The 110,267-nt window shown below is 66.3% G+C and carries 114 protein-coding genes, 5 pseudogenes and 1 riboswitch (1 of these 120 only partly in view); of the genes and pseudogenes, 63 read left to right on the forward strand and 56 right to left on the reverse strand.

Going from position 1 to position 110,267, the window contains the following annotated elements; genetic code table 11:
• Nucleotides 1–37 precede the first annotated feature (37 nt).
• Nucleotides 38–1,699 carry a glycosyltransferase family 2 protein gene (locus QFZ65_RS09595; RefSeq protein WP_306909916.1) on the forward strand — a complete coding sequence of 554 codons (1,662 nt, stop codon included), beginning with the start codon at nt 38–40 and terminating at the stop codon, nt 1,697–1,699.
• Between the two features lie 143 nt (nt 1,700–1,842).
• Nucleotides 1,843–2,946: a glycosyl hydrolase 53 family protein gene (locus tag QFZ65_RS09600; RefSeq protein WP_306909918.1), complete on the forward strand. Its 1,104-nt coding sequence runs from the start codon at nt 1,843–1,845 to the stop codon at nt 2,944–2,946.
• A 65-nt stretch (nt 2,947–3,011) separates the two neighbouring features.
• Here QFZ65_RS09600 and QFZ65_RS09605 read toward each other — a convergent pair whose 3' ends face one another.
• The 6 genes from QFZ65_RS09605 to QFZ65_RS09630 form a co-directional block, all read right to left on the reverse strand.
• Nucleotides 3,012–4,235, reverse strand: a complete 1,224-nt coding sequence (locus QFZ65_RS09605; RefSeq protein ID WP_306909919.1) for a glycosyl hydrolase 53 family protein — start codon at nt 4,233–4,235, stop codon at nt 3,012–3,014.
• Nucleotides 4,236–4,304: 69 nt separating this feature from the next.
• On the reverse strand, nt 4,305–4,913 hold the full coding sequence (locus QFZ65_RS09610) for a dihydrofolate reductase family protein (RefSeq protein WP_306909920.1): 609 nt from the start codon (nt 4,911–4,913) through the stop codon (nt 4,305–4,307).
• A 29-nt stretch (nt 4,914–4,942) separates the two neighbouring features.
• Nucleotides 4,943–5,800, reverse strand: coding sequence for an oxygenase MpaB family protein (locus tag QFZ65_RS09615; RefSeq protein ID WP_306909921.1), 858 nt, complete (start codon nt 5,798–5,800; stop codon nt 4,943–4,945).
• Between the two features lie 27 nt (nt 5,801–5,827).
• A complete protein-coding gene (locus QFZ65_RS09620; RefSeq protein WP_306909923.1) occupies nt 5,828–6,790 on the reverse strand; it encodes a hypothetical protein in 963 nt (320 codons plus the stop codon).
• The gene (locus QFZ65_RS09625; RefSeq protein ID WP_306909925.1) at nt 6,787–7,272 is read right to left on the reverse strand and encodes a hypothetical protein; all 486 of its coding nucleotides are present in this window, start codon (nt 7,270–7,272) and stop codon (nt 6,787–6,789) included. Before QFZ65_RS09625 ends, QFZ65_RS09620 begins: the two co-directional genes overlap by 4 nt.
• 66 nt (nt 7,273–7,338) lie before the next feature.
• Nucleotides 7,339–7,818: a hypothetical protein gene (locus QFZ65_RS09630; RefSeq protein ID WP_306909926.1), complete on the reverse strand. Its 480-nt coding sequence runs from the start codon at nt 7,816–7,818 to the stop codon at nt 7,339–7,341.
• A gap of 632 nt (nt 7,819–8,450) precedes the next feature.
• On the opposite strand from QFZ65_RS09630, the gene QFZ65_RS09635 reads away from it, so the two are divergent.
• Complete coding sequence (locus QFZ65_RS09635) at nt 8,451–9,275, forward strand: DUF1206 domain-containing protein (protein WP_306909927.1); 825 nt, start codon at nt 8,451–8,453, stop codon at nt 9,273–9,275.
• A gap of 112 nt (nt 9,276–9,387) precedes the next feature.
• On the opposite strand, the gene QFZ65_RS09640 is transcribed toward QFZ65_RS09635, so the two are convergent.
• On the reverse strand, nt 9,388–9,765 hold the full coding sequence (locus tag QFZ65_RS09640) for a hypothetical protein (protein WP_306909929.1): 378 nt from the start codon (nt 9,763–9,765) through the stop codon (nt 9,388–9,390).
• Nucleotides 9,766–10,170: 405 nt separating this feature from the next.
• On the opposite strand from QFZ65_RS09640, the gene QFZ65_RS09645 reads away from it, so the two are divergent.
• Nucleotides 10,171–10,599 (forward strand): ChaB family protein, encoded by a 429-nt coding sequence (locus QFZ65_RS09645; protein ID WP_306909931.1) that lies wholly within the window; start codon nt 10,171–10,173, stop codon nt 10,597–10,599.
• A gap of 45 nt (nt 10,600–10,644) precedes the next feature.
• Here QFZ65_RS09645 and QFZ65_RS09650 read toward each other — a convergent pair whose 3' ends face one another.
• Genes QFZ65_RS09650 through QFZ65_RS09665 form a run of 4 tightly spaced genes read right to left on the reverse strand, consistent with a single transcriptional unit; the run spans nt 10,645 to nt 13,475 of the window.
• Nucleotides 10,645–11,181, reverse strand: a complete 537-nt coding sequence (locus QFZ65_RS09650; RefSeq protein WP_306909934.1) for a DUF2087 domain-containing protein — start codon at nt 11,179–11,181, stop codon at nt 10,645–10,647.
• Between the two features lie 24 nt (nt 11,182–11,205).
• Nucleotides 11,206–12,087, reverse strand: coding sequence for an aldo/keto reductase (locus QFZ65_RS09655; RefSeq protein WP_306909936.1), 882 nt, complete (start codon nt 12,085–12,087; stop codon nt 11,206–11,208).
• A gap of 13 nt (nt 12,088–12,100) precedes the next feature.
• Nucleotides 12,101–12,868: a DUF2182 domain-containing protein gene (locus tag QFZ65_RS09660; protein ID WP_306909939.1), complete on the reverse strand. Its 768-nt coding sequence runs from the start codon at nt 12,866–12,868 to the stop codon at nt 12,101–12,103.
• A 1-nt stretch (nt 12,869) separates the two neighbouring features.
• Nucleotides 12,870–13,475, reverse strand: a complete 606-nt coding sequence (locus QFZ65_RS09665; protein WP_306909940.1) for a DUF1326 domain-containing protein — start codon at nt 13,473–13,475, stop codon at nt 12,870–12,872.
• 233 nt (nt 13,476–13,708) lie between these two features.
• Between QFZ65_RS09665 and QFZ65_RS09670 the strand changes: the two genes are divergently transcribed.
• Complete coding sequence (locus QFZ65_RS09670) at nt 13,709–14,722, forward strand: pirin family protein (RefSeq protein WP_306909941.1); 1,014 nt, start codon at nt 13,709–13,711, stop codon at nt 14,720–14,722.
• A 22-nt stretch (nt 14,723–14,744) separates the two neighbouring features.
• A complete protein-coding gene (locus QFZ65_RS09675) occupies nt 14,745–15,095 on the forward strand; it encodes a GNAT family N-acetyltransferase (RefSeq protein ID WP_306909942.1) in 351 nt (116 codons plus the stop codon).
• A gap of 96 nt (nt 15,096–15,191) precedes the next feature.
• Here the strand turns inward: QFZ65_RS09675 and QFZ65_RS09680 are convergent, their stop codons facing one another.
• Entirely contained in the window at nt 15,192–16,079 is an 888-nt protein-coding gene (locus QFZ65_RS09680) for a helix-turn-helix transcriptional regulator (protein ID WP_306909944.1), read from the reverse strand.
• A gap of 199 nt (nt 16,080–16,278) precedes the next feature.
• Here QFZ65_RS09680 and QFZ65_RS09685 point away from each other — a divergent pair, with 199 nt between their 5' ends.
• From QFZ65_RS09685 to QFZ65_RS09700, 4 genes are all read left to right on the forward strand, one after another.
• Nucleotides 16,279–17,205 (forward strand): LysR family transcriptional regulator, encoded by a 927-nt coding sequence (locus QFZ65_RS09685; RefSeq protein ID WP_306909945.1) that lies wholly within the window; start codon nt 16,279–16,281, stop codon nt 17,203–17,205.
• A 113-nt stretch (nt 17,206–17,318) separates the two neighbouring features.
• A complete protein-coding gene (locus QFZ65_RS09690; protein ID WP_306909946.1) occupies nt 17,319–18,416 on the forward strand; it encodes a tartrate dehydrogenase in 1,098 nt (365 codons plus the stop codon).
• Between the two features lie 135 nt (nt 18,417–18,551).
• Nucleotides 18,552–20,024 (forward strand): C4-dicarboxylate transporter DctA, encoded by a 1,473-nt coding sequence (dctA, locus tag QFZ65_RS09695; protein WP_306909947.1) that lies wholly within the window; start codon nt 18,552–18,554, stop codon nt 20,022–20,024.
• Nucleotide 20,025: 1 nt separating this feature from the next.
• A complete protein-coding gene (locus QFZ65_RS09700) occupies nt 20,026–21,198 on the forward strand; it encodes a glycerate kinase (protein ID WP_306909948.1) in 1,173 nt (390 codons plus the stop codon).
• 113 nt (nt 21,199–21,311) lie between these two features.
• On the opposite strand, the pseudogene QFZ65_RS09705 reads toward QFZ65_RS09700, so the two are convergent.
• A pseudogene (locus QFZ65_RS09705) lies at nt 21,312–21,512 on the reverse strand (cupin domain-containing protein); the annotation flags it as partial.
• A 103-nt stretch (nt 21,513–21,615) separates the two neighbouring features.
• Here QFZ65_RS09705 and QFZ65_RS09710 point away from each other — a divergent pair.
• From QFZ65_RS09710 to QFZ65_RS09750, 9 genes are all read left to right on the forward strand, one after another.
• Nucleotides 21,616–22,167 (forward strand): universal stress protein, encoded by a 552-nt coding sequence (locus QFZ65_RS09710; RefSeq protein ID WP_306909949.1) that lies wholly within the window; start codon nt 21,616–21,618, stop codon nt 22,165–22,167.
• Nucleotides 22,167–22,730: a CrcB family protein gene (locus QFZ65_RS09715; protein ID WP_306909950.1), complete on the forward strand. Its 564-nt coding sequence runs from the start codon at nt 22,167–22,169 to the stop codon at nt 22,728–22,730. The genes QFZ65_RS09710 and QFZ65_RS09715 overlap by 1 nt, the downstream gene beginning before the upstream one ends.
• Nucleotides 22,731–22,735: 5 nt before the next feature.
• On the forward strand, nt 22,736–23,104 hold the full coding sequence (gene crcB / locus QFZ65_RS09720; protein WP_306912544.1) for a fluoride efflux transporter CrcB: 369 nt from the start codon (nt 22,736–22,738) through the stop codon (nt 23,102–23,104).
• Nucleotides 23,105–23,160: 56 nt separating this feature from the next.
• Nucleotides 23,161–24,336, forward strand: coding sequence for an MFS transporter (locus tag QFZ65_RS09725; RefSeq protein WP_306909951.1), 1,176 nt, complete (start codon nt 23,161–23,163; stop codon nt 24,334–24,336).
• A 143-nt stretch (nt 24,337–24,479) separates the two neighbouring features.
• On the forward strand, nt 24,480–25,154 hold the full coding sequence (locus QFZ65_RS09730) for a hypothetical protein (RefSeq protein ID WP_306909952.1): 675 nt from the start codon (nt 24,480–24,482) through the stop codon (nt 25,152–25,154).
• Nucleotides 25,155–25,288: 134 nt separating this feature from the next.
• Nucleotides 25,289–25,564 carry a hypothetical protein gene (locus QFZ65_RS09735; RefSeq protein ID WP_306909953.1) on the forward strand — a complete coding sequence of 92 codons (276 nt, stop codon included), beginning with the start codon at nt 25,289–25,291 and terminating at the stop codon, nt 25,562–25,564.
• Nucleotides 25,565–26,061: 497 nt separating this feature from the next.
• A complete protein-coding gene (locus tag QFZ65_RS09740; protein WP_306909954.1) occupies nt 26,062–27,117 on the forward strand; it encodes an iron-containing redox enzyme family protein in 1,056 nt (351 codons plus the stop codon).
• 47 nt (nt 27,118–27,164) lie between these two features.
• The gene (locus QFZ65_RS09745) at nt 27,165–28,151 is read left to right on the forward strand and encodes a glycosyltransferase family 2 protein (RefSeq protein WP_306909955.1); all 987 of its coding nucleotides are present in this window, start codon (nt 27,165–27,167) and stop codon (nt 28,149–28,151) included.
• Nucleotides 28,148–28,420 carry a CDGSH iron-sulfur domain-containing protein gene (locus QFZ65_RS09750; protein WP_306909956.1) on the forward strand — a complete coding sequence of 91 codons (273 nt, stop codon included), beginning with the start codon at nt 28,148–28,150 and terminating at the stop codon, nt 28,418–28,420. The genes QFZ65_RS09745 and QFZ65_RS09750 overlap by 4 nt, the downstream gene beginning before the upstream one ends.
• Here the strand turns inward: QFZ65_RS09750 and QFZ65_RS09755 are convergent.
• Complete coding sequence (locus QFZ65_RS09755) at nt 28,417–28,806, reverse strand: hypothetical protein (RefSeq protein WP_306909957.1); 390 nt, start codon at nt 28,804–28,806, stop codon at nt 28,417–28,419. The genes QFZ65_RS09750 and QFZ65_RS09755 overlap by 4 nt on opposite strands.
• A gap of 90 nt (nt 28,807–28,896) precedes the next feature.
• On the opposite strand from QFZ65_RS09755, the gene QFZ65_RS09760 reads away from it, so the two are divergent.
• The gene (locus QFZ65_RS09760) at nt 28,897–29,223 is read left to right on the forward strand and encodes a hypothetical protein (RefSeq protein WP_306909958.1); all 327 of its coding nucleotides are present in this window, start codon (nt 28,897–28,899) and stop codon (nt 29,221–29,223) included.
• Nucleotides 29,224–29,237: 14 nt separating this feature from the next.
• Here QFZ65_RS09760 and QFZ65_RS09765 read toward each other — a convergent pair whose 3' ends face one another.
• Complete coding sequence (locus QFZ65_RS09765; protein WP_306909959.1) at nt 29,238–30,755, reverse strand: M1 family metallopeptidase; 1,518 nt, start codon at nt 30,753–30,755, stop codon at nt 29,238–29,240.
• Nucleotides 30,756–30,925: 170 nt separating this feature from the next.
• Here QFZ65_RS09765 and QFZ65_RS09770 point away from each other — a divergent pair, with 170 nt between their 5' ends.
• Complete coding sequence (locus tag QFZ65_RS09770; protein ID WP_306909960.1) at nt 30,926–31,336, forward strand: hypothetical protein; 411 nt, start codon at nt 30,926–30,928, stop codon at nt 31,334–31,336.
• A 54-nt stretch (nt 31,337–31,390) separates the two neighbouring features.
• Here the strand turns inward: QFZ65_RS09770 and QFZ65_RS09775 are convergent, their stop codons facing one another.
• The 5 genes from QFZ65_RS09775 to QFZ65_RS09795 form a co-directional block, all read right to left on the reverse strand.
• A complete protein-coding gene (locus QFZ65_RS09775) occupies nt 31,391–32,311 on the reverse strand; it encodes an SDR family oxidoreductase (RefSeq protein WP_306909961.1) in 921 nt (306 codons plus the stop codon).
• Nucleotides 32,312–32,388: 77 nt separating this feature from the next.
• The gene (locus tag QFZ65_RS09780) at nt 32,389–33,078 is read right to left on the reverse strand and encodes a nucleoside/nucleotide kinase family protein (protein WP_306909962.1); all 690 of its coding nucleotides are present in this window, start codon (nt 33,076–33,078) and stop codon (nt 32,389–32,391) included.
• 2 nt (nt 33,079–33,080) lie between these two features.
• Entirely contained in the window at nt 33,081–33,893 is an 813-nt protein-coding gene (locus QFZ65_RS09785) for a MetQ/NlpA family ABC transporter substrate-binding protein (RefSeq protein WP_306909963.1), read from the reverse strand.
• 61 nt (nt 33,894–33,954) lie between these two features.
• Nucleotides 33,955–34,656, reverse strand: a complete 702-nt coding sequence (locus QFZ65_RS09790) for a methionine ABC transporter permease (RefSeq protein ID WP_306909964.1) — start codon at nt 34,654–34,656, stop codon at nt 33,955–33,957.
• Nucleotides 34,653–35,633, reverse strand: coding sequence for a methionine ABC transporter ATP-binding protein (locus QFZ65_RS09795; RefSeq protein WP_306909965.1), 981 nt, complete (start codon nt 35,631–35,633; stop codon nt 34,653–34,655). Before QFZ65_RS09795 ends, QFZ65_RS09790 begins: the two co-directional genes overlap by 4 nt.
• 272 nt (nt 35,634–35,905) lie before the next feature.
• On the opposite strand from QFZ65_RS09795, the gene QFZ65_RS09800 reads away from it, so the two are divergent.
• Entirely contained in the window at nt 35,906–36,415 is a 510-nt protein-coding gene (locus tag QFZ65_RS09800; protein WP_306909966.1) for a DUF664 domain-containing protein, read from the forward strand.
• Here QFZ65_RS09800 and QFZ65_RS09805 read toward each other — a convergent pair.
• Genes QFZ65_RS09805 through QFZ65_RS09825 form a run of 5 tightly spaced genes read right to left on the reverse strand, consistent with a single transcriptional unit; the run spans nt 36,387 to nt 39,612 of the window.
• Entirely contained in the window at nt 36,387–37,361 is a 975-nt protein-coding gene (locus QFZ65_RS09805; RefSeq protein WP_306909967.1) for a DMT family transporter, read from the reverse strand. The genes QFZ65_RS09800 and QFZ65_RS09805 overlap by 29 nt on opposite strands.
• 2 nt (nt 37,362–37,363) lie before the next feature.
• Nucleotides 37,364–37,957 carry a TetR/AcrR family transcriptional regulator gene (locus tag QFZ65_RS09810; protein WP_306909968.1) on the reverse strand — a complete coding sequence of 198 codons (594 nt, stop codon included), beginning with the start codon at nt 37,955–37,957 and terminating at the stop codon, nt 37,364–37,366.
• 33 nt (nt 37,958–37,990) lie between these two features.
• Entirely contained in the window at nt 37,991–38,497 is a 507-nt protein-coding gene (locus tag QFZ65_RS09815) for a metallophosphoesterase (protein WP_306909969.1), read from the reverse strand.
• Nucleotides 38,498–38,518: 21 nt separating this feature from the next.
• Nucleotides 38,519–39,052: a hypothetical protein gene (locus tag QFZ65_RS09820; RefSeq protein WP_306909970.1), complete on the reverse strand. Its 534-nt coding sequence runs from the start codon at nt 39,050–39,052 to the stop codon at nt 38,519–38,521.
• Nucleotides 39,053–39,054: 2 nt separating this feature from the next.
• Nucleotides 39,055–39,612: a hypothetical protein gene (locus QFZ65_RS09825; RefSeq protein ID WP_306909971.1), complete on the reverse strand. Its 558-nt coding sequence runs from the start codon at nt 39,610–39,612 to the stop codon at nt 39,055–39,057.
• 190 nt (nt 39,613–39,802) lie between these two features.
• On the opposite strand from QFZ65_RS09825, the gene QFZ65_RS09830 reads away from it, so the two are divergent.
• On the forward strand, nt 39,803–41,272 hold the full coding sequence (locus QFZ65_RS09830) for an APC family permease (protein WP_306909972.1): 1,470 nt from the start codon (nt 39,803–39,805) through the stop codon (nt 41,270–41,272).
• Nucleotides 41,273–41,290: 18 nt separating this feature from the next.
• On the opposite strand, the gene QFZ65_RS09835 is transcribed toward QFZ65_RS09830, so the two are convergent.
• Entirely contained in the window at nt 41,291–43,444 is a 2,154-nt protein-coding gene (locus QFZ65_RS09835; protein WP_306909973.1) for a transglycosylase domain-containing protein, read from the reverse strand.
• 153 nt (nt 43,445–43,597) lie between these two features.
• Here QFZ65_RS09835 and QFZ65_RS09840 point away from each other — a divergent pair, with 153 nt between their 5' ends.
• A complete protein-coding gene (locus QFZ65_RS09840) occupies nt 43,598–44,617 on the forward strand; it encodes an LLM class flavin-dependent oxidoreductase (protein WP_306909974.1) in 1,020 nt (339 codons plus the stop codon).
• Nucleotides 44,618–44,690: 73 nt separating this feature from the next.
• On the forward strand, nt 44,691–45,161 hold the full coding sequence (locus QFZ65_RS09845; RefSeq protein ID WP_306909975.1) for a hypothetical protein: 471 nt from the start codon (nt 44,691–44,693) through the stop codon (nt 45,159–45,161).
• A 47-nt stretch (nt 45,162–45,208) separates the two neighbouring features.
• Here QFZ65_RS09845 and QFZ65_RS09850 read toward each other — a convergent pair whose 3' ends face one another.
• Nucleotides 45,209–45,502: a hypothetical protein gene (locus QFZ65_RS09850; RefSeq protein ID WP_306909976.1), complete on the reverse strand. Its 294-nt coding sequence runs from the start codon at nt 45,500–45,502 to the stop codon at nt 45,209–45,211.
• A gap of 183 nt (nt 45,503–45,685) precedes the next feature.
• Between QFZ65_RS09850 and QFZ65_RS09855 the strand changes: the two genes are divergently transcribed.
• The 5 genes from QFZ65_RS09855 to QFZ65_RS09875 all read left to right on the forward strand — a co-directional run bounded on the left by QFZ65_RS09855 (nt 45,686) and on the right by QFZ65_RS09875 (nt 49,075).
• Nucleotides 45,686–45,871, forward strand: a complete 186-nt coding sequence (locus QFZ65_RS09855; RefSeq protein ID WP_306909977.1) for a hypothetical protein — start codon at nt 45,686–45,688, stop codon at nt 45,869–45,871.
• Nucleotides 45,872–45,900: 29 nt separating this feature from the next.
• Nucleotides 45,901–46,722 (forward strand): amino acid ABC transporter substrate-binding protein, encoded by an 822-nt coding sequence (locus tag QFZ65_RS09860; RefSeq protein WP_306909978.1) that lies wholly within the window; start codon nt 45,901–45,903, stop codon nt 46,720–46,722.
• Nucleotides 46,723–46,758: 36 nt separating this feature from the next.
• Complete coding sequence (locus QFZ65_RS09865) at nt 46,759–47,424, forward strand: amino acid ABC transporter permease (protein ID WP_306909979.1); 666 nt, start codon at nt 46,759–46,761, stop codon at nt 47,422–47,424.
• Nucleotides 47,411–48,196 (forward strand): amino acid ABC transporter ATP-binding protein, encoded by a 786-nt coding sequence (locus tag QFZ65_RS09870; RefSeq protein WP_306909980.1) that lies wholly within the window; start codon nt 47,411–47,413, stop codon nt 48,194–48,196. Before QFZ65_RS09865 ends, QFZ65_RS09870 begins: the two co-directional genes overlap by 14 nt.
• A gap of 108 nt (nt 48,197–48,304) precedes the next feature.
• Complete coding sequence (locus QFZ65_RS09875; RefSeq protein ID WP_306912545.1) at nt 48,305–49,075, forward strand: type II CAAX prenyl endopeptidase Rce1 family protein; 771 nt, start codon at nt 48,305–48,307, stop codon at nt 49,073–49,075.
• A gap of 6 nt (nt 49,076–49,081) precedes the next feature.
• On the opposite strand, the gene QFZ65_RS09880 is transcribed toward QFZ65_RS09875, so the two are convergent.
• From QFZ65_RS09880 to QFZ65_RS09890, 3 genes and pseudogenes are all read right to left on the reverse strand, one after another.
• Nucleotides 49,082–49,966, reverse strand: a complete 885-nt coding sequence (locus QFZ65_RS09880; protein WP_306909981.1) for a ribonuclease Z — start codon at nt 49,964–49,966, stop codon at nt 49,082–49,084.
• A 159-nt stretch (nt 49,967–50,125) separates the two neighbouring features.
• The gene (locus QFZ65_RS09885) at nt 50,126–51,109 is read right to left on the reverse strand and encodes a glycoside hydrolase family 16 protein (RefSeq protein ID WP_306909982.1); all 984 of its coding nucleotides are present in this window, start codon (nt 51,107–51,109) and stop codon (nt 50,126–50,128) included.
• A 453-nt stretch (nt 51,110–51,562) separates the two neighbouring features.
• Nucleotides 51,563–52,546: pseudogene (locus tag QFZ65_RS09890) on the reverse strand (HNH endonuclease).
• 362 nt (nt 52,547–52,908) lie between these two features.
• Between QFZ65_RS09890 and QFZ65_RS09895 the strand changes: the two are divergent.
• Together QFZ65_RS09895 and QFZ65_RS09900 are read left to right on the forward strand one after the other, a co-directional pair.
• A complete protein-coding gene (locus QFZ65_RS09895; RefSeq protein ID WP_306909983.1) occupies nt 52,909–53,589 on the forward strand; it encodes a DNA alkylation repair protein in 681 nt (226 codons plus the stop codon).
• Between the two features lie 425 nt (nt 53,590–54,014).
• A riboswitch (cyclic di-AMP (ydaO/yuaA leader) is annotated at nt 54,015–54,214 on the forward strand.
• Nucleotides 54,215–54,218: 4 nt separating this feature from the next.
• Nucleotides 54,219–55,025, forward strand: coding sequence for a hypothetical protein (locus QFZ65_RS09900; RefSeq protein WP_306909984.1), 807 nt, complete (start codon nt 54,219–54,221; stop codon nt 55,023–55,025).
• 94 nt (nt 55,026–55,119) lie between these two features.
• On the opposite strand, the gene QFZ65_RS09905 is transcribed toward QFZ65_RS09900, so the two are convergent.
• Both QFZ65_RS09905 and QFZ65_RS09910 read right to left on the reverse strand, forming a co-directional pair.
• Nucleotides 55,120–55,458 carry a YnfA family protein gene (locus QFZ65_RS09905; RefSeq protein ID WP_306909985.1) on the reverse strand — a complete coding sequence of 113 codons (339 nt, stop codon included), beginning with the start codon at nt 55,456–55,458 and terminating at the stop codon, nt 55,120–55,122.
• 25 nt (nt 55,459–55,483) lie between these two features.
• Nucleotides 55,484–56,752, reverse strand: coding sequence for an APC family permease (locus QFZ65_RS09910; RefSeq protein ID WP_306909986.1), 1,269 nt, complete (start codon nt 56,750–56,752; stop codon nt 55,484–55,486).
• An 880-nt stretch (nt 56,753–57,632) separates the two neighbouring features.
• Here QFZ65_RS09910 and QFZ65_RS09915 point away from each other — a divergent pair.
• The 3 genes and pseudogenes from QFZ65_RS09915 to QFZ65_RS09925 all read left to right on the forward strand — a co-directional run bounded on the left by QFZ65_RS09915 (nt 57,633) and on the right by QFZ65_RS09925 (nt 59,330).
• Nucleotides 57,633–58,259, forward strand: a complete 627-nt coding sequence (locus QFZ65_RS09915; RefSeq protein ID WP_306909987.1) for a serine hydrolase — start codon at nt 57,633–57,635, stop codon at nt 58,257–58,259.
• Nucleotides 58,260–58,328: 69 nt separating this feature from the next.
• Nucleotides 58,329–58,520 carry a DUF1918 domain-containing protein gene (locus QFZ65_RS09920; protein WP_306909988.1) on the forward strand — a complete coding sequence of 64 codons (192 nt, stop codon included), beginning with the start codon at nt 58,329–58,331 and terminating at the stop codon, nt 58,518–58,520.
• A gap of 158 nt (nt 58,521–58,678) precedes the next feature.
• A pseudogene (locus tag QFZ65_RS09925) lies at nt 58,679–59,330 on the forward strand (DedA family protein).
• 49 nt (nt 59,331–59,379) lie between these two features.
• Here the strand turns inward: QFZ65_RS09925 and QFZ65_RS09930 are convergent.
• The 4 genes from QFZ65_RS09930 to QFZ65_RS09945 form a co-directional block, all read right to left on the reverse strand.
• Entirely contained in the window at nt 59,380–59,646 is a 267-nt protein-coding gene (locus QFZ65_RS09930) for a GlsB/YeaQ/YmgE family stress response membrane protein (protein WP_306909989.1), read from the reverse strand.
• 104 nt (nt 59,647–59,750) lie between these two features.
• Nucleotides 59,751–59,981, reverse strand: a complete 231-nt coding sequence (locus QFZ65_RS09935; RefSeq protein WP_306909990.1) for a hypothetical protein — start codon at nt 59,979–59,981, stop codon at nt 59,751–59,753.
• 54 nt (nt 59,982–60,035) lie between these two features.
• Entirely contained in the window at nt 60,036–60,203 is a 168-nt protein-coding gene (locus QFZ65_RS09940; protein ID WP_306909991.1) for a hypothetical protein, read from the reverse strand.
• A 40-nt stretch (nt 60,204–60,243) separates the two neighbouring features.
• The gene (locus QFZ65_RS09945) at nt 60,244–60,753 is read right to left on the reverse strand and encodes an Hsp20/alpha crystallin family protein (RefSeq protein ID WP_306909992.1); all 510 of its coding nucleotides are present in this window, start codon (nt 60,751–60,753) and stop codon (nt 60,244–60,246) included.
• A gap of 122 nt (nt 60,754–60,875) precedes the next feature.
• Between QFZ65_RS09945 and QFZ65_RS09950 the strand changes: the two genes are divergently transcribed.
• A complete protein-coding gene (locus QFZ65_RS09950; protein ID WP_306909993.1) occupies nt 60,876–61,565 on the forward strand; it encodes a hypothetical protein in 690 nt (229 codons plus the stop codon).
• Between the two features lie 41 nt (nt 61,566–61,606).
• On the opposite strand, the gene QFZ65_RS09955 is transcribed toward QFZ65_RS09950, so the two are convergent.
• Nucleotides 61,607–62,296 (reverse strand): endonuclease/exonuclease/phosphatase family protein, encoded by a 690-nt coding sequence (locus tag QFZ65_RS09955; RefSeq protein WP_306912546.1) that lies wholly within the window; start codon nt 62,294–62,296, stop codon nt 61,607–61,609.
• Nucleotides 62,297–62,551: 255 nt separating this feature from the next.
• Here QFZ65_RS09955 and QFZ65_RS09960 point away from each other — a divergent pair, with 255 nt between their 5' ends.
• The gene (locus tag QFZ65_RS09960; RefSeq protein ID WP_306909994.1) at nt 62,552–62,836 is read left to right on the forward strand and encodes a DUF427 domain-containing protein; all 285 of its coding nucleotides are present in this window, start codon (nt 62,552–62,554) and stop codon (nt 62,834–62,836) included.
• Between the two features lie 53 nt (nt 62,837–62,889).
• Here the strand turns inward: QFZ65_RS09960 and QFZ65_RS09965 are convergent, their stop codons facing one another.
• The 5 genes from QFZ65_RS09965 to QFZ65_RS09985 form a co-directional block, all read right to left on the reverse strand.
• Nucleotides 62,890–64,470, reverse strand: a complete 1,581-nt coding sequence (locus QFZ65_RS09965; protein ID WP_306909995.1) for a carbohydrate-binding domain-containing protein — start codon at nt 64,468–64,470, stop codon at nt 62,890–62,892.
• Nucleotides 64,471–64,537: 67 nt separating this feature from the next.
• Nucleotides 64,538–65,326, reverse strand: a complete 789-nt coding sequence (locus QFZ65_RS09970; protein ID WP_306909996.1) for a polyphosphate polymerase domain-containing protein — start codon at nt 65,324–65,326, stop codon at nt 64,538–64,540.
• Entirely contained in the window at nt 65,323–65,958 is a 636-nt protein-coding gene (locus QFZ65_RS09975; protein WP_306909997.1) for a DUF4956 domain-containing protein, read from the reverse strand. Before QFZ65_RS09975 ends, QFZ65_RS09970 begins: the two co-directional genes overlap by 4 nt.
• Nucleotides 65,959–65,991: 33 nt before the next feature.
• Entirely contained in the window at nt 65,992–67,074 is a 1,083-nt protein-coding gene (locus tag QFZ65_RS09980; RefSeq protein ID WP_306909998.1) for a bifunctional glycosyltransferase family 2/GtrA family protein, read from the reverse strand.
• 9 nt (nt 67,075–67,083) lie between these two features.
• A complete protein-coding gene (locus QFZ65_RS09985; protein ID WP_306909999.1) occupies nt 67,084–68,058 on the reverse strand; it encodes a phosphodiester glycosidase family protein in 975 nt (324 codons plus the stop codon).
• A gap of 125 nt (nt 68,059–68,183) precedes the next feature.
• Here QFZ65_RS09985 and QFZ65_RS09990 point away from each other — a divergent pair, with 125 nt between their 5' ends.
• Entirely contained in the window at nt 68,184–68,987 is an 804-nt protein-coding gene (locus QFZ65_RS09990) for a thioesterase family protein (protein ID WP_306910000.1), read from the forward strand.
• On the opposite strand, the gene QFZ65_RS09995 is transcribed toward QFZ65_RS09990, so the two are convergent.
• Nucleotides 68,988–69,371 (reverse strand): DUF2177 family protein, encoded by a 384-nt coding sequence (locus QFZ65_RS09995; protein ID WP_306910001.1) that lies wholly within the window; start codon nt 69,369–69,371, stop codon nt 68,988–68,990.
• Between the two features lie 16 nt (nt 69,372–69,387).
• Here QFZ65_RS09995 and QFZ65_RS10000 point away from each other — a divergent pair, with 16 nt between their 5' ends.
• Nucleotides 69,388–70,134 carry a biotin/lipoate A/B protein ligase family protein gene (locus QFZ65_RS10000; RefSeq protein ID WP_373427640.1) on the forward strand — a complete coding sequence of 249 codons (747 nt, stop codon included), beginning with the start codon at nt 69,388–69,390 and terminating at the stop codon, nt 70,132–70,134.
• A gap of 89 nt (nt 70,135–70,223) precedes the next feature.
• On the opposite strand, the gene QFZ65_RS10005 is transcribed toward QFZ65_RS10000, so the two are convergent.
• From QFZ65_RS10005 to QFZ65_RS10015, 3 genes are all read right to left on the reverse strand, one after another.
• Nucleotides 70,224–70,865, reverse strand: coding sequence for an MBL fold metallo-hydrolase (locus tag QFZ65_RS10005; RefSeq protein WP_306910003.1), 642 nt, complete (start codon nt 70,863–70,865; stop codon nt 70,224–70,226).
• The gene (locus QFZ65_RS10010) at nt 70,862–71,947 is read right to left on the reverse strand and encodes an S-(hydroxymethyl)mycothiol dehydrogenase (protein WP_306910004.1); all 1,086 of its coding nucleotides are present in this window, start codon (nt 71,945–71,947) and stop codon (nt 70,862–70,864) included. Before QFZ65_RS10010 ends, QFZ65_RS10005 begins: the two co-directional genes overlap by 4 nt.
• A gap of 107 nt (nt 71,948–72,054) precedes the next feature.
• Entirely contained in the window at nt 72,055–72,312 is a 258-nt protein-coding gene (locus QFZ65_RS10015) for a mycoredoxin (protein WP_011692168.1), read from the reverse strand.
• Between the two features lie 160 nt (nt 72,313–72,472).
• Here QFZ65_RS10015 and QFZ65_RS10020 point away from each other — a divergent pair, with 160 nt between their 5' ends.
• A complete protein-coding gene (locus QFZ65_RS10020; RefSeq protein WP_306910006.1) occupies nt 72,473–73,219 on the forward strand; it encodes an SOS response-associated peptidase in 747 nt (248 codons plus the stop codon).
• A gap of 12 nt (nt 73,220–73,231) precedes the next feature.
• Here the strand turns inward: QFZ65_RS10020 and QFZ65_RS10025 are convergent, their stop codons facing one another.
• Nucleotides 73,232–73,654 carry a VOC family protein gene (locus QFZ65_RS10025; RefSeq protein ID WP_306910008.1) on the reverse strand — a complete coding sequence of 141 codons (423 nt, stop codon included), beginning with the start codon at nt 73,652–73,654 and terminating at the stop codon, nt 73,232–73,234.
• A 14-nt stretch (nt 73,655–73,668) separates the two neighbouring features.
• Here QFZ65_RS10025 and QFZ65_RS10030 point away from each other — a divergent pair, with 14 nt between their 5' ends.
• Nucleotides 73,669–73,995 carry a chorismate mutase gene (locus tag QFZ65_RS10030; protein ID WP_306910010.1) on the forward strand — a complete coding sequence of 109 codons (327 nt, stop codon included), beginning with the start codon at nt 73,669–73,671 and terminating at the stop codon, nt 73,993–73,995.
• A 10-nt stretch (nt 73,996–74,005) separates the two neighbouring features.
• On the opposite strand, the gene QFZ65_RS10035 is transcribed toward QFZ65_RS10030, so the two are convergent.
• Nucleotides 74,006–74,392, reverse strand: a complete 387-nt coding sequence (locus tag QFZ65_RS10035) for a hypothetical protein (RefSeq protein WP_306910012.1) — start codon at nt 74,390–74,392, stop codon at nt 74,006–74,008.
• A gap of 134 nt (nt 74,393–74,526) precedes the next feature.
• On the opposite strand from QFZ65_RS10035, the gene QFZ65_RS10040 reads away from it, so the two are divergent.
• The 6 genes and pseudogenes from QFZ65_RS10040 (at nt 74,527) to pdxS (ending at nt 82,844) form a co-directional block, all read left to right on the forward strand.
• Entirely contained in the window at nt 74,527–74,850 is a 324-nt protein-coding gene (locus QFZ65_RS10040; RefSeq protein WP_306910014.1) for a DUF6504 family protein, read from the forward strand.
• A pseudogene (locus QFZ65_RS10045) lies at nt 74,847–78,349 on the forward strand (DNA polymerase III subunit alpha). Before QFZ65_RS10040 ends, QFZ65_RS10045 begins: the two are co-directional and overlap by 4 nt.
• Before the next feature lie 106 nt (nt 78,350–78,455).
• The gene (gene thrS, locus QFZ65_RS10050) at nt 78,456–80,465 is read left to right on the forward strand and encodes a threonine--tRNA ligase (RefSeq protein WP_306910016.1); all 2,010 of its coding nucleotides are present in this window, start codon (nt 78,456–78,458) and stop codon (nt 80,463–80,465) included.
• Nucleotides 80,466–80,474: 9 nt separating this feature from the next.
• Nucleotides 80,475–81,119, forward strand: coding sequence for an HIT domain-containing protein (locus QFZ65_RS10055; RefSeq protein ID WP_306910018.1), 645 nt, complete (start codon nt 80,475–80,477; stop codon nt 81,117–81,119).
• Nucleotides 81,109–81,747, forward strand: coding sequence for a phosphatidylinositol phosphate synthase (pgsA, locus tag QFZ65_RS10060; protein ID WP_306910020.1), 639 nt, complete (start codon nt 81,109–81,111; stop codon nt 81,745–81,747). Before QFZ65_RS10055 ends, pgsA begins: the two co-directional genes overlap by 11 nt.
• Nucleotides 81,748–81,917: 170 nt before the next feature.
• Complete coding sequence (gene pdxS / locus QFZ65_RS10065) at nt 81,918–82,844, forward strand: pyridoxal 5'-phosphate synthase lyase subunit PdxS (protein ID WP_306910022.1); 927 nt, start codon at nt 81,918–81,920, stop codon at nt 82,842–82,844.
• 143 nt (nt 82,845–82,987) lie between these two features.
• Here the strand turns inward: pdxS and QFZ65_RS10070 are convergent.
• Nucleotides 82,988–85,002 (reverse strand): annotated as a pseudogene (locus tag QFZ65_RS10070) (M3 family metallopeptidase).
• 81 nt (nt 85,003–85,083) lie between these two features.
• Here QFZ65_RS10070 and QFZ65_RS10075 point away from each other — a divergent pair.
• Genes QFZ65_RS10075 through QFZ65_RS10085 form a run of 3 tightly spaced genes read left to right on the forward strand, consistent with a single transcriptional unit; the run spans nt 85,084 to nt 88,133 of the window.
• A complete protein-coding gene (locus QFZ65_RS10075) occupies nt 85,084–86,385 on the forward strand; it encodes a CapA family protein (RefSeq protein ID WP_306910024.1) in 1,302 nt (433 codons plus the stop codon).
• Nucleotides 86,386–86,396: 11 nt separating this feature from the next.
• Nucleotides 86,397–87,248 carry an alpha/beta fold hydrolase gene (locus QFZ65_RS10080; protein WP_306910026.1) on the forward strand — a complete coding sequence of 284 codons (852 nt, stop codon included), beginning with the start codon at nt 86,397–86,399 and terminating at the stop codon, nt 87,246–87,248.
• A gap of 48 nt (nt 87,249–87,296) precedes the next feature.
• On the forward strand, nt 87,297–88,133 hold the full coding sequence (locus QFZ65_RS10085) for an alpha/beta fold hydrolase (RefSeq protein ID WP_306910029.1): 837 nt from the start codon (nt 87,297–87,299) through the stop codon (nt 88,131–88,133).
• Between the two features lies 1 nt (nt 88,134).
• Here QFZ65_RS10085 and QFZ65_RS10090 read toward each other — a convergent pair whose 3' ends face one another.
• Genes QFZ65_RS10090 through QFZ65_RS10100 form a run of 3 tightly spaced genes read right to left on the reverse strand, consistent with a single transcriptional unit; the run spans nt 88,135 to nt 90,720 of the window.
• On the reverse strand, nt 88,135–88,593 hold the full coding sequence (locus tag QFZ65_RS10090; protein WP_306910032.1) for a GNAT family N-acetyltransferase: 459 nt from the start codon (nt 88,591–88,593) through the stop codon (nt 88,135–88,137).
• 37 nt (nt 88,594–88,630) lie between these two features.
• On the reverse strand, nt 88,631–89,431 hold the full coding sequence (locus QFZ65_RS10095) for a type 1 glutamine amidotransferase (protein WP_306910033.1): 801 nt from the start codon (nt 89,429–89,431) through the stop codon (nt 88,631–88,633).
• On the reverse strand, nt 89,428–90,720 hold the full coding sequence (locus QFZ65_RS10100; protein WP_306910035.1) for a Mur ligase family protein: 1,293 nt from the start codon (nt 90,718–90,720) through the stop codon (nt 89,428–89,430). Before QFZ65_RS10100 ends, QFZ65_RS10095 begins: the two co-directional genes overlap by 4 nt.
• Before the next feature lie 89 nt (nt 90,721–90,809).
• Between QFZ65_RS10100 and pdxT the strand changes: the two genes are divergently transcribed.
• From pdxT to QFZ65_RS10145, 9 genes are all read left to right on the forward strand, one after another.
• The gene (pdxT, locus tag QFZ65_RS10105; protein ID WP_306910036.1) at nt 90,810–91,514 is read left to right on the forward strand and encodes a pyridoxal 5'-phosphate synthase glutaminase subunit PdxT; all 705 of its coding nucleotides are present in this window, start codon (nt 90,810–90,812) and stop codon (nt 91,512–91,514) included.
• A 3-nt stretch (nt 91,515–91,517) separates the two neighbouring features.
• Complete coding sequence (locus QFZ65_RS10110) at nt 91,518–92,273, forward strand: YebC/PmpR family DNA-binding transcriptional regulator (RefSeq protein ID WP_306910038.1); 756 nt, start codon at nt 91,518–91,520, stop codon at nt 92,271–92,273.
• Nucleotides 92,270–92,848: a crossover junction endodeoxyribonuclease RuvC gene (gene ruvC / locus QFZ65_RS10115; protein ID WP_306910040.1), complete on the forward strand. Its 579-nt coding sequence runs from the start codon at nt 92,270–92,272 to the stop codon at nt 92,846–92,848. The genes QFZ65_RS10110 and ruvC overlap by 4 nt, the downstream gene beginning before the upstream one ends.
• Nucleotides 92,849–92,927: 79 nt before the next feature.
• A complete protein-coding gene (gene ruvA / locus QFZ65_RS10120) occupies nt 92,928–93,581 on the forward strand; it encodes a Holliday junction branch migration protein RuvA (RefSeq protein ID WP_306910042.1) in 654 nt (217 codons plus the stop codon).
• Complete coding sequence (gene ruvB / locus QFZ65_RS10125; protein ID WP_306910046.1) at nt 93,574–94,674, forward strand: Holliday junction branch migration DNA helicase RuvB; 1,101 nt, start codon at nt 93,574–93,576, stop codon at nt 94,672–94,674. Before ruvA ends, ruvB begins: the two co-directional genes overlap by 8 nt.
• Nucleotides 94,675–94,888: 214 nt before the next feature.
• A complete protein-coding gene (gene yajC, locus QFZ65_RS10130) occupies nt 94,889–95,344 on the forward strand; it encodes a preprotein translocase subunit YajC (RefSeq protein ID WP_306910049.1) in 456 nt (151 codons plus the stop codon).
• Nucleotides 95,345–95,448: 104 nt separating this feature from the next.
• Nucleotides 95,449–97,224 (forward strand): protein translocase subunit SecD, encoded by a 1,776-nt coding sequence (secD, locus tag QFZ65_RS10135; protein ID WP_306910051.1) that lies wholly within the window; start codon nt 95,449–95,451, stop codon nt 97,222–97,224.
• Nucleotides 97,225–98,235 (forward strand): protein translocase subunit SecF, encoded by a 1,011-nt coding sequence (gene secF, locus QFZ65_RS10140; protein WP_306910052.1) that lies wholly within the window; start codon nt 97,225–97,227, stop codon nt 98,233–98,235.
• A gap of 149 nt (nt 98,236–98,384) precedes the next feature.
• Nucleotides 98,385–100,775 carry a bifunctional (p)ppGpp synthetase/guanosine-3',5'-bis(diphosphate) 3'-pyrophosphohydrolase gene (locus QFZ65_RS10145; RefSeq protein WP_373427576.1) on the forward strand — a complete coding sequence of 797 codons (2,391 nt, stop codon included), beginning with the start codon at nt 98,385–98,387 and terminating at the stop codon, nt 100,773–100,775.
• Here QFZ65_RS10145 and QFZ65_RS10150 read toward each other — a convergent pair.
• The 3 genes from QFZ65_RS10150 to QFZ65_RS10160 all read right to left on the reverse strand — a co-directional run bounded on the left by QFZ65_RS10150 (nt 100,772) and on the right by QFZ65_RS10160 (nt 104,046).
• Nucleotides 100,772–101,386 carry a type IV toxin-antitoxin system AbiEi family antitoxin gene (locus QFZ65_RS10150; protein ID WP_306910053.1) on the reverse strand — a complete coding sequence of 205 codons (615 nt, stop codon included), beginning with the start codon at nt 101,384–101,386 and terminating at the stop codon, nt 100,772–100,774. The genes QFZ65_RS10145 and QFZ65_RS10150 overlap by 4 nt on opposite strands.
• Before the next feature lie 96 nt (nt 101,387–101,482).
• A complete protein-coding gene (locus QFZ65_RS10155) occupies nt 101,483–103,183 on the reverse strand; it encodes a DUF349 domain-containing protein (protein ID WP_306910054.1) in 1,701 nt (566 codons plus the stop codon).
• Between the two features lie 62 nt (nt 103,184–103,245).
• Entirely contained in the window at nt 103,246–104,046 is an 801-nt protein-coding gene (locus QFZ65_RS10160) for a peptidylprolyl isomerase (RefSeq protein ID WP_306910055.1), read from the reverse strand.
• 257 nt (nt 104,047–104,303) lie between these two features.
• Here QFZ65_RS10160 and hisS point away from each other — a divergent pair, with 257 nt between their 5' ends.
• The 3 genes from hisS (at nt 104,304) to QFZ65_RS10175 (ending at nt 108,472) form a co-directional block, all read left to right on the forward strand.
• Nucleotides 104,304–105,650 (forward strand): histidine--tRNA ligase, encoded by a 1,347-nt coding sequence (gene hisS / locus QFZ65_RS10165; RefSeq protein WP_306910056.1) that lies wholly within the window; start codon nt 104,304–104,306, stop codon nt 105,648–105,650.
• Between the two features lie 127 nt (nt 105,651–105,777).
• Nucleotides 105,778–107,583, forward strand: coding sequence for an aspartate--tRNA ligase (aspS, locus tag QFZ65_RS10170; protein ID WP_306910058.1), 1,806 nt, complete (start codon nt 105,778–105,780; stop codon nt 107,581–107,583).
• A 100-nt stretch (nt 107,584–107,683) separates the two neighbouring features.
• Nucleotides 107,684–108,472, forward strand: a complete 789-nt coding sequence (locus QFZ65_RS10175) for a GNAT family N-acetyltransferase (RefSeq protein WP_306910059.1) — start codon at nt 107,684–107,686, stop codon at nt 108,470–108,472.
• Between the two features lie 18 nt (nt 108,473–108,490).
• Here QFZ65_RS10175 and QFZ65_RS10180 read toward each other — a convergent pair whose 3' ends face one another.
• Nucleotides 108,491–109,141 (reverse strand): acVLRF1 family peptidyl-tRNA hydrolase, encoded by a 651-nt coding sequence (locus QFZ65_RS10180; RefSeq protein ID WP_306910061.1) that lies wholly within the window; start codon nt 109,139–109,141, stop codon nt 108,491–108,493.
• 60 nt (nt 109,142–109,201) lie between these two features.
• On the opposite strand from QFZ65_RS10180, the gene QFZ65_RS10185 reads away from it, so the two are divergent.
• A protein-coding gene (locus QFZ65_RS10185; RefSeq protein ID WP_306910063.1) for a replication-associated recombination protein A crosses the window boundary here: on the forward strand, nt 109,202–110,267 show its 5' portion. The gene runs 395 nt beyond the window's last position; 1,066 of the gene's 1,461 nt are visible here — the first part of the coding sequence; it begins with the start codon at nt 109,202–109,204; its stop codon lies beyond the right edge, outside the window.

Genomic DNA, 110,267 nt, shown 5'->3' on the forward strand with positions numbered 1-110,267 from the left:
TTCACACGACGGCAGCAGCGCCCAGTATGGGGCCCTGGTGGTCGCCTGGGTCGTCCTGAGCGGCTTCTTCTGGGTATGGTGGCTGCAACCGACGCACATAGGGAACCCACTGCTTTTCGCGCTGGTCTCCGTTGCACTCTTCTACACAGTTACGCTCCTCCCGTCAGTCTACCTTTTCTATCTGGGCTTCATGCGCCTGCCCGTCCCCGTCAGCGTTGATCAGGTCCCGCCCGGCCACATTGGCAGGGTCGCGGTGATAACGCTGACAGTTCCGGGCTCGGAATCCCTTAGTATCGTCCGGCGCCAGATGCTGGCGATGCGGGACATCACGTATCCGCACGACAGCTGGATCCTGGTGGACAAGGAACACTCTCCCGCGATTGAAGAGATGGCCCGTGAGCTTGGCATCTCCTATTTCTGCCGACACGACGAGCGGACCTGGGGCCCGGATGGCGTAAAAGCCTGGAACCAGGAAACGCCGCCTTTTCAGACCAAAACCAAGGCTGGCAACGTCAACGCCTGGCTTAACAAATATGGAGCCGGTTACACCCACTTCACACAACTGGATATCGACCACGCACCCGTACCGGATTATCTGGACCGCGTCCTCGGGTACTTCCGGAACAAGCGCGTTGCCTGGGTCCAGGCCCCCAGCGTCTATGGAAATCATGAGCATTGGACTGCGAGGGGGGCCGGAGAGCAGGAGATCGTCCTCCAAGGACCCCTGCAGATGGGCGTCTTCGGCTTCTGCCGGACACCCTTCATCATCGGCAGCCACTGCACCTACGACATGGAGGCAATCCGCGGCATCGGTGGATTCCAGCCCACCCGGGCCGAGGACCACCTCGACACTGTCGTCCTGGCGTCCAAGGGCTACGAGGGAGTCTTCCTGCCGGAAGTCATCGCTGTCGGGGACGGGCCCGAGACCTTCAGCTCCTACTGCGCACAGCAGTTCGCCTGGGCCTACTCCATGATGCAGATTCTGTTTACGCATACTCCCCGCCTCATCCGGAACTATTCCCCCCGACAGGCCCTGCAGTTTCTTTTCGTCCAGACCTGGTATATGTCGTGGTCAATGACGACTCTTCTCCTGTTCTTCGCCCCGTTGATCTCTTTGGCAGCGGACACTCCGATCTCACGCGTGGGTTTCATTGATTTCTTCCTCCATAGTTGGCCGGCTGCCATTACTGCCACCGGCGTGTGGCTCTGGAGCCTGCGCTGGCAGCATCCGAAGGGTCTCTGGTTGAGCTGGAGGGGCGTCGTGCTGCACATTTCGCGGTGGGTCACCGTCGTCAACGCCTTCGTGCAGCTGATCCTGCGGGTCAAGAAGCCCTACATGATCACCTCCAAGGGCATGACAGGAGCCGGAATTCCACGATTCCGGCTTGCGCAGCTGGCACCGCACATCCTGCTCGTCCTCGTCTCACTCGCCGCCTGCTGGCTCTACATCGCCACCGTCGGGAGCAGCCCGAACCAGGGCATGATGTTCTTCGCTCTCCAGGGTGCCTTGCTCTTCCTGGTTCTCATCGCCGTCGTCCTGTTCCAGGATCTACGAAGCCTCAACGAGGGGGGCATCTCGTGGGGCCGAAGCCTCCGGGTCCGGCTCGCCCCCTTGGCGGCCGCCAGCTCTCTCATGGTGCTGTTCGCCGTCACAGCCGTCGCCGCCTCCGGTCCCATTTGGCAGGCTGTGACCAGTTAATGAATGGAATGTAGCAGGCGGTTGGGATGGCTGGAACCGATCTGAGCCTCCGAAGACGGGCCGCGCGCCACCGGGATCCGGCTGGACCGCGGCCCCGCTTCGGAGCCCCGCGGCGGGGGCGATGGCTGCTGACAGTGTCCGCGGTGCTCGTTTTCGCCCTTGCCGTTGCCACCACAAGTCCCTCGACGGCTTCACGGACGCTGAGGATCCGCGGCGCCGATATCTCCTTCACGCTGCAGGAAGAGGCGATCAACCAACCCGTCAGCGATAACGGGCGGGAAGCGCCGGTGGAGCAGATCCTGAAGGACAACGGGGCGAACTTTGTCCGCCTCCGGCTTTGGGTGAACCCGCTGCGTGGCACCAGCGACCTGAACTCCGCGCTCACCCTCGCCCGGCGGGCGCAGGCTGCCGGGCTTAGGCTCCTTGTGGATTTCCATTATTCGGATACCTGGGCCGACCGCACTTCCCAGCAGCCTCCGGCCGCCTGGCAGGGAATGAGCTACGGGGAGCTGCTCTCCACAGTGGAAAGCTACACCCGTGAGTCGGTCGCCGCCTTTGCCAAACAAGGTACCCCTGCTGACATCGTTCAAATCGGAAATGAGGTCACCCGGGGAATGCTCTGGCCCTACGGTCAGGTAACTTTGCCCGACGACGAGAATTGGGTGGGGCTCGCCGGCCTCATCAATGCCGGTGCCAACGGAGCCCGGGCCGGAAACCCGGGCCGGCACCCGCTGATTATGGTTCACAGTGACACCGGCGGTGACCGGGATGCCTCCATCCACTTCTACGACCAGCTCCAGCGGCACGGCGTCGGCTTCGATCTGATCGGCCTCACCTACTATCCATTCTGGAACGGATCCCTCGCGGACCTCGAACGGAACCTCCGTGACCTGGCTTACCGCTTCGGAAAAGACATCATCATCGCCGAAACGGCCTACCCCTGGACACTGTCGAGCAGCGGGGGAGCCCCTAGTGTCGTCTCAACGATGCAAGCGCTGCCGGATGCAGCACAATACCCGCCGACTCCGCACGGGCAAGCAAAGTTCTTCGCAGCACTCAACCGCGTGCTCCGCGAGGTTCCGGATGGCCGGGGGGCTGGCTACTTCATCTGGGAGCCGGGCTGGCTGCCCGGGGTAGGGGCGGATGCCGCAAAGGGCAATACCCACAACAACCTCACGTTGTTCGATTGGCAGGGTCAAGGCCTGCCCGCCCTCGACGCCTTTAAACCGACCGGCACAGATGGCTGATGACCCGCGGTCTCCTGCCCCAACGGCCCGCCGCCCTGGTCGTCAAGGCTAAGGGGCCGCTATGGCTATGGCCGGAATGCGGCTAGCGCGGGCAACCCGTGACCGGCCCAGTCGAACAGCGTCAGGTTGTCGTGGGTGTTACCCAGGTCCGGCGTGGCGGGAACCCCCGGCAGCCAGCCGGGCTCCCACACCACGAACCCGGCGCACCGGTCACCTGGTACCTGTGCCAGCATGTCCCGTAGTCTCTCGAAATACTTGGCTTGACCCTCCGGGGTGGGGGGGTAGAGGGCGGCTTCGGGAAGATCGGCCGACTTGCCGACAACGTTCAGTTCTTCATCGCCATTTGCGAGGGTCCATGGATAGGCAGTCTCGGCGACGATGACGTCCTTGCGGTAGCGGGTCGACAGCTCGTGCAGACATGTTTCCAACTTAGAGAGCGGGCCGTTCCAGAACGGGTAGTAGCTCAAGCCGATCAGGTCAAAAGGAACGCCCCGGGCAACGAGGTTGTCAAAGAAATACTTGCTGGCCTCTGCGTCGCCGCCGGTCTCGACATGCAGCATCACTAGCGGCGGCCGCGCTGGATTGCCCTCCCGTGCTCCCTTGGCCCCGGCCCTAAGCAACGCCGTGAACGGCGCCCACTGTTCCCCGCCTGGCTGGTGGATGCGGCCGACGGGCCAGAGCATTCCCTGGCTAATTTCGTTGCCGATTTGGACGATCTCCGCAGGGGTTCCCTGCAGGGCCAGGGCTGCCACCACGCTGCGCGTGTAGTTTTCCACGGCGGCGCCCAACCCATCTGGATTGAGGCCTTGCCATGCCGCCGGAGTCTGCTGCGATTGTCCGTCCGCCCAGGTGTCCGAGTAATGGAGGTCCAGGATTATTTTCAGTCCTACGCTGTGGGCCCGGCGCGCCATCTCCAGCACCTCGTTGAGGCTGCTGGTCCTCGGGATGGGATTGACCCATAGCCGCAACCGGACGGTGTTCGCGCCGTGCCGCGCGAGCACCTGCTCGATCGGAAAGACCGCCCCTGCGTCCCGAAGGGCCGTTCCAATGGCTTCCTCCTGTAAGGTGAACGAGACGTCGGCGCCCCGGATCCGGAGGCCGGTTGCCGCCTTCGCTTCCGACGTCGGGACAGTGGCCTTTGCACCCGCCGGCGGCGCCGGGATGACCCCCGCCGCTCCCGCGAGCAAACCTCCGCCGATTAACGAGATGACGTGCCGCCGTCCAACTCGAGCCGTCAGCTTCCGACCTAAGCGATTCACTGCAGGACTCCGAGTTTCCTGATCCGACACAATGCTGTGCTCATAGCCTACGCCCCACACGGGGGGCTATGACCAGCTCCGAGAACGCCGCCCTTCGCTTTAGGGCAGCACGCGGTAGGTCACATGCGTGACCGAGGCTGTTGCCCGCGAAGCGACTTGCTCGAGATCCAGCGGGGGGACGCCGTCGAATAGCCGGGTGCCGGCGCCGAGCGTAAAGGGCACGATGTGCAGCCGCAGTTCGTCGATCAGGCCGGCGGCGAGATATTCGTTGATGGTGCCCGCGCCCCCTTGAATTGAGACGTCGCCGTCCCCGGCCGCCTCGCGGGCCTGGCCAAGTGCCGACTCGATGCCATCAGTGACGAAGTAAAAGGTCGTGCCGCCGACCATTGGCAGCGGGCCGCGGGGGTGGTGGGTGAGTACGAAAACCGGAACATGGAACGGCGGATCCACGCCCCACCAGCCGGTCCACTCCCGGTCCCACGCGCCCCGCAGTGGACCGAACATGTTCCGCCCCATCACGTAGGCCCGCGCCTCCGTCATCTGGTAGACCTCCGACCGGTTCTCCTCGGGGCTCTGGAACATCCAGGCGTGCAGCCTGTTGCCCCAGCCGTCACCGCCGTCGTCACCGAACGGGCGCTTCTCGGTCTGGTTGTGCCCCGCGGAGTAACCGTCGGCCGTGATGGAAAGGCCGCACGTGACCCTGCTCATAGATCGATTGTAGTGAAGCCCGCGGTATTTCAGACGTTGGCAGACTTCCCGGTGGGGCCAATCTGGTCCAGTGTGTATCCGTCCGGGTATGCCACGACGCTCATTTTGCCCGGTACAAACGCGGGAACTGTCGGCAGCGGGAGCCGCCTGGCGTTTAGGGCACGGAAGCGCAGCACCGCGGCAAACGGTACCCGCAATACCCAAGGGGCAGGCTTCAGGCCGAGGGCAACGGCGACCTGTGGCTTGTCCATCATCAGCGCCATGATGGTCGGCGTGAAGCGGCGAAGACGGGCCGGGACGCGGCTTGCGAAAGCACCGACAGTGGCGTCCAGCAGCATCGCACCCTCGCGGCTCGGGCCCATGTTCCGATCCTCATATTCGTCCAGGAACCGCCCTGCATCTGCGAAGGTGGCCGGGATGCCCTCCAGCCCCATCCGCCGGCCCAGCTCGGCGTAAAAGTCCGTAGCGGCCTGCTTTTCGAGTTCCGTGAGGCGGCGCCAGCCGTATCGCTCGATCCAGCGCAGCGGCAGGACCAAGAGGGTCATGAGGACATAGACAAAGTCCTCGGCCGTGCCGGGCACCCCCTTGTGCACACGGCGGAGCAGATCGATCATGTCCCTGCTGCGTTCATGCTCAAAGCCGTTGGCAATAATTTCGTGAATGACGATCGTAGTGTCGTAGGACCGCTTCATGGGCCGTGACGTCATCTCACCGGTCGCGGCCAGGACCTTGGCCGTGGACGGGATGGCGAAGTTGCGGTAGTACGAGAGAAAAAAGCCGGAATGTATTTCAGACTGGAAGTCGTAGAGGACCATGTTCCGGTAGATCCCGTACGCGTCTGTGCCCCTCGGGCGTGCGCGGCGGGTCTGGTGCGTCAGGAGCTGCATGGTGGGGCTTTCTGTGGCTGCCGGCGGTTATGCCGTGGCGGGGGAGAGGTGGAGCTTTGCTTCGACGGAGAGCAGGTAGCGACGCTCCTCGGGTGTGAGGAAGGTTGCGGAAGGGCCCGCAGCGAGTTCCGCGTCCCAAATTTCTACTATCATCCGGTGCAGCCTATCCTGCTCGGGCGCTTGAGGGTCGGCTTTGAGGGTCCGGTCGAGGGAAGCGCCGCGCAGTGCTTTGGCCCAGATGGGCTCGACCTGCGCGAGGGTCTCGATATTCCAGCGGAGCTGCTTTCTGCGGGCGGTCCGTCCGGCAATTACTGGGATAGTGAGTCCCAGGCCGACCAGCACGATGGCAGCCATTTCCAGCAGACTGTACGGAAATTCCGGCGGATTGATGACGGACAGAGCAGGCAGTCCGACCGTAAGCATGGCGATGGTCATCTTCGCCATTGCGATGAAGGCGATGACGCTGCCCAGCCCGACCATGGAAAAACCGACACGGAACGAACGGCGCATACGGGGAACGTAGCGCACGCACGCGACGGCGATGCGGGCGCACACCCAACAGATGAAGCCTGTGAGCATCAGGGAGAACAAGAGCGCGGGAAGGCGGCCCTGGTAGATGGCCCACGTCGTCGTGGTGTCCGTGGGACCAGTCAGCAGGAAGAACACCGATTGGACACCCAGAGTGATGGTCAGAGGCAGGGAACGCACCAGGGCCGGGCGCTTGTCGGCTCCCGGGGCGATGGCCTCCATGACAGCCCGGTGCAAATACCAGAGCCCCAGGATCATCAGGGAGTTGAGGATGAGCTTCGTCAGGTTCATCCCGCCCAAGACCATGTCGACCATGACGTAGATGTCCGGGTTCATCAGCAGCGCTCCCAGGGCCTCAAACGCGGCTGCGAGGAACACCATGTCCGCCCGGTTGCGCAGCAGGGCGGGAACCCGCGCGCCGGCGAGCAGGAACAGTGCCGCGGCCATGAACAACTGCATCATCCGAAGACCGCCCCAAAGTTGCCCGGCTGCATGTCGGGCCGCTGCTTGGAGCGCCGGATACGGGAGGCGAGGCGGTCCGCAAGGAGTTCGGCAGTCACCTCGAGCTCGTCGAAGAAGTCGGTGCGCTTGAGAGCGGAGACGACCCGCTCCGGTGCGAGGTCCGGAAAGAATGTCTTGGCGTAGTCGTGCGGCAGGTCCTCCTGTTCATGGCGGAGGATCATGTGCGCGAATTCGTGCAGGATGATCTGCTGGCGGTGTACCTCCGAGGCTGCCTTGGCGTGCAGAATGAGATCCGTTTCGTCCAGGCCGAACCACAAACCGCAGACCTTATCGGTAGGCGTGCCCTGGATAGGTTTAATGATGATCCGGCGCCCGTTCATCGCTTCCAAATGCGCCTGGATGGAAGAAAGCGAAACGGGCTCCGAGAGGTCCAGGCTGTCTTCCGCAGCCTGCGCCCGTTTCCGGGAGGCGCTGTAGTCCATCGTTAATCAATCCTTGGGGTGGTCCATTGAAATCTTGAAGTCCCCCTTCTCCAATGCAGGAGCGTATCAGTCCCGTTCAGGGATTTCCTGCGGAGCACTATTTGTCGGGGCCTTGTTTGTGTCAGTTTCGTTGAGCTGTTCGTCGATGAGATCCCTGATCTGGAGGAGCGTTTCGGGTGAGAGGCCATCGAGTTGCCGTGCGGCAAAGTTCCGGACTTTCTTGGCCCTCATGGTCGCCAGCAGTTCAAGTTGGGCTTCCACTCTCGGCGGAAGATCCTCGTCGTCTTCCAGCAGGTAATCACGGTGAACGCCAAAAAATTCCGCCAAATTATGTAGGAACTCGGGTTTTTTGACCGGCGAGCCAGTTCCGGTGCGCATGTAGTGCCAGCGGGCCCGGGAGATCGGCGTGCCGGCTCTGGCCATCGCGTCGCGCACGTCGTTAAAAGACACTTTTCGGCCCTCAGCCTCCGCAGCGTCAAGCAGCAGATTAAGTTTGCGGGCCATAGCCGCACCGGGGCGTGGATTCTCTGCAGAAGGAATTGTCACGTCGGCTCCTTTCGGTGCGGTAATGGTAAAGGTAACGCAGAAGAATCTACCAGATTGGACATGTCCAAAAAGACTGCTACAGTCACTCCAGAATTAGACACGTCTAATTTATATGGAACCGGAAGCCGGAGCCGCCACGCGCACTCGCGCGCCTCTCTGGGAGTCCGCTGTGGGAGTTGTGGCACGGTCTCCGGCACCGCTTTCTGTAAGGGCCCGCGCTGGCATGAATTGCCAGACGAAGCCTCCGTATTCCGGCCGGATAATTTGGGGGCCGGCCGGAATACGGATCCCTTTTTATTCGGCTCGTGGTCTGATGGAATAGCCCGAGTATTCCCAAGTTCCCACCGCAGGGGTTGGCCGGGGCACCCTCCAATTTGCCCAATCAGTTGTCAGGATGAGAGTGTAACGGGGTGCGCAAGCACAAGCCCCGTCGGCGCCCCCCACGTCTGCGGGGCTTTTTGCTGCCCTGGATGTTCCAGGTCCTGCGCCAGACAGGTGTTTCTCCCCGTCGGTAATTCCGGGGCTCTGTCCGGACGCCGCCGGCGGATTTAGACTGAAGCATCCGCGAGGCTGGTGGGCTGGGATGCTGAGCGGGCAACGCAGGATCACGTTCGTATCGGGAAGGTCTGGTCATGGGCGAAGCCTCGCAGAAAGCTAATCGGGCGGTGTCCGAAGCCGCGACGGCGAGCCGGAGCCCTGCCCTGCGAATCCTGGCGCGGGCCGGATTCGTCTTCATAGGCCTGGTTCACATCCTGATCGGCTTGATTGCCCTGCAAATTGACAGGGGGCAGGGCGGTCAGGCCGATCAGTCCGGCGCGATCGGATCGCTCGCCTCGAAGCCGGGCGGTACGGTCCTGCTCTGGGCCGGCTTCGCGGCGTGCGCCGCGCTGGCGCTTTGGATGCTCAGCGAGGCCGCCTTCGAAGCGCGGTCTCAAACCGAGTCGAAGAAGAAGCTGCAAAAAGCAGCGGCCGCCGTAGGAAAGGCCGTGGTGTTCGGCTTCCTGGCTTTCACCTTCGTAGTCTTCGCATCCGGCGGCAGCAAGAACTCCAGCCAGTCGGCCAGCGACTTCACCGCCAGGTTAATGGGAGCGCCTGCAGGCGTTGTGCTGCTGGTCGGGCTCGGCCTCGCGGTCGTTGGAGCCGGCGCCTTCTACGTCTACCGTGGCGTCACGCGGAAGTTCATGAAGGATCTGCAGGACCCGGGCAACGCCCGCACGGCGGTCGAGTGGATCGGGACCATCGGCTATGCCGCCAAAGGCGTCGTCCTCGCCGTCGTCGGTCTTCTCGTCATCGTTGCGGCCGCCACCGCGGATCCCTCGAAATCCTCCGGCCTGGACGGCGGGCTCAAGACCCTCGGATCCCAGCCTTATGGTGTGTTCCTGCTCGCCGCAATAGCCGCGGGGCTGGTCTGCTACGGCGCATACTCGATGGCCCGCGCGCGGTACGGCCGGTTCTGAGCACGCGTCCCAAGGTGCAACTGCTTATTAACCAACAGCCGGAGGCCGGGCGAAGCTCCGTCCTCCGGCTGTTGCTGCGGGGCATTCCGGGGCAGGGCCCCCGGGCCCCGGGTTACCAGTTGCGCCCGTGATCTCTGTTGTCGTTCTGGTGCCGGTGTCCTTGATGGTCCGACCAGCCGTCCTTGTCGTGGCGGCAGCCGTCACGGCCAGTCCATGACCCATCGTGGTCATGGTCGGAGCGCCAGTGACCGTCGTCGTCGCGCCAGCCGGACCCATCGTTCCAGTCGTGCCAGCGGCTCTCGCCGTCCCACCAGCCGTGCTGAGCGTCGTGCGGGTTGTAGTCCCTTTGTTGGTGCTGTGCGTTGTGGGACGAACCGGTGTCCCAGCCTGTCGCAACTGGGGCCGCCGCGCTAGCGGGGAGAGCCCCGGCGCCCAGACCCAGGGCCATCGTTGCCGTCGTGGTGGTGAGAATGCGCATGATTTTGTTCATTAGGTACAGTCCTTGAAAAATCCCTACATGCACGCGTTGCCCCGCAACGTGGTGCCCAGCCAACGACAGCCAGGGAGCAAGGCGGCATGTGGTGGTAATTGTGATGCCAACGAAGGTGCACCGCTGTGGAGACCATTGCCGACGGCGACCATGAATCAGATTCTCGAGCGTTACTCCGTCAGGACGATGCCGGGCTTTGCGACATTGATTGCCTGAGCGAACAATTCCATTCCAACGCCGGAACCGCTCCCCGTACAGGGACCCAGGGCCCTAACCCTTGCGTCTCCGGAGGTGTAGAGTAGTCGGCCTCTATTTCTGGTTCGTGGGGGCAAAAGCCACGCATTGGCGCCTAAGCTGGTGCCGTCCGTCCGGAACGAGCACGCTGATGAAAGGAATGTGGGTGCCATGCCCAAGACCGGCAAAAACGACCACGCCCGTAAGGAAGAGCTTCCCTCAACCCTGCAGCGCTCTGAGCAAAAAGCCCAGGACACTTTCGCCAAGACTTACGACTCCGCCCTTGAGTCCTACGACAACGACGAAGGCCGTGCTGCCCGTGCCGCCTACGCATCCCTGAAGCACAGCTACGAGAAGGTTGGCGACCACTGGGAGCCGAAGGAAAACCGGGGGCCGTCCGACCAGCGGGCCCGGGAGGGGCTCAGTTCCTCAGCGTCCACTGCCGAAGGTGTGGACGCGAACGCCTCCAAGGAGCACCTTTACAAGCGCGCCCAGGAGCTGAACATCGACGGGCGTTCAAAGATGGACAAGGACGAACTGGTCAAAGCGCTGATGAAGGCCAACGAGGCAGCCACCCGTAGGGCGCGCGAAGAATCCTGACCCCCGCCGAACGGTCGCGGTGGAAAAGCGCCATGACCTGAGGGCCTAGGTCTCGTTCGGCCGGGAGTAGGAGGATCCGGAGGGGGTCCGTTCCAGCAATCCGAGGTCGATCAGGTAGCGGCGCAGCAACACGACATCATCGGTGTAGCTGAGGAGCCGTTCATTGACCTGCTTTTCCGTCAGGTGTTCGCCCGGCTCGACGGCCTCACCGGCAATCCAGGCCAGGAGCTCCCGCCGATCCGCCATGTTGGCCGGGTACCTCTCGATTTTGCCCAGGCGCATGAAGCGGGCCAGTCCGGTTTGGGCCTGCCTGCGGGGTTGCTGTGCCAGAAGGTTGCGGAAGATGGCTTCGGACGCCTGGAGTTCGTCGGCAGCGGAAGTCGGCTCGACGAGCCCTGACTCCAGCAGGGCGGCAAGGGCCCGGTTCCGCCGCCGGTCACTCAGGTCAGCCAGAACGTCGGGGAGCTTGGCGCCCAGCACGATTTGCGCGTAGGCGGTCCGCGCGTCCTTGTTGGCAAGGGCAGCCACCAACCGCCGCCAGTGCGGCCCGCTCAGCCTCGCCCCTTCGGTCACAGCACTCATCCTCACCCTGCTACTGGCCCATCTTCAGGCCTCGGGGATGGGCATCGAGAAGCGCTCCAGCCGCGCCTCGTCCGGGTCCGGTCCACTGCGCACTCCGGTGTCGAGCGCGTCGATGGCCGCGAGGTCGTCGGCACGGAGCTCGAAGTCAAAGACGTCGAAGTTCTCGGCGATGCGGCCAGGGTTTGTTGACTTCGGGATGGCTGAGCGGCCCTGCTGCAGATGCCAGCGCAGCATGACCTGGGCCGGGCTCTTGCCGTGGGCGAGCCCGATGCCGGCGATGGTGCGGTCTTCCATGACGTTGCGGCGGTCCTCCCCCCAGCCGGGGTAGAAGGTGATGCCCCCGATCGGTGACCACGCCTGGGTGAGGATGCCGTTCTCGGCGTCGGCTGCCTGGACGGCAGGCTGGGCGAAGTAGGGGTGCAGTTCGATCTGGTTGACGGCCGGTACGACGGTGGTCGCGGCGAGCAGCTGCTCGAGGTGGTGCGGCATGAAGTTGCTGACGCCGATGGCCCGCACGCGCCCGTCAGCGAGCAGGGTCTCCAGCGCCTTGTACGCGGCGATGGTTTTCTCAAAGCGGTCCGGTGCGGGCTGGTGCAGGATGAGCAGGTCGAGGTAGTCGACCCCGAGCTTGCCTGCCGACTTGTCCCAGGCGTGGAGCGTCTGGTCGTAGCCGTAGTCGCTCACCCAGACCTTCGTTTCGATAAACACGTCCGTACGGTCGACGCCGGACCTGCGGATACCTTCGCCCACCTCCCGCTCGTTGCCGTAGGCAGCGGCTGTATCGATGTGCCGGTAGCCCGCCGACAGCGCTGCCTGCACGGCCGCCGTCGTCTGCTCGGGCGGGCTCTGGAAGACGCCCAGGCCGAGGGCGGGCATCATGACGCCGTTGTTGAGTGTGAGTTCCATCTTCACACCGGCCTCACATAGCAGGGGCCATATAAAGCCCGGGCAGAAGCCATGGATTCGCGGGGACGAAGAATGCGAAAACGATCAACGCCGCGCCGCCAAGCCGGCTGAAACTACGGCCGTGTTTCCAGGTCTTCTCCAGCAGGATGGTCGCCGCGAGTACCGCCATCCACGCCAGGTTCATCACTCCGACGGCCACGAGCACCACCATCAGCCCCCAGCAGCAACCGATACAGTACAGCCCGTGGTAGAGGCCCACCCGCACATCACGAAACCGCCCCTTATATGCGGACACATGCAGCAGGAACGCCATCGGTGAGCGGCAGTGCCTGAGGCAAAAATCCTTGAGCGGCGTGAGCTGGTAGACCCCGGCAACGAGGATAAGTCCCGCACCCACCCAAGGAGCGAGATCCGGTGCGTCCGCGGCCAGCATTGCGCAGAAAACTGAAGCGACATAGGCAAAGACGCCGAAGCCGATCCACGTCGCAAGGTAGCCGCTGAGTAAAGCGATGGTGCGCGCCGCCCTCACTGCGCTGCTGGGAACCGCTCTGATGGACCTCAGGTACATCGATGTGAGAGGGGCCAGCGCGGGCAGCATCATGGCTGCCATCATCAGGGTCCATGCCGCGAGGAACCCCGCCAGGCCGGCTTCCATCGACCCCTGGCCGGCCGGCATGCCGACCACGCTCGCGAGAGTGAAATACCAGGCAAGCAGGGCGCAACCTATCAAGGCGAGCAGTGCGGCGCGGTTGCTCGCCGCGACGGACGTGCGCGCCGGCACTTTATGCCGACCAGGCGAACGGGGCCGAGAACGAGTTCTTACCTGTGTTGTCCCAGGTCATTCCAAACGCATCGATGCGCGAACCGGTGGACCGGCCGGCCGCCAAAGTATCAGCCGGGAAACCGACCCCGCTGACCCGCACGCCCCGTCCGGTGGGGTCCTGGGGCGAAACGAAGTCCTCCACGCTCATGTCCACGGCAGTACCGATCCGGACCGTATGCCGCCGCCCGTCGTCGGCATACGCCACGTCCAGGGATTCCATGCCCACCACTTCGCCAATCAGCGCGCCCAGCCCCTGCATCGGGCCGCCGAGCTGGCCGCCGAACACCGCGCCGAGCGCCTCGGACTGCCCGGCGGAGGCAGCCGAATCCATCAGGATGGCCACCTTCCAGCCGCCCTCGCTCATCACGGCCGGTGTGTCGGCGATGACGCAAACGGTGAGGCCGCCGACGTCGACGCCGTTGACGTCGCCGGTAGCAACATGGAACGCCAAAGCCACGTTGCAACGGTCGTTGTCTGCTGGTGCCGTGAGGCCGGAAGCCGTGCAAGGGCAGATCATGTCGCAATTGCAGTTTTCGAAATATGTGCCTTCAATATGCCAGGCCATCTAGGGCTCCTTCCAGAGAGGCCCCCCACAAGGTGAAGTTTCCTCCGGCCTCCCGCCACTGTCCAGAGCGCAGGGGTACGGTGAGATACATAAGGCAGCGCCCCAACATAATGCGGAGTGCGGTTTCTAAGGAGTGTCATGGTCGGCCCGTTAATCCTGGACAAATCCGAGCGCCGCAGCTTGCATGCCCTGGAGGGGCTGGCCGCGTCCCAGGCGCCTGCCGGGCCCACGCCATGAGCAACCTCGAGACGGTGCCCGAAGAGATCATCTGTACCGAAAACGCCAGCGGCGCCGCGATAGAGTTCCTGACCCCGCGGGAAGTTCCCCTCGGCGGCCCGCGCGCCATGCCCGTCCGGCGCACGCTGCCGCAAAAGCAGCGAAGCCTGATCGGTGCCTGGTGCTTCCTGGACCACTACGGCCCGGACCTCGTTCCGGACTCAGGGGGCATGCGGGTCCCGCGCCACCCCCACACTGGCCTGGCGACAGTCAGCTGGCTGTTCACCGGCAAGATCGCCCACCGCGACTCAGCCGGCTACGAGGCTATCGTCCGCCCCGGAGAGGTCAATCTCATGATTGCCGGACGGGGGATCTCCCACCAGGAGTTCTCCACGCCGGACACCGGCATCCTGCACGGCGCGCAGCTCTGGTATGCGCTGCCCGAGGCCAGCAGGAACATGGCGCCGACCTTCGAGCATTACGCTCCGGAACCCGTCCGCGGTGAGGGCACGGAACTGCGGGTCTTCCTCGGCTCCCTGGCAGGGTCCTCCTCGCCCGTGCCCACCTACACTCCGCCGCTGCTAGGCGCCGAGGCGGTGCTCAGGGCGGGTGCACGGCTTGAACTGGACCTGGACCCGTCCTTCGAACACGGAATCCTGCTCGACACCGGCGACCTGTCCCTGGACGGCACGCCACTGGCCGTGGACCACCTGCACTACCTGCGCCCTGGCCGGGCCAGAATGGTCCTCGAGGCCGGGCGGACCCCGGCCCGCGTGCTGATCCTGGGCGGGGAGCCGCTGGGCGAACAGATCGTGATGTGGTGGAACTTCGTCGGCCGCACCCATGAAGAGATCGTCTCGTACCGTGCCGCGTGGCAGGCCGAAATCGGCGCCGAACCGGCCGGGCCTCCCGCGGGAGACGCGTACCCGGACGGCGCCCCCTACCCCCGCTTCGGACCCTACCCGGAAGGCTATCCGGCCCCGCTGCCCGCCCCGGCGTTGCCCAACGCCCAGCTGCGCCCCCGCGGCTGACCAACAACCGCAGGAGATGTTTTTGGAAAACCAGGCAACCATCACCGTCCGGAATGCGCCACAGCGACGCCGCTACGAACTCCTCGACGGCGGCGCTGTCATCGGCAAAGCCCACTACCTTCCCCACGACGGCGGCAAAGGGCCCGAGCGCATTTTCTACCACACGACCGTCAGCGACGACTACGCCGGCCAGGGCCTGGCCGCCCGTCTGGTGCAGGATGCCCTGGACGATACTCTCGGAGCCGGTATCGCCGTCGTCCCCGTCTGCCCTTACGTAAAGGTCTGGCTCCGGAAGCACCCGGACTACCAGCCGCGCATGACCGCCGTGCACCCTGAGCACATAGCCGCCGTCGAAAACGCCGGCCGGCAGTAACACCACCCCTCTCCCCAACAACACCCCTGTCCTGCACAACACCCCCGTCCTGCACGACCGCCAGGATCGGCGGGGGCACAGGCACCCTCCGCCGAGTCAGGTGGCAGTACGGTGCCGTTCCGTGGCCGTGTCCTCGCTGGCGCCCCAGCTCGCGAGAAGCCGGAGCCGTTCCGCAGAAGCCGAGCCCGGCTCCGCGGTGTAAACCAGGAGGACCAGGCCGGGTTCGGCGGTGATCGCCAGTTCTTCATACGCCAACGTGAGCTCGCCGGCCACGGGGTGACGGAAGCGTTTGGTGCCGGAGCCATGGGTGCGCACGTTGTGTGCGCCCCACAAAGCGCGGAATGTCTCGCTGCGCGTCGACAGCTCTCCGACCAGATCCTGCATGGTGCGGTCGTGGGGATTGCGGCCGGCCTCGGACCGCATGATGCCGACGCACATCTCGGCGAACAGCTCCCAGTCGGGGTAAAAGTCGCGGGAAGCCGGATCCAGGAACTGGAACCTCGCGAGATTCGGGGTCCGGCCGCCGTCGCCGATGACGGGGGAGTAGAACGCGCGCCCCAACGCGTTCGTCGCGAGCAGGTTCTGGTACGGGTCGCGGACGAAAGCCACGCCCTCGGTGATGGCTTCCAGCGCCCACTGCAGGCTGGGGCGCCCGCCGGCCTGGGCGGTGGCACGCCTGCGCGGCCTCCCTGAGGTCGCGATGCCGTCAGCCGCCCTGGCGAGGTCGAACAAGTGCGCACGCTCGGTGTCGTCAAGATGGAGGGCGCGGGCGAGGGATTCGAGCACGGACGCCGATGCGCCGGCGATGGACCCGCGCTCGAGTTTGGCGTAATACTCCACGCTGACGTCGGCGAGGAGCGCAACTTCGCTGCGCCTCAGCCCGGCCACCCGGCGGTTCGGACCGGCCGTGAGGCCCGCATCTTCCGGCGTGAGCCGTGCGCGTCGTGACATCAGGAACTCACGCACTTCGGTCCGGTTATTCATGCTTCAAGGGTAAATCGGTGCGGGGGATCGAAGGGCTCCCTCCGGGTACACCCCTCAAGGGGGACTGACCCTTCTGAGCCGGGCGCTCGACCGCCCCTGATAGGCGTAGGCTATATACGCTTCAGGCCGCGCGCCCTTCCCCTTCGGGCCACACTGTGCCGCCAGGAGCTGTCTGACGACCCGGCAAAGGAGCCCTGCGGTGGATACCCGAAAGCTGAAGTACTTCCTCGCCGTCGTGGACCACGATGGCTTCAACCGCGCGGCGGAGCACCTGCTCATCGCGCAGCCGTCGCTGTCCCAGACCATCGCCGGGCTGGAGAAGGAGCTTGGTGTTCCGCTGTTCCACCGGATCGGCCGCCGGGCCGTCCTGAGCGAGGCCGGGAAGGAACTGGTGGGGCCGGCACGGCTGGTGATGCGTGACCTGGACGCTGCGCAGTCCGCGGTGCAGGCGCTCCGGGGGATCCGCAGCGGCCAGCTGGACATCATCACCATGCCATCCCCGGGGATCGAGCCGCTGACGTCCATGATTGCGGGATTCACCCGCTCCCACCCTTCGGTCCGTTTGAACGTCAGGGCGGCGTTCACGCCCGAGGAAGTGATCGAGTCGGTCCGCAGCGGCAGCACGGAGATCGGCCTCGCCGGTTCTCCCACCACCATCCGCGTTCCGGGCGTTGACGTGCTGGAGCTGGAGCGGCAGCCGCTGATCCTGATCGTCAATCCCCATGCCGACACCTTCCATCCGGGGCCGGCGATCCGGCGGGAGGACCTTGGCGGGCACCGGCTGATTGCCAGCCAGCGCGGTTCGTTGATGCGGTGGCTGGTGGACGATGCGCTGGCCCGCGGCGTGGACACCGAGATCGTGGTGGAGGTGGCGCACCGGACGTCCATCCTCCCGCTGGTGCTGGCCGGGGTTGGACACGCGGTGATGCCATCCTCCTGGGCGCCGACCGCCCACAAAGCCGGGCTCCGTACCGTGCTGATCGAGCCCGTCTCGCAGCTGGAGGTCGCCATCCTGAGCCGGAAGGATGACCTCACGCCGGCGGCAAGGGGATTTCTGGAAGTCGCCCGGCTGCACGTGGATCCGAACCGGGACTCAGCGGACCCGGCGGCGCGACCAATAGGTTGAGCCTATTTGGCGTATCGAATCTTGGTCTTGGACGGGGTGGTGCGGCAGGCCTTCTACTTGAAGAGGAAGGGCAGTGTGACGCTGCTTACACACTCAACGAGGAGACAAGGCACATGAGCGCCACCCAGAAATTCAGCATCGCATCCATCCCCGCAGACGGTGTGGGCAAGGAAGTTGTTTCGGCCGGCCGTCGCGTCCTGGACGCCCTGGCCCAGAACTCCGGCGGCAAGTTTGCCTTCGACTGGACCGAGTTCCCCTGGGGCTCGGAGTACTACGCCAAGACCGGCCTGATGATGGACCCCCAGGGCCTGGACGCCCTGAAGGACTTCGACGCCATCTACTTCGGCGCCGTCGGCTGGGAAAACGTCCCGGACCACATCAGCCTGTGGGGCCTGCGCCTGAACATCACGCAGAACTTCGACCAGTGGGCGAACATCCGCCCCGTGAAGTTCCTGCCGGGCGTGCAGTCGCCGCTCCGCAAAGCTGACACCACCGAACTCGACTGGGTGGTTGTCCGCGAGAACAGCGAAGGCGAGTACGCCGGCCTCGGCGGCCGGAACCTCAGCGGCCGCGGCCCGGGCAACGAAGTGGCCCTGCAGACCGCGCTGTTCACCGAAAAGGGCTGCGAGCGCATCATGCGCTTCGCCTTCGACCTCGCCCGGACCCGGACAGTGAAGAAAGTCTCCTCCGTCACCAAGTCCAACGCCCAGCAGTACGGCATGGTCCTGTGGGACGAAGTCTTCAACCGCGTGGCCCTCGACTACCCGGACGTCCAGACCGAAAGCGTCCTCGTTGACGCGATGAGCGCCAAGTTCATCCTCAAGCCCGAGGACCTGTCCGTCGTCGTCGCCTCCAACCTGAACGCCGACATCCTCTCCGACCTCGGCTCGGCACTGGCCGGCAGCCTGGGCCTGGCCGCCAGCGCCAACCTGAACCCGGAGCGCCGCTTCCCGTCCATGTTCGAACCGGTGCACGGCTCCGCCCCGGACATTGCCGGCAAGGGCATCAGCAACCCGATCGGTGCCATCGCCAGCGCCGCGCTCATGCTGGACCACTTCGGCCTCCACGAGGAAGCCCGCCTGGTCGAGGCCGCCATCGAGCAGACCACCGGCGCCGGCTACCTGACCCGCGACATCGGCGGCGAAGCCAACACCGAGGACGTCACCGAGGCCATCATCAAGGCCCTGACCCTCTCCCTGGCGGCCGTCTAGCTAGAACGCATGGTCCGCCGGGCAATCCCGGCGGCAGTACACAGCCCGGGGCGGGCGGTGCCTAACGCCTGCCCGCCCCGGCTCCTTCATTCTTCAAGCACCACGCCATTTCCATTCCACAATGAGGTAGGAATCATGGGACGCATCACCACCGCGGGTACGGCAGCACCGGCCCCCAAGACACGTTGGTACAAGCAGCTGTACTTCTGGGTACTGACCGCCATTGTCATCGGCATTTTCGTCGGCTGGCTCACCCCGTCGGTGGGGATAGCCATGGAGCCCATCGGCACCACGTTCGTCAACTCGATGAGGATGCTCATCGGCCCGATCGTCTTCCTGACCATCGTCGGCGGCATCGCGAGCGTGGCGGACCTGAAAAAGGTAGGCATGACCGGATTGAAGGCCCTGACCTATTTCCAGGTGGGCACCATCCTTGCCCTGATCTTCGGCCTGGTCGCCATCAACATCTTCCGGCTCGGCGACGGGGTCAACGCCGACGCCGGCTCGATCAAGACCTCCGACTCGGCGGCCAAACTCATTGACGCCGGCGCCCACCAGGAATGGTGGCAGTTCCTGACGCACATCATTCCCACCAGCATCGTCGGGCCCTTCGTTGAAGGGGACATCCTCCAGATCATCTTCATCGCCGTGGTCTTCGGCATCGCCCTGAACGCCATGGGCAAGGTCGGCGTGCCGGTCCTTGACGGCGTGCAGCGCCTCACCGGGGTCATGTTCAAGATCCTGGGCTTCATCATGAAGGGCGCCCCGATCGGCGCGTTCGGTGCCATGGCGTTCGCCGTCGGCAAGTACGGCGTTTCCTCGCTCTCCAGCATGGGCGGGCTGATCGCGCTCTTCTACATCACCTCGATCCTCTTCGTCGTCGTGGTCCTCGGGTCCGTCATGGCCTTCCTGAAGCTGAACATCTTCAAGATGATCCGCCACCTCAAGGAGGAATACCTGCTCATCCTGGGCACCTCCACCGCCGAACCGGCCCTGCCCGGGCTGATGCGCAAGCTCGAGCACGCCGGGGTGAAGAAGGAGACGGTCGGACTCGTTGTCCCCACCGGGTACAGCTTCAACCTCGACGGCGCCGCCATCTACCTCTCGCTGGCAGCGGTCTACATCGCCCAAGCCACCAACACCGAGCTGTCCATCGGCCAGCAGCTGGGCCTGATCGCCGTCATGCTGCTGACCTCCAAGGGCGCGGCCGGCGTTGCCGGCGGCGGGTTCATCGCCCTGACCGCCACCCTCGCCACCATCGGTACCATCCCGGCCGCCGGGATAATGCTGATCTTCGGTATCGACAAGTTCATGTCCGAGTGCCGGGCCCTGGTGAATTTCACCGGCAACGCCGTTGCCACCTTGTTCATCGCCTGGTGGGACCGCACCTTGGATGCGGACCGCGTCCGCCGGGTCTTCAACGGCGAGGCCGTGGAGCCTCTGCCCGGCGAGGACCCCGCCCATCTCGAGGAGGTCACCGACATCGACGAGGACCTGACCGAGTACGGCCACCACGCACCACGGGCAACCGGCCCGGCGCACGCAGCGCCGGCCAGCTTCGATCCCGCTCCTTCGCACGCGGCACCGGCCTACTCGAAAAGCAGCTGACATGCCCGCCACAACTGCCGCCATCACAAACGCCGCCAAAAGCGTGCGAACCCTCATCGCGCCGGACAAATTCAAGGGCAGCCTCACGGCCGGGGAGGTGGCCGAGGCCCTGGCAGCGGGGCTGCGCGCCGCATCCGTCACCGGCAGTGCCGGAGAGGTCCACTGCGAACTGCTTCCCCTGGCGGACGGAGGTGACGGCAGCGTGGACGCCGCCGTCGCCTCCGGCTTCACCCGGCGGACTCACACCGTCACAGGACCCACCGGCCGGACCGTCCAGGCCAGCATCGCGTTCGACGGCGTCACCGCCGTCGTGGAGGTGGCCAACACCTGCGGCCTCGAGCTTGTGCCGGACGGGAAGCTCGAACCCCTGGACGCCTCCAGCCGGGGCTTCGGCGAAGCGGTCCTGTTCGCCCTCGGCCTGAACCCGGCACGGATCGTCCTGGCCCTGGGCGGCAGTGCCAGCACAGACGGCGGGATGGGCATGCTCACCGCCCTCGGTTTCACCTTCCGCGACGCCGCCGGCCGCCAGCTCCACGGCAACGGGAGGGCCCTGGCAGAAATCCGCAGCGTCGCCCGGACGGCGGTCCCGGAACTGGCGGACACGGAGCTCATCGTCGCCAGCGACGTGCACAACCCGCTGCTCGGCCCCCAGGGCGCACCCGCGGTCTTCGGCCCCCAAAAGGGCGCAGGACCGAAGGAGATCGCCGCCCTCGACAAGGGCCTGGAGCGATTTGTCGCCGCGATGGCCGCGGCGGGTGTTCCGGACGCCGCTGCGCTAGCGGCGCATGAGGGCTCGGGCAGCGCGGGAGGACTCGGCTACGCCTGCCTGTTGCTGGGGGCCGCGCAGGTCTCCGGCGCCGACTACTTCCTGGACCTGCTGGACTTCAACACCCGCAAGGACAACTGCGACATCATTATCACCGGCGAAGGCAGCCTCGACGAGCAGACCCTGGCCGGCAAGCTGCCGGCCGCCGTCGCCCGCCGGTCAGGACAACGCACGGTCATCGCCGTCGCCGGCCGCTCCCTCCTCCCGAAGGAGCGGTGGGCCGACATGGACCTCACCCGGGTCTACACGCTGGCCGAATACACCGACCGGGACTCGTCAAGGGATCCGGAGCTTTCGGCACGGCTGCTCCGCCAGATCGGCCGCGACATCGGAACAAGCCTGCTGTAGCCGGTCCTCGTTTGCCACACGGAGGAAACAGAAATGCCCGCCCGGGGTTGCCTGGGCGGGTATCTGTGTTTTACCGAAGGTGGGGCGGACAACGCGGTCAGGACAAGGCTGCGTCAGGACAGAGTGCCGTTGTACTCGTCGTCGGTGATGTGCTCGAGCCAGGTGGTCGTCGTGGCCGGGTCGTCACCGTTCTCAAGCATGGCGATGTGTTCCATGAAGCAGCCGGGCGCGGCAGCGTGCCAGTGTTCTTCACCGGGCGGGGTGTACAGCGTCTGCCCGGGGTGGACCTCGATAATGGTGCCGTCGCGAAAACGCCTTCGCGACCGACTGACCGGAAGCGCCAAGCCCACCATCAAGCGACTGGCCTCCGCCGGTGATACTTTCGTAGCGGAGCTCTATCCGGAGACAGGAGAGTCTGTGAACGATCCCGCAAAGGAGCCCGGCCCGGCAGCTGAGCCCTCGGCGTTCGTCCCGCAAAAGATCACCGGGCCTGTGCTGATGGGGGTTGTGCCGGGCCAGCCACTGGCCGTGGCACACCGCGCCGCGGAGCTGGCTTACAGCCTGGACGTGGAGCTGATGTGCGCATATGTGGACGTCACCAGCTATCTCGCCGAAGAGCCCGACGGGCGGATCGAAGCCCTGCCCATCGACCCGGACGGCATCGACGACGACATCGAAAGCATCAGCGCCGCCATCAAGGACCGCCTCCGGGAAGCCTTGGACGGCACCGGGATCCGCTGGTCGTTCGTGGCCCTGGCCGGAGAGCCGGCCAGGGCGCTGGGACGGCTGGCGGAGGGCACGGATGCGTCCGTCATCGTGGTGGGCACGCGCGAACGTGGCCTCGGAGCCCGGCTCGAGGAACTGCTGGTAGGCTCCGTCGCTGTCCACCTTACGCACCGCCAGCACCGGCCTGTCCTGGTGGTCCCGCTTGCGCCGCACGCCAAACACCACCTGAAGGAGGGCCACTAGTGGAACCGCCCACCCCCGGGCCGGCAACTCCACACCGCGCTTCCAAGGGACCCGCAGTCAGGAGCGAGGACGCGGGAACGCTCGGCGCCGCGCACACCCACCGCCCGGTGCACCTTCACCCCCGATACGTGCTCGTGGTCATCGCCGGGGGTGTGTTTGGAGCCCTTGCCCGCTACGCTCTCAGCGCTGTCCTTCCCGCCCCGGGCGGGTGGCCGCTGCCAACCCTGGTCATCAACGTGGCCGGGGCGTTCCTGTTCGGCGTTCTGCTGGAGGCCCTGGTCCGCCGCGGTCCGGACGCCGGGCGGCGGCGGGTGGTCCGGCTGCTCGCCGGGACCGGCTTTATCGGCGCCTTCACCACCTACAGCACCCTGGCCCTGGAATCGAATGCCCTGTTCACTGGCGGGCGGACGGCCGATGCGTTGATCTACGTTGCGGCAACACTGGTCGGCGGTGCCATCGCAACGGTGGCCGGGATCCGGGCGGCAGCCGGACACCATGCCAGCATCACCGTCCGGCGGCGCCATACGGCCTTGCGCCCTGAGCAGCAGGAGAACGAGCGGTGAACGCCCTGACCATTCTCCTGCTCGGACTCGCCGGCGGACTCGGTGCCGGAACCCGCTTCGTCGTCGACGGGATCGTCCGCTCGAAAATCCGCACGGCCCTTCCAGTGGGCACCATCGCCATCAACGTCTCTGGATCCTTCCTGCTCGGCCTGGTCGCCGGAGCCGTCATGGTCCACGCGGCACCCGTCGAGCTGCAGGCCATCGCCGGCACCGGATTCCTGGGCGGCTACACCACTTTCAGCACAGCCAGCTTCGAAACCGTTCGGCTCATCCAGTCCCGCCGCACCGGGCTGGCCCTCCTGAACGGCGTCGGCACCGCCGTCGCCGGGATCGGCGCCGCGGCAGCCGGGCTCGCCCTGGCCAGTCTCCTATGACCGGGGACAGCGACCCAGGACGCGTCGGGAGAACCCCGGCTAACAGGCTCGGGCCCATGGGGTTCGTCCTCGCCTTCGGCATGGTGAGCATGCTGGCCGACGTCGTCTATGAAGGCGCACGCTCCATCACCGGTCCCTACCTGGCCACCCTCGGCGCGTCCGCGGTCATGGTCGGCTTCATTACAGGCTTCGGCGAAGCGGTGGCCCTGGTCCTGCGCCTGGGCGCCGGGTCCCTGGCCGACCGGACCCGCAAATACTGGCCGCTGACCATCGCCGGGTACGCACTGACTGTTACCGCCGTTCCGCTCCTGGCCCTGGCCAGCTCCTTGTGGCAGGCAGCCGCACTCGTCGTCATGGAACGGTTCGGCAAAGCCGTCCGCTCTCCTGCCAGGGACACGATGCTCTCCCATGCGGGTGCAGGAATGGGACGGGGAAAGGCGTTCGCCATCCACGAAGCACTCGATCAGTCGGGAGCCCTCCTGGGTCCGCTGATCATGGGCCTCATGATCGCCGTCTCCGGCTTCCAGCTCGGTTTCGGTGTCCTGGCCATTCCCGGAGCTCTCGCCCTTGGTGCCGTGCTCCTTCTCCGCCGGGCCGTCCCTGCTCCCGAACGATTCGATGCCGAGGCCTCAACCGGGCCGGCTGCCGGAGGGGGCGGTCCGGTCCCGCGCGTTCCGCTGCCGGCCAGGTTCTGGTGGTACAGCGCCTTCACGGCCGTGTCGATGTCCGGATTCTCCACCTTCGGCGTGATCTCGTACCACCTTGAAGTCGAGAACGTCGTGCCGTCAGCGCTGATACCCGTCACCTACGCCGTCTCCATGGGAGCCGCAGCGCTGGCAGCCCTTGCCTCCGGGGCACTCTACGACCGGATCGGGCTGCGCGGCCTGCTCGCCGCCCTGCCGCTGACCGCGGCCGTACCGTTCCTGTCCTTCACCACTGCTCCCGCCCTGGTCTGGACCGGCGCCGTCGTGTGGGGCGCGGCCCTCGGAATCCACGAATCCACCCTGCGCGCCGCCGTTGCGGACCTCGTGCCCGCTGCCCGGCGGGGCACCGGCTACGGCCTCTTCACGGCCGTCTACGGCATGGCCTGGCTGGCCGGTTCCACCATCCTGGGAGCCCTCTACTCGGTGTCCCTGCCCGCACTTATCGCCTTCACCGTCGGCACCCAATTAGTGGCACTGATTGCCTTCATTCCCTTGCTCAAACCTGCTCCCGGCCGCCAGCGCGGATAGCACGGCCTGCCCCCAACAATCGTCGGTGCCGCACCATCCGGAACTAAGGGAAAGCGCCCTTCCCCGCTTATAGTAACCATGCTTACTATTGACCTAAGTGCTTGTCCGAGAGAGCAGCCGGTCCACCAGAAATGAGGGCGAAGATGACTGAGAACCAATGGCAGCAGGGGCCTGAACCGTCCCCTGTGAAGGCCGATGCAGCGAAGACGGACGTTGCAAGGGACGAGGCCGCGGGTGTTGCCGGTCAGGCTGCGGCGTCTGCACGCAACGTCGCGGCAACCGCCAAGGAGGAGGCCGCCGGTGTGGCCCTCGAAGCAAAGGCCAGCACGCGGGATCTCATGAACCAGGCGAAATCGGACTTCGCAAGCCAGGCGGGGGCCCAGCAGCAGAAGGCCGCAGAGGGGATCCGTGCGATCTCTGCGCAGCTGCGCGGCATGGCCGACGCGCCGGAGCAGCAAGGTGTCGCATCGGACCTGGTCCGGCAGGCTGCGGACCGCTCCGCCTCCCTTGCCGCGTGGCTCGAGAACAGGGATCCTGGTGCGCTCGTGGCAGAAGCCAGGAGCTTCGCCCGGCGGCGCCCGGGAGCGTTCCTGCTCTTGGCCGCGGGAGCCGGCCTGGTAGCCGGACGGCTCGGCCGCAGCCTGCAGGCAGGGGCCCCGACGTCGACGCCGTCGAATACTGCCGCTCTGCCTCGGCCGACGCAGCCGGGTGCGCCCACGAGCCCCCGGCATTTGGAAACCGTCATTGCCGCAGGAACCGGGGACCACTTCTTCGAGGTGCCGGCAGCCCGCCACGCCACGGAGTCCGGGGAGATTTAGTAAGCAAGCTTGCTTATTGGGCGGTCTCGATCTAGAGTCTACGTTGTAGAGTAGTTGTTTATCACCGGTTTCAGAAGCGGGACCTTTGGTGCACACGGCCGTACCGGCCTCTCACACCAAACACAGGAGATCCCATGACTGCGCACGCAGCCCAGACCACGCACACTGACACCGTCCGCAACAGCAACGACATCAAGATCTCAACCAGGACCCTTGAGTTCGCCGTCTACGTCGCCGCCGTGCTTGCCACGATCATCACCTCCGCCGTCGTGGGGGACGATGCCAGCGAAAACGGCGTCGACGCCTTCAACGCCAGCGACGCCATGCAGTACATCACCTGGCTGACCGTTGGCCTGATGGTGGCACGCGGCCTGGCGAAGGCCGGCAACCGGGTCCACTCCCACGCGTAAAGGCTGAGTGCCCCGGCCGCAACAGCTACCGGGACACCACCGGATCCTGGCTCCGCCGCCTGCATCGGCGGCGGAGCCAGGAGTCCTTCCAACAAGGCACCATCGCCGGAACTGCAGTGCTGCAGCCATCCGGCATTTCGCTTGACGCCCCGTGCACGGCGCTCAAGTACCAGCTGCTGTAGCCTCACGGCGGCACACGACGCACCACGCGGAAACGAGCCTCTCATGGCAGATTCGCAGTTCGACCAGTACCCCCAAGATTTGACCCCCTTCCACTGCAGGGAACCTATGTCCCTGGTGGCACCGGAGGCCGAATTGGCCGGAACAGCGCAATCCGGCCAGCCCGACCAGCCGGACGGGCACGTCCCCCCGCGCGTGCTGCGGTGCCGCTGCGGATTTCAGATGGACGCCCCGGCGGGCGGGTAACCTGAAGCGGCGGGAACAGCCGGTGCCGGTCTGACACCGGCCGCCGCGGCACCACCGACCTAGGAGAACGAATGAACATCCCAGATCCCCGGGGACCCATCAGCGCCGGAGTGCTCGCCCTCCTGGCCGGGGAGCCGGCGGCCAGCCCCGCCGGCCTGGCCGCCTTGCATGCGCTTGTCCAGGGACAGCTGTCCGCCAGCGAAGACGTCATCGCCGACGACGACGTGCAGCTCGCCTTGTTCTGCCTCTACGAGCTCCACTACGGAGGGCTCGACGGCGTGGATGACCGCTGGGAATGGCACCCCGGGCTGATCGGGATCCGCCAGTTGCTCGAGGAACCGTTTGAGGCGCGGCTGCGCTCCGAAGCCCGCCAGGTCACGGCGTCAGTGGCCCGACCCGATACAGCGACTCCCGCAAGCGACGCCACCGCGGCCCTTTTGTTCCACCTGGCGGCCCAGGACGGCGGGCCCAGCGTGTCGCGGTATGTGGCCAAGAAGGCAACGGTCGCGCAGCTGCGTGAATTCCTGATCCACAAGTCCCTGTATCAGCTGAAGGAAGCCGACCCGCACACGTGGGCAATTCCGCGCCTGTCCGGGCGGGCCAAGGCCGCCCTGGTGGAGATCCAGACCGACGAGTATGGCGGCGGCAGACCGGATCGCATGCACAGCGCCCTTTTCGCGCGGACCATGCGGGGCCTGGGACTCAACGACAGCTACGGCGGCTACGTGGACGCCGTCCCGGCCATTTCCCTCGCCTCGGTGAACGCGATGTCCCTCTTCGGGTTGAACCGGCGGCTCCGTGGGGCGATCGCCGGCCACCTGGCAATGTACGAGATGACGTCCTCACGCCCGAACCAGCTGTACGGGAACGGATTCCGGCGTTTGGGTTTTGATCCGGCGGTCACGGGGTACTTCGATGAGCACGTCGAGGCGGACGCGGTCCACGAGCAGATAGCCGGGCGGGACCTCGCCGGCGGCCTTGTGGAGGCAGAGCCGGATCTTTTCGAAGACGTTCTCTTCGGCGCTGCGGCGGTTTCGTGCATCGACGCGCGCTTCGCCACCCATCTCATGGATGCCTGGGAAAACGGCCGGACCTCCCTGCGCCTGCCCGATGCCGCTGCGGCATGACGGGCAATGCACCGCCTCTCCTTCCGGAAACGCGAGACGAGTACATTTTGCCTCTCCGGTGGCAGGACGACTCGGCCCTGGAGGATCTCGTGTGCTACCTGGAGCAGCTGTGTTCGTGGATTCCGGTCACGGTGATTGACGGGTCGCCGGATGAATTGTTCCACCGGCACGCCGCCCGCTTTCCGCCGGGCGTGAAGCACCTGCGTCCGGACGCCGGCGGGGAAGGCAACGGCAAGGTGGCAGCCGTGCTGACCGCCGTGCGTCTCAGCACCGCGGAAAGGCTCGTTCTCGCCGACGACGACGTGCGCTACACGCGGGAGGCACTCACGGCGGTGGTCGCGGGCCTCGATTCCGCCGAAGTTGTCAGGCCCCAGAACTACTTCAGCGACTGGCCCTGGCATGCCCTCTGGGACACGTCCAGGACGCTGGTCAACCGCGCCCTCGCGGCAGACTTCCCGGGCACGCTTGCCGTGCGGCGGGCGGCGCTGGAAGCGACCGGGGGATACGAGCCGGTCCTGTTCGAGAACCTGGAGCTCATCCGGACCGTGACGGCGGCCGGCGGGCGCGAACAACGCGCCCCGGCGCTGTTCGTGGCCCGCATCCCGCCCTCAGCCCGGCACTTCCTTCGGCAGCGGGTCCGGCAGGCCTACGATGACTTCGCACAACCCGGGCGCCTCGCCTCGGAGCTGGCCCTGCTGCCAATCCTTGCAGGCATCCTTTGCCTGCCCGTCCGACGGCGGATGCCAGCCCTCCTGGGTGCTGCCGTGGCGGGGATGGCCCTGGCGGAGACGGGCCGGAGACGGGACCAGGGACGGCAGGTATTTCCGTTCCGGACCGTCCTGTTCACGCCGTTCTGGGTTCTCGAGCGCGCCGTCTGTGTCTGGATCGCTTTGGCCCTCCGGCTCCGAGGGGGAGTGCCCTATGCGGGAACCCGCCTCAAGACCGCCGCACATTCGCCCGCCACCTTGCGGCTCCGCCATGCAGGCAAGATCCGCCCCGTCCCCGCCCCGTTCCAAGACCGGAAGCAGCCATGAACGACAACCCCCCGGACGACAACCCGCCGAACGATAACCTCCCGAACAGCAGCGCCTCGATCGTCGTCTGCCCGGACGGCCCGATCCTCATCCGGGGCGACTTCGACATCGTTACGCCTTCCGGCGAGCCCGTCCCGCGGCAGCGCAAGACAGTTGCCCTCTGCAGGTGCGGTGCCTCAGCCATCAAGCCGTATTGCGACGGCACGCACAAGATGATCAACTTCCGCACCGAGCCCTCTGTCGGTAAGGACCGCCCGGCCGGTAGCTAGGATTCCTCCTCGCCGGGAGGCTCAAGGCTGGTCGACAGCGTCATGCCTGCCGGGTCCAGCCTGCCGTACACCGGCTTTTCATTCCGGAGGATGTCCACGTAGACGGGCAGGTCACCGAAGGGAACGAAGATGGCCCCGTGCGTCATCTCCGGGTTGCAGTAAGGCGCGGTCGGCACGGGGCTTGCGGGGTGGAGCCCGTAGACGCTCAACTGGGATCCGTCGTCGCCGCGCGCGGACAACCGGCCTTGGTACTGGATCGTGACGCCGTCGTAAGTTGTCGTGTTCCGGTATCCCACCAGGTACGTGTACGCGGAAACGGTGAAGACGTTGACCATCCAGCGAGTGTCCTCCCATTGCCAGTCGATGTCCATTGCAGGTTCTGTCATGTCGGCTTCATGTGTTGCGTGGGTCACAGTTCATGTCTAGCCTAGACGAGGGCCGCAGCGTCGCGGCCCGTTTTTGGAGGTGGCATCAGCATGACCGATAAGCTCAGCGTCCTCGTTCGAGTCGACCTTGAATGCGCGCAGGCGCAGGTGGCGGCCCGGGGCCACGTGACAGTACACAACATCCAGGCTCTCTACGTCGTCGTAAAACGCGCCAACGCCCTTCTCGACGGGCTTGTCACGGAAGTTGATGTCTCACACGCGCTGGTCGATCCGGTCGCACTGGAACAGCTCCAAGCTTCGTCCCAGTCCCATCACCTGCCGGAGCGCATCGACCCCCTGCAAACCGAATGCCGCTTCAGCGTCCTGGGGCCTGATGCTTCTTCGAGCCCTGCGAGGCCGTTGCGGCTGGCGGCGTGAGCTGATCCGGAGCGCTACGGCATCGCCGGGCGGTCGCCCTGGCGCAGCCAGTCGTCAAAGAACGCATCGAGCTGTTGGCCGGAGGCCTTTTCCATGACGGCCTGGAAGTCCTCTGTCGTCGCGGTCGAGTCCCTGTAGCGGCTCAGCCACGACCGGGCGCCCGCGAGGAATGCCGCGTCGCCGATTTTCGCGCGCAGGGCGTAGAGGGCGGCTGCTCCCCGGACATAGACCTGACCCGTGAATAAGTTGTCGCGGCCGGGGTCCGCGATGTTGAGGGCCCAGCGGTTGTTCGCGTCGAGGTATGCCACGGCGTCCGTGAACTGCCCGGGCATGGTGGCCGTGCCCTGGTGCTCTGCCCACAGCCACTCGACGTACGTTGCCCACCCTTCGTTGAGCCAGATGTCCTGCCAGTCAGACGGGCTGACCGCGTCCCCGAACCACTGGTGCGCCAGTTCGTGCACCACCGTGGTTTCGTCCGCGACGCCTGAATAGACCGGCCGTGTCTGTGTCTCCAGCGCATAGTCGACCGAGTCGTCGTCGACGATGGCGCCGAACGCCTCGAACGGGTAGCGCCCGAACAGCCCCTCCAGGAAGTTGATCATCTTCGGCTGCAGCGCCAGGGCCGCTTTCGTTTCGTGCAGAGCCGCGCCTGTCACGCCCGCGTCGATTGCGTTGATGATAGGCAGCCCGCGGGCGCCGTCTTCCTCGGACAGGACGAAATCGCCGACCGTCGCGGTCGACAGATAGCTCGCCATCTGGTCCGAGGCCCTCCACGTCCAGGTCGTCCACCCGGCTTTCGTCGTCGGCCGCCCGGCCGGCAGGCCGTTCGCGACGGCGGTCTTGCCCTCCGGCACCGTGATGCGGAATGTATAGGTCGCCTTGTCCTCGGGGTCGTCGTTCACGGGATACCAGGTCGGCGCGCCATCCGGTTCGTTGACGACCATCGCTCCGTCAGCGGTGGTGACCCACCCGTACAGCGCCCCTGTTGGGTCGAGCGGCCGGCCCGTGGTCCCCTCGTACTCGATGACGATTGTGCTCTTATGCCCGGCCCTTAACTTCGGCTGTAGCCCGATCGCGAGTTCCCAGATGCGGTTCGCGTCGTCCTGGACTTGGGACCACCCGGCGTCCGAGCCGTTCGCCGTCGAGTGCTCAACATCCTTTCCGTCGACCCGGACAGACGTCACGCCAAGGCCGCGCAGGTCGAAGTTCAGCGACTGCAGATCCTGGGTGGCGCGGAGGGTGATCGTCGCGACGCCGCTGAGGTGGCCCTGGAGCACCGCAGGATCTGCCGGCGGCGAGTAGCGGAGGGCGAGGCTGTAATGCAGGACGTCGTACCCGCCATTGCCCGCATACGGGAAGTACTCGTCGCCGCTGCCGGGAGCGCCCGCCGTGTAGTGGGGACCGTCATTCTCCGGGGCCGCTTGCGCCGTCCCGCTCATCGCGCCGACGCTGCCCACCGCCAGCACCGCGGCAAGCGCCGTGCGGCGCAGGCGCACACTGCGTGGTTGCTGCCTGAATGGTTGCTGCATCATCACCGGCTGCCCTCCGGTCCGGGAAGTCTTCACCTCGGTGCCCACCGATTTTTTGGCGGACTGCCACCATGGTCCCGGGCGCAGCTTGGGAAAACCTAGGCTTCGGGCCCGGAGCGCCAATGGGCCCAGCGGCCCTACTCAGCGGGTGCCCCTGTTCATAGGCTTGAGGAATGGAAGAACTACAAGACCAACGTGCTGAAGAACCTGCGTTGTCTGTCACCACCGTGTTTGCCAGCCTCGCCGAGCTCCGGGATGCACCCGGCTACAGCCCGAAGGCAATCTCCGAACGCCTCATCAATTCGCTCGGCACCGAAGCGGCGGCACCTCTTTTGGGCGTTGCCGAGGACCTGTTAGACCGCTGGGCATCGGGCGAGGATGCGCCGGACGCGGAGGGAAGACTCCAGCTTGCGGACCTTGACGCCCTCGTGGGCCATTTGCACGGGGCCTTCACGCCGGCCCAGGCCATGATCTGGATGTGCGGCTACAACGTGCATCTCGGGGCGCGGCCCATCGACGTCTACCGCATCCAGGGATCGGCGCCGGTCATCGGAGCAATCCGCGCCTCTGCCTTGGGAGCCTGACCGGGGCGAGCTGCGGTGCCGACGCCGCAGCTGTAGACACCGCCGCTGCAGCAATCAGTGTGCCGAGTGCCTGACCGTGTGTCCGAGGCTGGTGACGAAACGCGCGATGGCGTCCTCCGCAGTCGGCACGTCGCCGAAGACTTCGCGTTGCCGGGCAGTGTCGGCGACGTACCGGCCGGACTGGAACCAGTCAGCCATGGCGGCCATGTCTTTCGCCATGGGGTCGACCCGTCGAAGGACAGTGCCGACGGTGTGGAGGAGGCCCGTCGGGATTGTCCGGACGCGGATCCGCTTTCCCAGGAGCCTGCCGGAGATCGTGGCGACTTCCTGCATGCTGACGGGCCGGTCCCACCCGATGTCGATGCGCTGCCCGTCGACGCCGGCAATGTCCGTTGCGGCGGCCAGGTAGCCGGCAAGGTCGGCCGTGAGGACGAAGGTCAACGGAACACTGGAGGACCCGAGCCAGGTGAGCCGCCCCTTGCTGAACGGGTCGCCGCCGAAACGGGTGATCTGGTCCAGGAATGCGCCAGGTCGCAGCGCCACGAACGGAACGCCGAGTTCCTCGAGCCGGTCCTCAGCCCGCTTCTTGTGCCAGAAGTGCGGAACGTAGGGGGTCTGGTCACACGTGAGTATGCTCGTCAGCACGAACCTGCGGATGCCGGTGCGGCTCGCGGCTTCGGCGAGGTTCCGGTTGCCTATGGTGTCGATTTGCGGGGTGTCGCCCTTGCTGTGCCGTGTATAGCCTGCCGCCGTGGTGATCACGCTGTCGGCGCCGTCCATCGCGCGGACCAGGGAGTCGAGGTCCATCATGTCGCCGCGGGCGATGGTGGCGCCGGCCGCTTCCAGGCCGGTCGCGTCGGAACCCGGGCGCACCAGGGCACGTACCTGTTTCCCGCGCCCAAGCAGTTCGGCCACCACCTGGCTGCCCAGCATGCCGGTGCCGCCCACAACCAGGACGCTTCCGTCGGCACTCATCGCGGCCTCCCGTGAGTTTGAACGTGTACAGCCTGCCTAGGGCAAATCTACTCATCCCGCAGGAAGCCGCAAAGGCCCTAGGGGCCGATTTCCTCCAGGGTGACCACAAGGTCGGCGTGGGCGCGGGTCGCGAGGATCAGGCGGGCGTTTTCCTCGTCCACCGTGTGTACCCACAGTTCGGCTTCCGCAGGGGTCTTGCCGAATTCGATGTGGCGTTGGATCAGGCGCTTTATGCGCAGCCCGTCGTCCTGCCGGCAGTACCAGATTTCGGTGCACTGGTCCCGGACATGCCTCCACTCCGGACGGTCGAGCAGAAGGTAGTTCCCTTCGGTCAGAATGGTCGTGGCGGACGGGTAGACGGGGACCACCCCGGCGATGGGCTGCTCTATGGTCCGTTCGAAGCCCGGGGCATAGACCACCGCCGTCCGCGGGGACCGCAACCGCTGGAGCGTGGCTGCGTACCCGTGCACGTCGAAGGTTTCGGGGGCGCCCTTGCGCTCCAGCAGGCCGAGCCGCGTCAGCTCCTGGTCGGAAAGGTGGAAGCCGTCCATGGGGACGTGCGCGTATTGCTGGTGTTCCGGCTTGGGGCTGTCTTTGTTCAGCTCCTGGACGAGGGTTTCAACGAGCGTCGTTTTGCCGGCCCCCGGCGCCCCGACGACGCCTATGACCACGGGAGCCGGCTGGGAGAACCCCAGCCGCCGCACCCTCGCCACGAGATCGTCCAGCTTCATGTGGCCCTGCCCCTGTTCCTTGCCGTGGTCAGTCAACGTCAGCTGGCCGGGATCACCAGGCCCTTGTATTTGGTCTGGAGGAAGTCTTTCATGTCCTGCGAGGTAAGGATTTTGTACAGCTTCTGTACCCGGGGGTCGTCCTTCATTTCGGCCTTGACCGCCAGGACGTTGTAGTAGGCGCTGTCGCTGCCCTCGACCAGCAGCTGCTTGTCGGTGCTCAGGCCGGCCGGAAGGGCAAAGGCCAGGGTCACGATTGCCGCGTCCTTGTCATTGAGTGCCTGCGGCAGGCTGGCGTTTTCGATCTCGGTGAAGGCCAGCTTCTTCGGATTGGCTTTGACGTCCTTGAGCGTGATCGGGTTGTCGCTGACCTCGATGAGGCCCTTGGAAGCCAGCAGCTTGAGGGCCCGGGACTCATTGGTGGGGTCGTTCGGGATGGCGACCGAGGCGCCGTCGGGAAGGGCCGCAAGGTCGGGCACGTTGTTCGAGTAGAGGGCCATCGGCGGCAGGTACACCTTGCCCACGCTGACGAGGTTCTTGCCCGAGGCCTTGTTGTAGGTCTCCATGAACGTAGTGTTCTGGAACAGGTTGGCGTCGATGTCGCCGTCACTCAGCGCGGGGTTCGGCGTGTTGTAGTCGCTGAACTCCTTGTATTCCACGGTGAGGCCCTCTTTCGGGCCGAGCTCGCGCTGGACATGTTTCAGCATGTCACCGGCCGGCACGGCCAGGGCGCCTACCTTGATGGTCTCGGAAGCCCCGGACGGGCTGCTGGACGAGCTGGCGCCGCAGGCGGAGAGGGCGAGGACGGCGGCCACGCCGGTTACGGCGGCCTTCAGGATGCGGGAACGGAACATTGGGACTCTTTCGCAGGAGGGACTATGTGGCGGGAAAGGGTTTTGCATGCCGGTGCGGCGGCTACCGGTGGGACAGGCGCCGCGCCGCGAAGTTGCCCAGCGACTGGAACACCTGCACCAGCAGGACCAGGAGGATGACAACGCCGAACATGTATTCCGGGCTGTAGCGCTGGTAGCCGTAGCGGAAGGCGACATCCCCGAGGCCCCCGCCGCCGACCGCGCCCACCATGGCCGAGTACCCGATGAGTCCGACGACGGTGGTGGAAAGCCCGAGGGCCAGGGCCGGAACTGCCTCGGCGATCATGACCTTGGTCAGGATGGTCCACCGGGTGGCACCGAGTGACTGTGCTGCCTCGATAAGTCCCACTGGCACTTCGCGGACGCCGATCTCCACCAGCCGGGCGAAGAAAGGAATGCCGGCGATGGTCAGCGGGACTATCGCCGCCGTAGGTCCGATGAAGGACCCGACCAGCAGGCGGGTGAACGGAATGAGCAGGATCATCAGGATGATGAACGGAACGGAACGCCCGATGTTCACCACCAGGTCCAGCACACGGTTGACCACGAGACCGAGGGCGCGGCTGCCGAAAAGCTTCGACAGCAGCCCGCCGGACTCGGTAGTCACCAGGAGAACCCCGGCGGCCAGGCCGAAAAGGACCGTAAAGAGCAGGCTCATGCCCACGGTGTAAAAAGTCTCGCCCGCTCCTTTCAGGATCGTGTCCAACAGGTCGGTCCAGAAGTAGGGGTCGTTGCGGTCGATCACTTGATTACCTCCACGAAGAGTCCCTGGGAGCGAAGATCGGCCACGGCCTCGGCGACTGTCCGCGTGTCGCCCGGCAGTTCGAGCCTGGTGCGTCCCGTCTGGTGTCCGTGGATGGTTTCAACCGCGGCGCCCAGGATTCCGACGTCGATGCCGTGCTTGCGCGCCAGCTGGGCGATCACAGGACGGTCTGTCTTGACGCCGTTGAAGGTGATTTCAACGATGGCGCCGGACGTCTCGGGGATTTCGCCGAGCGGAAACAGTGCCTGCCCCAACAGCGATTTCTCTGTTGTCAGCAGCTGCTCCACGGCCCCCTGCTCGAGGATCCTGCCGCCGCTCATGACGGCGGCCGAATCGCAGATCCGCTTCACGACGTCCATCTCGTGCGTGATGAGCAGCACCGTCAGGCCGAGGTCTTTGCTGAGCTGCCGGATGAGGTCGAGAATCTGCCGCGTCGTTTCGGGGTCCAGCGCCGAGGTTGCCTCGTCGCTGAGCAGGACGGAGGGGTTCGACGCCAGCGCGCGGGCGATGCCCACACGCTGTTTCTGTCCGCCGGAAAGCTGTGCGGGATATGAGTCGGCCTTGCCGTGAAGGCCGACCAGTTCGAGGATCTCGAGGGCCCGCGTCCGCCGGGGCTCGCGTCCCGCGCCGGTGATCTCCAGGGAGAGTTCCACATTCGCCAGCACGGTCCTGCTGCTGAGCAGGTTGAAATGCTGGAAGATCATGCCGATGTTGTGCCGTGCCTCGCGGAGCCCTTTTCCGGACAGGGCGGTCATCTCGCGGCCGTCAACGGTGACGCTCCCCGAATCAGGACGCTCCAGTGAGTTTATGGTGCGGATCAGCGTGCTCTTTCCGGCGCCGCTCTGGCCGACGACGCCGAAAATCTCGCCGCGCGCGACTGTCAGGGAGACGTCGTCGAGGGCCCGGACCGCCGTCGGCCCGGAGCCGTAGCTCTTCGAGACCCGGCTTACGGAAATCATGGTGCTCCCTGCTTTTAATCAAATCGGGGGTGGCTGGAATCTTCACGGAAGCTCCGCAGAAGCTGGCGGCACATCGTACACACCCAAGTTACAAATTCTGCCAAGCCGGACTGCCCGGCCCCAAATCTGAACTTTCGTTTCCGAAAGACGCCGTAACACGCCGGGAATTCGACGGACGGCGAGGAAGCAAAAGTCCGGAAGGACCCTGTGCGGTGGCGGGCCGTCCATGCAAGCATGAAAGCTCAGCGAAGAACGCACCGAAAGGGGACTCGATGAACGCGAACGAAGTGCTGCTGGATGCGTTTGGCCGCATCCACGAGGCCGTGGCTGCCACGCTTCAGGGCATCGACGGCGACTCCCTGAGCCGTCGTCCCGCCGGCACCGGCAACTCGATCGCGTGGTTGATCTGGCACCTCAGCCGGGTGGAGGACGCGCAGGTCGCCTCAGCCGGAGGCCTGGACCAGGTCTGGACCTCTCAGGGCTTCGCCGGCCGCTTCGACCTGCCGCTGTCCCAGCGTGACACCGGCTACGGACATTCGAGCAGCCAGGTGGACGCGGTGCAGGCGCGTCCGGAGCTGTTGCTGGACTACTACGACGCCGTGCACCGGCAGACGGTGGAGTACCTGCAGACGCTCGGCGACGACGACTTCGACCGCGTGGTCGACACCCGCTGGGACCCGCCGGTCACCCTCGGGGTGCGGTTGGTCAGCACTGTCGCCGACTGCCTCCAGCACGTGGGGCAGGCTGCCTACGCTAAAGGCTTGGGGCGGAAACCGGACTGACCGCGGGCCGGTGGCCGGCGATGTTCGCCGGAGCGAGGGCGAGCACAATGAGCGCCGCGGCGAGGATCCCCATGCCGGCCCATCCCACGGTCCCCAGCCGTTCTCCGACGACGGTGACCGCAAGCAGGGCAGCGACCGCCGGCTCGGTGAGGGTGAGGGTTGTCGCGGTGCTCGGGCGCAACCGCGCCAGCCCGACGCCGAACAGAAAGTAGCCCAGGAACATCGGCACCAGCGCCATGTACGCGGCTACCGTGAATGACTGCGCCGACGCCACCAAGGGGGCTCCGGTCGCCAGCAGGACGGGAACCAGGAGCGCCCCGCCGGCTCCGAAGACTGCGCCCATTGATGCCGCGCGCCCCACCTTGTGGTGCATCAGGCGGTGGACCACCCACGAATACAGGGCGTACGTTATGCCGGCCAGCAGCCCGAGCCCGACGCCGGCAGCAGTCTCTGCTGTGCTGGCGGCGGCCGGTCCGCCTGCCCGCGAGAGGCAGAGCAGGACGCTGCCGAGGACGCCCAGGAACGCTGCGAGCATCCACCAGCGGCTCAAATGCCTGCGCTCGATGACGCGTTCCAGGATGCCGGAGGCGAGCGGCGCCGACGCCAGCGAGACGACGGTGCCGATCGCGACCCCGCCAAGGCGCATTGAGCTGTAGAACGCGAGGGGGTATGCGGCTACCGAAACTGCTCCGGCTGCCAGCAGTTTCGCGTGCGCCTGCAGCGACTGCCGGGCGCGCACCAGCGAGGGGAGGGCGATGGCCGCCTGCAGCAGTCCGCCAATCCCGAGGGCTGCCGCCCCGATGGCCAGCGGGCCGGCGTCGGAAGCGAAGGTCGCGGCGGTCCCGGTGGTTCCCCACAGGAACGACGTGACCAGGACCGCGATGACGCCGCCGGTAGCCCTGCTCCCCGTAGTTCTGTTCCCTGTACCCCTGTTCCCTGTACCCATATTCACAGGGCCGTCAGCATCTCGGCGGCGAACTCGCGGGCATGGACCAGCCGGGCCGGCTGGCCCTCCAGCCCGGCCCGGGCCATTGCTCCCTCCAGCAGGAAGCTGAAGCGTTCGGCCAGCCGCTGCGCCGACGACGGGTCGGTGAGCGTGGTCAGGTGTTCAGCAAGGAGGTGCTCGACATGTTCCTTGTGCCGGCGGACCGCAATCCGCCCGGGGTCGTCCACGCCCAGTTCAGCCGCGGCGTTGAGCAGGCCGCAGCCGCGGAAGCCGTGGCTGTAGGCGGCCGCGGCGTGGTCGATATAGGCATCGAAGACGGCCAGGACGCGCTCCTGCGGCGTGGCGGTGTCCGCGATCCGGGCCCTGTACAGGCCCAGCCACTCCTCATGGCGGGCATCGATATACGCCTCGACCAGCGCAGCTTTCGACGCGAAGTTGTTGTACAGGCTCATCTTCGCCACACCGGCCGAGGCGGTGATCACATCGATGCCCGTCGCTGCAATGCCGCCGGCATAGAAGTGCTGTGCCGCGGCGTACAGAATCCGCGCACGTGCCGGGCTTGGGCGCTGGCTTTCACTCTTTTGCTGTGCCGCCATGGCTGCCTCCTTGGATTAGGTAGACCAGTCTACCTAATCGCGCTGTACTTCCACCAGGCTGACGTCCGCCAAGAGGCCGGCGTCGACTGTTGCGCTGAGGTAAGTGCAGGCGGGTTGCCGCCGGCGGTCAGTGGGGGAGCCGGGGTTCAGCAGCCGCAGCCCGCCCGGGCCGGTTGTGTCCCAGGGGATGTGGCTGTGCCCGAACACCAGAACGTCGGCGTCCGGGTAAAGTGCCTCGCACCGCTGCTCCCGGTCTTTGGCCGGCCCGGTCTCATGGACCATGGCGAACCGCAGTCCGTCCAGCGTCACGGAAGCGGTCTCCGGCAGCCGCCGGCGGAGCTCGGGGCCGTCGTTGTTGCCGTAGACCGCAATTAGCCGTCGGCTGCGGTGCTCGAATTCGTCCAGCAGTGCTGCTGTCACCCAGTCGCCGGCATGGAAGACCACATCGGCGTTCTCGACGGCGGCCCATAGCTGGGAGGGAAGCGTCCGCGCCCGGCTGGGAACGTGGGTGTCGGAGACGAACAGGAGGCGTTGCGGCATAACCGAATCCTCCCACAGCGGTCAGCCCGGGGAGCTGCCTTCTGCCACTGCCGCCGCAACGAGCCGATCGAAACTGACCGTGCCGTTCTCAGGAGGAATAACGGCCAGGATCGCGGACCATTTTTCCGGGGCGCTCTTCTCCAGTGCCGGAGCATGTTCCACCTGCAGGCACAATCCGGGCACGCCGCTGACGGGCAGTGCAAGGCGCTCGCCGCTGTTGATGAGCTGCCGGAATTGCTTGACTGACAGTTGGTCACCCTGGGTACCGGTCACTTCACCGATCGTGTCATTTACGCGTTTGGCCAGCCCCTGGAGCAACCTCCTCCGGCCCGACACCGCGGGAGCCGTGAAGAGTGCCGCGAAAAGGACCGTGAACGACGTGACAGCGCCGAAGCTCCTGAGGACGGGCAGGAAGGTCATCAGGATCAGGCCCACGACGAGCCCGATGACACTGAGCAGGACGAACCTGGCTGCAGGATCCTGGCCGGGCTTCTTTGTCCAGCGGACCACCGTGACGGCGCTCTTCCCGGGCTCCTTGTGAACCGCATTGTCCATGTTTAGTGCCCCTTCACATCCATCAGCGCCTCAGCCAGGACAACCGCCTCGCGTGCTTGCCTGAGATCCCCATACAATCCGACGTCGGACACGGTTCCGGCGGCCTGGGTGGCGCCGGCAAGCTCGGAAAGAATGCTGCCGAGCTTTGCCCGGTCCTGCGCTAACATCCGGGACGAAGCCAGCTTGATCTTGCTCATTTCAAGCTCCAGCAACGATTTGTCGATAGCTGTGCGACGCCCCTGCATGACGCCGATCTTTTCCGCAAGCCGCCTGGTCCGGGCACGCAGCATTGCTTCCATCTTCACCGCCGTGTCATGGAGGTCGGTCAGGGAAGCGGACGGTTGTGGAGTTCCTGCAGAACGGTCCAAGTGCTCACCAACGTAAATGCGGCGCCGCTCCCATTTTCGTACGGCGGATTCATATGGTTCCAGAAGCAGCGTGACGGCTGTGATCGCCTTCTCCAGCGCAACGGCCCGCGTGCTGAGGTTGGTGGTGGCGGCGTCCAGCCTCGAGAGAAACTCCTCGTAGTTGTCAGGGGGAGGGACGCTCTGCCTGTTCATCTGAATGCGCCCCGGACTCCCATGGCAAGAGGATAGGGCTTCAGAGCAGGGGGTGCTAGTGCTGCTCTGATTAGCCAGAAGGGGTTGTTGCCAAAGTGGCCCGCTAGGGCCAAAGTGTAGGTGTTTCGCCGTCGCCGAACTTCCGGCCCGGCGCTTCAGGGTTTCCGCATACCGGCTGTGGAGGTCAATCATGAGCACGACTTCTGAAGAAGTGTTTGACGCAACCCCCGAAGGCGATGAACCCGAGCTCAAGCGGGTCCTCGGACCGAAGCTCCTTCTGCTCTTCATTGTCGGTGACATCCTTGGCGCCGGCGTGTACGCCGTCACCGGAACGATGGCAGGCACAGTGGGCGGCATCGTCTGGCTGCCATTCCTTCTTGCCTTCATTGTGGCCACGCTGACGGCTTTCTCCTACCTCGAACTGGTCACCCAGTATCCGCAGGCGGCCGGGGCGGCGCTTTACACGCACAAGGCCTTCGGCATCCACTTCGTCACTTTCCTCGTGGCGTTCGCCGTGGTCTGCTCCGGCATCACCAGCGCTTCCACGTCCGCGAACGTCCTCGCCCAGAATTTTTTTGGCGGCCTGGAAATCAACGGCTGGATGGATGTCCCCGATCAGGGCGTCATCACCGCGGTCGCTATGGGCTTCATGCTTCTGCTCGCCGCCATAAACCTGCGCGGCGTGGGCGAGAGCGTTAAGTTCAACGTGGTGCTGACCCTCGTTGAGATGACAGCCCTCTGCATCGTGATCGGCGTCGGCTTCTACGTGATGGCCCAGGGGACCGGAAATGCAGGAGAGATATTTGTCTTCAACGACTACCAGGACAAGGGCATGTTCCTGGCGGTAACCGCAGCCACCTCCATCGCGTTCTTTGCGATGGTGGGCTTCGAGGACTCGGTGAACATGGTGGAGGAGACGCAGCACCCCGAGCGGATTTTTCCGCGGACCATGCTGACCGGTCTGGGCATCGCGGTGCTCCTCTACATGCTCGTCGCAGTCTCGGTGGTCAGTGTGCTCACGCCAACCGAACTTGAGAATATCCGCGAGGCCGAAGGCGCCGCCCTCCTCGAGGTGGTGCACAAGGGCTCGCCCGGTTTCCCCATCGACAAGATCTTCCCGTTCCTGGCAGTCTTCGCGGTCGCCAACACTGCGTTGATCAACATGCTCATGGCAAGCCGGCTGATCTACGGAATGGCCCGACAGAACGTCCTGCCCAAGCCGCTCGGAAAGGTGCTGCCGGGACGCCGCACTCCGTGGGCCGGAATCCTGTTCTCCACCGTCCTTGCGCTGGGCCTGATCTTGTATGTCACGTCCGACCCCCAAAGCAACATTGTGGCAAATCTTTCCGGCACCACGGCGTTCCTGCTGCTGTGTGTGTTCACCGTCGTGAACGCGGCCTGCTTGGTGCTCCGCGGCAAGCGGGACCCCGCACGCAAAGTGTTCTTCACATCACCCGGGCCGCTGCCGCTCGTAGCCGCCGTGTTGTGTGCGTTCCTTGCCGGCCCGTGGGTGGGCCGCAACGTCATCCAATACCAGATCGCCGGGGGCCTGATGGCGATCGGCGTCGTGCTCTGGTTCATTACCTGGTTGGTCAACAGCAGGACCAACAGGGGACGAGGCGAGCCGGTCGGAACGCAGAACGCCGGCAACGACGGTTAGGCGTCGCCGCGGCCCGGATCACGGCTTCGTCATGGATGCGGGCGGCGGCGGGAAGGGTGCGGACGGATAGAGCCCGGCGACCTGTTGCATATAGTTCGCCCACTGCGGGCCCGCAAGCATGTAACCGTCGATGGCCTTGTAGAAGTTGCCGTTGACGGTAATGTTCTGGCCGGGCCGCTTCTGGCCTTCCAGGGCGTCGCCGAAGAAGGACGCAGTGGCAAGTCCGGAGGTGTAGCCGACCACCCAGGTGGCGCCGTTGTTGTTGGATGTACCTGTCTTGGCCGCCACCGGGAACTGGTTCTGGACCTTGGGATTGATGTAAACCCCGGAACCCCGTTTCAACACGTCCTGGAGTACGGCACTCACACCGTGGGCAACGTCGGGCTTGACGGCGTCGCGGCAGGTCGTGGCCTCCGCCGGGAGTTTACGGCCCGCTGCATCGGTCACGTCCACAAGGGCGATCGGCGTGCAGTACTTGCCGTCATTGGCGAACGTGGCAAAGGCGTTGGCCAGGTGGAGCGGAGCCACTCCGATGGCACCCAGGAGGTTGCCCAGCTGGTGCATGTTCACAGGGGCGTTGTCCACGCCGCTATGCAGCCCCACGGCGTCGACCATTTTCTGGATGCCGCAGAAGTCAAGCTGCGACGCCTCAGCAAAAGTGGCGGTGTTGATCGAGTTGTACAGCCCGTAATCGACCGCCATCCGGCGGTAGAACCCCTCGTCGTTGTTCTGAAGGTCGTCCGCGGCGCCGAGACCGGCGTTCTTCTGCTGTGTGCTGTATGCGCCGAGCACCTTGCCGCAGCTGGACTTCCACGGAAAATCCAGCGGGTAGGTGCGCCTCGACGCGTCCACCATGGCCTTCATCGACTTGCCCTCGTTGAGCCACTCCGCGAACGTGAACGGCTTCATCGTGGAGCCGGGCTGGAACCCGCCGGCGCCGTTGAGGTCACTGCCTTTGGCGTCCTTGGAGTCGACGTTGAAGTTCAGCTGGGTGTCGAATTTTCCCGGTTGCGGAAGAAACACGGTGTTTTGCGCCATCGCCAGGATCTTTCCGGTTCCCGGCGCGATGGAGACTATCGCCGCGCCCCACTTGTCCGGGTTCGGGCCGGCAGTGGCGTCCACCTGCGCCTGCGCCGCCGCCTGCAGCCTGCTGTCCAGGGTGGTCGTGATGGTCAGGCCGCCGCGGTACAGCACCCTCTCCCGGTCGGCCTGGCTGCCTCCGTAGGCCGGGTTGTTAAGGATGAGGTGGGAAATGTAGTCGCAGAAGTACGGGGCCATGTCGGCGGCGGCGCAGCCCTGCTTCCCCGGGGTGATCTTGAGCTCCACCCCGGCGGCAACGGCGGCGTCATGGTCGGCCTGGCTGATTTTCCCCTGGGTGAGCATGCTGTCGAGGACCTGGTTGCGCCGCTGGATGGAGTTCTCCGGGTTGACGGCAGGGTCATAGAAGCTGGGGCTGTTCACCAAGCCGGCCAGCAGGGCCGCCTGGGGGAGGGTGAGATCCTTGGCCGTGGTACTGAAGAAGTGCCGTGACGCGGCTTCGATTCCGTAGGCGTCGCGGTTGAAGAAGACGATGTTGAGGTAGCCCTCAAGGATCTGGTCCTTGGTGAACTTCTTCTCCAGTTCGATGGCGAGCTTAACCTCCCGCACTTTGTCGCCCACGCTCTTTTGCCCGCTGAGGATGACCTGTTGGCCCTTGTCCGCCGACAACAGGGACTCGTTGATCACGTTGGTCACGTATTGCTGGGTCAGCGTGGAGGCGCCCTGCCTCTCGCCGCTGGTCAGGTTGGACGCCAATGCCCGGAGAATGCCCTGCGGATCTACACCGGCGTGCTCGTAGAAGCGGCTGTCCTCGATGGCGACTATCGCGTCCTTAATGTACGGGGACATCTGATCCAGCCCGACTTTTACCCGGTTCTCCGCATAGAAGGTGGCGATCTGTTTTCCGTCAGCGCTCAGCACCGTGGTTGACTGCGACGGCGTCTCCACCGCCAGCTCCGAGGGCAGGTTGTTGAAGAAGATGATGGAATTCCGCATTGCGACGCCCGCGGCAGCCACACTCGGGACAACCAGGCTGGCGGTCAGGACGCCGCAGAGCGCACTGACAGCAAGCAACGCGAGGACCCTCAGCAGGGCCGAGACCAGACGAGATCCAAGTGGGTTAATCCGCGCCATCTTTTGCCAGCCATAACACTCGAAATGTGTGTTCAGAATACGCCGGAACTTCACGCATCGGCGGGCGGACGTCAAAATCAGGACCTTCGGCCCGGTAATGCCGGGGCCGCTACCAGGCATGTTTGGGTTGCGGATATGAGAGTGTGATGACTTATGAAACGGATCGGCTTTCTCTCGTTCGGCCACTGGCGCGACATTCCGGGTTCGCGCGTGCGTACCGCCAGGGACTCCCTCCTGCAGGCAATCGAACTGGCCATTGCCGCGGAGGAAGTAGGTATCGACGGAGCGTTCTTCCGGGTTCATCACTTCGCCGAGCAGCAGGCCTCGCCGTTCCCCCTGCTTGCCGCGATTTCCGCCCGCACCTCCCGCATCGAAATCGGTACCGGCGTCATCGACATGCGGTACGAGAACCCGCTGTACATGGCTGAGGAAGCGGCCGCCGTCGACCTCATCAGTGGAGGCCGTCTGCAGCTGGGAGTAAGCCGGGGTTCGCCCGAAACAGTGCTGGCCGGGTACGAGGCTTTTGGCCACGTCCCGTTGGACGGCGAGTCCCACGCCGAGATGGCCCGCCGGCACACTTCCCGCTTCCGGGATGCCATTTCCGGCGCCGGCATCGGCCGTGCCAACCCCCGCGCAGGCGGTGCCACCGGGCTGGTCCCGGTTCAGCCGCTGTCACCGACGCTCCCCGAAAGGATCTGGTGGGGCGCCGGAACCCGGGCCAGCGCCCGGTGGGCCGGCCAGGAGGGCATGAACCTCATGTCATCAACTTTGCTGACGGAGGATACCGGGGCTCCCTTCGACCAGTTGCAGGCCGAGCAGATCGCCGGGTATCGGGAGGCGTGGGCGGAGGCGGGACACCCGCGCACACCAAGGGTTTCCGTTTCGCGGAGCATCATCCCGCTGATCGACGAGGAGTCCCGCCGGTACTTCAGTTTGCGCGCCCAGGCCGATGCCCACGACCAGGTGGGTTACCTCAACGGCGGTCTGGCGCGCTTCGGGCGCAGCTACATCGGCGACCCCGGTCAGCTCGTGGAGGAGCTCTCCCGGGACGCGGCCGTCGCCACGGCGGACACGCTGCTCGTGACCGTTCCGAACCAGCTCGGCGTGGACTTCAATGCGCGGCTACTGGAGTCGATTTCCCGGGAACTGCGGCCGGCCCTGGGCTGGGACTGACAACCCGTCCTTGAGGATGCGACCGGCAGGCCTAAACTGGAATTCCCTTCTCGCATAGATTGCGGAGAATCCAGTGAAGAAACTCAGAACCCCTACGTTTCGGGCAGCCATGTCCTTCCTGGCCTCCGGCGCCGTGCTGGCCCTGTCGGCTGCCCCGGCGGCAGCTGCTCCTCCGCGGCCCTTCTACTTTCCGGAAGCCTGCAATTACGTTCCGGCTCCGTTTGATCAACTCGTCTGCATCAGCCAGACAGGGCGGTACAGCCAGGTCGCTACGCCCAGCGGCAAGACGGTCACCCGCGCCGCCATCGCAACCAGCACCACTGTCTATACGGGGCCCAGTAAGACCGAGAGCGTGACGGCATGGTCGGACACCACGCAGCAATTCAGCGTGCTCGCAGCGAGCGGTGACCCCGCACTCTTCCAACTGCGGCAGGTAGTCAGGGGCGACAACGTGCTCGTGAGAACGTCCTGCATGGTCAATGTCCGATTCGTCATCACGGGAACGCAGATCCGGCAAACCCACACCGAGGCCAGCTGTCAGTAGCGATCGGCCCCGCGCGTACTACTGCGGGGCCGATCCGGTGGCGCTAGCTACTGCTCTGCGCCGCCATGCAGGCCGTCGTCGCTGCTGTCGCTGGCAGGGGATGCGCCCGCATCGTCGGGAGCCAGGTCCATGTTTCCGCGGGCCTCCTCCATGGTGGGTCCTCCCGACGGAACGCTGTAGGTGTCCGGCCGGATACCGTGGGACTGCTCCTCGATCAACGCCTGCTCTTCGCTGAAGCGGATCACGTTTGCTTCATCGCCGGCGTCGCCAGGGATGTCCTCGCGGAGTTTCGAGGGATCCGGAACTATAAAACCGTTGTCGCTGTCATTTTTTTCAGTCATGGTCTCGTCCTTTCCGTGCTGCTCTGTCCTTTACATCGTAAGCCTACTTGCCATTCTGGCGCGGGCCTCACCGGTGACACTGCTTGCGGACCTGTGTGGGCGCGCAGCCATGCCTTAGCGGCCAGGGGTAGCTGTCCCTCGGCGGGTGGGAGTAAAGTCGCCCCACCAGCAAGGAGGCCGCTCATGGCAATGAAGGTTCACCACGTCGCCCAGCTCGACAGGGATGTGTCGGGCGAAGTCACGCAATGGCTGGAGTACCTCAAAGGCCAGGTGACCAGCGTCCAGTTCCTCACCACCACTGTGCCGGATCCCCAGGCTCCCGAGAAATGGCGCGTGCAGTACGAGGCCTACATCACCTACCAGCAGTGACCGCCAAAGGGGCAGGATTGAGGACCACCATGAAGAGCACACGCCTTTCCGCTATCGGACTTGTCGCAGCTGCCGCCTTGGCCCTCGCCGGCTGCGGGTCGGGGTCGACGGCTCCCGCCAGTTCGGCTCCGGCGGGTGGCGCAGATACTTCCCTGAGTGACGTCCAGAGCGCGGGCACGCTGAAGGTCGGTACCGAAGGGACATACAAACCCTTTTCGTTCCACGCCGAGGGCAGCGGCGAGCTGACCGGATACGACGTCGACATCATCACGGCCGTCGCAGGCAAGCTCGGCGTCAAACCGGCGTTCCAGGAGACCCAGTTCGACGCCATCTTCGCCGGACTCGAGGCCAAGAGGTTTGACATCGTCGCCAACCAGATCTCCATCACCGATGAACGCAAGGCGAAGTACGACTTCTCCACCCCCTACACCGTGAGCACGGGCGTAGTGGTGACCAAGTCCGACAACAACGACATCACCTCGTTCGAGAGCCTCAAGGGCAAGACCACCGCCCAGTCCCTGACCAGCAACTGGTACAAGCTGGCCCAGCAAAGCGGCGCCACCGTCGAGGCCGTCGAGGGCTGGGCGCAGGCGGTAACGCTGCTCAAGCAGGGGCGCGTCGACGCGACCATCAACGACAAACTGACGTACCTGGACTCCCAGAAGACGGCGAAGGACAGCGACATCAAAATTGCGGCCGAGACCACGGACAAGTCGCTAAGCGCCTTTGCGCTGCGCAAAGGATCCACCAGCCTGACGGGAGCCGTCAACAAGGCGCTCGGTGAGCTGCAGACAGACGGTACCCTGACGAAAATTTCGCAGAAATACTTTGACGCGGACGTGACGAAGTAGACGGCCGGACGCCGTCGTCGAGCGCCGAGCCAGAGGATGAACATCAACTGGGATCTGGTCTGGGGGTCACTGGGGCCCATCCTGATGGGCGCCATCACTGGCACTATTCCCTTGGCGTTGTCCTCGTTCGGCCTGGGCCTGTTGCTGGCCCTGCTGGTGGCGCTGATGCGGCTCAGCCGCAATCCCGTCTTCGCCGGCGTCGCCCGGACGTACATCTCTGTTATCCGTGGCACGCCCCTCTTGGTCCAGCTGTTCGTCATCTTTTACGGGCTGCCGTCTGTCGGCCTGACCATCAGCCCTTGGCCCAGCGCCATCATCGCCTTCTCGCTCAATGTGGGCGGTTACGCCGCGGAGGTCATCCGTGCAGCCATCCTGTCGGTGCCCAAGGGGCAATGGGAGGCAGGCCACACCATCGGCATGTCCCGGCGGCAATCGCTGGTCCGGATCATCCTGCCGCAGGCCGCCCGGGTGTCGGTCCCGCCGCTGTCCAACACGTTCATCAGCTTGGTGAAGGACACCTCGCTCGCTTCGCTGATCCTCGTGACCGAGCTCTTCCGTCAGGCGCAACAGGTGGCCGCCTTCAGCCAGGAGTTCATGCTGCTGTACCTGGAAGCCGCCGTCATTTACTGGATAGTCTGCCTGTTCCTGGCCGGCGGACAGTCCCTCCTGGAAAAAAGATTGGACCGCTATGTCGCCCACTGACTCCGCCCTGCCCGACACGGCGACCATCCTGACCGTGCGGGGGCTGCGGAAGGCCTTCGGCCGGCATGAAGTGCTGAAATCGATTGATATCGACGTCCGCCGCGGCGAAGTCGTCACCCTGATCGGCCCGTCAGGATCGGGCAAGACAACCGTCCTGCGGTGCCTCAACGGGCTTGAAGTGCCCGACGCCGGCATCCTTTCGTTCACGGGCGACCTCACCGCAGACTTCTCCGCTCCCGTGTCAAAGAAGCAGATAAACGCCATGCGCGACCGCAGCGCCATGGTCTTCCAGCATTACAATCTCTTCCCGCACATGACGGTCCTGCAGAACATCATCGAGGGCCCGGTCCAGGTCCAGAAACGTCCGAGGGCCGAGGCCGCCAGAGAGGCCCGGGAATTATTGGGCCGCGTGGGCCTGGAGGACAAGGAGAACAGCTATCCGTTCCAGCTCTCGGGCGGGCAGCAGCAGCGCGTCGGCATCGTCCGGGCGCTCGCCTTGCGGCCGGAACTGCTGCTTTTTGACGAGCCGACGTCGGCTCTGGACCCGGAGCTGGTAGGCGACGTCCTCACAGTTATCAAGGAGCTCGCAGATGAGGGCTGGACCATGGTTGTGGTCACCCACGAACTTGCCTTCGCCCGCCAGGTCGCCGACGAGGTCATCTTCATGGACGGAGGCGTCGTCGTCGAACGCGGACACCCTGACACCGTGCTGCGCGACCCCCGGGAGGAACGCACCCGGCAGTTCGTGGACCGGCTGCTGAACCCGTTCTGAGCGCGGCCGCAGCTTTGGCCGGTGGGGGTTGACCACGTGGTACTTCATCAGAACAGCGACGACGGGCCGGCCGGGGCGGCCCGACTTCACCCTGGGCTCTCCCGGGTATTGCTGCCCTGCACCCTCGTGTCGGTCTCCGGTTTCGTCCTGTTCGTTCTGCAGCAGAGGATCGCCGGCTTTGGACTGCTGGCCCTGGCGCTCCTTCTGGCGGCCTGGATCGACGCGGCCGTCTTGCGGGACCTGGCCCTTATCGCCGTCGGGCTAACGGCCATGAGCCTTGTGCCGGTGACGACCGATATCAGCACGGAGCACATGCTGGTCATGGGGTTGGGCATGGTGCTGGCTGTGGGAATTCCGTACGTTGTTTCCCGGTTTGTCTTCGGCGATGGTGCTGTCCGTTTTCCGGTCCTGACGGGGAAGCCGTGGACCCGGGCGGAAAAGTGGTACCTGCCGGCCGTCGTGGTCATGGGGTATGCGGTGCTGCCTGTTTACATGGTCAACACCGGCGTCTACCGCAACTGGCCGGCGGTCTCGGATCCGGAAGGAGTCGCGCGGCTCTTCCTGGGCACGAACGTCCTGGGCATCTGGGATGAGCTGTTTTTTATTTGCACAGTCTTCGCGCTCCTGCGCCGGCATCTGCCCGTGGCCCAGGCGAACGTGCTGCAGGCGGTGCTTTTTACGGCGTTTCTATGGGAGCTCGGGTTCCGCGCCTGGGCGCCGTTTTTCATTTTCCCGTTTGCCCTCCTCCAGGCGCTGATATTCACCCGGACCAAGTCCCTGTCCTACATTGTGAGCGTCCATCTGCTCTTCGATTTCATCCTGTTCCTGGTCCTGATTCATGCCCACAACCGTGCCTGGATCGACATCTTCATTTACTGAGGATCGTCACTCCTTCCGGCGTTTGGGGAAAGGGATCCGGTCAAGGTCCTCAGCGGCCACCACCGCGGCGCCGCCCGCGCGGGCGCTGGCTTGTGCGGCGAGCCCCGAGACGTCCGGGTAGCGTGAGGAAAAGTGGGTGAGGACAAGGGTGCCCACCCCGTCGGACGCGAGGGCGCCGGCCTGTCCGGCGGTGAGGTGACGGTACTGCGTGGCCAGACCGGCGTCGTCATCACTGAACGTCGATTCGGCCACCAGCAGGTCGACACCGTGGGCAAGTGCCTCCGCGCCGGGGCACACCGCAGTATCCATCACGAAGGCGAAGCTTTGGCCGGGCCGGGGGACGCTCACGTCGTCCAGCTGCACTCCGTTGAGGCTCCCGTCGCGGAGCAGGCGGCCGACGTCGGGCCCTGCAATTCCGGCGGCTGCCAAGCGGTCGGGGAGAAAGGTGCGGCTGTCCGGCTCAACGAGCCGGTAGCCGAAGGTCTCGATGCGGTGCCGGAGGGGCTCTACCTCCAGGCCTGCAGCAACCGGACCGGCGCTCCCGTGGGGGTGGAGCCGCAGGTCAGGGCCGGGGGAGGCGAGGGAAAGGAGGGCACGGACCGCCTCGTCCCCTGAGGCGGGATAGTGCAGATGCACGGGGTGCGTCACGCCGTCAAGGGCCAGGCGTGAGAGTACCCCGGGCAGCCCGAAGCAGTGGTCGCCGTGGACATGGGTGAGGCAGATGCGCGTGATCTGCGAGGCCGAAACGCCGGCGTGGATCATCTGCCGCTGCGTGCCTTCCCCGGGGTCGAAGAGTAACCCCTCGCCGTCCCATCGCAGCAGATAGCCGTTCTGGTTGCGGGACCGGGTGGGGACTTGGGAAGCGGTGCCGAGGATGACCAATTCGCGCATGGAACCGAGTGTCCCACCCGGTAGCCTCGCCGACCACGCCTTAAAGCGTCCACGACGCCTCACATTGGAGCGTCCACCAGGCCTTAAAGCAGGAACGGCCCCGCGCGCCGAGGCGAGCGGGGCCGTGGGATCCGCCGGCGAAAGCAGCGGAATGAGGGCTTACTTGTAGACGCGGACCCAGTCGACCTGCATCTGGGAAGCCTTGGTGGCGGAGCCGTCCGGGAACCAGTCCAGCTGCAACGTCTGGTGCATGCCCACCGTGGGCTGGTGGGCCGGGTTGGTGTCGCTGAAGGTCTTCACGCCGTCGATGTAGCCGGTGATGCCGGCCGGGGTCCACTCCACGGCGTAGTTGTGCCACTGCGTGCTGTCGACAGGCTTGGCCGCGAGGGTCTGGAAATCCCCGCCGCCGCACTTGTAGTGCAGGAAGAACTTCATCATGGCCGTTTCGGTGCTGCCCTCTGCGTAGTCGATTTCGGCGCAGTTGGATGAGGCGTTGTTGTTGGGCCACAGGATCATCACCGGGTGGTACTTCGGGTCGCGGTCGCTGGTCCTCATGCGGGACTCCCAACGGCCGTACTTCTGCTGCGCAAATTTGGCGGACATGCCACCAGTGGTGCCGGCGGAGTCACCACTGACAGTGGCTACGCCATTTGCAACAGACCAGGCCTGAGGGCTGCGTACGCCCTGGTTGTGGTGTCCGGGACCCTTGAAGACGCTCCATTTGGTGGAGTCGGGAGCGCCCGTGTTGGAGAACTCGTCTCCGGCCAGAACCGGGCCCCAGTTGAAGTTGGTGGCTGCCTCCGTGCCGCTGCCGGCTGTTGCGGCGGCAACGACGGGGGTTGCCGCGGCGGGGGCAGCGGCGACTGCGACTGCGGGAACCACGGGGGTCGCGGCGGCGGGAACGGCCGCGGCAGGCACCGCGGGGGCTGCGGGGGCGGGGGCTGCCGGGGCAGCAGCGGCGGGTGCGCCCTCAGCCGCATCGCCCTCTGACTCGGTGTCAGTGGCTACCGCCCCGAACATCGACGCTGCGGCGGAGGAGTCTGCCAGCGTCGCGGACGACGCGGACTCGCTGCGACCGGCCTGATCTGCGGCCCCGTCCGATGCGGGGGCGATGCTGCACCCGGTCAGGGACAGTGCGCCCATCGTTAGTGTGATGGCTATTTTCTTAAACAAGAGACCTCTTCGGGCATAGAACTGACGCAAACGGCAGCCGCAACTAAGGCGATGACGAGTGCTTAAGACTTCGTTCGGCTCCCGGCACAGGGCGGGAGCGAGCAGACGCCGAGCGGCGCGGCGGTGCCCACGTCGGGGCCTCCGGGCCCTGCATTCGGGCCAGCCCGTCGGGGCCAGGCGCCCACGTTACCCGATCGTAACCTTTGCCCGCAAACCGGAGTTCGCCCTCTCTTTGGCGCTCGACGCGAACAGTGAGGCAGTGGCAGAGGGCCTGGCGCGGGCAGTGAATAGCTTGGAATCCGGTGTCCTATGCCAGCCGGGAGCGAGGACGGTCGGTTCCGAGCCGCCAGCAAGCCGGTCGGTTAGGCAACCTGGCTGTGGTACCCGTGGGCGTACCTCGCGGCCTTGGCGTAGTGCCGGAGTTTACGCCGGAGTTCGTGCCCAAAATTCCGGACGGTAGGGGTTGGCTGGGGCGGCCGGGCCGGGGAACGGATGCCCGTCCTCTGCGGCCCGAAGCGTGTAGGGCACAGCGATGCCGGACAGAATTGTGCCGGGTAAGGGTGGCGCGGTGGATTGGTGTTTGTGGCCGGTGGGGGTGGTGATTTCGAGGGTGTGTCGTTCTCCGGGTTCGTTCGGGTTTGCGGGTCGGGGGCGGGGGCGGCTTGTCCAGCCGGGGAATTCTTTGGTGTGGTTGCAGGCTTCGCAGAGCCGGCTCCGTTTGCCGCGGTAGTCGCACCTCCTCCGGCCCAGGCGAGGATGTGGTCCATGTGCCGGATCGGGGCGTCGCAGTACGGGGTACGGCAGGTGTCATCCCTGGCTTGGAGGAAGCGGCGGAGCCCGGCGGGGAAGAGCCGGGCGCGGGAGTCCATCGCGACGAGGTCCCCGGTTCCGGGGGCGCTGTAGAGCCGCCGTAGCCAGGTCTGCAGAGCTTCGTTATCTGCGGCGCTGACCGGTCCTGACCGGTTGAGGCCGGTCGCCCGGGCCGGGCCGCGTTTGATCAGTGCGCGGGCCCAGCCGGCGGGGACGATGCCGTAGCCGGGGAGCCGGGCGGGTTCGCTGTCGCCTTGGAGGAGGGTGCGGTCGGTCATCACGAGCTGGATCTCGATGCCGCTGATTCCGCCGGGGTGCCGGCTCGAGCGCGGTGAGGGTGTGCGGCATCTCGGTCACGAGGGCCTTCGCGAGGCCCAGGTGCCGGGAGCCGCGGGCCGGGGATTCGCGCCGGGCGAGCGCGATCTGCGCCCCGACCCCGGCTCCGAGCTCAGCTTCGGGAACGCCCGCCGCGCGCTGGGCGCGCCGCTGGACCAGATCGAGGGCCACGGAGATCCGTGCCTGCCGGGCGGCGATGGCCGATTTCTGGTCCTCAAGTTCGCGGAGCTCGTCGATCAACGCCGCCCCGTCATCGCCCAACGCCGCTTCATCAACGCCGCCGCCGTCCCGTCCGCCGTCAAGACCGGCGGGGCCGCCGTCCGGTCCGCCGTCAACGCTGGCGGGGCCGTCGTCGTCGTCGTTGCGGTGGACGGCGAGTGGGGCAGAGGCGGGCAGACGGGTGGCGTCCACCACCGCGCTGCATGCGGCGCAACAGGGTCCAGCGTTGTTGCCTGCTGCCCGAACCACTTCGGGCACCTGCTTGCCGTCCATGAACCTATTCAACCCGGTGGGTCCGACAAAAAGAGCGCAGCTAAGAATCAGCCGTCGGGGGCGGAAAACCTTAGCCGCAAGGATGGTCCGGTTCATCCTGATGACCCAGAGGGATACGCAAGAATGAACGTATGAGTGACGCCGGCGACTTTATCGATGCCTCGCTGCAACGGGAAGGATCGTGGTTCCGAGCAGAGGACCTGCGATCCCGGTGGGGGAGCGGACTCCAGTACTACGGTGCTTCGGTGGGGGCGGTTCGGGGAACCGTACGCGATGCTCTGCGCCGCCACCGTGGCCTGACGCATGACGACATCACCGCGCTGAGTTCTGAACTGTGGTCGGTACCGGTGTACGAGCGCCGACTCTCGGCCGTAGTCCTGCTGCAGTCCAAGGTCAGCACGTTGGACAATGCAGACTTGACCCGGGTTGAGGGCTTCCTGCGAACAGCCGGTCTCCGCGAGTTGGCCGACCCGCTGGCCGTCGACGTGGTCGGACCGCTGGTCTCGGGTCTGGACCTGCTGGGCAGGGTGCGGGCAGACAGTGTGCTGGACCGCTGGGCCCGGGAAGAGGACGTCTGGCTCCGCCGTGCCGCCCTGCTGGCACCCCTCCGGGCGTTCCGGGGCGGCGGGGGAGACTGGGGTGCATTTGTCCGCCGGGCAAGGCAGGCGCTTGCCCTTTCGTTCCAGCATGACCGTGAAAATTCGTCAGAGCAGGACCATGAAAGCGACCCTGTTCGCGAGGCTGTCGCCCTTGTGCTGGATGACGTGGCGAAATACCGGCCCGAGCTGGAATTCAGGGTTGACGTGACGTGAGGTAGCTCTCTGCCTCAGCGGCTGGCCCGTCGTTCCACCACCGCATAGGCCTTGCCGTCCAGGAACTGCCAATCTGTCACGACCATGAAACCGAGGGCATCGGTGCGGTCGTTCAGGACCCGGACGTCGAATCCTCCGTCGCGCGGCTCGGCATCTCAGGTGGAGATGCAGACGTCGTCCCCCTCGAGGATCAGCAACTCCGTGTTGACGTCAAAATCCTGCTGAGGCTGGCCGCTCGGCTGGCAGATGGCTACGCAGTGGGCGTTCATTTCGAACCTCCCCTTACTGGATCTGGTGGATTAATCCTATGCCGGGCTCCGTGCCGCATCCGAGGCGCCTTTTAGGCCTTCCGTTACCTCGATGTGACTTTTCGTAATGGTTCCGTTACGTTGGACAGGCGCCCGTTGATTCCGACACCGGGCGCCCCCTGCCGATTGCCTAACTCTGCCGCGGCCTGGGGAAACCTCGCATCAATGTCCGGCAGAGACGGGGAAACCACTTTTTGGCCGGTTTGAACACAGGTCTTGGGGTGAAGCCGCACGGGCCCGCCATACGGGCCCACATGCGGCCGGGTGCCTCCCATCCGAATCCGACAGCTCACCTCGCAGGCATTGGGAGAGGCCACACGCATGTCTTCAAGCAATACTTCTGCGCGCCGTCAAGGTACCGCCGCCACCAGCCGCTTCTCAGCAGTGTCTTCGGCTTTCACCGGGAATGCAACCGCCATTGGCCGCCAGGTCGCCGTGATCGCCGCCGCGTCCGGTTTGGTGCTTAGTGGCGCCATGGCCGCGAATGCGGCCGGCGCCCCCGTTGAGCGTGAGTCCGCACCGGCCTCCGTCGACGTCAAGGGCCTGGTCACGGCTCCGGTCAGTGCGGACTCCACCGTGCAGATCACCTTCGAGCGTCCGGCTGTCATTTCTACACCGGCGCCCGTCGTGCAGCCCAAGCCGGTTGCCGAGGTCCCCGCGATTGCCCCGGCCCCACAGGTTGCCGCGGCACCGCAGGCTGTGGCCGCCCCGAAGGCGACCGTCAAGGTCCAGGCGGCCGCCCCGGCCGCTGCTCCCGCGGCTGCCCCGGCCGCTGCCCCCGCGCCGGCAGCTGTGCCTGCAGCAGGCGGCGTCAACGCTATCCTGCTTTCCGCGGCCTACGGCCAGGTCGGGATCACCCAGGACTGCACCGCCATGGTGGAGAAGGCCCTCCGCGCGGCCGGAGTTGCGGTCGGCGACATCGGCCCCACCGCGTTCCTGAAGTTCGGCAAGGTTGTTGCCACCCCGCAGCCCGGCGACATCATCGTCCAGTCCGGCCACGTAGCCATCTACGCGGGCAACGGGCAGGCCGTCAGCGGCGGCATGAACGGTGTCAACGCAACCATGGCGCACCCGCTTTCCTGGCTGACCGCAACCGGCGGCGTGACCTTCGTCCGCGTCGGAGCCTGAGCCGCAGGCTTCTGGAGTGCAGGAGCCTAAAGGCCGGTGAGCTGCTGCCTTGGGGGCAGCGGATCACCGGCCTCTGGCGTCTCCGCGGCCAGACCTAGCCGGCGTTGCGCGGGGAAAACATTATGACTGCCACCCCGACCAGGCAGATTGCCGATCCGGCGATGTCCCAGCGGTCAGGCCGGAACCCGTCGAAAGCCATGCCCCAAGCGAGTGAACCTGCCACAAAAACGCCACCGTAAGCGGCCAGGATCCGGCCAAAGTGCGCGTCCGGCTGAAGTGTCGCGGCGAAGCCGTACAGCCCCAAAGCCAGGAACCCGAGTCCGGCCCACCACCAGTCCCTGCCCTCGCGCACCGACTGCCACACCAGCCAGGCCCCGCCAATCTCGGCAACGGCTGCCAGGACGAACAACACGATTGTTTTTGCGATAGTCACGGACCCATCATCGCAGGGCTCCCGCTCAGCGTTTCCGCGCTCCTCCCAGACGCAAGCGCAGGAGGCGGTATGCGGCCCCCGCCGCGAACATCAGCAGTCCTGCGATCACCGATTCCCCCGGCAGGGTGGCCACCAGGACGGCGCAGGCAAGGGCGCCGGCAAGCTGCAGGGCCTTGGGGTACCGTCGGTTGTCGCGGCTCTGCGTATAGGCCGCGATGTTGGCCACAAAGTAGTAGATCAGGACGCCGAAAGAGGAAAAGCCGATGGCGCCGCGCAGGTCGGCCACGCTGATGATGAGGCAGATAACGACGGCGAGCACCACCTCGGCGCGGTGCGGCACTTTGAACTGCGGATGGACAGCAGCCAGCCAACGGGGCAGGTCAGCCTCACGGGCCATGGCAAGACTGGTCCGTCCGAGGCCGGCAATCAGGGCGAGCAAAGCGCCCAGCGCTGCCAACGCGGCTCCCAGCCCGACAACCGGTAGGGCCCAGTCCCAGGAACCGGCAGCAACGGCGGCGGCAAGCGGTGTGGGCGTGCTGGCAATGCCGTCCGGGCCCAGCACCGCGAGGATACTGACGGCGATCGCGGCATAGACTCCGACGACGATACCCAAGGCCGTGACAATAGCGCGCGGGATCGCAGTGCGGGGATTGAGAACTTCTTCGCCCATCGTGGCAATACGGGCATAGCCGGCGAAGGCGAAGAAAAGCAGGCCCGCGGACTGCAGGATGCCGTACCACCCGTGGGCCAGGGCGCCGCCGCCGTCGAACATCCCGGCATGCGCAGCCCCGTACGGTCCCCAGCAGGCCGCAACCACGATCGCAAGGACCATCAGTACGGCAGTCACGATGATCCGGGTCATACCGGCCGTGCGCGTCACGCCCCGGTAATTCACAGCCGCAAGCAGGACAACGGCGGCAATCGCCACCGGCCGCTCCCACCCGGCCGGCGCGGCATAGGCTGCAAAGGTCAGTGCCATCGCGGCACTGCTGGCCGTCTTACCGATCACGAAGCCCCAGCCGGCCAGGAACCCCGGCCATGGTCCCAGCCGCTCCCGCCCGTAGACGTACGTTCCTCCCGACGTCGGATATTCCGCCGCCAGCTGGGCCGAGGCTGTTGCGTTGCAGAATGCAACCGCGGCTGCGAGGAGCAGGCCGATCAGCAGCCCTGATCCTGCGGCCTGTGCCGCGGGGGTAAAAGCCGAGAACACCCCGGCGCCGATCATCGATCCGAGGCCGATGGAAACCGCATCAAACGTCGTGAGCCTTCGGGCAAGCCTGGGATGGGAACTCAACGCTGCAAGCCTTCCTCGAGTGCGACGGCGGCCGCGGTCCGCCAGTTCCCACTCTAGCGAGCGAAGCACACAGGCTCACGCCGCGTAGCAAAGCAGCACCACGCCGTCGCTGCCTTACGGAGAAAGCGACCGCAGAATTCTTCAAGGTCCAGGCTTGCGCTTGAGTCCGGCCAGGGCCACAATTCAGGAGATCCAAAGGTCCAGGGCTGGTTCACTTTCGGAGGGAAACACATGCCTGGGAACGTACTTCTGGCGTCAGCTGTTCCGCGGAGCGTTCCCGTTCTCCGGCACCCTTCCATGCATCGAGAATGAGAATCCCGTGGATTCGGCAGACCCCCCGCACCTTCGTTCCGGCCACCCCGAGCAGGGAGCCGCTGAAGATCGCGTCCGGGCCCCTGTTCAGGGTCCTCGCGCCAGGGCCCTGACGGCTACCGCAGTCAGCCTGGCCCTGGTTGGTGCCGCAGCGTTCTACGCTTCCATCGGGACCGGCCCTCCGGCTGATGCGGTAGCACCGACCAAATCGCCCGTCTTCGCAATGCGGACCGCGCCGGCCACCTCCCAACCCGAAAAGCACGAGGGTGCCACGGCACCCGCTGCCCCGCCGGCGTCGTCCCCGTCAGCGCTGGCGCCCACGGTACCGCCGGCCGCGGTACCCCCGCCAGCGTCGTCCCTGGCGTCGGCCGCTGCGGTACCGCCGGCCGCCATACCTCCGGCGGTGCCGCCTGCTTCACCGCCAGCGGTACCTCCGGCGTCGTCGCGTGCCGTGTTACCTCCTGCCGCCCCACCGCGCCTCCATGCTCCAGACGGGACCGGTGCGCGCTTCAGTCCTGCCTTCGATGCCGCTGTCAACGGCATCATTGCAGCCAACAGCCGGTACACCGTGGGGGTAGCCCTCATTGAAGTCAAGGACGGGGCCGTCCACGAGTACGGGGACAAGACAAAGTTCGTAGCAGCCAGCACCGCCAAGATCCTGGCAGCGGCGGCCTACTACCACCTGGTGGAAACCGGCCGGGCGTCGCTGGCCACGCGGATGGGAACGTCCACTGCCGGCGTGCAGATCCGGCAGATGGTCCAGCAGAGCAACAACGATTCGTGGGCACTGATCCTCCGCGCTGTCGGCCAACAGGGTATGACGGCGTACGCGGCGTCGTTGGGGATCACTTACGACCGCACCGTCAACCTCCTGACCCCGGCGGAAACAGCCAGGACGCTGTCCCTGCTCTACTCCGGCAAGCTGCTCAACCGACAAAACACCGCGCAGCTCCTGTCCTACATGCAGCGAACCAACTATGAAACCCTTATCCCGGCCGCGGTCCCGGCGGGCATCGAGGTCTTCCACAAATACGGGTTGCTCTTCGGAAACCTGCACGACGCAAGCATCCTGGTGCAGGGCGGAAAGGCCTACGTCTTCGTGGTCTACACCCTCGGCCGAAGCGGAGCGGACATGGCGGCCCGCACCCGGATCATCCATCAACTGACGCAAACCGTGGCTGAGCAGCTGTTTTGAAGCACCCGGCCCGGATGCCCGTTCCGCGCACGCGCAGGGAATCGTACGCTGGAGAGGGAGGTGATTGAAATGAAAGCAGCCCAGGGAGACCGCATCATCATCCGAGGCCACACGGTGGAGTCCGCTGACCGGCACGGGGAGATCCTCGAGGTCAGGGGCGTCGACGGGGCGCCGCCTTACCATGTGAGGTTCGACGACGGTCACGAGACAATCCTGTTTCCCGGCGGAGACTTCGTCGTCGAGACCAGTTCCAACGGCTGAGGGGCCCCGCAGGGACGCCCGAGCGTCGTGCTTGCGGGTAGCAGAGCCACTGGCGGCTCTGTCGGCTCTGTCGGGGCCGGCGGTTCGGCTAGGCTGGCTGCAACCGCCGTCCGGCTCTCCATGAAAGGCCCAAGCCCATTGCCCGGTAAGACATCGTGATCGTTTCCGCTGCGGGATCAGCCAGCCCCGTTGACGACCTCACCGGGATCGTCGGGTTTGCCGCCCGCGCCGTCGACTCCCTGGGGGAGTGGGGCGTGGGCCTGTTTACGCTGGTGGAGACGGTGTTCCCGCCCATTCCGAGCGAAATCATTCTGCCGCTGGCCGGTTTCCTCGCCCGGCTGGGGTCGATGAACCTTGCGCTGGTTTATCTCACGAGCACCCTGGGTGCCTACGCGGGTGCCCTGGTTCTCTATTGGGTAGGCGCGCGGCTGGGACTGGAACGGTCGATCCGCTGGCTTTCCAGAATGCCCCTGGTGGACCGCGAGGACTTCGAGAGAGGCGGCCGAGTGGTTCAGGAAGCACGGCAGGTCCGCGGTATTCTTCGGCCGCCTCCTGCCGGGCGTCCGGAGCCTCATTTCGCTGCCTGCCGGCGCCCACAGGATGAACCTTGGCACGTTCAGTCTGTTCACCGTCGCGGGAAGCGGTCTCTGGAACGGTCTCCTGATCGGGCTTGGCGCCCTGCTGGGGCCGCAGTACCGGCTGATTGATGAATACGCGCGCTACCTGAACTATGCGGTGTACGCCGCCGTGGCGTGCGCCGTCGGCTCGCTGATCCTACGGAACATACGACGGCGACGCACCCGCACATGAGGGCGGCCCGCTACCAGTGAGCGGGCCGCAGCCGTATGTGCCGGAACTCCTATACCCTGCTCCTGCGGCCAGCAACGGCGCCATAGATCAGCAACACAATGATGGCGCCAAGGATGGACAGGAGCCAGGTCCGCAGATCGAAGAAGTCGCCGAGACCTCCGCCGAAAATCAGTGAACCGATCCAGCCTCCCAGTATTGCGCCAACAACGCCCAGCACCAGGGTGATGATCCAGCCTCCACCCTGCCTTCCGGGAAGGATGGCTTTAGCAATTGCTCCTGCGATAAGCCCGAGAATGAGAAATCCGAGGATCCCCATGTCTGTACTTCCTTTCGGTCTGACGGTCGCGCAATTGCGGCCGTAACCATGAGTTTCTCAGCATGCTTACCAGGGTTCAAGACCCTGCGGCACGCGCGTGGCGACTAGTCGTGGTCCGCACCGGCCTTCCCTGTGGGATGGTCCTCCGGAACCTGATGCCGCGCCTGTTGCAAGTGTTGTGCCAGTTTTTCCTCCGCTTCCGCCCGGCGCTGCCCGATGATCCGCATCTGCTGGGTGGTCGGATTTTCGTGACGGACAGCGTGCCCCGCCTGGCGGGCGCGTGATGTGCCCGCGGAGGAACCATGGGGCACCTGGGGGTCGGTGGGTTCGCTCATAAATGAATCGTCCCACAGCCCTTGTCGCAGCAGAAGGGGCAGCTTTGCCCGCTGTCATCGGGGTATCCGGCGGCCGCCGGACCGCTTCAGGATGAACAGCAGAATGGCGGTCAACAGAAGAACCGGTGCGATCCAGAGGAGAAATGACACCGCCTGTATGATGCCGCCGAGCACAAGAGCGACGACGGCCAGGACCCCGACGACCCAGATCAACCTATTCATCGGACTGGTTATTCATTGGGCTGGCGATTCATCGGGCTGTCTATTCGCTCACCGGTGGCGTGCCGGGGAACTGCCCCGGGGCCGTGGCTTCGCTGGTGGCATCCGTCGTACCCAGCCCCGCTGATCCATGGCCGCCCGCAGCCGAGCGGGACACGGGAACCTTCCGGCTGGGAGCGGAGTCCTGATCCGGAGTGGGAATGCGGACTTCGAGGACGCCGTCCGTGTAGGAAGCCTTGATGTCCTCCTCCCGGGTGCCCTGCGGCAACTGGATACTGCGGGTGAAAGCGCCGTATTGAAATTCGGAGCGGTAATTGTGTTTGCCCCGGTACTCGGACTTTTCTTCCCGTTTGGCCGCAATGGTGAGCGTATTGCCCGAGACGGTGATATCGACGTCGCGGTCCGGCTCTATTCCGGGAAGTTCAGCCCGGACCACCATTGTTGATCCGTCCTGGAATTCCTCGACCCGGAGCATTGATCCGGTCTCGCCGTGCAGGAACCGCCGGAATGGTTCGGGTACATCGAAAGGGACGTGCCGCATGATGTCGCTCATGATTTCCTCCCGGTTGGCAGATGTGGTGTGGGCCGGCGCTGGCGGGCCTCGGGGCGACGCCGGGCCGGTATCAGTAAAGCTACGCCTGCGCCCGGACATCCGAAAGGCTGAGAGGATATGGCATGAAGCTTAATCTCAGCCATGGAGCCGGACTGGCCTTTGCCGCCGGGTTCAAAGCACTGAAAGTCCTGCGACCGGACCGGCCGATACACCCTTCGGGCGTCGCCCTGGCCGGAACGATCGAAAGGCAGGGCGGCGGAAGCGCCAGCGGGATCGGTTGGATTGATTCCGCGGGCACCGATCCGGTGCGGGCACGGTTGTCCCGGTCGCTTGGTACCCCGCAGGGCTGGCCGGACATCGTCGGGTTGGCCCTGCGCATCAGCACGGAGACCGGGCCTGCGGATGTCCTGCTGGCCTCAACCCTCCTGCGGTGGCCCGGGCGCCTCCTGCTCATTCCGCAGCGCCATGCCAGCAGCAGCAACCTGACCTCGCTCATGCCCTATAAAGGGGCCGACGGTCCGGTTCTCCTGGCCGCCCGCACCGAGCCTCCCGCACCCCGGCTTCCCGCTGCACCCGACGGTTTCCGCGAGGCACTGGCTTCCGGAACGTGGACCTTGGGGCTTTACCACTCGCGGCCCACCGGGCGCTGGCACCGCTTTGGCACGCTCACCCTTGTCCTCGATCCGGACGAAGCCGACACGGCGATGCGCTTCGACCCGCTCGTCCACACCCTGCCCGGCGCAGGAAACTACCGGTGGGCGGCCAGGCTGCGCGAGCCGTCGTACTCTGCCGCCCGCAAGCCACGGGCGTAGCACCGCGGACCACAAACGCCGCCGATGGTGCGCGGGGCGGATCAGTCGGTTGTCGGGGCGTCCTGGCCGTACTCCGCGGAGATGAGGATGGGGAGGTGGTCCGACGCGCCGCGGGGGAGGGTTTCCACGCTTTCAATCACCAGTCCCTGCGAGGTGGCGAAGTCGAAGTGTCCCTTGAAGACCTTGTACCTCGTGTACGTGCGCCGGTCGCTGAGGGTCAGGTCATAGCCTGCGTCCTTCATCTGGGCAGTGAGGTACTTCGTGAAGAACGGGTAGTTGAAGTCGCCGACCATGAGGGACATCAGGCCGCCGCCCATGCTGAGCAGTTCCGCGTGCGCCGCGTGGATCTGGTTCCGCCGCAGTGAATTCGAAGCGGTCAGCGGGGCCGCGTGGAAAGAGGCGATGACGAGATCGTGGTCTGTTTCCCTGTCGACCACCCGTGTGCCGATAAGGCGCTCGTGTGCGGGGGACAGGACGCGGTCGTGGACCGACTTTTTCAGGGCGAAGGTCTTGGTCTCGTAGGCCGTGAACCGGCTCATGCGGTAATAGATCGCCAGGCCCAGCCGGTTGCCCTTGGTGGCATCCGCCAAGTGCAGGTCGCCGATGGTTTCCGGCAGATCCTTCGTATCGCACTCCTGGAGGCACAAGGCATCGATCTCAAAATCACGGGCCAGATCAGTCAGCTCACCACTGGCCTTGTGCTTGCGGAGGTTATAGCTGATGACTCGAATCAGGAGAGCACCTCTTCGGAGGATAGTTGCGGGAAAACCTGACTCCGAGTGTACCCAGTCCGGCCGATCGTGTGGCAACACCCGACACGCGGGTCGGACGGGCGAATCCGGGGCGGCGTGGGCGCCGGCCCGCGCTGCACCGGATACGACTTATGTCTGCGGAATCATCAGCACGTCGAACTCGTTGAGGCAGTGAAGGGTGGCCGAGGCCGCCCGGGGCAGGCAATTCCCGGTAACGAGAACGGAGACGAGACCATGGCGAAGGCAATGTGGAACGGGGCGGTCATCGCCGAAAGCGAGAACACGGTCATTGTGGAGGGCAACCACTACTTCCCCCTCTCCTCGGTCAAGGCCGAGTACCTGGAGGACAGCAGCCACAGCAGTTTCTGCGCCTGGAAGGGCGAGGCCAGCTACTACACCCTCGTGGTCGACGGACAGCGGAACCAGGACGCTGCCTGGTTCTACGCCGAGCCGAAACCCGACGCGGCCCTGATCAAGGACCGTGTGGCGTTCTGGCGGGGCGTCCGCGTCGAAGCCTGAAACCCGGCGGACGGCATGTCCTGCACGCCGGCCGCCGGCAGCTGCGGCTGCGTTCAGGGGCGGCCGGCAGGTCCTTTGGCGGCCGTGTACTCGCCGGCGGTGACGGTGCCTTGCTGCTGTGCGCCGTCGAGGGATCCCGCACCCAGCCCCGCCGTAACCTGCGCTGTGCCGCCGGTGTAGACCGTGTACTCCGCGCCGGCCTTTATCGCGGCGGAGGAAAACACGAGCGACGCCGTCTGCTTCGCCGTGACGAAGGTTGCCACCACCTGGCCGCTCGAATCGGCCAGCTGGATGGTTGTCCCGGCCGGTACCGCTGTTCCGAAGGTGACCTGGGCGCCGGACTGCGTGGACGACGTCGATGGGGTCACTGCCATGCCGGCACTTCCGGCTGCCGCGACGGTACCGCCGCTGACGGCAAGTTCACCGTTGACGTCCAGCGCGCCGTTGCCTGCGCCACTGGGCCCGTTGACGACGACGGTGCCGCCGCTGATGGTGGCGTTGCCGTTCGAGTCGAGGCCATCGCCCTGGGAGTTGATGGTGAGCTGGCCGCCGCTGATGTCTACCGAGTAGTCGCCGACGGTTTCGCCGCCGCCCGGTCCGCCGCCCATTCCGCCGCCCGGTCCGCCGGCCTGCGCTCCGGTCTGTGCGGTACCGGAGCTGCCCCCGGCGGCGTTCACGCCGTCGTCGTTGGAGGTGACGTTGACCGTGCCGCCGCTGATGGCAATATGCGCGGATTCCAGTCCCTCGTCGGACTCTTTCACCGTGACGGCGCCGCCGGTGACCCTGAGCTGGGTGACGGCCTTGACGCCGTCGTCGCCTGCCTTCACCGTCAGCGCTCCGCCGCTGACCAGCAGCCAGCCGCGCCCCTCGTCGGCGTCGTTGTCCGCCTTCACCCCGTCGCCGCCGGCGGTGACGGTGTAGGCGCCGTCCAGCAGCACCGTGTAGTCCTTGCCGCGGATGCCGTCGTCCGCAGCATCGACGCTGACGTTGCCGGCGGCGAGCACCAGGCCGTCCTTGGAGACGATGCCGTCGTTGTACTTGCCGGTCACCGTGAGGGAACCGGTGCCGGCGATGGTCAGGTCGGCCATTGAGTAAAGTGCGGCGTTGGGTGCGTCCGTTCCCTGGTTCGCATAGCTGGCGGCGTCGGTGAGGGTGTTCGTGCTTCCGCCCTCAAGGTAAACGATGGCCTCGTTGGCGCTCTGGACGACGAACGGAGATCCTGTGGAGCTGCTGAGGTCCGCCCCATCCAGGATGATGCGCACTACATCCTCCTCGCCTGCGGCGACGACGAGCTGGCCGTCGGACAGGCTGCCGGAGAGCCGGTAGGTCCCGGCCGCAGTGATGGTCACCGTGCCGCCGTCCACCTTGACGGCGTTCGACGTCGACCCCGCGGCCACGGTACTGCCACCGTCGGCGAGGGTCACCGCCACCTCCTTAGCAGCGTCCCAGGTGAGGTCGTCGGAATCGAAGTGCGTGTCCTCTTCCACGGACGCGACCGTCACGGCGGACTGGGCTCCGGATGCGGTGGCGCCGGCCTGGCCGGTGGAGGCCGCCGTGCCGGCAACCGAGCAGCCGGTGAGTGAGACGGCGAGTGCGAGGGCTGCGACGGACATGTAGGTGCGGAACTTGTTCATGGTGGGGTCCTTGTCTGGTTAAGTGCGGGGGAAGTGGCGGGCAGGCGGGGCGGTTCAGGAACGCTGGTCAGGCAGCCGCTGCCGCTGCCGGGATGAGGTTGAGGTGCCGCTGCAGCGTGCGGTGCCAGCGGTTCCCAGGCAGTTCGGGGCACAAGGCCGCCATGCCGGTGGCGAATTTGGAGATGCGGCTTGGCCTGATGCCGCTGTCCCAGAGGAGTCGGTCCAGCGGACCTGCCGTCGATCCGGACTTTGTCTCCAGCACCAGCGACCCGTCAAGCAGCCAGGGCCTCCCTCCGGGGCGTTGCCAGGTGACTGCTTCGTCGAGGGTGGCACGGCTGTCCGATCCGGGCAGGAACAGCGAGGTGCGCCGGTAGCGGGTTTCCAGCACGGGCTCCAGGGGACCGGACGGGACGCCGCCGATGGTTTCCGTGAGCGTGTCGTTGATGTAGGCGAGTCCCTCGGCGGTGATCCTGCTCCGGTCCGCCAGATGGTAGGGGATGCGGTCCTTGACCGTGGCTTCGCGGCTGCCTTCCGTTTTGACTTCGAGGAAGCTCGCGGCGCTGTCCACGTAGGTGCGGGTGCGGATCTTGTAGCGCCGGCGCCGGCCCCTGGCCGCGAGCAGGTAGCTGTCCAGCTGTGGGGTGTCAAAGTAGACGGAGTCGTAGTCAAAAGTGCGTTTTCCGTCCATCTCCAGGATCCTGAGGTCCACCTCGAATGCGCCCAGCAGCTGTCTGGCCTGGAGGGCCGGGAGGACGTACTTGCGGTCCACCCTGGTCTGCAGGGCTGCTGCGGCGTTCAGTTCCTCCAGCCCGATGGCGGGCAGGTGCCGGAGGCTGCCGGCAATGCCGGCGCTCATGCCGCACCGGCCGTGGCGGAAGCAAGAGCGTGCCGCGGGAGCTCGTCGCCTGGGTGAGCGCCGGGCGCGAAGCTGCGGGGTGCACTGCCGGTGAGGTAGGCGTAGCGGACGTCGACGGTCGTCTTGTCGTTGACCAGGTCCAGTTCATGCACGGTGGCTGAGTGGACCGTGCCGTGCAGGACCTCCTCGAGGCGGGCGATGAGCTCGGCCTCGGCGGCGATCGCACGGTCAAGGACCACTGTCTGGTGCCGGTAGGCGGGCAGGACGCGCGGGTGGTCTCCTACGAACATGACCAGCAGGATCATCGCCATCAGGGACAGCGGCAGCCACACCGGCTCGATGCCCAGGCCCGAGATGAGTCCGAGCGCCAGGGCCGAGAAGTAGTAGGCCACCTCGTGCTGGCTTAGTTCCGTGGAACGGAGCCTGATGATGGACAGCACTCCGAACAGGCCCAGGCCGAGTCCGATGCCGGCGGCCGACCCGGCGAGCGCGGCAGCTACGGCCATCACGCCCACGTTCATGCCGAGGTAGGACACCACGAGGTCGCGGCGGCGGTGCCGGCGCAGGTACAGGGCGAAGGTCAGGACGCTGATGCCGGCGAGGTCGGCGGCGATGAGGATAAGCGGTGTCATGGGAATCTCCGGAGTCAGTGGGTGGATTGGTCTCTACGATTCCCGCGCTAACTGTGCGGGAACTGTGCCGGGACCATGGCGGGTATATGAGTGCACATGTCCGGGGGTGAACAGGAACCGCTGCTGCACGGAGTAGCTGACCGTGAGCAGGGCCGCTTCCACCAGCAGCTTGGCCGGAAGGGCCGCCACCGCGACCCGGTCCAGCGCCGACATCAGGGCGAGGTTTGCGCCTAGGAGGACGACGACGAGGGCGAAGTACCGCGTGCCGGTACGGCCGGCCTTGTGCTCGCCGCCGTGGCGGAACACCAGGTGCCGGTTGATCAGGAAGTTCACCCCCGAACTGATGCCCCGGGCACCGACGACGGCGAACAGGACCGAGCCGGTGACCGCGATGAGGATGAGGAACGCGGCGGTGTCGACAACGAAGGCGGCCAGGGAAGACGCCAGGAACTTCAGCAGGGGAGCGTAGATCCGCACCGAGTCAGCGAAGGGGCGGAAGTGCGAACCGGAGTTGGAGTCAAGGTAGACGGTGGCGATGCCGACCGTCCGGATCAGGTAGCCGGCCTGTCCGGCCTCGAGCAGGATGTTGAGTTCGTACTCGTAGCGCTCGCCGGGGACACCCCGGAGCCAGGGCAGCATTCCCGCCGGGTATCCCCGGAGCCCGGTCTGGGTGTCGGGAATGTCTTCTCCGGTGGCCAGCCGGAACAGCCACCGGGTGGCGGTGTTGCCGATTCTGCTTCTGGCCGGGACCTGGCCGCTGAAGCTGCGGGCGCCCAGGACCATCACGTCCGACGCGACGGGCAGGCGGTCGGCGACCCGGAGAATATCTTCGACGCGGTGCTGGCCGTCGCTGTCCGCGCAGACAACGTCCCGGCCGGGGAAGTGGTCCGCGATGAAGCCGAAGCCCGCCTTCAGCGCGTGGCCCTTGCCCCGGTTTGCCGCATAGCTGATGACGGTGCACCCGAGCCGGGCCGCGCCGTCGAACACGGGCCCGTAAGCCGGTCCGCTGCCGTCGTCGACCACTACGAGCGTAAGCTGCGGAGCCGCGTTGAGGATGGACCGGATCAGGCGCAGCAGCTGGTCGTCCGGCTCATAGGCCGGTATCAGGATGATCATGGCTTCGGCTCAGTTCCCGATGTACAGGATGTCGGAAGTGCCGCGTTCCTTGCCCTGGCCCAGCGGGTTGTTGACGAGCTGGCCGTTGAAATACATCGTGGAGGAACCGCCCCCGTCCAGGTTGTACGCCGTGGTGGCGCCGAGGCGCTGCATGATGTCCGCGAGGCCGGTCATGGTGACGCCGGCGCTGTAGCCCGGGCTCCGTCCGTCCACCACGACGAAGACCAGGTGGTTGGTGCCGACAACTCCCACGGCCGTCCGCGGCTGCGCGCCCTGGATCGAGTGGTTCCCGACGTTGGTGTCCACTTCAACGTCCTCGATGCCGTCCACCACCTGGCCGTTCTCAAGGACGGCGGGACCGAAGGACAGGGTGTTCCAGACCCCGTCCGCCACGAGCTGCGCGGCTGTGGTGCCGGTTTCGTCGTAGACCTTCACCGTCCCGTCCCGGTAGAAGGCCAGGCCCTGGCGGGCGCCCTCATCGCGGTAGACGACGCCGTTGCGGATGACGATGCCGGAGTCCCGGAAGCCGTAGTAGTCGCCGTTGATGGCGAACACGGCGTCGTGGTCAGCAGCCGTGGCCGACGTGGTCTCCGTGACGTTCTCGCCGAAGCTGTTGTTGGCGAAGGCGGATTGCAGGACAGTGGCGTCGGTGAGGACGACGTCGGCCACGTAGTAGGTGACGGTGCTGTTGCCGCTGCCGGTGACGACGGTGGAGATGTTGATGCTGGAGTCGGCGGAGGTGTAGGAGGTGGCCGTGGTCTCGGCCGCGGTGCCGGCGGAGTCCGCCGTGCCGGCGACGCCGGACGTTACGCCCTGGCTTGCCTCGTAGGCCGCGACGTCGGAAATCTCGACGTGTTCGAAGACGAAGCGGTCCAGCGCCCAGGCCGTGGCGCCTCCCGCGGAGAGGGTCAGGGCCAGGGCCCCGGCCAGCACGGCGCGCCGCACTCGGCCGCCCAACCGGAGTGTGTTCGTGTCAGGAGTCATGCACTATTTCTAGGCACCGGACTTATACCGGCCGTGAGCCTTAGTTGAGCGGGAGCTGTGAAAGCTGCGACCGGCACAGAAGGGTAGGGTGTTGGGAAATCACCAGCCACGCGAAAGGGCGGACGTTGACTGCTGTACTACCGGAACTTGCCGAGGGCGACTTTTACTACGAGGTGCTGGGCGACGGGCGGTTCCGCTCCACCATCCACGCCCAGGGTGCCTGGAACGAGCATGAGCAGCACATGGCCCCCGCCTCCGGCATCATGGCGGACTGCCTGGACCGCCATGAGCCCCGCGACGACATGCGCATGGCGCGCCTCAGCTATGAGATCCTCGGCCTGATCCCGGGCGGCGAGTTCGAGGTCACCACCACGACGCTCCGCCCCGGGCGGACCATCGAGCTGGTGCAGGCCGAGCTGGTGGCCGGCGGGCGCGTGGCCATCCGAGCGACGGCCTGGCGGATGATGATGTCCGATACCTCCGCCATCGCGGCCTTCGAGGATCCCCGGATCCCGGCGCCCGAAGCCTGCGAGCCCTACGACGCGGCAAAGGTCTGGCCCGGCGGCTACATCAAATCGCTGCAGATGCGGATTGCGGAGGGCCACCGCGCCGGCTCGGGGACGGTCTGGCTGCAGACCGGGCACCCGCTTACCAACAAGGAGGACAGCAGCGACCTGGCCCGGCTGATCGGGCTGGTGGACACGGCCAACGGGATCGCCGCGCGCGTCCCGCCGGGGAAGGGCAGCTACGCCTTTCCCAACCTGGACCTGCAGATCCACATGTACCGCCGGCCGGAAGGGGAGTGGCTGGGGCTGGACAATGAGGTCTCCTTTGGAACGGACGGGATCGGCCTGACCTCGACGGTGCTGCACGACCTTCAGGGGCCGTTCGGCCGGGCGGAACAGATCCTGACCCTGCGGGCGTCCTAGCTAGTGGAAGACGAGCCAGCCGACCGCCGTGGCCAGGCCGGTCAGCGCGGCGCCCCAGAGGATGTCCACCACCACGATGCTGAGAGGCCACTTTTTGAGCGTCGCGGCGTTGGTGAGGTCATAGGTCGCGTAGGCGAACGTTCCCAGGGCGGCGCCGTAACCCAGGGCCGTGAGCCAGCTGCCGCCGTCGAGCGCCGGCCGGAGCGCGAAGAAGACGATTCCGGCGATGTACAGGACGTAGAAGACGACGGCGTACCCTAGATGGGGTTTGTCCGCCAGGAGGTGCCCCAGATTGCGCCGGTAGAACTTGCTCGTCGACTTGAGCCAGACGGAGTCGAGAACGGCAAACGCGGCGGCAACGACGAGGAACTGCAGGATGACCATAAGGGAGCATAACAACATGCCGGAAGCCATGGGCGGAGAACGGACGCTGACCATTGTCCGGCAGGAGGAGTCGCTGGGCGCGGCGGCTGACCTGGACTTCGCAATCGGGCTGCTGCAGCAGGTCAAGGCCGGCCGGTTGGGACCCACGCTCCGGCTCTACCGCCCGGTGCCGACGGTAGCATTCGGGCAGCGGGACAAGCATCTCCCCGGCTTCGACGACGCCGCCCGCGCCTGCCGCAACCTGGGCTTTGAGCCGTTGGTCCGTAAGGCCGGCGGCCGGGCCGCTGCCTACCATCAGGGGACCCTGGTGGTCGACCATCTGGAACCGGAGCGGGACGCGATCGCCGGTGCCAAGGGCCGCTTTTCGTTCTTCGGCGAACTGCTGGCCCAGGCGCTCCGCAGCGCGGGCGTGGACGCCGCCGTCGGCGAGATCCCCGGCGAGTACTGCCCCGGCGAATTCAGCGTGCACGGCCGGAATACGGAGCTGCCGTCCCACCAGGTGAAGCTGGTCGGCACAGCCCAGCGGGTGGTCGCGGGAGGCTGGCTGTTCAGCTCGGTGATCGTGGTGGAGAACTCGGCCCCCATCCGGGCCGTCCTGGAGGCCAGCTACGCCGCCCTGGGCCTGGAGTGGGACCCGGCGACGGCGGGCGCCGTCAACGACCTCGTCCCGCACGTGGGGGTCGACGCCGTCGAGGCGGCTGTCCTCGATACCTATGCCCGCTATGCGCAACTGGACCACGCGCAGTTCAGCACCCTGCGCTAACGCTGCCACCCCGATCGATTGCTCCGTAACTGCCGTTGTGAAGGTTCATAACGGCAGTTTCGGAGCAATCGATGGGGTTTAGGGTGCGCTCAGTGGCCCCGGGCGATCCAGTCCTCGAGCTGCGGCGCTTCGGCGCCGACCGTCGTCGGATCGCCATGGCCGGTCAGCACCACGGTGTCCGCGGGGAGCGTAAGCAGCTTACCCCGGATGGATTCGATGATGGTGGGGAAGTCACTGAAGGAGCGGCCGGTTGCGCCCGGGCCGCCCTGGAAGAGCGTGTCGCCGGAAAAGACCGTCCCTTCGCTTTGCAGGTAGAAGCAGGTGGACCCAGGCGAATGGCCCGGCGTGTGCAGCGCCACCAGGCGGGCACCCGCGACCTCGAAGGTGTCCCCGTCCGCGATGGCGTGCTCCGGTTCGGTGCCCGGAAACACGCGCTCCCACAGCATCCAGTCCTCGCGGTTCAGGTATACCGGAGCTCCGAGCCGGCCGCGGACCTCGCCGACGGCGCCGATATGGTCATCGTGGCCGTGGGTCAGCAGGACGGCCTTGACCCTGCGCCGGGCGACGGCGGCCTCGACGGCCGCCGGATCGTGTGCAGGGTCGATGATCAGGCATTCCTCGTCGTTGCCGACGATCCAGACGTTGTTATCGACATCCCAGGTGCCGCCGTCGAGCGAAAACGTGCCCGAGGTGACCAGCCGGTCGATCCGCACGCCGTTTCCGCCGCTCACAGTTCGACCACCGAGCGCAGCACGGAACCGGCGTGCATCTTGTCGAAGGCTTCCTCGATCTGGTCGATCGTGATCCGTTCGGTCACGAAGGCATCGAGATCCAGCTTGCCCTGCCGGTAGAGGCTGATGAGCATCGGGAAGTCGCGCGAGGGCAGGCAGTCGCCGTACCAGGAGGACTTCAGTGAGCCGCCGCGGCCGAAGACGTCCAGCAGCGGCAGCTCCAGCGCCATCTCCGGGCTCGGTACCCCGACCAGCACCACGGTGCCGGCAAGATCGCGGGCGTAGAAGGCCTGCTTGTACGTCTCGGGGCGTCCGACGGCGTCAATGACCACGTCGGCGCCGAAGCCGCCGGTGAGCTCGCGGATGGCCTCCACCGGGTCCGCCGTAGAGGAATCGATGGTGTGGGTGGCGCCCATGTCCTTGGCCCGTTCGAGCTTCTTGGCGTCGATGTCCACGGCAATCACGGTGGTGGCACCGGCAAGCGCGGCACCGGCGACGGCCGCGGTGCCCACCCCGCCGCAGCCGATGACGGCGACAGAATCGCCGCGCTGGACGTTGCCCGTGTTGATGGCGGCGCCGATGCCCGCCATGACGCCGCAGCCGAGCAGCCCGACGGCGGCGGGGTCGGCGTCGGGGTCTACTTTGGTGCACTGGCCGGCGGCAACAAGGGTTTTTTCGGCGAAGGCGCCGATGCCGAGCGCGGCCGTGAGCTCGGTGCCGTCCTCCAGCGTCATCTTCTGGGTGGCGTTGTGCGTGTTGAAGCAATACTGCGGCTTGCCGCGGCGGCAGGCCCGGCATTCGCCGCAGACGGCCCGCCAGTTCAGGACCACCCGGTCGCCGGGGGCCACCTCGGTGACGTCCGGTCCGACGGCGCTGACCACGCCTGTGGCCTCATGGCCCAGCAGGAACGGGAAGTCATCGTTGATGGCACCGAGCTTGTAGTGCAAATCGGTGTGGCAGACGCCGCTGGTGAGGATATCCACCAGCGCCTCTCCGGGGCCGGGATCCGGAACCAGGATGGTCTCCACCGACACGGGTGCTCCCTTGGAGCGGGCTACTACGCCTTTAACCTTGTGGACCATGAAAATCTTCCTTTCTTGCGCCCGTGTTCATGTGAGCGCGGGACGCGCTAAGGCGCGGTCCCGCAGGACCGCGCCTTGGTGGTTGACATCGGAAATGGGCGTGGGGCCTAGGCGGCGAGCCGGCTCTTGACCTCTGCTGCGGAAGGGTTAGTGGCCGCGGTGCCGTCCGGGAACAGCACGGTGGGAACGGTGCGGTTGCCGCCGTTGAGCTGCTCGACGAGGTCGGCAGTGCCTTCGACTTCTTCGATGTTGATCTCGGTGTAACCGATGCCCTGGGCGTCCAGCTGCTTCTTCAGGCGGTTGCAGTACCCGCACCAGGTGGTTGAAAACATGGTGATGGTTCCGGATTCGGGGGTGAAGTCCACGAAGTTCTCCTCAAGGGCTGGTTGACGGTGCCCGCTAGCGGTGCACTCTAACTGTGCTGGCCAGCGGCGGCCTGTCGCTGCAAAAGTCTTACGTTATCCAACAACCGTAACCCGAAGCCGGCTATTCCCGCACGGCCGGCAGCGGTGGCATGCTGGTGCCATGTGTGGACGCTATGTGATGGCCCGTGCCGTCGGAGACCTGTTGGCCGAGTTCGACGCCGGACTCGAGGAGGAGATCGCCATCCCGCCATCGTGGAACGTGGCCCCGACGGCGGACGTGCCGGTGCTCCTGGAGCGGCTGGTGGACGGTGAGCCGGTCCGCCAGCTGCACATCGCGCGCTGGGGCCTGGTCCCGTCGTGGGCGAAGGACCCGGGCATCGGCTCGAAGATGATCAACGCCCGGAGCGAAAGCGTTCTGGAGAAGCCGGCCTTCCGCAAGGCCACGCGCTCGCGGCGCTGCGCCGTCCCGGCCGACGGCTACTACGAATGGAAGGGCGAAGGCCGCAACAAGCAGCCCTATTACGTGCACCCCAAGGATGGTCGGCCCATTGTCTTTGCCGGGCTTTATGAATGGTGGAAGGATCCGTCCAAGTCCGAGGACGATCCGGAGCGCTGGTTGCTCTCAACCTCGATCATGACGACCGACTCGCCCCCCGAAGGCTATGCCGGAGGCGTGCTGGCCGAGTTGACCGCGCTGCACGACCGGGTTCCGCTGCCCATGGACCGCGAAACCATGCAGAACTGGCTGGACCCGCAGGCCGACGACGCCGCCGCCCTCGTGGGGCTGGTGCGGGCGGGGGCGCATGATGTCGCGGAGGGCTGGACGATCGACGCCGTCGGCACCGCCGTCGGGAACGTCAGGAACGACTCCCCGGAGCTCATCCAGCCGGTAGGAAGCCTGTTCTAGCCCAAGGGAGAGTCAGAGCGTCACCCGGCCGTCGCCGTCGACCTTCCAGGTGGGGTTGAAGGCAACCTCCCACCGGTAGCCGTCCGGGTCGGCGAAGTACCCGGTGTAGCCGCCCCAAGGCTGCGTTTTGGCCTCAGTGACGATCGCGGCCCCTGCCCTCGCGGCGTCCGCCATCACCTGGTCGACTCCCGCGGCACTGCCGAGGTTGTGGCTCAGCGTGATGCAGGGAATCCCGGCCGGGGGATCGGTGGCCGCCTCGGACTGCATCTGCCCCGCATCCCACAGCGAAAGGAGCAGGCCGTGGTTGGCCTGGATGAAGAGGACTTCGCCCGGCACTTCCCGGTGCACGGCCCAGCCGAGGCCCTCAACGTAAAAGCGGCGGGAGGCGTCAACACTGCGGACACCCAGCGAAATTAAGTCGACTCGTGGCTGCATATTTGGATACTGTCATGCATATGTCCACAAATCACGCAGACGACAAAACCGCCCGGGCTGACCGGGAGCAGCTCGCTGCCGTTCGGGTTGCCGTCGATGAGGTCGACGAGCAGATTGTGGCCCTGATTGGACGCCGGGAACGGCTGATCCGGATCGCCGGCACGCTCAAGGCGGACAGCGCCGAGGTGCGGGCTCCGGGGCGGGTGGAGCGGGTCATCGAACACGTCAAGGCGACTGCCGAACACAAGGACATCGACGTTGACCTGGTCGAAAAGACGTACCGGGCCATGATCGATGCCTTCATCACGCTGGAACTGGAAGTCTACAAAGCCAGCTCCTAGCGGGTCAGGCTCAGAGGGCCTCTTCCACCGGAACGTTGGCCTGGTACTCCCGGCCGTCACAGTCGCTGAAGGCGGTCATGAGGTGCCCCTTGGGGAGGCCCAGCACCGTCTCTATGGGGAAGTTCCCGGTGATGGAGTTGCCTGAATGCTCCACACCTTTGAGGTCGAAATTCTCTTCCGTGCCGTCGTGGTTGAAGTAGTAGAAGGAAACGGCCTCGCCGTTCATGAACTCAATCCCCAGCCTGCGCTGGTGCGAAAAGTCCGGTTCGGCGGCTAGAAGGCCTACCACGTAGGCGCCCTGGCCCGGGATATTGCCCTCTATATCGAACTTCGCCACCAAGGCGGTGTCCTTGGCGGCGATGCTGACGTGCTTCAGGAGTGCGTTATGGGAGCTCATGGCTCAATCCTGCTCCCAGCGCAGTCGTCCGTCCACCCCGAATCTAGGTTTTGCCCCGGCCCCGGCGTAGACTGGAACTATTCGAAGATATATTCGAATAGTTACTCTGCAGTTTGGTTGGTCCGGGAGGCACATTGGGCATGTTCAGCGCGTCGGTTGACGTTGTCTGCACCCCAACAGGTGTCCCGCTTCAGCTGGATTGGGAAGGCCGGCACTACACCGTGTGTGCCGAGCCGATCCGCTGGTATGAGCGGCGCCAGTGGTGGGCCGAGGAACAGCGGGCGCCGCTGGGAAGCGGACCCGGGATTGTTGACCACGAGATCTGGCGCGTCCAGGTGCGCCAGGATGGAATCCCCGAACCGGAAACCCTCACCCTTGACCTGACCCGGCATGTGCGCAGCGGACGCTGGCGCCTGCTGCGGATCCATGATGCCCTCCGCCCCCAAAAATCGGCATGAGCTTCACCCATCTCCACGTTGCCACCGCTTTCAGCGCCCATTACGGAGTCTCCTGGCCCGATGAACTGGCGGCCGCGGCGGCCGCCGATGGCGCGACCGCGCTCGCATGCACAGACCGCGACGGCCTGTACGGGACAGTCAAGCACCTGAAGGCCTGCATGGCCGCGGGACTTGATCCGATCGTCGGGGTGGACCTGGCGGTCTTAGACGACGACGGCGACCTCAGCACCCAGGTGGGCGGACGGGTCCTGGTCCTGGCCCACGGGCACAACAACGGCGCCGGCTACCGGGCGCTGTGCCGGCTGATCTCCGACGCGCATGCCCGCACCACCGGCAAGGCCGGGGGACCGGTGCCCGTCGCCGTCACCCGGGCGGAGCTCGCCTCGCGGACCCTTTCCCCGGAAACCCTGCAACCGGTGCTGACCGTCCTGATCGGACCCGACTCCGACGTCGGACGGGAGATGGGCGGCCGGCGGTACCTGCGCCCCCGCACACTGTTCAAGCGCTGGCTGGACGCCCTGCCACCGGGGACGCTCGCCGCCGAGGTGGTCACGCAGCTCAGCACGCCCGGAGAACCACTGAGCACCGCCCACGCGGTGCGGATGCTCAAACTCGCCGCGGAACACGGTGTGCCCGCCGTGCTGAGCAATGCCGTGCGCTACGTCGCCGAGGACGGGGCCGCCACGGCTGATGTGCTGGACTCGGCCCGTACCCTGAAGTCGCTGCCGGAGCTTTCGGCTGCCCCGTTGCTCCAGCCCAACGGGCAGGGCTGGCTCAAATCGGCTTCCCAGATGCTGCAGCTGGGCAAGGAGATCATGGCGGCGGCGGGATACGGCACCGCTGACCTGAAGCGGCTGATGGCCCAGACCGAGGCGCTCGCGGACCGCTGCCGGATGGACCCGGTCGCGGACATGGGGTGGAAGCAGCCGGTGGTTCCGGAGGCGTCAGTGATCGGAATCGCCGGGGACCCCCTCGTGGAGCTCACCCAGCGCTGCGAGGCCGGCATCAGCCGCCGTTTCCCCGGAATCAGGGGGAAAGCGGCGGAGCAGCTGCGCCACCGGCTCGGTCATGAGCTGCGGATCATCGACAGCCTGGGCTTCGCTTCCTACTTCCTCACCGTGGCCGAAGTCTCCCGGATGATCCTGGACATGGGAGTGCGGGCCGCAGGCCCGCGGATCCGGGGCTTCCAGTCTGGTCAATTACCTGATCGAGGTCAGCCAGGTGAACCCGCTCGAGCACGACCTCATTTTCGAACGCTTTTTGTCCCGGGACCGCGCCACCCTGCCGGACATCGACATCGACGTCGAAAGCGCCGAACGGCACAACGTCTACCGGAAGATCTTTGAGCGCTTCGGTTCTGAACGCGTCACGCTGATGAGCATGCAGAACGGCTACCGCGCTCGCGGTGCTGTGCGTGATGCCGGGCTGGCGCTGGGCATGGAGGAAGGAGAAATCGGAGATATCGCCAAGCAGCTGTGGCGTTTTTCTGCCCGCAACTTCCGGGAGGCGCTGGAGGAGAAACCGGAACTGAAGGAATTCGCCGGCCGGGTGGAACAACGGGACCACCACGGAAACCAGCAGCTGGACCTGCTGGTGGACCTCACCGAACGGCTGGACCGGCTCCCGCGCCACATCTCCATGCATCCCTGCGGCGTCATCCTGGGGGACGCCACCCTGCTGGACCGCACCCCGGTCCAGCCCAGTGGACTCGGCCTGCCGATGAGCCAGTTCGACAAGCACGACATGGACCCCATGGGCATGCTCAAGCTGGATGTCCTTGGGGTCCGGATGCAGAGCGCCATGGCCTTCGCGGTCCGCGAGGTCATCCGGCTGCATCCCTCCAAGGCCGAGGTTGTGGCGGCGGGCTCCCATCCGGCAGGTCCGGACGGAACAGGACCCGACTACATCTCCGCGGACGGCCAGATCGACCTCAATGCCGTACCGCTCGATGACGAACCCACGTATGAACTGATCCGCAGCACCCACACCCTGGGCTGTTTCCAGATTGAGTCCCCGGGGCAGCGAGAGCTCATCGGCAAGCTTGCGCCGCGGGAGTTCAACGACCTCATTATCGACATCTCGCTGTTCCGGCCGGGGCCGATGAAATCGGATATGGTGCGGCCCTTCCTGGAACACCGGCACGGCTTCGCGCCGGAGGTCTATCCGCATCCGGATCTCAAACCGGTCCTCAAAGAGACCCACGGCGTCACTGTGTTCCACGAGCAGATCCTGAAAACCTTCGATGTGATGACCGGCTGCGGGCTGGCGCGGGCCGATGAATTCCGCCGGGCCCTCGGCAATGAGGTCCTGGAAGGCAAGGTCGAGGAGTTTTTCCGCAAGGAGGCCCGGACACGGAATTACAGCCCCGAGGTGGTGGACAAGGTCTGGGGGACGCTGAAGGCCTTCGGCAGCTTCGGCTTCTGCAAAGCCCACGGGGCCGCCTTTGCCGTGCCCACCTACCAGTCAGCCTGGCTCAAGGCCCACCATCCTGAGGCGTTCCTCGCCGGGCTGTGGGAGCACGATCCCGGGATGTATCCCAAGCGCCTGCTGGTCGCGGAGGCCCGGCGGCTGGGGATCCCGATCCTGCCCCTGGACATCAACCTGAGCCAGGCCGAGTACCGGGTGGAGCGCGTGGCGGCCGGCCCGGACCGCGGCAAGCTCGGCATCCCGGCTGAGCCTGAACGGCATATACGGCCTCTCCGCCGCCGAGCTGAAGCGGATCGTGGCGGGACAGCCCTATGATTCCCTCGCTGACCTGCGCGCCCGGTCCCGGCTGAGCAAGCCGAGCATCCAGCGGCTGGCCCAGCTGGGCGCCTTCGATTCCCTGCACAGGGCTTCGGGCAATTCCGGCAACCGCGCCGACCTGGTCCAGCACCTGCAGAGCCTGCAGGGACGGCCGCACCGGAAAGGCACCGAGGTAATTGACGGGCAGCTGGCCCTGCCGTTAGGCGACGTCGAACTCAGCAACCTGAAGCCCGTCCTGCCCGCACCGACCCTGGTGGACACCGTCCGGGCGGAACTGGACCTGATGGCGGTGGACGTCAGCGACCACCTGATGTCCAGCCACCGGCCCTTGCTGGACCGGCTGGGTGTCACCACCGCCGACAAGCTGCTGGGTCTGCGCAACGGCACCGAGGTGCTCGTCGCCGGCGTGCGGGTCGCCACCCAGACCCCGCCCATGCGCGGCGGCCGCCGGGTGGTGTTCATCAGCATCGACGACGGCACAGGCTGCGTGGATTCCGTCTTCTTCCACGAAGCCCAGGAGCAGGCGGGGTCCTTGCTGTTCGGCACCCGGCTGCTGTTGATCCGCGGCACCACCCGGCGGACCGGTCCGCGGGGGATCAGCATCAGCGCCAGCATGGCCTGGGACCTCAGCAACACCGGCACTCTGCCCTTCCCTGAACCTGCCTCCGGCGTGCCTGTCCACCGTGAACCGGAGCCTCCGGGAGCGCTGGACGGGATTACCCGGAACCTGGCCATCACCGGGTTTAACGGCTGAGGGGCGCGTTGGTTGGCCTCCGGAGAAACCGATAGCATGGACGAGGCTGGCTGTGGTCCCCGTACGCCACAAGCTACGAAGCCTTAACTTTGAATAGGAGACACCCGTGTCAGATGCCCAGCAGATCACCCTTCTCGTCGACGGCGAAGAGACCAAGGTGACTACCGGGACCACCGGCGCGGAACTCTTTTTTGAGCGCCGCGACGTTGTTGTGGCCCGCGTCAACGGCGAGCTCAAGGATCTGGACCAGCCGCTTCCCGAGGACGCCACGGTCGAGGCCGTGACCATCGATTCCCCGGACGGCCTCAACGTCCTGCGCCACTCCACTGCCCATGTCATGGCCCAGGCGGTGCAGCAGCTGCGCCCCGACGCCAAGCTTGGCATCGGCCCGTACATCACGGACGGTTTCTACTTCGACTTCGACGTCGCGGAGCCGTTCACTCCGGAGGACCTGAAGACCCTGGAAAAGATGATGCTCAAGATCATCAACCAGAACCAGAAGTTCGTCCGCCGCGTGGTGTCCGAGGACGAGGCCCGCGAGGCGATGAAGAACGAGCCCTACAAGCTCGAACTGCTGGGCAAGAAGAACGACGCCGCCGACGCCGGTGAAGGCGTCAACGTCGAGGTCGGCGCCGGTGACATCACCATCTACGACAACGTGGACCGCAAGAGCGGCGACAGCGTCTGGTGCGACCTGTGCCGCGGCCCGCACCTGCCCAACACCAAACTCATCTCCAACGCCTTCGCCCTGACCCGGTCCTCGGCCGCCTACTGGCTGGGCAACCAGAACAACCAGCAGCTGCAGCGCATCTACGGAACCGCCTGGCCCACCAAGGACGCCCTCAAGGCCTACCAGGAGCGCATCGCGGAGGCCGAACGCCGCGACCACCGCAAACTCGGCGCCGAGCTGGACCTGTTCTCCTTCCCGGACGAGCTGGGATCGGGCCTGCCCGTGTTCCACCCCAAGGGCGGCATCATCCGCAAGGCCATGGAGGACTATTCCCGCCAGCGCCACGTGGATGCCGGCTACGAGTTCGTCTACACGCCGCACATCACCAAGGGCCACCTCTACGAAGTCTCGGGCCACCTGGACTGGTACCGGGAGGGCATGTTCCCGGCGATGCACATCGACGCGGAACTGAACGAGGACGGCACCGTGCGCAAGCCCGGCCAGGACTATTACCTCAAGCCGATGAACTGCCCCATGCACAACCTGATCTTCCGTTCCCGGGGGAGGTCCTACCGTGAACTGCCGCTGCGGCTGTTCGAGTTCGGCTCCGTCTACCGCTACGAGAAGTCAGGCGTCGTACACGGCCTCACCCGGGTCCGCGGCATGACCCAGGACGACGCCCACATCTACTGCACCCGTGAGCAGATGAAGGACGAGCTGACCACCACGCTGAACTTCGTGCTGGGACTCCTCAAGGACTACGGCCTGGACGACTTCTACCTGGAACTGTCCACCAAGAACCAAGACAAGTTCGTGGGCGATGACGCCACCTGGGACGAAGCCACCCGCACCCTCGCCGAAGTGGCCGAAGCCTCGGGCCTCGAGCTCGTTCCGGATCCGGGCGGAGCGGCGTTCTACGGCCCCAAGATCTCCGTCCAGGCAAAGGACGCCCTGGGCCGGACCTGGCAGATGTCCACCATCCAGCTGGACTTCAACCTGCCGGAACGCTTCGAGCTCGAATTCCAGGCGGCGGACGGCACCCGCCAGCGCCCCGTGATGATCCACCGCGCCCTGTTCGGCTCGGTGGAACGCTTCATGGGTGTCCTGACCGAGCACTACGCCGGCGCCTTCCCCGCCTGGCTGGCGCCGGTGCAGGTCGTCGGCATCCCGGTGGCGGAGGCCTTCAACGACTACATGTTCGACGTCGTGGACCAGCTCAAGGCCGCCGGAATCCGTGCCGAGGTGGACATCTCCTCCGACCGTTTCCCGAAGAAGATCCGCACAGCCAGCAAGGACAAGATCCCGTTCGTGCTGATCGCCGGCGGGGACGACGCCGAAGCCGGGGCCGTGTCCTTCCGCTTCCGCGACGGCAGCCAGGACAACGGTGTGCCGGTGGCCGAGGCCGTCCAGCGCATCGTCGACGCCGTCCGCAACCGGACCAGCTAGGGGCGGGGCGTGCAGGAGAGCGCAGGAGCAGGTCCCGGGCATCCGGGCGACGGTGCCGTGACGGATGATTTTGGCCTGGTGGGGGTCCCGGACGCCTTCCAGCGTTTGTGGACCCCGCACCGGATGGCGTACATCAAGGGCGGCCAGCACCAGTTCAAGAACCAGGACGACTGCCCGTTTTGCGTTGCGCCGGACCGGAACGATGAGGATTCGCTCATCGTGTACCGCGGCCGGACCAGCTACGTGGTGCTGAACCTGTTCCCCTACAACCCGGGCCACCTGCTGGTCTGCCCGTACCGGCACATTCCCGACTACACGGATCTGACGGTCGAGGAAACCGCGGAGTTTGCCGAGCTGACCCAGACCGCCATGCGCGTGCTGCGGAAGGTCGCCAATCCCCCCGGCTTCAACCTGGGCATGAACCAGGGCGTCGCGGGCGGTGCAGGCGTCGCCGCGCACCTGCACCAGCACGTCGTGCCCCGGTGGGGCGGTGACGGGAACTTCTTCCCGATCATTGCCCAGACCAAGGCGATCACCCAGACCCTCGGGGAGGTCCGCGAGCAGGTTGCGGACGCCTGGCCCCAGGAGACGGGCAGCCCGCAGGGAACCGGCGCTTCGCCGGAAACTGCTGCCGGGGAGCCTCATGCTGAATAGGCACGCGCGCGGATTCTTCACCGCGTTGTTCTCCCCGCTCGCCCGCTGGCTGCTGAAGATCGGCGTCTCCCCGGACGCCGTCACCATCGTAGGAACCCTGGGCGTGGTTGTCGGTGCGCTGGTGCTCTACCCGCTGGGACAGCTCTGGTGGGGCACGCTGTTCATCACCGCCTTCATCTTTTCCGACGTCATTGACGGCATCATGGCACGGATGCAGCAGCGCCAGGGCCGCTGGGGCAACTTCCTGGACTCCACCCTTGACCGGGTGGCGGACGGTTCGCTGTTCGCCGGCCTCGCGGTCTGGTACTTCACCGGCGGCGCGGACACCCGGATAGCGGGGGCGGCCCTGGTCTGCCTGGTTCTCGGGATGGTGGTCTCCTACGCCCGGGCCAAGGCTGAGGCGCTGGGCTTCTCCGCCAACCTCGGAATAGCCGAGCGCGCCGAGAGGCTCGTGTCCGTTCTCGTCGTCACCGGGTTCACCGGCCTGGGCCTGCCAAGCGTGGTGCTCTTTGTGACGCTGTGCCTGCTGGCTTTGGCAAGCCTGGTCACGGTGGTGCAGCGGATCCTCGCGGTGCGCCGCCAGTCGCTTGCGGAGCCCGAAGGCACCGCCAGCGAGCAGCCGGCCTGAGGCCGCTGAGACCTCCCCGCGCATGTGTGACGGGAATTAAGCAGCATCGCGGCGGGGGACTAGTATAAGGATTACCGGCCAATGGATCCGGTAATCCGGTGTGTGCGAGAACGGCCACTGCGTGCCGCCCGCGCCCCGGCCAGGTTATCTATCTACCCATAGGGGTTTTTGTGTCTACACCAGATGTAAGCAGCGAAGCCGGCGCGTCCGCCCAGAACGTCACGGGCAGCAACCGCGTCAAGCGCGGCATGGCGGAGATGCTCAAGGGCGGCGTCATCATGGACGTCGTCAACGTCGAGCAGGCCCTCATCGCCGAAGATGCCGGTGCCGTGGCCGTGATGGCGCTGGAACGTGTTCCCGCCGACATCCGCGCCCAGGGCGGCGTGTCCCGCATGTCCGATCCCGACATGATCGACAAGATCATCGAAGCCGTGTCCATTCCGGTGATGGCCAAGGCCCGGATCGGCCACTTCGTCGAAGCCCAGGTCCTGCAGTCGCTCGGCGTGGACTACATCGACGAGTCCGAGGTCCTCACCCCGGCCGATTACACCAACCACATCGACAAGTGGAACTTCACCGTTCCGTTCGTCTGCGGTGCCACCAACCTCGGTGAGGCCCTGCGCCGCATCAACGAGGGCGCGGCCATGATCCGGTCCAAGGGCGAGGCCGGAACCGGCGATGTCTCCAACGCCACCACCCACATGCGCCAGATCCGCGCCGAGATCCGCCGGCTCGCCGGCCTGGCCGAGGACGAGCTCTACGTCGCCGCCAAGGAACTGCAGGCCCCGTACGAACTGGTCAAGGAAGTAGCCGCCACCGGCAAGCTCCCCGTCGTCCTGTTCACCGCAGGCGGCATCGCCACGCCGGCTGACGCCGCGATGATGATGCAGCTCGGCGCCGACGGCGTGTTCGTCGGCTCCGGCATCTTCAAGTCCGGCAACCCGGCCCAGCGTGCCGCCGCCGTCGTGAAGGCCACCACCTTCTTCGACGACCCGGACGTCATCGCCAAGGCCTCCCGCGGCCTGGGCGAGGCCATGGTCGGCATCAACGTGGACGAGATCCCGCAGCCGCACCGCCTCGCCGAGCGCGGCTGGTAATTGGCCGCCGCTCCTCCTGATTGAACGACGCCGGCCGGTCACCCTCCTGAGGTGACCGGCTGGCGTCGTTCTTTCCCATCGATTGCTCCGTACCGGCCCTTATGAGCCTCCAAAAGGGCCGTTACGGAGCAATCGATGAGGAGTCAGTCGAGGCCGCGGCGCTTCAGCAGCGGCTCGAGCTCCGCGTCGCGGCCCCGGAAGGCGCGGAACGACTCCAGCGGGTCCCGGCTGTTGCCACGCGACAGGAGTTCGGCCCGGAAGAAGTCGCCGTTGGTCCGGCTGAGTCCGCCGTTTTCCTTGAACCACTCCACGGTGTCGGCGTCCAGGACTTCACTCCAGATGTAGGAGTAGTAGCCCGCGGCATAGCCGGCGCCGGCGAAGATGTGCTGGAAGTACCCGCTCCGGTAGCGCGGCGGAATCAGGCCGTGCGCCACTCCTGCCGAGGCCAGGGCCTTGGCCTCGAACTCCAGCACGTCCTCGGGCACCCCGGAAGCGTCCAGCAGATGCCAGGCAAGGTCCAGCAGGGCGGCACCCAGGTACTCCGTGGTCCCGAAGCCTTCGCCCCAGAGCCGTGCAGCGTCGAGCTTGTCGGCCAACTCCTGGGCCAGCGCCTCACCCGTGACGTGGTGCCGTGCGTAGTTGGCGAGCACCTCCGGCCACATCATCCACATCTCGTTCACCTGCGACGGGTACTCCACGAAGTCACGCGGTACCGAGGTCCCGGAGAACCGCGGGTACGCCACGGAGGAGAAGAGCCCGTGCAGGGCGTGGCCGAACTCGTGGAAGGCGGTGCGGACCTCGTCGAGGGTCAAGAGCGTGGGTTCCCCGGCCGGCGGCTTGGAGATGTTGAGGTTGTTGATCACCACGGGCCGGGTGTCCAAAAGTCTGGACTGGTCCACGAGGGAGTTCATCCAGGCGCCGCCGCGCTTCGATTCCCGGGCGTAGTAATCGCCCAGGAACAAGCCAAGCCCGCTGCCGTCCGCGTCCCGCACCTCCCAGACGCGCACGTCCGGGTGGTAGCCCGCCAGGTCGGTGCGTTCGGCGAAGGTGACGCCGTACAGGGCGTGCGCGGCAAAGAACACACCATCATTGAGGACGCGGTCCAGCTCAAAGTAGGGGCGCAGGGCCTGCTCGTCCACGGAGTACCGTTCGCGCTTGACCTTCGCCGAGTAGTACGCCCAATCCCAGGCCTCCAACGGGTGGCCGGCAATTTCGGCCAGTGCTTCCGCCTCGGCATCGGCGTTGCGTACGGCCGCGGGCGCGAGCCGCTTCAGCATGGTCCGCACCGCCTCGACGTCGGGGGCGGTCTGCTGGTCCACGGTGAGCCCGGCGTAGTTGCTGAAGCCCAGGAGCTTCGCCTTCTCCGCACGGAGCCGGACCGTCTGTTTGACCAGATCCAGCACATCGAGGGGGCCGCCGCCGCTGCCGCGTCCGATCGAGGCCTCGTACAGCCTCCGGCGGACATCCCGGTTGTCCAGGGCAGCCAGTGCCGGCTGGTTGCTGGGCTGGATGAGCGTGAGCAGGTACTTGCCGTCGTGTCCGGCGGCACGGGCTGCCTCGGCCGCGCTGGCCACATCATCGGCCGGCAACCCGGCGAGCTCGGCGGAGTCATCCAGCAGCAGGGACGCGGATTTCATTCCGTCCTTGACCCGCTGGCCGTACTCCGTTCCCAGCCGCGGGCGAGCTCCGCGTTGATGGCCTTGAGCCGTTCCTGGTCCGCCTCATCCAGCTGGATGCCGGACTGGCGGAACTCCTTGAGGTATTCATCCACCAGCCGGGCGGATTCGGGATCAAGCTGGTCCGTCGCAATGGCGGCGAAGCGCTCGTACAGGCCCCGGTTCAGGTAGACGGCGTCCTGATGGGCCGAGAGAAGCGGGGACACCCGGGTTTCCAGTTCGCGGATGGCGTCCGAGGCGTCGGCGGAGGCAAGCGTGAAGAACGACGCCGTCGCACGCTGCAGCAGCTGCCCCGAGCGCTCCATCGCCAGCGCGGTGTTGTCGAAGGACGCCGGTCCCGGCGCCTCGACAATGGCCCGGATCTCGGCCAGATGCCCGGCCAGGCCGGCCTCGACCGCTTCGGCGTAGTGCCCGTCGACTATCTCGGCGAACGGCGGCAGGCCGAACGGCAGGGTGCTGGGGATCAGCAGGGGATTGGTCATGAAATGACTCTTTCACGAGGGCAGAAAGATCTCAACGGTCGCTTCGGCTCTTTGGAGCGGCGGGGACCTAGGATGACACACATGGGGAACTCCTCAGCAAGGCTGCCCGGCAGCCTCGGCGCCACCGCCGCATCGGTGGTTCTTGCGGCAGTCCTGGCCTCCTGCGGCCTGATCGGGGCCGGCCCGGACAACAACGCCCCAAGTTCCTCGGCCGCCGCCGGCGGGACGACAGGGGACGCCGCGACCGGCACCACTCCGGCGCCGGCCGCCTCGGCGCCGGCCGCCCCCACGTCGGCAGCCCCGCTGCCGACCCCGCTGCCGACCCCGGGCAAAGGGCCCGGCTGCGCCGCGGTCCGCTGCGTCACCGTCGCGTTCACCGGGGACATGCTGGTCCACGCCCAGCTCTGGGACCAGGCCCGCGAGGATGCCCGCAAGGCCGGTGTGCCCGGGCTGGACTTCGGCCCCATGCTGGAAGGTCAGCGGCGCTACCTCGCGGCGAGCGACCTAGCGATCTGCCATCTGGAGACTCCGGTGGCGGACGCTGCGGGGCCCTTCTCCGCGTACCCTTCCTTCAACGTGCCGCCGCAGATCATCCCCGCCGCCCGGGCGGTGGGCTACCAGGCCTGCACGACGGCGAGCAACCACACCATTGACCGTGGTACCGGGGGACTCGTCCGCACCCTCGACGCCCTGGACGCCGCCGGGGTGCAGCACACGGGCTCCTACCGCACGGAGGGTGAATCGGAGGGAGTCCTGATCCTGAAGACCCCGGCGGCAAAGATTGCCGTGGTAGCTGCCGCGTACGGCCTCAACGGGCAGAGCCCGGAGCAGCCCTGGCAGGTGGATCTGCTGGACCCGGAAGCCATGATCGCCAAAGCGCGGCGGGCCAGGGCCCTGGGCGCGGACATCGTGCTGGCCGCCATGCATGCCGGTGACGAGTACTCCAGCGAGCCGAACGCCCAGCAACGGGACGTCGCCCATGCACTGGTGGACAGCGGCCAGTTCAACCTCGTCTACGGCCACCACAGCCACTCGGTGCTGCCGGTCGAGCAGTACAAGGCAACCTGGATTGTCTACGGACTCGGCAACGGCATCACCGAACTCTCGCCCTGGTACGTCGTGAACAACGAAGGCCTGCTGGTCCGGGCGCAGTTCAGCCTGGACTCTGCCGGAACGTGGACCGCCTCCGATCTGGCCTGGGTGCCCTCGGTGATGGTCCGCGGACCCTACCGCTGGTGCTCGGTCGCTGCCGACGCGCCGCAGGGTCCGTGCGGCGGCGCCGCGGCCGACGCGGCAACGCGGCAACGCACCAAATCCGTCGTGGAGTCGCTGGGCGCCGCGTCGGCAGGGGTCCACGAGCTGCTCATCTCGAAAGAGCCCTAAGCTTGGGGACCATGGAGACCTTGCCTGAACGGCGGCGCACTGTCGCCTCGAAAGGCGCAGAACTAGCGGTGTTCGCATACGGGGCGGAGCCGGGCCCGAACGTTCCGACGCTGCTGTTGGTCCATGGCTACCCGGATGACCATCGGGTGTACCTGCCCGCCATCCGGGACCTCGCCCATACCCATCACGTGGTTGCCTACGACACGCGGAACGCCGGGGCCTCCGCCGTCGTCGACTTCCCGGGCGACTTCAGCCTGGCAACACTGGTCGACGACATGTTCGCCGTGCTGGACGCCGTCGGCGCCGCCGGCGTCCACCTCGTCGGACACGACTGGGGGTCTATCCAAGGCTGGGCCGCGGTCCAGGACCCTCGGGCTGCGGGGCGGATCGGCCGGTACACCAGCATCTCCGGCCCCGACCTGGGGCACTTTGGGCGCTGGGTCCGCAGCAGGCTTTCGAGGCCCGCCGCCTGGCCGCAGCTGGCGGGCCAGCTGCTCCGCAGCTCGTATGTCGGCGTCTTCCTGCTGCCGAAGCTGCCGGATGCGGCCTGGCGGCTCTTCCTCACCCGCCGCTATGAACAGTGGGTGGAGCGCGACGTCGGCGCTGACCCCGTCCGCGGGCTCGCCCTCTACCGGGCCAACATCTTTTCGGGCGGTACCCGCACGGCCGGCCGGCGTGTAGGCCTTCCTGTCCAGGTTGTGGTGCCGGTCCGTGATCCGTTCCTGTCGCCGGCCCTTGCGGAGGGGCTGGAGGAGTGGGTGGAGGACCTCACCGTCATCCGGGTGGACGGCGGCCATTGGTGGCCCGCCTCCCGGCCTGCGGAGTTCGCCGGGCTGCTCCGCGGCAGCTTCTCCAACAAGTAGCGGCGGCGTCTCACTTCGCAGGGTAAGGTGCACGGACAGGAGGCATAGATGGCAAGGACTGAAGCGGCCGCACGCGCTGCCAGGGTCGGCACGTTCCGCAACGGCATGGAGTACCTGGGCTGGGGCGAGGGGCCGAAGACGCTGCTGTTCCTCCAGGGCGGCCCGGGGAGTGCCGTGCCGCGGGGGCTGATGCGCCGGCTGTACCGGCGCCAGTTCGAGCCGTATCTGGCCGCCGGCTTCGCCGTGTGGATCGTCACGCGGCGCAGGAACATGCCGCCCGCGCACACGATGTCCGACATGGCGGACGACTACGCCAGGGTGATCGAGGAGGAATTCGGCGGCCGGGTCGACCTCGTCGTCGCCGAGTCGTTCGGCGGAATGGTCGGGCAGTATCTGGCGGCGCTGCACCCGGATTCGTTCGGCCGGATCGCGCTCATCATCACGGCCGCGGAGCTCAGCGACTGGGGCAAGGACATCGATTCCCGGATGGCCGAGGCCCTGGCCAGCGGCGACCCCCGGCGCGCCGGGACGGTCTTCACCGAATACCTGTTGACGGGCAGGCACACGCGGTGGCTGCGCCGACTGCTGGGACCGCTCATCGGCGGGGGACTGTCGGCCGGCTCGGACTACCCGCCCGAAGACCTGCTGACAGAGGCCAGGGCGGAGCGGCTCTTCAACTCACGTGCCGTGCTGCCCCTGATCCAGGGGCCCGTCCTGCTCATCTGCGGCGGCAGCGACCGGTTCTTTCCGGCGGACGTTGCCGTCGAGACGGCCGGGCTTATCCCCGACTGCACCCTGGTCACCTACAAGGGCCAGGGGCATCTCCGGGTCGGCTCCAGCAATCGGGTGGCCCGGGACGTGCTGGCGTTCGTCAACCGGTCCTGAGTCAGAGTTCCCGGGTCATAAACACGCTGTTGGGATCCAGGACGTAGCCGGCAAACGGAGCGCACACTTCAAATCCGTGGCGCTCATAGAGCCGGCGTGCGGGGGCGAAGTACTCCTGGCTTCCGGTCTCCAGGAACAACCGTATGTAGCCGCCGTCCACGGCCTCCGCCATGATGCGCGCCAGCAGAGCGCCCGCTATTCCCCGGCCCCGGGCGTGCGCCGCAGTGCGCATGGACTTGATTTCACCCTCGCCCGGCCCGATCTCCTTCAGCGCCCCGCAGCCGAGGACCTCGGTGCCCTGCCGGCCGGTCCAGAAGGTGATGCCCGGGCCGGAGAGGGCCGCCGGTGCGAGGGCATGGACGCTTTCGGCCGGGGAGGTGGCGAACATGTCCGCCAGATGCCCCGCCAGGAGCTCCCGTACGTCCTCATGCCCCGGATCATCCCGCTCGATCCTGATCACCGCAGCTCGCTCTCAGTCAAAAAGACCCAGCGGGCCATCAGCGCGGCCGGCGGGCCGCGTGTTCGCGGGCAAGGACCGCGTAGGAGTCGTCCGGGCTGCCGGGGGAGAAGCTGCCGTACTTGCGTTCGACGGCGGTCCGGATCAGGAAGTCCGCCAGCTGGGGGTTCTTCGGCAGCAGGGAGCCATGCAGGTAGCTCGCCACGATGTTGCGGTACCGGGCCCCTTCTTGGCCGTCGTTGCTGTTGTTCCCGGTGCCCTTGGCAGTCGTCCCCAAGGGGGTGACGCCGGGGCCGAGGCTGGTCTGGCCGCTGTGGTTTTCATACCCCAGGATGCTGCCGAATTCCGGGGAGGATACCGCGACGTTGCCGATCAGCCGCTCGTCGGTGCCGTGCGTCTCCACGTCCAGGACGCCGATTCCGGGAATGACCGATCCCGTCCGCGTCTTGAAGAACTTTCCGAACAACTGGTACAGGCCACAGATCAGCAGCATCGGCGTGCCGTTCTCGGCCAGGTCCTTCAGCGCTGACTCCCGGGAGAGCAGGTCGTCCTGGATCACGAGCTGTCCGCTGTCCTGCCCGCCACCGCCGACGATCAGGTCAACGTCCGCGGGGAAGTCGTCGCCCACGTTGTATTCCAGCAGCTGGGGCGTGTAACCATGCCAGCGGAGGCGCTGCGCGAGGACCAGCGCATTGCCCCAGTCGCCGTAGATGTTCATGTCGCGGGGATACAGCTGCAGGACGCGGATGGTCCCTTTGCTCGGGGAGGCGTCCTCGGGCGGGAGCCTGTGACCGAAGGACAGGTGTTGGCCGGGCTGCTCCGACGGCTGCTGGGGGGTCATGAGACCACCTCCACTGTAGTGATTTTGGACAGCTCACGGCGGATGGCCAGCATGGCTGTGTAGGTGCAGAAGATCCGTTTCGGCTTGTCCTTGGCGTCGCGGATGAAGGATGCCAGCGCAGGTGAGATCTCGGTGTTCACGGCCCCGATCGGCACCTCGTCGTACTGCAGCCGGAGGGCCATGTCGTAGGCCCGGGAGCCGCTCAGCTGTTCCACGCCGCCGTCGCGCAGGGTGTCGAACTCGACATCCCAGAGCCAGGACATGTCCCGCCCGTCGGCGTAGTTGTCGTTGATCGCGATCATGGTGGCGTAGCCCGCGGCCGGGAACGATTTGAGGCCGAGCCGGAAGCCGCTCGGGTTCTTCACCAGCACCAGTTCCAGCGGCAGGCCATCGACCACGAGGCTTTCGCCGCGGCCGAACGCCGGCGCCACCCGGGACAGGGCGGTGAGCAGGCCGTCGTTGTCCGCGACGGCGGATCTGCCCTTGACCGCGATGGCGCGGGCCAGGGTCAGCGCGGCGGCCGCGTTGAAGATGTTGTAGACGCCGCGCAGCTTCATCGCCGTGGTGACGGTGGCGCCGTCGTACTCAAAATCCGCGTCGTCCGCACCTACACGGCGGAGTACGACGTCGGCCCGCGGCCGGACCGGGACCGGCGGGACCGGGCTGCCGGGGGCCGCGCGCATCTCGTCATCGTTGGGGAAGGTGCTCAGCAGGGAGTCATCCAGTCCGAAGTACAGGACCTCGGGCCCGTCGATGGCCTCGGCGATCCGGGCCACCCGGGGGTCCTCCCTGTTCAGCACGACGGTCCCGGTGGTCTTGGACGCGATGTGCTCCAGCAGCTGCGCGGTCTTGTCGATCTCGCCGAAGCGGTCCAGCTGGTCCCGCAGGACGTTGAGCAGCAGGCAATAACGCGGCGGCACGCTGTTGACGAAGTGCACGGCGTGCGCTTCGTCAAGCTCCAGCACCGCGACGTCGGCGCTGAGCCGCCCGCGCCAGTCCACCTCGCCGAGCAGGGCGGCGGCGACACCGCGGGTGAAATTGCTGCCCGTGCGGTTGGTGAAAACCTTCAAGCCCTGGCTTTCCAGCAGTTCCACCACCATTTTGGTGGTGGTGGTCTTGCCGTTCGTTCCGCTGACGACGGCGACGCCGAGCGGCAGCGTGGACAGTGTCCTCTGCATGAAGCCGGGGTCGATTTTCTCGACCACCAGACCGGGAAGGGCCGAGCCTCCGCCCCTCAGCCGGGAGGCCCTGCGGACCAGTTTGCCGAGCGGAACACTGAAGTAAAACATGCTCTGTAATATATCCCAGCGGCGGCATGGAGGCCTGCAAAGGCTGTCCCGGTGCGGCTAAGCGGAGCCCCGGGCATTATGCTGACAGCATGACCACCCCCCTTATTTCCCCGCGTGGTACCCGCGTGGGATCCGGCCTGAGGATCGGCGTCCTGGCGCTCCAGGGCGACTTCCGGGAACACCTGCACGCGGTGGAGGCCGCCGGCGCGGCCGGCATCGGCGTGCGCCGCCCGGCTGAGCTTGACGGCCTCGACGGCCTGATTATTCCCGGCGGGGAATCGACCACGATCGACAAGCTGTCAAGGATCTTCGAGCTCCGGGAGCCGTTGCGCGATCGCATCCACGCCGGACTGCCGGTCTACGGCTCCTGCGCGGGCATGATCCTGCTGGCCGACGACATCGCCGACCCCGCCCAGGACCTCGCCGGACAACCGCAGCAGACGTTCGGCGGCCTCGATATCACCGTGCGCCGCAACGCCTTCGGCCGGCAGCGCGAGTCCTTCGAGACGGACCTGGAATTCAAGGGGCTGGACTTCAGCGCCGGCGATTCCGGCGTGCCCCCCGTGCACGCCGTCTTCATCCGCGGGCCCTGGGTGGAACGCGTCGGGCCCGGCGTCGAAGTCCTGGCACAGGTGGAACCGTCCCGTGCGGGCCACCCGGAATCCCTCGAGGGGACGGCTAGAATTGTTGCTGTGCGGTCCGGCCAGCTGCTGGCCACCTCCTTCCACCCGGAAGTCACAGGAGAGAAGCGCGTGCACGAACTGTTTATTCGAATGATCAGAGGAGAAGCGTAAAGCATGTCAGGCCACTCCAAATGGGCGACAACGAAGCATAAGAAGGCCATCCTCGACAGCCGCCGCGCCAAGTCGTTCGCCAAGCTGATCAAGAACATCGAAGTCGCAGCACGCATGGGCGGACCCGACCTGGCCGGTAACCCGAGCCTGGAACTGGCTGTCACCAAGGCCAAGAAGACGTCTGTTCCGGCGGACAACATCGACCGCGCCATCAAACGCGGTGCCGGCCTCACCGGTGAAGTCGTCGATTACACCGAGATCATGTACGAATGCCGTGGCCCGCAGGGCTCGGCGCTGCTGATCGAGTGCCTCACGGACAACAAGAACCGTGCCGCCTCGGAAGTCCGCCTCGCCATCTCCCGCAATGGCGGCACCATCGCCGATCCGGGTTCGGTCAGCTACCTCTTCAGCCGCAAGGGCGTCGTCTCGCTGCCGAAGAACGGCCTCAGCGAGGATGACGTGCTGATGGCGGTCCTGGACGCGGGTGCCGAGGAAGTCAAGGACAACGGCGACAGCTTCGAGATCCACTCCGAGCCGACCGACCTTCAGGCCATCCGGGACGCGCTCAAGGAAGCCGGCATCGACTACGACACGGACGAAGCCGAATTCGTGCCGTCCATGGAAGTGCCGCTGGACCTCGACGCAGCCAAGAAGTTCATGAAGCTCGTCGACGCCCTCGAGGACCTCGACGACGTCCAGAACGTGTACAGCAACGCCGACCTCAGCGACGAAGTGCAGGCCGCACTGGAAGCAGAGTGACCCTTCGCGTCCTCGGCGTCGATCCGGGCCTCACCCGCTGCGGGATCGGCGTCGTGGACGTCGAAAAAAACCGCCGCGCCACCATGGTGGCGTTCGGCGTCGTGGGGACCTCGCCCGAGGAAAACCTCGACCAGCGGCTGCTCGTCATCGCCACATCCATTGACGACTGGCTGGACCGCTATGAACCGCACGTTCTTGCCGTCGAACGCGTCTTCTCGCAACTCAACGTCAGCACCGTGATGGGGGTGGCGCAGGCCTCCGGCGTGGTGATCGCCTCCGCTGCACGCCGGGGGATCCCGGTTGCGCTGCACACGCCCTCCGAGGTCAAGGCGGCCGTCACCGGAAGCGGAACGTCCAACAAGGACGCCGTCACCAAGCTGGTGACCAAGATCCTCCGCCTCGACGCCCCGCCCCGCCCGGCCGATGCCGCCGATGCGCTGGCGCTGGCGATCACGCATGCCTGGCGGGCCGGCAGCGGAGCCGCGGTGGCGACCACCGGGCCCGGCAGCCAGTCGTTGACTCCCGCCCAGCGGGCCTGGGCGGATGCCGAGGCGAAGGCGCGGCGTGCACGGTGAATGTCCTGGGCGCTTGCTAGGGTATTCGTAGATATGTTCGGATGGCCGGTTCTTCCGGCTGCAAACCAGGAGCCCGGCCTTGATCAGTTTTCTCCGCGGAACCGTAGCGCACGTCGGCCTGTCCTCGGCGGTGATCGACCTCAACGGCGCCGGCATGAGCGTGAACGCGACGCCGCAGACCCTCAGCAGCCTCACAGTGGGTGAGGAGGGAAAGCTGTTCACCTCCCTGATCGTCCGGGAGGACTCGCTCACCCTGTTCGGCTTCTCCAGCGATGACGAACGCGAGGTGTTCGACATCCTGCTGAGCGTCAGCGGCGTCGGCCCCCGCCTCGCGCTGGCCGTGCTGGCCGTGCACGAACCCGAAGCGATCCGGGTGGCCGCCCATTCCGGCGACGGCAAGTCCTTCACGAAGGTGCCCGGGATCGGGCCGAAGGTGGCCGGCCGGATCGTCCTGGAGCTGGCCGGCAAGCTGGTGCCGCACGGCTCCGGCGCCGGCGCCGGAGCCGCAGCTGCCGTCCGCTCCGCTGAAGCGGTCTGGAAGCCGCAGGTTGTCGCCGCCATGACCAGCCTTGGCTGGTCCGAAAAGGACGCCACGTCCAGCATCGACAAGTCACTGACGGATTCCCCCGAGCTGGCAGAGCAGGGCAACGTGGCCGAAATCCTGCGGGCCACGCTGCGCTGGCTTGGCCAGGACGGCGCCCGCGCCGGCAACAGGGTAGGCGCGCGTGGCTGAACCGTCCCTCGTCGGCGGGGGAGAGGAACCGGAGGAGCGGGTCATCGAGGCTGCGCTCCGGCCCAAGAACCTGCATGACTTCGTGGGCCAGCACCGCGTCCGCAAGCAGCTCTCACTGGTCCTGGAGGCTTCCCGGATGCGGGGACGCAGTGCCGACCACGTGCTCCTCTCCGGGCCTCCCGGGCTCGGCAAGACCACGCTCTCGATGATCATCGCCGCCGAGATGAACGCCCCGCTGCGGATCAGCAGCGGGCCGGCGATCCAGCATGCCGGCGATCTCGCCGCCATCCTCTCCTCCCTTTCGGAAGGGGAGGTCCTGTTCCTCGACGAGATCCACCGGATGTCGCGGCCGGCCGAGGAGATGCTCTACATGGCCATGGAGGACTTCCGCGTCGACATCGTCGTCGGCAAGGGGGCCGGCGCCACCGCCATCCCGCTTGAACTGCCTCCCTTCACCCTGGTCGGCGCCACCACCCGCGCCGGGCTCCTGCCGGGCCCGCTCCGTGACCGCTTCGGCTTCACCGGCCACCTGGAGTTCTATTCGGTGGAGGAGCTCGAGCTCGTTCTGCGCCGCTCGGCGGGCCTGCTGGACCTCAAGGTCAACTCCGCCGGGTTCAGCGAGATCGCCGGACGCTCCCGGGGCACACCGCGCATCGCCAACCGGCTCCTGCGCCGGGTCCGGGACTGGGCGCTGGTGCACGGGATCGAACAGATCGATGCCCGGGCGGCCTCCGCGGCGCTGGACATGTACGAGGTGGACAAGCGCGGCCTGGACCGGCTGGACCGCGCCGTACTGGAAGCACTGATTACGAAGTTCGGAGGCGGTCCCGTGGGCCTGTCCACCCTCGCGATCGCTGTCGGCGAGGAAACGGAGACCGTGGAAACGGTGGCGGAGCCCTACCTCGTCCGCGAGGGGCTGCTGGGCCGGACGCCCCGGGGCCGGATCGCTTTGGCTCCGGCGTGGAGCCACCTTGGCTACGCCGTGCCTGCCGGAATCTTCGGGCAGGACCCGCTGGAACTGTTCGCGGCCCCGGACGCCGCTGAGGATACCGGTGTGCCAGCGGATCCGGAATGGATCCGTAACAGTCAGTAGCAGCTTGCAGGGATGTTTCCCTTTAGACTGGTTTAACGCTCGGCACGTTCGGGTCTTTGCTTCTATGCGCGGCATGTATCAGGCCGATGCTGGCCGGGCATGGTTTTCTGGCGGATACAAACTGCCGGACAGGCCGCCGCATGGCCCGGAGTGAAGCGGACGTTGCTGAAACCCAGCTACGCAAGTACAGAACGGAACTTTCCCCTTGGATCCAATGACAATTCTCCTGTTCGTCATGCTTGGCGTGTTCGTCTTTATGATGTTCCGCCGCAATAAAAAGACGCAGCAGCAGCAGACGGAACTCCAGTCGAAGTTCGGCCCCGGCGTCGAGGTCATGACCAGCTTCGGACTTTTCGGCCGCATCGTGGAAATCGACGAGGAAGAGAACAAAGTCCTGCTCGAACTTTCCCCGGGCAACACCGCCACTGTGCACCGCCAGGCCGTCACCAAGATTGTTGAACCTGTTGTTGCAGCCGAGGAGCCGACCGTTGTTCCCGACGATGCCTCCGCACTGACCGCCGGAGCAGCGGACAGCCCCGCCAACGACACCCTGCGCAATGACAGCACCCTGCGCAATGACAACACGCTCCGCAACGGCAGCACCCTGCGCAACGAGACTCCCGACGAAACGTTGCGCCGCCTCAATGACGAAGGCAAGAAAGACAGCTAGTCTGCCCATCTGAGCCATCCCGCAGCACCGGTTGCGGGCATCCGCCGGTGCAGGTCTTCGGGCCCGCGCCGGCGGTTCCTCCGTAATTAATAGAAAGATCGACAATGGCACGAACTGGCCCCAAAAACCCAGCCCTCAGGGTGCTGGTCTGGCTCGGCGTTATTCTCGCCGTCCTGACTGCCGTCCTGGCGGGCGGCACCATGGCCGGCCAGGCGAGCTGGGCTCCCAAGCTCGCCCTGGACCTTGAAGGCGGAACGCAGATGATCCTCGCCCCCAAGGTCGAGGGCGGTTCGGACATCAACGAAGAGCAACTCAACCAGGCCGTGGCGATCATCCGCCAGCGTGTGGACGGCTCGGGCGTCGCGGAAGCTGAAATCAGCACGCAGTCCGGCCGCAACGTCGTCGTAAGCCTCCCGGGCACCCCTTCGAAGGAAACCCGCGCCCTGATCCAGGCCTCCGCCGACATGAACTTCCGGCCGGTCCTGCAGTCCGGTGCCGGCGCAGCGGTCCCGGCCGAGTCACGGACCCCGGTCGAGCAGCTGCCGAAACCCACCGCGGAGCCCGCCAACAGCAGCGACGACAACTGGATCACCCCCGAGATCTACCAGCAGTTCGAGGCGCTGGACTGTGACAACCCGTCGCAGGACAAGCAGGAGCGCTCGGACCCGGCCAAGCCGCTGGTCACCTGCGAGCCCGCCGCTGCCGGCTCTCCCGCGATCAAGTACATTCTTGGTCCCGTCGAGGTGAAGGGCTCGAACATCAAGGGTTCGTCCTTCCAGCTCCAGCGCGGAGCGCAGGGGGCGGTCACCAACGAGTGGGCCGTCAACATCCAGTTCGACGACGAGGGCACCGCAAAGTTCAAGGAAGTCACCGAGCGGCTGTACCAGTTCTACAGCGCCGCAGGCGGCGCGACCGGTACCGACCCGAAGGCCCAGTTCGCCATTGTCCTCGACGACCAGGTCATTTCCGCCCCGCGTTCCCTCGCCGTCATCACCGACGGGCGCCCCCAGATCACCGGCGGGTTCACGGAGGCGTCTGCGAAGGCGCTCTCGGACCAGCTGCGGTTCGGCGCCCTGCCGATCAGCTTCGAAATCCAGAGCGAACAGCAGATCTCGGCAACGCTCGGCGGGGAACAGCTCCGGATGGGCATGCTCGCCGGCCTGATCGGCCTGCTCCTCGTGGTGGTCTACTCGCTGTTCCAGTACCGGGCGCTCGGCTTCGTCACCGTCGCATCCCTCGTGGTGGCAGGCGCACTGACGTACCTGGCCATCGCCATCCTGGGCTGGACCGAAAACTACCGCCTGTCCCTCGCCGGCGTCGCGGGCCTCATCGTCGCGATCGGCCAGACGGCGGACTCGTTCATCGTCTACTTCGAACGCATCCGTGACGAGCTCCGTGAGGGCCGCGGCCTCGTGTCCGCGGTGGAGAACGGGTGGAAGCGCGCCAAGCGGACCGTCCTGGCATCCAAGGCCGTAAACCTCCTCGCCGCCCTCGTGCTGTACTTCGTGGCGGTCGGCAACGTCCGGGGCTTCGCGTTCACGCTCGGCCTCACCGCAATCGCAGACCTTATCGTCGTCTTCATGTTCACCCACCCCACCCTGAGGCTGCTGGCTCGCACCCGGTTCTTTGGGGAGGGACACCGGTTCTCCGGGCTTGACCCGAAGCGCCTCGGCGCGGTTCCGCTGTACCGGGGTGCCGGCCGGATCCGCACTCCGCAGGACAAGCCCGCGGTGGCAGTCCGCGCCAAGAACACCGGCGCCACAGCCGAGGCCGAACGCCGGATGACCATCGCTGAGCGCCGCCTTGCGGAACGTCAGGACCAGGAAAAGCAGGGCCAGCTTGCTGGTTCCTCCAAGAGTTCGTCCAAGGAGGGCAAGTAAATGGCCAGCTTCGCTACTTTCGGTAATGAGCTGTATACCGGCAAACGCTCGTACGACTTCGTCGGTGCCAAGAAGATCTGGTTCCTGATCGCTGCGGTCGCCGTCGCGCTCTCGATCCTGCTTCCGGTGGCCAAGGGCGGATTCAACCTCGGCATCGAGTTCCGAGGCGGATCCGAATTCACGGTATCCAACGTCCAGACCACGGACCCGGCTGTCGGCGAGAAGGCCGTCACGGATGTGGTCTCCGGCAGCGTGCCGCGCGTGGCGAACGTCGCCGGGAACACGATGCGCATCCAGACGGACAAACTCACGGACGACGAGACCCTGCAGATCAAGGACGGCCTCACCAAGGCCTACGGCGTCACCCAGAACGAGGTGACATCCACGTTCGTCGGACCCACCTGGGGAGCAGACGTCACCAAGCAGGCCCTGCTGGGCCTGGTGATCTTCGTCGGCCTCGCCGCTGTACTGATGGCGCTCTACTTCCGCACCTGGAAGATGTCGCTGTCTGCGATTGCCGGCATGCTCGTGACGATGTTCATCACGGCCGGGGTCTACGCCCTCAGCGATTTCGAGGTGACGCCCTCGGCCATCATCGGATTCCTGACAGTGCTCAGCTACTCGCTGTACGACACCGTGGTGGTATTCGACAAGATCCGCGAAAATACCCACGACCTGCAGGCGTCCACGCGCCGGACTTTCGCTGAGGAGGTGAACCTCGCGGTCAACCAGACGCTGGTCCGTTCCATCAACACCATGATGGTGGCCATCCTGCCCGTCGGCGCCATCCTCTTCATCGGTGCCGGACTCCTGGGCGCCGGTACGCTGCGGGACCTCTCCCTGGCGCTGTTCGTCGGCATCCTGATCGGAACGGCCGCAACGATCTTCATCGCCGCCCCGCTCTACGCCTGGCTGCGCCAGAACGAACCCGACCTGGTCAAACAGGCCAAACGCGTTGAGCAGCGCCGGGCCGAGGCCGCGGCCAGGAACACGCAGCCGGCCACGGCCTGACCGGCGGAAGATCCGCCGGGTCGGGTCCGACGGGCCGGAGAACGTCATTCGTGACGCTCTCCGGCCCGTCGCCGTTTCCGGCCCGGTTATCGAAGTATCCTGCCACGGGAATAGACTTGAATAATTAACGGGTTGTGAGGGGTGCTTCATTGGAAGAACGTTCGACGCCGGTGCAGGCGGCACCAGCGGATAAGAGTGCTAGCCAGGCTTCGCAGACTGGCGTGGTGGCTCCCGTGCGCGCTGAATCCGCCGTTCCGGTCGACTCCGGCGCCCGGCCTACGTTCCCCGGCCGGCGGGAACGTACGCGCTCCCGGCTCGCCCGGCTGACGGGACGCGGCGCTCCCGCCTACTCGCCCATCCTCGAGCCGTTGCTGCGCACGGTCCGCGCCAACAACCCCAAAGAGGACTTCGACCTCATCCAGCGCGCTTTTGTCGTGGCGGAGCGTTGCCATCGCGGGCAGAAGCGCAAGAGCGGGGACCCCTACATCACCCACCCGGTGGCCGTCGCCACCATCCTCGCTGAACTGGGCCTCAGCGGCACAACCTTGGCCGCGGCGTTGCTGCACGACACTGTGGAGGATACCTCCTATACCCTGGCGGACCTCAAGGCCGAGTTCGGACCCGAGGTGGCGATGCTGGTCGATGGCGTCACCAAGCTCGACAAGGTCAGCTTCGGCGAGGCCGCGCAGTCCGAGACCGTGCGCAAGATGGTCGTGGCCATGGCCAAGGACATCCGCGTGCTGATGATCAAGCTCGCTGACCGGCTCCACAACGCCCGCACCTGGCGCTTCGTCTCTGCGGAATCCTCGGCCCGGAAAGCCCGGGAAACCCTGGAAATCTTCGCCCCGCTGGCCCACCGGCTCGGCATGAACACGATCAAATGGGAGCTGGAGGACCTGTCCTTCGCCGCCCTGTACCCGAAGGTCTACGAGGAAATCGTGCGGATGGTGGGGGACCGGACCCCGGAGCGCGAAAAGAACCTCAGCGTCATCCGCAACCAGATCACCGAGGACCTGCGGGAAGCCAGGATCAAGGCCACCATCACCGGACGGCCGAAGCACTACTACTCGATCTACCAAAAGATGATTGTCCGCGACAAGGACTTTGACGACATCAACGACCTCATGGGCGTCCGGGTCCTGGTCGATTCCGTCCGGGACTGCTACGCGGCGCTTGGCGCCATGCACTCGCGCTGGAACCCTCTGCCCGGGCGGTTCAAGGACTACATCGCGATGCCCAAGTTCAACATGTACCAGTCACTGCACACCACCGTGATCGGGCCCGGCGGCAAACCGGTGGAAATCCAGATCCGGACCCACGAGATGCACCGCCGGGCCGAGTACGGCGTTGCCGCGCACTGGAAGTACAAGGACCAGCCGAACCGCACGGCGTCCGGGCCGGGAAGTCCCCGCGACGGTGATATGGGCTGGTTGCGCTCCCTCGTCGACTGGCAGCAGGAGACCTCCGACCCCGGCGAATTCCTCGATTCCCTGCGCTTTGAGATCAACGCCCGCGAAGTCTTCGTCTTCACCCCCAAGGGCGAGGTCATGGCCCTGCCGGCGGGCTCCACCCCCGTCGACTTCGCCTACGCCGTGCACACCGAGGTAGGCCACCGCACCATCGGTGCCCGGGTCAACGGCAAGCTGGTACCGCTTAACAGCGAACTGAACCACGGCGACTGGGTGGAAATTTTCACGTCCAAGGCCGAAGGGGCCGGCCCCAGCCAGGACTGGCAGCACTTCGTCAAGAGCGCCCGGGCCCGGAACAAGATCCGCCAGTGGTTCAGCAAGGAACGCCGCGAAGAGTCGATCGAGCGCGGCAAGGATCTGCTGACCAAGGCGATGCGCAAGCAGAACCTGCCGCTGCAGCGACTCATGACACACGATGCCCTCGCGGCGATCGCGGAGGACTTCAAGTACGTCGACATCTCAGGGCTTTACGCCGGTGTTGGCGACGGGCACACCTCGGCCCAGTCCGTGATGGAACGCCTCGTTGAGAGCCTCGGCGGCAACGACACCCCCGAGGACGACCTCACCGAGGTGTCCATCCCGACCCAGGTGACCAAGGCCCGCTACTCCGATTCCGGTGTTGTGGTCCGCGGTGTCGATGACGTCTGGGTCAAGCTCGCCCGCTGTTGCACCCCGGTGCCGCCGGACCCGATTCTGGGCTTCGTCACCCGCGGCTCCGGCGTCTCCGTGCACCGGACCGACTGCAGCAACGTCACTGGCCTCCTGGAGCAGCCGGACCGGATCGTTGAAGTGGAATGGGCGCCGACGCAGTCAAGCGTCTTCCTGGTCGAAATCCAGGTCGAGGCCCTGGACCGCAAGTCCCTTCTCTCGGACGTGACCCGGATCCTCTCGGAAAACCACGTCAACATCCTCGCGGCCAGCGTGCACACATCCACGGACCGGGTGGCCATCTCCAAGTTCGCCTTCGAAATGGGCGACCCCAAGTACCTAAGCCACGTGTTGAGCGCCGTGCGACGGATTGACGGCGTCTTCGACGTGTACCGGACCACCGGCAACCGGCGGCGCAGCTAGGGCGGACGTGCGGCCTCGAGGGCGTCAAGCCGCTCCAGCGCCGCCTTCTTGTGGGGTACCCGCGGGGTGGCTTCCACGGCGAGCCTGAGGAGGCGCAGCCGCACGCCGAGTTCGCTGCGTTCCAGCAGTGCGGCCAGGACCGGCAGGGCGCGATCCGTCTCCACATGCAGGGCGATGTCCAGGGCAGTCCGCAAGGGACTTGAGACCATCAGTCCGCCCAGGCTCACCACGTCCAGGGCGCCCAGCCGCACCTCGTGGAAGGTGCAGCCCCGGGTGGACCTCAGGCTGGAGATCCTCCGGTTGGCGTCCACCAGCAGTGCCAGCCGGTCCGGTTCCTGGGCGCAGCCGTAGACCCACGCTGCCGTCAGCCGGCCGGCAACCACGCGCTGCCTGATCGTGGGCGGGATCATAGTGCCCAGTGCGCGCGCCCGTAGGTGGGGTGTGGACCGGGCGCCCGGCGGCAGGTAACCGCGCTGGTACAGCTGCGTCAGCACGCCGTCGGACGCCATGGCCTGCAGCTCCGGCCACGAGAAAAGCCGACCGGGGGAGTACAGCTCTGCCGGAAGGGAAACGGGGGCAGCCGGGTCAGGGTTGCCGGGTGGGTGGACCATGCAGCAATCGTCCCGGCTGCCCCGGAACGGAAACAGGCCCCGCCGCGGTCATGTGGATAACCGAAACGGGGCCTGGACTGTTTTTGCGGCCGTGCGCTAGGAGAGCTCGCTCGCTGACCGTTCGAGCTGTTCCAGCCATGCCTGGCGGGCCTCGAGGGCTTCCTTGGCGGCCTTGATCTTGCGCTCGTCGCCTGCCTTTTCCGCCTTGGCAAGGTCATCCTTGAGACCGGCGATGGCGGATTCGAGCTGGCTGAGCGCGCTGTTGGTGCGGGCCTTGGTTTCCGGGTTGGACCGCTTCCAGTTCTCGTCCTCGGCCTGGCGGACGGCGTCCTCCACCTTCCGGAGCCCGGCTTCGATCCGGCCCATGTCGCCGCGGGGCACCTTCCCGGCTTCTTCCCACCGGTCACGGATGGATTGCAGGGCCTTCTTCGCGGCGGCAAGGTCCTTGATGGGCAGAAGCTCGTTGGCTTCAACCAGGAGCTGTTCCTTCACGGCGAGGTTTGCGCCGTACTCCTGGTCGATTTCATCATTGGCTGCCTGCCGGTTCGTGAAAAAGACGTCTTGCGCTGCCCGGAAACGCGCCCACAGAGCGTCGTCATCCTTCCTGCTGGCGCGCGGCGAGGCCTTCCACTGGTCCATGAGGCGGCGGTACTCGCCGGCGGCGAAGCCCCAGTCGGTCGAGGAGGAAAGGGCTTCCGCGTCCGCGATCAGCTTCTCCTTGGCGGCCTTGGCTGCCGAGTTGTTGCTGTCCAGCTGCGAGAAGTAGGCGCGGCGGTGGCGGTCGAAAACGGTGCGGGCCGCACGGAAACGCTTCCAGAGGGCGTCTTCGTTGCTGCGCCCAAGGCGTACGCCGCTCTTCTGTGCCGTCTTCCAGCTCTCGAAAAGCTCGTTCATGCGGGCGCTGGAGGTCTTCCACTGGATCTGCGCGGGGTCGTGGCCGGCAATTTCCTCGGCTTCGGCAACGATGGCTTCGCGTGCTGCCAGTTCTGCGGCCCGGACGGCGTCGTGCTCGGCCTTTTCGGCTTTCTCCAGCTCGTTGATCTGTGTGACCAGGGCATCCAGGCGGCCCTCGGCGGAGCGCAGGTCGCCCACCATGTTCCGCTCTGCCAACTGTTCGCGCAGGTGCGTGACGGTCTTCTGCATGTCCGTGGTGGGCGCCTTGGAGTTGACGCGCTGTTCCAGCAGGACGATCTGTGCGACGACGTCGTCGTACTTGCGGGCGAAGTAGCTGAGGGCCTCGTCATCGCTGACGCCCGGGTACTGTCCCACCGGGTGCTCCTCACCGTCGACGGTCAGGAACACGTGGCCGTCGCCTTCCACCCGGCCCCAGCGGGCGGCCTCGGCCAGGGAAGCGGCAGAGGAAACCGACGCGGGTGCGGCCGCCGGTGCGGCCGGGGAGGGCTTGGCCTTCGGCCGGGCCGCGAACGCCGCCGGAGACGGGGCGGGACGCCCCGGGGCCGGTGTAGCCGGAGCGGGTGCTGCAGCCACAGGTGCGGCGTCAGCTTCCGGTGCTTCGGGTGCCGCCTGCGGCTCTACGACCGCCTCCGCCGCCTGCGGCTCTACGACCGCCTCAGCCACCTGAGGCTCTACGACCGCCTCCGCCACCTGAGGCTCTACGACCGCCTCAGTCGCTGTGTCTGTGGGAGTGTCGGTTGCCCCGTCTGAGGACTGCGTTGCCTGTTCCGAGGACTGCTCCGAAGCCTGTCCTGTGCCCAGTCCTTCGGACCTCGCCTCCGTGTCGGTCTCGTTGGCAGCTGCCGCTGACACTGTTTCGTCGGATTTCTGACTGTCTGTCACCGCTAGAAGTCTTTCGCTTGGAGGTATATACCGGCACCGCAGCCACGAGGGCCCGCGGCTGGTTACTTCAGTGAGAACGAGTCTATCGTGACTGGTTCCGCAGGTGCGCCGTCGGTGGCGTTATCACCCGGTTTAAGGCCTGCCGCGGCGATCCCGGTGACTACATCCAGGCCGGACGTCACCCTGCCGACAACGGTGTATCCGCCGGCAGCATCGGCCGGAATGACGGTGTCCTTGTAGACGATGAAGAACTGCGTGCCGTTACCGTAGGCGTTGCCGCTGGTCCGGGCCACGGCGATGGTCCCTGCCGGATAGTTGTTGTCCGCAGGGGTATTTTCCAGCGGCCCCCACGTGTAGGCCGGATCGCCGCTGCCATCGCCGGTTTTGGAACCGCACTGCAGTACGCCGAAGGTTTCGCCTGTGGTGAGCCGGTGGCAGGCGAGGCCGGCGTAGAAGTTCTGGTCCGCGAGCGACTTGAAGACGGCCGCCGCCTGGGGAGCCTTGCTGCCGTCCAGTTCGACCCCCAGCACGCCCCTGTTGAGCTTGAGCTCGCCGGTGAAGGTCTTGCCGGCCGCGGTTTCCGGTTTGGGGATGTTCCCGCCGTTGCTGGGCGAGGCCGACGGCGTCGCGGACGGTGAGGCCAGGCCCGCCTGCGCTGCGGCGAACTCCTCCTCCGAGGGGTTGGAGGAAAAGACGGTCAGCTGGAGGATGAGCGCGAGGGCAAGGGCCGCTGCGCCCCCGCTGATGGCGAGGATGTTGTCGCGCTTGCGGCGTTTGACCTGTTCCCGGCGCAGCTCGCGCTTCGCCTCCATCTGCTGGACGCGCCGCTTGGCATCGCGGGCACTCCGTGAACTGGCGGCCAAAAGTCCTCCTGGGTGTGGTGCCGGAACCGCGGCGGGCCGTGGCGCCGTCGCGGTTTCAGCTTCGAAGCTGTAGGCGGTCCGGTCCGTGCACGGCCGCATTAGAGAAGCCGGCGTTCAACGCATAAACTGACTGCCGCACACAGTTTATGCACGACTGGCCGCTCGGCCGCCTATCTGTTCCCCGTTTCGGACTACCGTTACGGCCGGACCGGGGCGGCAGTTTCCCGGCCGGGAATACCTGAGGAGAAAATTCCACCATGGCACGCACCGCCTCCCTGTCCGGATTCCCCGAGTGGCTTCCCGAGGAGCGGCTGGTGGAGCTGCATGTGCTGGACACGCTGCGCCGCGTCTTTGAGCTCCATGGCTTCTCCTCCATCGAGACCCGGGCCGTGGAGACGGTGGGCCAGCTGCTGCGCAAGGGCGAGATCGACAAAGAGGTCTACGGCCTCCGCCGGCTGCAGGACGAGGAAAGCGACGAGGCCAAGGCGCACAAGGACGACCCGAACGCCCTTGCGCTGCACTTCGACCTGACCGTACCGTTCGCCCGCTACGTCGTCGAGAATGCCGGCTACCTCGCCTTTCCGTTTCGCCGCTACCAGGTCCAGAAGGTCTGGCGCGGCGAACGCCCGCAGGAGGGCCGCGCCCGGGAGTTCACCCAGGCGGATATCGACATCGTCGGCGACGGCGAACTCCCGTTCCGTTACGACGTCGAGATTGCGCTGGTGATCGCGGAGGCGCTCGGCGCCCTGCCGATTCCGGACTTCCTGCTCCGGATCAACAACCGGAAGCTGGCCGAGGGCTTCTACAACGGCATCGGCCTCACGGACACCGCCGGTGTGCTGCGCAGCATCGACAAGCTGGAGAAGATCGGCCCCGCCAAGGTCGCCGGGTTGCTGCAGTCCGAACTCGGCGCCACCGCGGAGCAGGCCGAAGCGGCGCTCAAGCTCGCCTCGATCCGTACCGAGGACACGTCCTTCGTGGAGCAGGTCCGCGCGCTGGGCGTCAGCAACGAACTCCTCGAGGAAGGCCTCACCGAGCTGGAGCAGGTCATTGCGGCCGCCGTCCAGCGCGCCCCCGGCAGGGTGGTCGCGGACCTCAGCATTGCCCGCGGCCTGGACTACTACACCGGCACCGTGGTGGAGACCGTGCTCGTAGGCCATGAGCAGCTCGGCTCGATCTGCTCCGGCGGACGCTACGACGCGCTGGCCAGCAAGGGAAACCGCAAGTTCCCCGGCGTCGGGCTGTCGATCGGCGTGACCCGGCTAGTCTCCCGGATCCTCAGCCAGGACCTCGCCAGGGCCTCCCGTGCCGTGCCCACCGCCGTGCTGGTGGCGCTTACGAATGACGACAGCTGGGGAGCGGCCCAGGACGTCGCCGCACAGCTGCGCGCCCGGGGCATCGCCACCGAAGTCGCCGCGAAGGCCGAAAAGTTCGGCAAGCAGATCAAGTTCGCCGACCGCCGGGGCATCCCCTTTGTCTGGTTCACCGACGACGACGGCAAGCACCAGGTCAAGGACATCCGCTCCGGCGAGCAGGCCGATGCCGATCCGGGCAGCTGGGCGCCGGCCGAGGAAGACCTGCACGTCAGGGTCACCACGGCCTAGCTCCGGGCGCCGGCTGCCTGCCATTCCGGGTCAGGCCCGGCCTGCGGGTAAACTCGAACGGGACCGTTCCAGTAGCGGCTCCACCTTGATTCTGTCTTTCCCTCTGTCTTCTTCAGAAAGGCGTGCTGTGCTGCGCACACATGACCTCGGATCCCTTCGTTCCGAGCACATTGGACAAACCGTAACCCTGGCCGGCTGGGTCGGCCGGCGTCGTGACCACGGTGGTGTCGCATTCGTTGACCTGCGCGACGCTTCAGGCGTCGCCCAGGTCGTCGTCCGCGAGGAAGAGGTCTTCCACGGCCTGCGCAACGAGTACGTGCTGCAAATCATCGGCACCGTGTCCAGGCGTCCCGAGGGCAATGAGAACCCCGCGCTGCCAACCGGAGAGATCGAGGTGATGGCCGAGAAGGTCACCATCCTGAACACCTCCGATCCGCTGCCTTTCCAGATCGACGAGCACGTCGAGGTCGGCGAAGAAGCACGCCTGAAGCACCGCTACCTGGACCTGCGCCGCCCGGGCCCCGCCCGCAACATGCGGCTGCGGTCGGAAGCCAACAGGGTGGCCCGCGAGCTGCTCCACGGGGAAGGTTTCGTCGAAATCGAAACCCCCACGCTGACCCGATCGACGCCGGAAGGCGCCCGGGACTTCGTCGTCCCCGCCCGCCTGGCGCCCGGCTCCTGGTACGCGCTTCCGCAGTCGCCGCAGCTGTTCAAGCAGCTCCTCCAGGTCGGTGGATTCGAGAAGTACTACCAGATCGCCCGCTGCTACCGCGACGAGGACTTCCGCGCGGACCGCCAGCCCGAGTTCACCCAGCTCGACATCGAAGCCAGCTTCGTGGAGCAGGACGACATCATCCGCCTCGGTGAAGGCATCGTAAAGGCGCTCTGGAAGCTGATCGACGTCGAGATCCCGACTCCGATCCAGCGCATCACCTACGCCGACGCCATGGCCCGCTACGGCTCCGACAAACCGGACCTGCGCTTCGGCCTGGAGCTCACCGAGCTCACCGAGTTCTTCAAGGACACCAACTTCGGCGTGTTCAAGGCCCCCTACGTCGGCGCCGTCGTCATGCCGGGGGGCGCCTCGCAGGCCCGCCGCGCGCTGGACGCCTGGCAGGAATGGGCCAAGCAGCGCGGCGCCAAGGGCCTGGCGTACGTCCTGTTCAAGGAGGACGGCGAACTCGCCGGCCCCGTGGCGAAGAACCTCACCGACACCGAACGAGCCGGCCTCGCCGACGCCGTCGGCGCCAAGCCCGGCGACTGCATCTTTTTCGCCGCCGGCGAGAAGACGCCGTCGCGCGCCCTGCTGGGTGCTGCCCGGGTGGAGATCGGCCACCGCACCGGCCTCATCAACCCGGCCGACTGGGCCTTCTGCTGGGTGGTCGACGCGCCCATGTTCGAACCGGCCGCAGCCGCCGTCGCTTCCGGCGACGTCGCCGTCGGTGCCGGCCAGTGGACCGCTGTGCACCACGCCTTCACCTCGCCCAAGCCCGAGTTCATGGACAGCTTCGACAAGGATCCCGAATCGGCGCTGTCCTACGCCTACGACATCGTCTGCAACGGCAACGAGATCGGCGGCGGCTCCATCCGTATCCACGAGCGCGAGGTCCAGGAACGGGTCTTCGAGCTCATGGGCCTGGACAAGGAGGATGCGCAGACCAAGTTCGGCTTCCTGCTGGAGGGCTTCAAGTTCGGCGCCCCTCCGCACGGCGGCATTGCCTTCGGCTGGGACCGCGTGGTGGCACTGCTGGCCGGCGTCGAGTCGATCCGCGACGTCATCGCCTTCCCCAAGTCCGGCGGCGGTTACGATCCGCTGACCCAGGCGCCTGCCCCGATCACGGCGCAGCAGCGCAAGGAAGCCGGTGTGGACTTCAAGCCGGAAGCCAAGAAGGCCGCGCCTGTTCCCCAAAGGGCCGAGGACGCAGCCAAGTAGGGTGAACTGATCGTCAGCAAGGCTCTCCGGGAAACCGGGGGGCCTTTTGCTGTCCCGGTAGTTGCTGACGCACCAGGGGTGAACGGAGGGAGTAGGTCTGATGGAACCGGATCCGATGCACGCAATCGAAGCGCTGATGGACGCCGCGTGGCCCGCCCCGGACCGGGAGGAAGCCGGCGGGTGGGTGCTGCGCGCCGCCTCCGGGGTGACGCAGCGGGCCAATTCAACCTGGCCGAAGGAACCCGGCCGGGACCCGCACCAGCAGCTCGCTGCACTGCGGAACGCACGGCTCTGGTACCGGGACAGGCGCCTGCCGCTGATATTCCAGATGTTCGAGGACCCGCGGTCGGGGCCCCTGAACGCCCTCCTCGATGCGGAGGGCTTCACGCGGCAGTCCGAAACCCTGGTGCTCGTGCGGGAGGGCGGCACGGAACCGGCGGAGCCGGAGACAGGCGTTGAGCTGGCACCGCAGCCCTCCCCGGAGTGGCTGCGGCTCTGGTGGAGCGTGGACGGGCGCGGCGATGACCGTGCCATGGCTGTCGCCCGGGAAATCCTCCAAGCCTGCCCGGGCCTGTACGCCCTCGTGCGCGACGACGACGGCATGCCCGCCGCCGTCGGACGCCTTGCCGTTCCTCGCGGCGGAGCCGGCAGCTCGGGCGGCCTGTACTGCATGGCTACCCGTCCGGACATGCGTCGTCGCGGCTACGCCTTGCGGGTCCTGGAGGCGTTGCTCGGGGCGGGGGCGGACTTAAACGTGACCGCGTACTGGCTGCTGGTGACGGCGGCCAACACCCCTGCGCGGGAGCTCTATGGCCGGGCCGGTTTCTCCGAGGCCGGCCGTTACCTCTACCGGCAGGAGCGGCCGAAGCGCCACCTGACCGGCTGCTGAAGGGGGAGCTGCGCCGCGCTAGGCCGAAGGCGGGTCTGTCACCCGGATCCGCACAGCGCACAGGTCTGCCGCGGCCTTCTTCAGCACGACTGCGCGGGGGTCCGGGACGTCGAGGAACGGCAGCCTCGCCAGGGCCGCGTATTGCTTCAGCGCCGGCTCGGCAAGCACCAGCTCGGCCAGGGCCTGATCTCCGCCGTGTGCGAGGTACTCGATCTGCTGCTCTGCGAAGATCCGGGCGGCATGGTCGGCCACGGCCTCGACGAGCGCATCGGCCTGGTTGGCCCGACGCCGGGCGAAGCGCTGCTGCGACCAGCCGCCGGCCGCCGTCCGGGACTGGACGTGCCGCGTCCCGGTCTTCGAGAGGAGCACTGTGCCGCCGCTGACCACAGCCACCGAGTAGCCGCCCCGGCGGACCAGCACAGCCCCAATGCGCCTCGGCTGGCCGGCGAGCGAGCCCAGCCGGGACACCGCGTCACCGCCGCGCCCCGGCCGGCCGTCCACCGGCCACGGCGCCTGGAGCAGGGCGGTGGCCCCGTCCGCGGCCCGCAGCTGCAGTCCGCCGTCGAGCTCTTCCTCCGCGACAGTGCCGTGGCTGGCAGCGAAGCGCTCGACCCAACCCGGCAGGCGCTCACCGGAAACGAACGCCAGGCGGGTGTCGGGGTTGGCCATGGGGCGGGGCTCCGTCGGATAGGTGTCAGGGCGGGGAGGATCTAGAAGTAGCCTATCTATGTGGATGATCTCTTTGGCGCAGGGCAGGATAACGCCGGTGGACGCGACGACGACGCCGAAGAGGCCAGGGACGGCCGGCCCACAGGTGGAGCCACGTCGCCCCGGAGCCCGCTGGCTGTCCGGATGCGGCCACGGACGCTGGACGACGTCGTCGGCCAGCAGCATCTGCTGGGCCAGGGGTCGCCGCTACGCCAGCTTGCGGCGGGAACGGACGCGACCGGGCCCGCGGGCCCGAGTTCGCTGATCCTCTGGGGTCCTCCCGGGACCGGCAAGACCACGCTCGCGCACGTCATCGCGAAGGGTCCGGGCCGGAAATTTGTGGAGCTCTCCGCGATAACGGCCGGCGTCAAGGACGTCCGTCGCGTGATGGACGAGGCCCTCACCGCCCGGGACCTCTACAAAACCACCACCGTGTTGTTCCTGGACGAAATCCACCGTTTCAACAAAGCACAGCAGGACGCCCTGTTGCCCGGCGTCGAAAACCGCTGGGTGGTGCTGGTGGCCGCGACCACGGAAAATCCATCCTTTTCCGTCGTCTCCCCGCTGCTTTCCCGGTCGCTGCTGCTGACCCTCAAACCGCTCACCGACGCGGATGTCGAGGGCCTGCTCCTGCGCGCCACGGCCGATGCCCGGGGCTTGGGGGGCAAAGTGGAACTTAGTGCCGAGGCCCTGGAACACCTTGTGCGGCTCTCCGGCGGGGATGCCCGGCGGGCGCTGACCGCACTGGAGGCCGCTGCCGGCGTCGCGTTCGGTGATGCGGACGACGCCGACGCAGTCGTTGTGGGGGCAGCCGCCGAGGGAGCCGCTTCGGCCGGGCCGGCTCCGGTCAGGATCGAGCTGAGGCACACCGAGCGGGCGCTGGACGTCGCATCCGTGCGGTATGACCGCGCCGGGGACCAGCACTACGACGTGGCCAGCGCCTTCATCAAGTCCATCCGGGGCTCCGACGTTGACGCCGCCCTGCATTACCTCGCGCGGATGCTCGAGGCGGGGGAGGACCCGAAGTTCGTTGCCCGGCGCATTGTCATTTCCGCGGCGGAGGACGTCGGCATGGCAGATCCCACGG

The organism is Arthrobacter sp. B3I9 (assembly GCF_030816935.1).
Taxonomy (GTDB): domain Bacteria; phylum Actinomycetota; class Actinomycetes; order Actinomycetales; family Micrococcaceae; genus Arthrobacter.

Excerpts from the sequence above, each read along its gene's own strand:
- QFZ65_RS10100 (WP_306910035.1), bottom strand. The coding sequence starts at position 90,720 with ATGTTTTACTTCAGTGTTCCGCTCGGCAAACTGGTCCGCAGGGCCTCC.
- QFZ65_RS09880 (WP_306909981.1), bottom strand. The coding sequence starts at position 49,966 with ATGCGCGAATTGGTCATCCTCGGCACCGCTTCCCAAGTCCCCACCCGG.
- QFZ65_RS09930 (WP_306909989.1), bottom strand. The coding sequence starts at position 59,646 with ATGGGGATCCTCGGATTTCTCATTCTCGGGCTTATCGCAGGAGCAATT.
- QFZ65_RS10000 (WP_373427640.1), top strand. The coding sequence starts at position 69,388 with ATGCCGGAAGCCATGGGCGGAGAACGGACGCTGACCATTGTCCGGCAG.
- QFZ65_RS09795 (WP_306909965.1), bottom strand. The coding sequence starts at position 35,633 with ATGATTTCCGTAAGCCGGGTCTCGAAGAGCTACGGCTCCGGGCCGACG.
- QFZ65_RS09625 (WP_306909925.1), bottom strand. The coding sequence starts at position 7,272 with ATGGACTACAGCGCCTCCCGGAAACGGGCGCAGGCTGCGGAAGACAGC.
- QFZ65_RS09655 (WP_306909936.1), bottom strand. The coding sequence starts at position 12,087 with ATGGAACTCACACTCAACAACGGCGTCATGATGCCCGCCCTCGGCCTG.
- QFZ65_RS09820 (WP_306909970.1), bottom strand. The coding sequence starts at position 39,052 with ATGGACAATGCGGTTCACAAGGAGCCCGGGAAGAGCGCCGTCACGGTG.
- QFZ65_RS09690 (WP_306909946.1), top strand. The coding sequence starts at position 17,319 with ATGAGCGCCACCCAGAAATTCAGCATCGCATCCATCCCCGCAGACGGT.
- QFZ65_RS10010 (WP_306910004.1), bottom strand. The coding sequence starts at position 71,947 with ATGGTCCACAAGGTTAAAGGCGTAGTAGCCCGCTCCAAGGGAGCACCC.
- QFZ65_RS09810 (WP_306909968.1), bottom strand. The coding sequence starts at position 37,957 with ATGGCGGCACAGCAAAAGAGTGAAAGCCAGCGCCCAAGCCCGGCACGT.
- QFZ65_RS10080 (WP_306910026.1), top strand. The coding sequence starts at position 86,397 with ATGGAGACCTTGCCTGAACGGCGGCGCACTGTCGCCTCGAAAGGCGCA.
- QFZ65_RS09805 (WP_306909967.1), bottom strand. The coding sequence starts at position 37,361 with ATGGGTACAGGGAACAGGGGTACAGGGAACAGAACTACGGGGAGCAGG.
- QFZ65_RS09825 (WP_306909971.1), bottom strand. The coding sequence starts at position 39,612 with ATGAACAGGCAGAGCGTCCCTCCCCCTGACAACTACGAGGAGTTTCTC.
- QFZ65_RS09765 (WP_306909959.1), bottom strand. The coding sequence starts at position 30,755 with ATGATGCAGCAACCATTCAGGCAGCAACCACGCAGTGTGCGCCTGCGC.
- QFZ65_RS09680 (WP_306909944.1), bottom strand. The coding sequence starts at position 16,079 with ATGAATAACCGGACCGAAGTGCGTGAGTTCCTGATGTCACGACGCGCA.
- QFZ65_RS09835 (WP_306909973.1), bottom strand. The coding sequence starts at position 43,444 with ATGGCGCGGATTAACCCACTTGGATCTCGTCTGGTCTCGGCCCTGCTG.
- QFZ65_RS09870 (WP_306909980.1), top strand. The coding sequence starts at position 47,411 with ATGTCGCCCACTGACTCCGCCCTGCCCGACACGGCGACCATCCTGACC.
- QFZ65_RS09700 (WP_306909948.1), top strand. The coding sequence starts at position 20,026 with ATGCCCGCCACAACTGCCGCCATCACAAACGCCGCCAAAAGCGTGCGA.
- QFZ65_RS09935 (WP_306909990.1), bottom strand. The coding sequence starts at position 59,981 with ATGAGCGAACCCACCGACCCCCAGGTGCCCCATGGTTCCTCCGCGGGC.
- QFZ65_RS09840 (WP_306909974.1), top strand. The coding sequence starts at position 43,598 with ATGAAACGGATCGGCTTTCTCTCGTTCGGCCACTGGCGCGACATTCCG.
- QFZ65_RS09940 (WP_306909991.1), bottom strand. The coding sequence starts at position 60,203 with ATGAATAGGTTGATCTGGGTCGTCGGGGTCCTGGCCGTCGTCGCTCTT.
- QFZ65_RS09975 (WP_306909997.1), bottom strand. The coding sequence starts at position 65,958 with ATGACACCGCTTATCCTCATCGCCGCCGACCTCGCCGGCATCAGCGTC.
- QFZ65_RS09620 (WP_306909923.1), bottom strand. The coding sequence starts at position 6,790 with ATGATGCAGTTGTTCATGGCCGCGGCACTGTTCCTGCTCGCCGGCGCG.
- QFZ65_RS10085 (WP_306910029.1), top strand. The coding sequence starts at position 87,297 with ATGGCAAGGACTGAAGCGGCCGCACGCGCTGCCAGGGTCGGCACGTTC.
- QFZ65_RS09885 (WP_306909982.1), bottom strand. The coding sequence starts at position 51,109 with ATGGGCGCACTGTCCCTGACCGGGTGCAGCATCGCCCCCGCATCGGAC.
- QFZ65_RS09640 (WP_306909929.1), bottom strand. The coding sequence starts at position 9,765 with ATGAACAAAATCATGCGCATTCTCACCACCACGACGGCAACGATGGCC.
- QFZ65_RS10025 (WP_306910008.1), bottom strand. The coding sequence starts at position 73,654 with ATGCAGCCACGAGTCGACTTAATTTCGCTGGGTGTCCGCAGTGTTGAC.
- QFZ65_RS09860 (WP_306909978.1), top strand. The coding sequence starts at position 45,901 with ATGAAGAGCACACGCCTTTCCGCTATCGGACTTGTCGCAGCTGCCGCC.
- QFZ65_RS09785 (WP_306909963.1), bottom strand. The coding sequence starts at position 33,893 with ATGTTCCGTTCCCGCATCCTGAAGGCCGCCGTAACCGGCGTGGCCGCC.
- QFZ65_RS09755 (WP_306909957.1), bottom strand. The coding sequence starts at position 28,806 with ATGACAGAACCTGCAATGGACATCGACTGGCAATGGGAGGACACTCGC.
- QFZ65_RS09945 (WP_306909992.1), bottom strand. The coding sequence starts at position 60,753 with ATGAGCGACATCATGCGGCACGTCCCTTTCGATGTACCCGAACCATTC.
- QFZ65_RS09995 (WP_306910001.1), bottom strand. The coding sequence starts at position 69,371 with ATGGTCATCCTGCAGTTCCTCGTCGTTGCCGCCGCGTTTGCCGTTCTC.
- QFZ65_RS09920 (WP_306909988.1), top strand. The coding sequence starts at position 58,329 with ATGAAAGCAGCCCAGGGAGACCGCATCATCATCCGAGGCCACACGGTG.
- QFZ65_RS09850 (WP_306909976.1), bottom strand. The coding sequence starts at position 45,502 with ATGACTGAAAAAAATGACAGCGACAACGGTTTTATAGTTCCGGATCCC.
- QFZ65_RS09725 (WP_306909951.1), top strand. The coding sequence starts at position 23,161 with ATGGGGTTCGTCCTCGCCTTCGGCATGGTGAGCATGCTGGCCGACGTC.
- QFZ65_RS10030 (WP_306910010.1), top strand. The coding sequence starts at position 73,669 with ATGCATATGTCCACAAATCACGCAGACGACAAAACCGCCCGGGCTGAC.
- QFZ65_RS09865 (WP_306909979.1), top strand. The coding sequence starts at position 46,759 with ATGAACATCAACTGGGATCTGGTCTGGGGGTCACTGGGGCCCATCCTG.
- QFZ65_RS10095 (WP_306910033.1), bottom strand. The coding sequence starts at position 89,431 with ATGACCCCCCAGCAGCCGTCGGAGCAGCCCGGCCAACACCTGTCCTTC.
- QFZ65_RS09965 (WP_306909995.1), bottom strand. The coding sequence starts at position 64,470 with ATGAACAAGTTCCGCACCTACATGTCCGTCGCAGCCCTCGCACTCGCC.
- QFZ65_RS10180 (WP_306910061.1), bottom strand. The coding sequence starts at position 109,141 with ATGGCCAACCCCGACACCCGCCTGGCGTTCGTTTCCGGTGAGCGCCTG.
- QFZ65_RS10150 (WP_306910053.1), bottom strand. The coding sequence starts at position 101,386 with ATGGTCCACCCACCCGGCAACCCTGACCCGGCTGCCCCCGTTTCCCTT.
- QFZ65_RS09800 (WP_306909966.1), top strand. The coding sequence starts at position 35,906 with ATGAACGCGAACGAAGTGCTGCTGGATGCGTTTGGCCGCATCCACGAG.
- QFZ65_RS09730 (WP_306909952.1), top strand. The coding sequence starts at position 24,480 with ATGACTGAGAACCAATGGCAGCAGGGGCCTGAACCGTCCCCTGTGAAG.
- QFZ65_RS09740 (WP_306909954.1), top strand. The coding sequence starts at position 26,062 with ATGAACATCCCAGATCCCCGGGGACCCATCAGCGCCGGAGTGCTCGCC.
- QFZ65_RS09610 (WP_306909920.1), bottom strand. The coding sequence starts at position 4,913 with ATGAGCAGGGTCACGTGCGGCCTTTCCATCACGGCCGACGGTTACTCC.
- QFZ65_RS09830 (WP_306909972.1), top strand. The coding sequence starts at position 39,803 with ATGAGCACGACTTCTGAAGAAGTGTTTGACGCAACCCCCGAAGGCGAT.
- pgsA (WP_306910020.1), top strand. The coding sequence starts at position 81,109 with ATGCTGAATAGGCACGCGCGCGGATTCTTCACCGCGTTGTTCTCCCCG.
- QFZ65_RS10175 (WP_306910059.1), top strand. The coding sequence starts at position 107,684 with ATGGAACCGGATCCGATGCACGCAATCGAAGCGCTGATGGACGCCGCG.
- yajC (WP_306910049.1), top strand. The coding sequence starts at position 94,889 with ATGACAATTCTCCTGTTCGTCATGCTTGGCGTGTTCGTCTTTATGATG.
- QFZ65_RS09775 (WP_306909961.1), bottom strand. The coding sequence starts at position 32,311 with ATGAGTGCCGACGGAAGCGTCCTGGTTGTGGGCGGCACCGGCATGCTG.
- pdxT (WP_306910036.1), top strand. The coding sequence starts at position 90,810 with ATGACCACCCCCCTTATTTCCCCGCGTGGTACCCGCGTGGGATCCGGC.
- QFZ65_RS09750 (WP_306909956.1), top strand. The coding sequence starts at position 28,148 with ATGAACGACAACCCCCCGGACGACAACCCGCCGAACGATAACCTCCCG.
- QFZ65_RS09970 (WP_306909996.1), bottom strand. The coding sequence starts at position 65,326 with ATGAGCGCCGGCATTGCCGGCAGCCTCCGGCACCTGCCCGCCATCGGG.
- dctA (WP_306909947.1), top strand. The coding sequence starts at position 18,552 with ATGGGACGCATCACCACCGCGGGTACGGCAGCACCGGCCCCCAAGACA.
- QFZ65_RS09770 (WP_306909960.1), top strand. The coding sequence starts at position 30,926 with ATGGAAGAACTACAAGACCAACGTGCTGAAGAACCTGCGTTGTCTGTC.
- QFZ65_RS09670 (WP_306909941.1), top strand. The coding sequence starts at position 13,709 with ATGAGCAACCTCGAGACGGTGCCCGAAGAGATCATCTGTACCGAAAAC.
- QFZ65_RS09980 (WP_306909998.1), bottom strand. The coding sequence starts at position 67,074 with ATGATCATCCTGATACCGGCCTATGAGCCGGACGACCAGCTGCTGCGC.
- QFZ65_RS09985 (WP_306909999.1), bottom strand. The coding sequence starts at position 68,058 with ATGACTCCTGACACGAACACACTCCGGTTGGGCGGCCGAGTGCGGCGC.
- QFZ65_RS09855 (WP_306909977.1), top strand. The coding sequence starts at position 45,686 with ATGGCAATGAAGGTTCACCACGTCGCCCAGCTCGACAGGGATGTGTCG.
- QFZ65_RS09650 (WP_306909934.1), bottom strand. The coding sequence starts at position 11,181 with ATGAGTGCTGTGACCGAAGGGGCGAGGCTGAGCGGGCCGCACTGGCGG.
- QFZ65_RS09615 (WP_306909921.1), bottom strand. The coding sequence starts at position 5,800 with ATGCAGCTCCTGACGCACCAGACCCGCCGCGCACGCCCGAGGGGCACA.
- QFZ65_RS09960 (WP_306909994.1), top strand. The coding sequence starts at position 62,552 with ATGGCGAAGGCAATGTGGAACGGGGCGGTCATCGCCGAAAGCGAGAAC.
- QFZ65_RS10110 (WP_306910038.1), top strand. The coding sequence starts at position 91,518 with ATGTCAGGCCACTCCAAATGGGCGACAACGAAGCATAAGAAGGCCATC.
- QFZ65_RS09815 (WP_306909969.1), bottom strand. The coding sequence starts at position 38,497 with ATGCCGCAACGCCTCCTGTTCGTCTCCGACACCCACGTTCCCAGCCGG.
- hisS (WP_306910056.1), top strand. The coding sequence starts at position 104,304 with ATGGCACGCACCGCCTCCCTGTCCGGATTCCCCGAGTGGCTTCCCGAG.
- QFZ65_RS09760 (WP_306909958.1), top strand. The coding sequence starts at position 28,897 with ATGACCGATAAGCTCAGCGTCCTCGTTCGAGTCGACCTTGAATGCGCG.
- QFZ65_RS09665 (WP_306909940.1), bottom strand. The coding sequence starts at position 13,475 with ATGGCCTGGCATATTGAAGGCACATATTTCGAAAACTGCAATTGCGAC.
- QFZ65_RS09895 (WP_306909983.1), top strand. The coding sequence starts at position 52,909 with ATGAGTGACGCCGGCGACTTTATCGATGCCTCGCTGCAACGGGAAGGA.
- QFZ65_RS10075 (WP_306910024.1), top strand. The coding sequence starts at position 85,084 with ATGGGGAACTCCTCAGCAAGGCTGCCCGGCAGCCTCGGCGCCACCGCC.
- QFZ65_RS09645 (WP_306909931.1), top strand. The coding sequence starts at position 10,171 with ATGCCCAAGACCGGCAAAAACGACCACGCCCGTAAGGAAGAGCTTCCC.
- QFZ65_RS09950 (WP_306909993.1), top strand. The coding sequence starts at position 60,876 with ATGAAGCTTAATCTCAGCCATGGAGCCGGACTGGCCTTTGCCGCCGGG.
- secF (WP_306910052.1), top strand. The coding sequence starts at position 97,225 with ATGGCCAGCTTCGCTACTTTCGGTAATGAGCTGTATACCGGCAAACGC.
- secD (WP_306910051.1), top strand. The coding sequence starts at position 95,449 with ATGGCACGAACTGGCCCCAAAAACCCAGCCCTCAGGGTGCTGGTCTGG.
- QFZ65_RS09735 (WP_306909953.1), top strand. The coding sequence starts at position 25,289 with ATGACTGCGCACGCAGCCCAGACCACGCACACTGACACCGTCCGCAAC.
- QFZ65_RS09900 (WP_306909984.1), top strand. The coding sequence starts at position 54,219 with ATGTCTTCAAGCAATACTTCTGCGCGCCGTCAAGGTACCGCCGCCACC.
- QFZ65_RS10035 (WP_306910012.1), bottom strand. The coding sequence starts at position 74,392 with ATGAGCTCCCATAACGCACTCCTGAAGCACGTCAGCATCGCCGCCAAG.
- QFZ65_RS10020 (WP_306910006.1), top strand. The coding sequence starts at position 72,473 with ATGTGTGGACGCTATGTGATGGCCCGTGCCGTCGGAGACCTGTTGGCC.
- QFZ65_RS09635 (WP_306909927.1), top strand. The coding sequence starts at position 8,451 with ATGGGCGAAGCCTCGCAGAAAGCTAATCGGGCGGTGTCCGAAGCCGCG.